Origin of the sequence: Streptococcus sp. 27098_8_186 (assembly GCF_041432055.1) — a bacterium.
GTDB lineage: Bacteria > Bacillota > Bacilli > Lactobacillales > Streptococcaceae > Streptococcus > Streptococcus dentalis.
Genome location: NZ_JAPVYV010000003.1, coordinates 1 through 115,343, shown reverse-complemented (window position 1 = coordinate 115,343; position 115,343 = coordinate 1). Strand labels below are relative to the sequence as shown.

Genomic DNA, 115,343 nt, shown 5'->3' with positions numbered 1-115,343 from the left:
ACCCCAGAGGACAACACCATCTTCGTTGATGGCCTCCCGCATGGCCTTGACATGGGCAGCCAGGTAATCAATCCGGTAGTCATCCTCAATCTCCCCGGCTTCATTTGGGGTATCAACGGCGCCTAATCCATTTTCCACGATAAAGAGAGGTTTTTGATAGCGATCCCAGATGGTGTTGAGGGTAATACGGAGCCCAAGAGGGTCAATCTGCCAACCCCATTCCGAGCTTTCTAGGTAGGGATTCTTCAGAGAGGCAAAGATATTGCCCGCTGTTTTCTCCCTTTCAGCCGGATCCCCTGAAGCGACCCGACTGGCATAGTAGGAGAAGGAAATAAAGTCCACTGTATGGTCTTTCAACAATTGAAGGTCCTCTTCCGTCATCTCGACCGTAATTCCCTGACGCTCCCACTCTTTCTTGGCATAGTTAGGGTATTCCCCACGCGCCTGCACATCGATGAAGAAATAGTTTTTTCGGTCTTCTTCTAGACCAGCCCAGACATCTCGTGGAGCACAGGTATGCGGATAGTTTTGCCCTGCTGCCAGCATACAGCCGACCTTATTGTTAGGATCAATCTCATGGGCTAGCTTGGTAGCAATGGCTGAAGCGACCAATTCATGGTGAGCCGCCTGGTATTTGACCTGCTCCTCATTCTCCCCTTCTTCAAAGCAGAGACCTGCTCCCATAAAAGGCGCATGAAGTATCATATTGATCTCATTAAAGGTTAGCCAGTATTTGACCAAGCCCTTGTAGCGAGTGAAGAGGGTCCGGCAGAGTCGTTCATAACATTCCAACATCTTACGACTACGCCAACCTCCATACTCAGTAATCAAATGCATGGGACAGTCAAAGTGGGTAATGGTCACCAAGGGTTCAATGCCATACTTGTGGCACTCCTTAAAGAGGTCTTCATAGAACTGTAGACCCGCTTCGTTTGGCTCCAGTTCATCCCCTTTTGGGAAGATCCGAGACCAGGCAATGGACAAGCGATAGGTTTTAAAGCCCATTTCCCCAAAGAAGGCAATGTCTTCCTTGTAGCGATGGTACATATCAATGCCTTCTTTAGCCGGGTAAAAATAGCCCTCTTCAAAGTCGAACATCTTTTTCTGACCCGTAATAATCGCATGACGATCAGGCCCAATCGGTACCACATCCACATTAGCCAAGCCACGGCCATCTTCATTATAAGCTCCCTCACACTGGTTGGCAGCTGTCGCCCCACCCCAAAGGAAACCATCTGGAAATTGAAGTTTGTCGGTCATCACTTTACCTCACATGATTTATTACTTTTATTATACTAAAAAAGGACAAAAAGTTTGGAACTATCTGGGTAATGATATCTCTGAGCTTACTTTTATATATGGCTAAAAAACAAGAACGAGGGTAATAATTTTGTTATAAAAATGTTAACTATCACAATCTTGTGATAAGAAAGAGGATAAGAAAAAGACCGAATTGCTCCGATCTGTTTGATTCCTAAAATGTAAAAATGAATTGCTTTTATCAATTAATGGATTGATTAATCGTCATCAAACCGTGGTCAATTAATGCAGCAATATCTTCAAGGCCGTGCAAAATAAAACTTCCTACAATCAAACCAATAATAATTGAACAGATAATCATGGTCACACAGATTAGATAAATGTCCTTTTTTTGCATACCGTCTCTCCTCGTAATATCTATTCATGGAGATATTTCAATCCCAAATTTCAATGAAAAAAGAAAATCCACTTACTACAGCTGTTTAAAAAATATTTCTCCTTTCCACATCAGTCTTATTTTTTGCTATTATATCTTTATTATAAGATTTTAGGAAAGCGTTGTCAACTATTTATATGCAATTTCTTTATATTAAAAAGACCGGATTGCTCCGATCTTTTAATAGTTCATATTCTGTTTTAAGAATCATTGTGGTTAACTTCAAATGACTAAGCATCCTATTTCATACGATAAAAATCAATGACTAGACCAGCAGGGCCTTCAACTAGCAGACTTTCTGTTCCCCAATCGGTTACAGCTGGTCCGTTTAAAACCTGGATACCAAGTTCTTTCAACCGTTTGTAGTTCTGGTCTACATCCTCAACCTCGATATGAAGAATGATTCCTGACTGAAAATCTTCCAAAGGAATCAAATGATTTTGGGATAACATTAGACAATGACTGCCAATCGTGAACTGAGCAAAACTATCATCAGCATAATCTGCCTTTTTATCCAAGATATGCTCCAAGTCAGCACAGACTTGGGGAACATTTGAAACGATGATATCTATTTGATTTAAATTCATTTACTGTCCTCCACAAAAAGACCGGATTGCTCCGATCTTTTATGTTTTTCTCTAAGAAAATCAAAGAATAAACAAGGCATCGAACCGCAGACAGTACTGGAGTACGGCAAGGTGAAGATAACGCAGTTTACATTTGATTTTCGACGAGCAGGATTATTTGATTGCGCGTGATTGCAACCCTTCTTCTTCCAAGAAGAGGCGGAATGGTACAAGCTCTTCAGCTTCGTATTTTTCCTTGAAGGCTTTGATAGCTTCTTCTGAGTAAAGTTTTGGATCTAATTCAAGTACTTCTACTGGAAGTGGACGGTGTGGAGTGATGCGGGCATCGATCACAACTGTCTTACCTTCTTTGTTCAATTTAACAGCTTCTGCAACAACTGCATCGATGTCTTCGATACGGTCAACTGTAAATCCTACAGCACCTTGCGCTTCAGCGATTTTCGCATAGTCAGCATTAGGGAAGTCACAACCAAACAAGTGTTTGTTTGTGTCTTCGTATTTGTCCTTGATGAAGGCATATTTACCATTTGAGAAGACAACGTTGATAACTGGAAGGTCGTATTGAACGTTTGTGATAACGTCTGGGTAGCACATGTTGAAGGCTCCATCACCCATGATGTTCCATACTTGGCGATCTGGATTGTCTTTCTTAGCAGCGATACCACCAGGAAGGGCAATACCCATTGTCGCAAAGAGTGGAGATGTACGCCACATGTTCTTAGGTGTCATGTGAAGGTGACGAGTAGATGTTTGAGTAGTGTCACCGACGTCGATTGAGTAGATAGCGTCTTGATCAGCATGTTTGTTGATTGCATTGTAAACTTGATACAATTGCAATTCACCCTCAGTTTTACCTTCGAGTTTGTTCATGTAATCACGCCAGTTTTGGTTATTCTTAACGTTTGCACGCCACCATGGAGTAGATTCAACTGGATTCACTTTGTCAAGGATTGCTTTGGCTGCTTGACCTGCATCCCCAAGGATTGAAGCGTCAAGAGCATGGCGTTTACCAAGTTTGTAAGGATCGATATCCACTTGGATGAATTTTTCAGTGTTCTTGAAGGCTTCGTAAACTTCAGCAAATGGGAAGTTAGAACCAAGGAAAAGAACTGTGTCTGCTTCAAAGACCACTTCGTTAGCTGGTTTCCAACCAACACGGTAAGCAGAACCTGTCAATCCTTCATAGTTCCATTCGAAGGCTTCAAAGTTTTTACCAGTTGTGATGATTGGTGCTTTGATTTTACGTGACAATTCAGTAATCACTTCACCAGCTTTAACACCACCGTAACCAGCATAGATCACTGGACGTTCCGCATTGTTCAAGATTTCAACCGCTTTGTCGATTTCAGTTTCGTTCAAAGCAGGAGCAATAAATGAACGCTCGTATGAACCTGATCCGTAGTATGAGTTTTCGTCGATTTCTTGGAAACCAAAGTTTACTGGAATTTCAACGACAGCTGGACCTTTTTTAGAAACGGCAGCACGGCAAGCTTCGTCAATCACTTTTGGCAATTGTTCTGCGTAAGCTACACGTTTGTTGTAAACAGCGATACCGTTGTACATTGGGTTTTGGTTCAATTCTTGGAAGGCATCCATGTTCAATTCGTTAACTGGACGTGATCCAAGGATAGCAAGGAATGGAGTGTTATCCATAGCTGCATCGTAAACACCGTTGATCAAGTGAGTTGCACCAGGTCCACCTGAACCAACTGCAACACCGATAGATCCGCCAAATTTAGCTTGCATAACCGCTGCAAGAGCACCTGTTTCTTCGTGGCGAACTTGCAAGAAACGGATATCTTTGTCCTCAGCCAAAGCGTCCATCAATGAGCTAAGTGTTCCTGATGGGATACCGTAGATCGTGTCTACGCCCCATGTTTTCAATACGTTGAGCATTGCTGCAGATGCAGTAATTTTCCCTTGAGTCATAATGATAACTCTCCTTTAAATCTATTTTGATCCTTTAAAAATGTAGCATAGCGCTTCTACTTCATCTTTGCGATCAGGTTTCGTTTTGAAAATGAGTTTTTTCTGACATTTCTCATGAAAACGATTTACAAAACGATTACAGTATTAATTTATCACAAAGAGATTCACATGTATAAGAATCTGCTCAGAGATGCTCAATCCCTATTACATAACAGATGCTGATTTTGAGAAAAATTCACAAACTATAGTAGAATAGGATATTTTATTATAATTTGCATGCACCTCTAATACTTGTAGCTGTAGGAAATCGAACAAAAAGAGGCTGGGACAAAAGTCCTAGCCTCTTAATTGTTTTTGGATTGTCGAGCAAGGCGTAGTGGTTGAGTGGGCTCTACTACGCTAATTTCATTAGCTTTTACAGCCCTACTCAACTGTGCGGAGGTGGGACGACGAAATCGAATTCTAACGAATTACCGATTTCTGTCCCACTTTCTTTTTGTTTCATTTAATCAATTTTCGCAACATTGAGAAGCAGCGAGCTAGTCAAAACAGACAAAGAACTAAGGGCCATAGCAAGACCTGCTAGTTCTGGATTGAGGGTCAATCCCAGTCCTACAAAGACTCCAGCAGCAATTGGAATCCCAAGGATATTGTAGATAGAGGCCCAGAAGAGATTGAGTAAGATCCTGCGGAAGGTCTTTTGACTCATGTCAAAGGCGCGCACAACGCCAAGCAAATCATTTTGCGTGAGCACGATGCCACCGGACTCGATCGCAATATCCGTTCCAGATCCCATAGCGATCCCCACATCCGCGATCGAGAGAGCAGGAGCATCATTGATCCCATCTCCAACAAAGGCGACCTTGCTATCTTCTTGCAGTTTTTGAATTGCGCTAGCTTTTTCTTGAGGAAGGACATCAGCAATGACGGTGTCAATTCCCACTTGCTTAGCAATAGCTTGGGCCACCCGTTCATTATCCCCCGTTAACATGACCGTTTTCAAGCCCCGTTCTTTGAGCTTTTTGATCGCTTCTTTTGAGCTGGCCTTCGGAGCATCTTGAATGGCAATCAAGCCAATCACCTGCCCATCCACAGACAAACTGATCACTGTTTTGGCCTGCTCTTGCAACTCTACCATCCGTTTTTCAAGCTCCGGATCCATCGCTGTCCCGTCATGAAGTTTGCCATTTCCCAAGGTCACCAACTGCTGGTCGATCTGACCTTGGACCCCTTTTCCTTCAATCGCTTGGAAGTTTTCCACAGGGGATAACACCAAACCTTTTTCTTCTGCTTGGGATAGCACCGCTTGGGCTAGTGGGTGTTCTGAAAAAGTTTCAAGACTAGCTGCCAGTGTCAAGACACGCGCTTCATCTCCTACAACATCGGTTACAAGTGGTTGGCCAATGGTAATAGTCCCTGTCTTATCAAACACAACGGTTTGAATCTTTTGCACTTCTTGAAGAACTGTTCCATTTTTAATCAGAACCCCCATCTTGGCACTACGGCCGGTTCCGACCATCAGGGCTGTTGGGGTTGCTAAACCAAGGGCACAAGGACAGGCAATAATGAGGACAGAGACTGCATAGAGCATGGCCTCTTGAAGCGACGCGCCCAGAAGCACGGACCAAACCCAGAATGTCGCAATGGCCAAAATCGTCACCACTGGAACAAAGATACCTGAAATCTTATCCGTCAAATCTTGAATAGGAGCACGACTGGATTGGGCCATTTTGACAAAGTCCACAATTTGAGATAAGAGGGTCTCACTACCGACTTTTTCAGCCTTAAAGAGAATGGTCCCATTGCTGTTGATAGTGGAGCCGATAACTGCATCACCAACTGATTTTTCCACAGGCAAGCTTTCACCTGTCACCATCGACTCATCAATGGTCGTACTTCCTTCTACAATCGTCCCATCAACCGCAATCTTTTCCCCAGGACGGACCCGAATCAAGTCACCAATTTGGATATCTTCCGCCGCCACCTCGACATAGTTCCCATCACGGAGAACTTGAGCCGTTTTTGCCTGCAAATCCAACAACTTTTCCACAGCCTCGGAGGCATTGTTACGCATCCGTTCTTCAAAGATTTGCCCTAAGAGGATAAAGAAGATGATAAAACCCGCAGCCTCAAAGTATACTGGCTGACCAGTAAAAAGGGCAAATACACTATAGACATAGGCTACCAGGGTTCCAAGGGCTACCAAGGTATCCATATTGGAATGGTGCTTCTTGAATGAGGCCCAGGCACTCTTGATAAAAGGAACTCCTGCTACCAACATGATCGGCGTTGTTGCTAGAAAAGTCCCCCAGCGACTGACTGGATGGGATACAAATCCTGCCATCATCCCGATCATCAAGATCAATAAAGGAAGGGTAAAGATACTAGTAATCCAAAAGCGACCCAGTAAACCTAAGACACGACGGCGTTTTTCCACAACCGTGTAGGAACCCTTTTGCATCTTCATTCCACATGAAAACTCGAAGTCCCCTGTTTCTGTTGGGGTAAAGGATATCACCTTATCCACACCGACTTCCAAAGACTCTAAAATCCCCTGATCTTCAAACAAAATTTCCTTGTAACAGCCGGAAGGATTGACCCGATGGAAGGTGATTTCAGCAGGGATCCCTTTTTGAAGTTGAAATTCCTTTGGACTATAGCCTTTTTCTGCTGTAATACGGATCTTTTGCACTCCGTTTTCCACAACTGCTTTTTGTTTTTCTACCATACCTACTCCTTTATTCCACAATCATGTGACCATGCATCATGTTCATTCCACATGAATACCCATATTCGCCCGCTTTTTCTGGCGTAATTTCAATGACATGTTTTTCACCCAAAGGCAAATCTTCATGAACGCCAAAATCTGGAAAGATCACTTGAGCCAGACATGAAGATGGATCCTTGCGATTAAAGATGATCCGGGCTGGAACATTCTTTTTCAGGACAATGGTTTCAGGCGAATAGCCCCCCATGACTTCGACTTCAATTTCTTGATAACCTGATTTCTGACGAGCGTGGCCGCTTACCTTTTCATGCTCTGCAAAGAACCACCAAGCAATAAAAGCAACCATAAGTAAACAAACAATACTAATCAACAATCCAAACATGGAATTTCCTTCTTTCTATTACATACAATTGCAGGGGACTGTTTCGACAGCCTCTGCTTTCTTTTCTTCCAGGACCTGCTGCAGCTGATTAAGATCTGCAAGCGTAAAGTCACTCTCCTGAATCAAGTTTTCAAGCACCTGGACAATTCTTTTTGAGCAAACCTTGTCTTTCACATCCTCAACCACCAAGTCTAAACTCTGGTCCTGCTTCAACAAAGCCGAGTAAACAAAGGCTTTGCCTGATTTTTCTCTGGTCAGACAGCCTTTCTCCACCAAGCGGGTCAAGAGAGTCTTAATCGTCGACTTTGACCAGTCAAAGCGCTCGGACAAGACGGCGATCAAATCCGTGCTGGTCTGCTTGCCTTCCATCCAGATAATCTTCATGATGCGCCATTCCGCATTGGAAATTTGCATGGCTTCTCCTTTCTAAATCTACATTTGTAAATCTTATGATGCTATTTTACACCTAAGATTTACATTTGTCAACCAAAAGTTTTAAAAAAAACAAATCTTCCTTTGAAGATCTGTCTGATTGGGCTTTTTTCACTCCCTATTTTTATCTCTATACTATCTCCTGTAGAGCTTGGGCTAGGATGCGATACCCGGCCACACTTAGATGGAGGCCATCTGTCGTATAGGCTTCTGCTAACTGCCCCACTTCATCCAATAAAGACGAATACACATCGACATAGCTGACCTGGTGGTAGGCTTGTGCCAATTCTTGATAAGCCTGATTGAGGGCTTGAATTTTTTCATTGGTCCGCACATAGACCTTTTGTTTGTAGCGCTCTTCACGACTCACCGGTAGAACCGAGATCAGGTTGATGTGGGTCAGCGGAAAATCTCTCATAATTGCTTGTAAGACCGTTTCTACGTTGTCCAAGGTTTCCTTTTGAGGAATTTCTTTTCCGATATCATTAGTCCCGATCAAGAGAAAGATCTGATCCACCGCCGTCCCAAAAACATGGGCGTCTAGATGCTTACGAAGGAGATCCGTCTTATAGCCTCGTACTCCTCGATTGACCATGTGTTTGGGACTTTGTAATAGTTCATGAATGGGGAAATACTCTACGATGGAGTCTCCGATAAAGATCAAACCAGGCTCCTTCAGAGGGGCTTGATTGAGCTCCCGATAGGTTGTTAAAATTTTCTCCTGCTCCTTTAAGAGCCAGTCTTCTAACAGTTGTACCGCCATCTACTTCTTTCCTTTCACTTGTTCCCAGGGGGTCAATCCTAGATACTCTTCGATCACCTGGTAGACACCGCCTTCTTGATGGCTCGGCGCTAGGTGTTTGGCAACAGCCTTGACAGCTTTTTCTGCATTGGCCACCGCATAGGAGTGAGCAGCCATTTCAAGCATTTCGATGTCGTTTCCGCTATCCCCAAAGGCCATGACCTGACTAGCATCGAGCTGCCATTTCTCCATTAATTGAGCCAGTCCCCAAGCCTTGTGAATACCTGCTTGTAAGAGATCCATGCTGCCGAAACCGCTCGAAACCGCCATGAGCTGATCTCCAAAAGCCTGTTGGACTTCCCGACGCACTTGATCAATACGATCCAAGCCAACCACCAAGCTCATTTTAAGCACCTGGTCAAACAAATCGGCTGTCAATTCCGGAACAAACTTCATTCGCTTGTACAAGGCTTCAATCACTTCCGGCTGCATGAATTTTTCAACTTCTGTAAAGACCGTGCCTTCCTTGACAAAGCCACCATTGACAGCTGATACAACCAATTGATCTGAAATTTCCCGGCCCTTAAAATAAGCAAGAACCGCCTCCACCAATTCCCGATCCCAGAATTTTCCTAGAACCATCTGGTCATTCTCAAAAATCCGAGCTCCGTTGGCGACGACCAAGGTCACCCGCTTGACCAAGGGACCCAAGAGCTGGCGCATGCGATGGATTTCATTTCCCGTCGCAATGACAAAGCGAATCCCTTTTTGATCCACGTGGTCCAACAGCCTTTCCAGACGTGGAAGATCCACCTCTCCTCGCTCATCTAATAAGGTCCCATCCATATCTGTTGCGATTAGTTTGATCATAACTCACTCACCTTTCACCTTCAAAATGAATCCAATCTTCACTCCTGTTTCTTATTTTATCACATTTAAAAGAATTCCTTTCTTTTCGGAGCACCTTCATTTTTCTAACAAGACTACAAGGGCAAGCAAAAAAGCTAACCTATCCTTACTAGTTAGCTTTAGAATATAAACAAACCATTTTATATTATAGATATATTTTTGAGTTAAGCCTTTATTAAGTCTTAAATTCCCCAATACATAACCTATACCATCCATTTCTTCAGATTCTTCAGATATCTTGATTTTATTATCAATTTTTCTTAAAGGTCAAACAAGACTCAAATTTGTCACAATCATAAATAGCATATAGTTCTTGACATATAGTATAATATATGAAAACACACTTGTCGGAGGTTGATAATATGACTGAAAAAATCAAAAACTGGGTTAATATTTGCGTTTTGAAAAATCAAGAAATTTTATTACTTAATAGACAGCACGATAATTTTCCTGGCTGGATTCCACCAGGGGGAAAAGTTGAATTCCCTGAAAGTTTTTTTGAAGCTGCATTACGGGAACTTAAGGAAGAAACTGGACTCACTGCATTAAATCTTGAATTAAAGGGAATTTCAGGCTTTACTAATTCAATTGGTAATGAGAGATTTGTCTTCTATGACTTTTTATGTACTCAGTTTACTGGTGAACTAAGTACATCTGCTGAAGGTGAGCCAAAATGGTGGAATCTAAAAGATATTGATAAAATACCAATGCAAGATGAAATAAGAAAAAGACTACCGCTTTATTTAAGAAAAGGAAGCTTTGAAAGTATTAACTATTGGGATGATAATAAGAAATGCATTAGTGAAAACAAAACAATTTTATTTGACTAATATTCTCTAAGGTATAATCCAATGTAAAAGTCTTAATCCATTAGTAATTTTTCTATACTTTAGTACTCAACACAATCTGTCTTTAATAACATATAGTTTAACGTTTTACAAAATAAGGGTATCTAATAAAAATCATCTACTCTGACAACTTTTCCTTGTATCTATAGATAGCTAAAAAGCCTTGGAAACAGCTTATTCCAAGGCTTTCTCTATATTCTATTGCATCAATTTCCTTATTCCGATTTCAGTTGTGACTAGTTTAATCATATATACTTACATTCTCCAGTTATAAATCTATCTTCTATATATACCATAGAAAAAGTAAAAAAAGACGTGCTGAATTGACACGTCTTTGTCTTTTATAAATCAATCTGTAGGGCCAGTTGTTATTAAAAATATAAGCCCTTTTCTACACTTTCCTGAACCAACTCTTCCGTCAGCTTCCATAGCTCTTTGGACTCACTTTTTATAAATTTTTTCTTTTCTAATACCATCTCTGAACGGATATGATCAGGATTATAATTTACTTCTGATACTTCCAAGTGATTGATCAGTGGTACCAATGCATCAATCACTCTTGCATATCTTGCCTCAGGACTCTGCCCTTTTTCAAACTCCAACCACGAATTTTTCATATTCACATATGTTGCTTCTGGAAGGAGGCTTATTGTTTTTTCTATAGATGCGAGCTCTCTATCATGAGCATGAAGCTTTTTTTCATCATCAAACACCCAAGTATCTCCGGCATAAATCTCTCCTAAATCATGAATCAGTAACATAGAAATCACCTTTTCCATATTCAATTTTTCAGGATAATAATCTTGCAGAACCATCGCAGCTATCGCACCCTGCCAAGAATGCTCGGCACTATTTTCAAACCGTCCATCAAGGGTTCTATTAAACCTTGTTACCGACTTTAATTTCTCGATTTCTTTAATAAATTCAACTGTCTGATTCAAATCACTCATGGCGACACCAACCTCCCTATTCGAAATTACGACTATCATACCAAAAATCAGGGTTTCCATAAATGAATTCCCATATTTGCAAAAAGAAAATATCCCCCTTTTTGGGAGTACCTTCATTTTTCTAACAAGACTACATGGGCAAGCAAAAAAGCTAACCTATCTTTACCGGTTAGCTTCTATTTTTCACCCAACAAAGGCCCAAATAATGGCAATTAGCACTGCCGGAAGAAGATTGGCGACCTTGATCCGTTTGCCCCAGATGAGATTGATCCCTACACAGAGAATGAGGCTGGAGCCAACTAGGGACAGATTCGAAAGGGCTTGTGGAGTCATGATCGGTGCGATCAAATGGGCCAAAAGCGTGATCAATCCCTGAAGGATCACAAGTGGTACCACCGCAAAGATTGCGCCCTTTCCTTTTGAAACGGTCAAGACTAGAACGATAACCATATCGAGAATAGCCTTGGCTAACAAGGTAGAGGTGTCGCCTGTCAGGCCATCCTGGACGGCTCCGACCACCGCCATAGCCCCGATACAAATGGTCAAGGCCGTGGTCATAAAGGCATCGACAAAGCTGGAATCGCCTTGGTTGCCCGTCTTTTCCTTCAGCCAGGTTCCCAGTCGCTCAAAACCCTCCTCAATCTTCAAGAGTTCCCCGATAACGGTCCCGATTACTAGACTCAGAATCAACATCATACTGCCGTGACTCTCCACATGACTTCCATGCACCACCAGCATCTTTTCCAAGGTCCCTGCAATACCCAAGACAAAAACAGCAACTCCTGTCACTTTCAGAAGGGTCTCATGAAAATCTTCTGATAAACGTTGACCGATGAGCAGTCCTAAAAGCCCACCAAATACAACTCCTAAGGCATTATAAAAGGTCCCTAAACCGATCATTTACAAACTCCTTCGTGCATTTTTCATTCTTTTTCAATTTCTTTCAAAGACCAGTGTCCCGTCTCTTCATACTGGTCAATCAAGTCCTTGGCTGTTTGCGTAATCTCCTCTGGATAATGCAAGCTTTCTAGAGTATTGACCGCATTTTTGGTCACCGCTGACCCTGGCTTGATCTGGTAGTCAAAGACGATCTTGCCATCCACATAGCGACTGTCAAAATGGTAATTATCATTGACTTCACCGGAGGCTGCGACCAGCTCAATATCATGGCTGGAAATCATGTAGAGACAGTTTTGGGCAGCCAACCAGCGGACAATTCCAAGGCCTGATCCGATCCGCTCGATGGTATTGGTCCCCTTAAAGAGCTCGTCAATAAAGAAGTAGTGAAAACCAGGCTTTTTCAGATGCTGAATCATACGCAAAATAGCTTTGCTCTCCGTGATAAAGTAGCTATCTCCAACTTCAATATCATCGCTCACATCCATAGCCGTTAGGACATGTCCGTAAGGAAGGGCTAATCTTTCGCCATAGGCAAAGCCTAATCCTTGAGCCAGAATGGCATTGATGGCGACAGTTTTCAAATAGGTCGATTTCCCGGACGCATTGTCCCCACTGATGACCATATTTTTTTGAAAATGCACATCATTCGCTATCGGATTGGACAGCAAGGGATGATAGAGCGTCTCGCCCTCAATGCCACCCGTTTCCGTAAAGACTGGCTGGCAGACCACTTCTAGATCCCGCTTGTGGCGCAAGAGGCTAATAGCGACTTCCATCTCCCCTAGCAGATCCAGAAGCTTCTGGGCCTCTTTTTGATGTGCCTTCACCTGATTGTAAATATAAACCTGAGCGATCTGCGGGAGTAAAAAGAGGACGTTGAGGTAGAGGAGAATAATTTCCATCTCAGAGGTCCCCGTTGGACTCTGTAAGACACTGGCAAGGATCCGCGTTTTCTTAAAGGGTTTGACTGCTTGCTTTAGTTCTTCTTGTTGTGGCAAGGCTAGACGGCTCAAGCGTTCTGCCGAAGCAAAGATGCGAACCAGATAGCTAACATTGTCCAGACGGATTTTATTGGACCAATTGCGCAAACTCGAAAAGACAATATTAAAGACCACACTGATCACCAAGAGGGTAATGGCCCCGACTGGCTCAAAGGGGATGGCAAAGAGACAGACAATAGGAAGGCAGGCCAAGGCTAGATAGAGGGGCAAACCTGCATAATGCTTGCCGGGATTTGCGACAATGCTCCGCGCCATGTTATGGTTCTTCTTGCCCAGTTGGTTGAAAATGACCTGGACCTTGAGGCGCAAATCCGGATGCTCTTCAAAGAAGGCTTCTAAGTCATGAAGCTGGTCCTGAAGCTGGAATTCCAGCAGGCGCATGTTTTGATAGAGAGCTTCTGCCCCAAGGCTCGATTGGGTATAGTTGAGCTGATCAAAGACCGAATCCAAAGCCAAATCATGCCAGGTCTGATCATCCACTTGGCTATCGATCGTCTTTCCCTTAGCCGGATAAGCCAGGCTGTCTATCAAACTTTCTTCTGTATCTTTCTTGCGAAAGAAAGGCGCTCCATCCCAAGCCTTCTTCAGCTTTTGCTTGAGACGGATGGCCGTAAGAAATTTGGTTGCCCAAATCACCACGATCAATCCTAGGATCCCAAGCAGGATCCAGTTCACATTTCCTTCCATGCTCTATTCCTTTCCACTCTGAGGCCAGTCCAAGTGAACATGTTCCTTCATTTCTCGGTAGGCCGTGTCCACTCTCTCCTTGGTCTCCTCATCCAGCTTGTTGCGGTATTTGCCACCCTGGATAAAATCTTCCAAGATATAGGTCTGGTACTTGTACAAGTCATAGCCTTCAGGAGAATAGGTGCCCTTCGGAGTCCGACTGACCCAGGTTGGATGAGCAGTAGCTGTCTTGATCTTTGTCTTGCGACCAACCTTTTCGATGGTCACATCCATCAAGACCCCTCGCTCTGTCCATTGGGCAGTCTCCACATCTCCCATAGTTTCCAGACGCTGATTGGACAGGAAATTCCCCATCGAGTAGATGATAAGCTTGTTTTGACCATCTTTATTGACCACTTCAGCAGGCTCTACAACATGGGGATGCCCACCAAAGACGATATCAGCTCCCCAAGAAACCATCTTGTGGTAGAGTTCTTTTTGCTCTTCTGTTGGCTCCAACTGGTACTCAATTCCCATCTGGGGCATGACGATAGTAATATCAGCCTCTTGCTCCGCCTTTTGGATCTCCGCCTTCATCCGCTCTTCATCCAGATCAGACAAGACATCTGCTTGCTCCTCTGGAGTAAGGGTCGTTTCCATTCCATTAAACCCATAAGCGTAGGCTAGAATAGCAATCTTGATGCCATTCACTTCCTTGATCACCAAGGGGGCCTGGCCTCTCTTTTCATGCGTGTAGACACCGACAGGGGTGATGCCTACATCTTCAAAGGCTTTGGCTGTCGAATAGACCCCTTCTAGACCTGAATCCAGGATGTGGTTGTGTCCCAAATCCATGACATCATAACCAGCATCCTTGATGGCTGGTACGACTTCGCTCGGCGCATTAAAGAGGGGATAACCTGACAAATAGTAATTGGGGTTAATGGTTCCCTCAAAATCGCCCAAGACCAGATCCGCCTTTTGTAGCCAGGGTTTGACATACTCATAATTTTCATGAAAATCATAGGTCCCATCTTCTTTTTGCGCGCTCATATAGACCAAATCATGATAGAGCTGATCTCCATTGGCCATGATCCGCGCTGTATGAGGAATCTGATCAGCCGGTGTTTTTGCCTTGTACACAACCTCTGGCCATTCGGTTGCGGTGATCGGAAAGCCTTGGAACTTTTGCACCCATAAGATGGCATTGGCCACGATAAAAACGACAGACAAGAGCACATAGATAAACTGTTCATTGGTCAGCTGAATCCTTGAAAAGAGACGATCAAAAGCCCAGTCAAAGGCTGCCGATAGCTCTTTCCCCATCTTTTTGATGATCCCTTTCACATTCTCCCACTTCTCTAACATTCCTACCTCTTCTTCGTACCTAGTTTCTCCAATGATCCGCCAACAAATTGAGCTGTCATTGAAATACTTTCTCTTCATTGTATCACAAATTTCCAGAGGAGAAAAAAAGTTCTGCAAAACAGAACTTCTAAATGATTTACTACTGAAACAATAGACTTGTCACACCAAAAAATGCCAGTAGATATAATTGTAGACGAAGATCCAAATTGGTTTCCAGTAAGGTAAAAAGTTGTAAAAAGCATGCAAGAGGATAACCAATCGTAGATCCCTGTGTTTTTTATAAATTTCTGCTAAGAATACCCCTCCAACAAAAAAGAGCAGGAAGGAGATCGGATCGCGAAACACAAACGCAAGATGAAGCCCTGAAAAAAGCAGAGCTGATACTAATACATCTAAATGAAAGCGACTATTTTTAAAAAAGGCATTCATCACATAGGCACGGCAAAGTAGTTCTTCCAAAATTGGACCAGTCATAATAGACTGAACGAATTTCAAAAAAACTACTATACCAGTTCCCTGCAAAAACACTGAATCTGGTAGTCTAGGTAATAAATCATCTGGTGCGGGAACAATATAGTTTTGAAATATTGTAGCAATCCACATCGTCATCATATTTAAAAGGAAAATAAGGAGAAAGTAAATCAGATAAGACCACTTCCATTTTGAAGCGGTAAACGTTATCGGAAGCTTTTCCCGTTTCATCCAGAGGATGATCCCAAAACTCAGAAACACCTCAAGAGCTAGCTGGATACAATAAAAAAAAAGCAATACTCCCACTGAATAAAGTTGTAATTTTTATCGCAGCCATTACTACAACAAATAAAGCCATAAAGGAAAAACATAGCAAGGCAATCGTATGTTTCAAATATTTCATAATTTCATCTCTACTTTTTTAATTTGGAATTTCATGAAAATGATATTTATTATAGCATAGATTACCTTTATTGAGAACACTTTATTTTAGTTTTTCTTTCGTTTCTAAAATATATAAAAGAGTCTTCCGCACCTTATAATGCAGATGAACTTTTTACATAAACCATCCTTAGTAAACTGTCAGAAAACCTCTTAATGATTGTTACTGATGCAAGCATCTACTGAAACTTTCTGCTGTGAGAAAAGTGCCTGAAATATAATTGTTACAGGCACACGGGAGTTTTGAAAGTAAAACAGTTCGGGGAACTGTTTTAGCCTGAGCCTAAAAATTGAAAAGCGAAGGGGTTCGAAACCAATTGAACACGGGCTGCGGATTGTATCAAAAAGATAAGTTTTCCTAGAATCAAAAGATTCTGCGTCAAACTTCCTATTTTGACTGTATCCGCGGACGCCCTTTGTATCTTAATTTAGTCATGGAACTTCTTCGAAGTTCGCTGACGTCCGTACTCACCTAAGGAAAGTTTCTAAGATGCTTTTCTATTATCTCAATGCTTTTGCCAAATAACCATATCCTTCTTGCTCCATCTCTTCTTTTGGAATAAAGCGCAGAGAGGCCGAATTGATACAATAGCGAAGCCCTCCTTGATCTTTTGGTCCATCGGTGAAGACATGGCCGAGATGGGCATTGCCTGAGCGGGAACGAACTTCGATCCGCTCCATTCCATGGCTATGGTCCTGGTAATAGTAGACCACATCTTTGGCAATGGGACGAGAGAAACTTGGCCAGCCACAGCCAGAAGCAAACTTATCCTTGGCAAAGAAGAGAGGCTCCCCAGTCGTAATATCCACATAGATCCCCTCTTCAAAGGTCTGATCATAAGCATTGTGGAACGGACGTTCCGTCGCGCTTTCTTGGGTGACTTGGTACTGCTCTGCTGTCAGTTTCGCTTTTAGGGTTTCTTGATCTGGCTTCTGATAGACTGACGGATCAATCAAGGGCTGCTCAGCATCCGTCACATCAATATGGCAATAACCTCCAGGATTCTTCTTGAGGTAGTCTTGGTGGTAGTCCTCAGCTAGGATGTAGTGGCGCAAGGGTTCCAACTCAACCGCAATTTTGCGGCCCAGTTGCTTCTCTTCTTCAGCAAACAGGTGGGCGATCACTTCACGATCTGCCTCATCTAGGTAATAAACACCAGTCCGATATTGGCGGCCTCGATCATTTCCCTGCTTGTTAATGGACAAGGGATCGATCACCCGGAAATAGTAGAGCAGAATCGCTCGTAGGGTGATTTTATCTGGATCGTAGATGACCTGAACAGTTTCTGCATGATCCGTTTCCTTGATCAGTTGGTAGTTGGTCGTTTCTACCTGGCCATTGGCATAGCCCACCGTCGTCTCTTCTACACCGGGGATCCGTGAAAAATATTCCTCTAAGCCCCAAAAACAGCCACCTGCTAGATAAATCTCTGCCATCTTTTTTCCTCGCTTCCTGCATTCCCCACAAGGAACACTTCTTATCTATTAGCTCCATCATAATCCAAGAGCCTCAGATTTTCAAGGATTCTGCATCAAAAATCCCTTCTACTATATGTAAAAGGGATTCAATCCTTCTTATTTTTCAAATAAGAAAAAGAGCGAGTAATAGAAGTTCCAAAACGATAGGGTTAACTGATGTAGAAAATCATGAAGGACTACCATGACCAACACCTCCTCTGAATATCTGTAGACAAACTCAAGGCACATCAACTATAAAACTACCGTCGGTCCATAGACCTGTAACTGAGGCTTCACAACCTCGTAATGCCAGTGATCATAAGCTCGCCAAGCTTGAAAGGCCTCTTCGTTCAAAGCTAGCCCACCCAGACCAATCAATAGACTGGCGGTCTGATAAAACTTTTCCATCTCAATCAACAGACGATTGTCTACCCGCCTAGCCTTTCGTAAACCTTTCAACATCTGATCTAGATTTTCTCGAAATCGAAGGGCATCTGGACTGGGAGTGAATCCTTTAGAAAAGGCTGTTTGAAGAAGGGTGATCTTGGTCCTTGCCTCTTGAATCACGTCCCTTTCTTCCATAGAAATCACCTTCCTTTGCACCTCCATTGTACACCTTTTTCTCTCTATAAAAATAGAAAATTCCTAAAACTAGGAACAGAATGTTCTCTCTTGACGAGAAACCATAAAAAACTTCCCCAAGTTTCCACTTGAGGAAGTTCTTTTCGAATGATTAGTCAATGTAGTGCAATTTCCCACGGAAGTCTTCCAGACTTTGATATCCTTTTTCTTCCATGATGACTATGAGCTCCGCAGTGATGCGTTCAAAAGCTCCTACTCCTTCTTTATGCAACGTCGTTCCGATTTGCACCATACTAGCCCCACAAAGGATATGCTCAAAGGCATCGCGACCAGTCAAGACTCCCCCAGTCCCCACAATCTGAATTTCTGGATTCAGACGTTGGTAAAAGGCATGGACATTGGCGAGTGCCGTTGGTTTGATGTATTCACCACCAATCCCACCAAATCCGTTCTTCGGACGGATCACCACGGATTCATCCTCAATGTAGAGGCCATTTCCGATTGAGTTGACGCAGTTGACAAACTTGAGCGGGTATTTGTTAAAGATCGCTGCTGCTTGATCAAAATGAACGATATCAAAATAAGGTGGCAACTTGATCCCTAGAGGTTTGGTGAAATAGGCAAAGGCCTCAGACAAGATCCGATCTGTCGTATCAAAATCATAGGCGATCTGAGGTTTCCCAGGGACATTGGGGCAAGATAGGTTCAATTCTGTCAAACCTTTAAAGTCACTGTCTTGCACCTTTTTCAAGATGGTATGGGTCTCTTCAGGAGACATGCCGACGAGAGATAAGAAGAAAGTCCGGTCAGGATCCGTTTCTTGCAACTCTAATAAGTAATTCAAATAATAGTCCAACCCTTGGTTAGGTAGCCCCATCGAATTGATCGAACCAAGCGGCACATCTTGGTAGCGTGGCTCTGGATTACCAGCACGGAATTCTAAGGTCGCTGTCTTGGTCACAAAGGTCCCAGCAGCTGAGTTCTTCACTTCTTCTAATTCCTCAGTGGTCATACAGGCTACACCTGCCGCATTCATCAAGCAGTTGTCAAATTCAAAACCAGCAATTTGCGTCTTTGTCGATACCATCTTGTACTCCTTTTTTGAAACACCACCAACAGAATCGTTCGGGATGCTCTCTATTTTCTTCTTTCATTATACCATCACTTGGAAGCTTCCGGACAATCAAAGCTAAAAATTCTTCCAAACATTCGGACTTTCCTACTAGTGATAAAATTTTCAGAAAATTCAACTTTTTTCTTTACAAGCCAAAAAAAGTCTGCTATAATGATCCATGTAAAAAAACATGACATTGTTTGTCAACTGTCTCAAAACCACTCCCCTAGCGGGTTTGCTGGTTTTCGTTTCATTCACAAAGGAGAATTAACATGACAACTGCTAAAGAATATATCCAAAGCACCTTCGAAACTGTAAAAGCTCGTAATGGCCACGAAGCTGAATTCCTTCAAGCTGTTGAAGAGTTCCTCAGCACTTTGGAACCTGTTTTTGAAAAACATCCTGAATACATCGAAGAAAACATTTTGGCTCGTATTACAGAACCTGAACGCGTAATTTCTTTCCGTGTTCCTTGGGTTGACCGTGAAGGAAACATCCAAGTAAACCGTGGTTACCGTGTTCAATTCAACTCTGCTGTAGGTCCTTACAAAGGTGGTCTTCGTTTCCACCCAACTGTTAACCAAGGGATCTTAAAATTCCTCGGTTTCGAACAAATCTTCAAAAACGTCTTGACTGGTCTTCCTATCGGTGGTGGTAAAGGTGGATCTGACTTCGATCCTAAAGGAAAAACAGACGCTGAAGTGATGCGTTTCTGCCAAAGCTTCATGACGGAATTGCAAAAACATATCGGTCCTTCTCTTGATGTCCCAGCTGGTGATATCGGGGTTGGTGGACGTGAAATCGGATACCTTTACGGTCAATACAAACGCCTTCGCCAATTTGATGCTGGTGTCTTGACTGGTAAACCTCTTGGTTTCGGTGGTAGCTTGATCCGTCCAGAAGCAACTGGTTATGGTTTGGTTTACTACACTGAAGAAATGCTCAAAGCAAACGGCGACAGCTTTGCTGGTAAGAAAGTCGTGATCTCAGGTTCTGGTAACGTTGCTCAATACGCTCTTCAAAAAGCAACTGAACTTGGTGCAACTGTTATCTCTGTATCTGACTCAAACGGTTACGTGATCGACGAAAACGGTATTGACTTCGACCTTCTTACAGACGTCAAAGAAAAACGTCGTGCACGTTTGACTGAATACGCTGCTGAAAAACCAACTGCTACTTACTACGAAGGTTCTGTATGGACTTATGCTGGTAACTATGACATCGCTCTTCCATGTGCAACTCAAAATGAAATCGATGGCGATGCTGCAAAACGTTTGGTCGCTCAAGGTGTGAAAGTTGTCTCTGAAGGAGCAAACATGCCAAGTAACATCGATGCCATCAACGTATACAAAGAAAATGGTATCCTTTACGGACCTGCTAAAGCAGCTAATGCTGGTGGGGTTGCTGTATCTGCTCTTGAAATGAGCCAAAACAGCCAACGTCTTTCATGGACACGCGAAGAAGTGGACGGACGTTTGAAAGACATCATGACCAACATCTTCAACACTGCTAAAACAACTGCAGAAACTTACGGTCTTGGTAAAGATTACCTTGCAGGTGCCAACATCGCTGCCTTTGAAAATGTCGCAAATGCGATGATTGCACAAGGTCTTGTATAATCAATCGATATTTTTCTTTGAGACCTTCGGGTCAAAGCCTCTCAACTCCTGAAACCAGTATGTTTCCGGAGTTTTTTTTGTAGCTACCGACCTCTATCAAGTCAACCCGACCAAGGGAGAAAAGCCATTTTTAAGACAAGGGGTTCGACCTTCTGTAGTGGGGAGATGTAAGCCCTCTCTTTTTCTGTATCTTTTTCTAAAAAAATTTTATTTTTTTTACTTTACCCCCTTGCATTTTTAATAAATTAGTATTAAACTATAGCAAAAGGAGGTGTGCTTATGTTTCTTTTAGCTCAAGAAAAATCAGATACGATCGAATTCCTTAAGTCTGAATTGGTCCAATTACTCTCCAATATGCGACAAGAAATCGCAGCTAGCCGTCAATCACAGACCGGCGCAGCTTGCCATCATATTGAATGTTGCATGGACAAGATCCAAAGGGCAAAAAGTTCCGTAGCCATTGCCCTCCCGATCGAATCCTTAAATCTTGAAATCACGACTATGCTGCGCAAGCAACTCATCGTCTTGCCACCAGATGCTCGAAAAAATTGGGACCAGATTAAAAAGCTGGATTTCAAATACTGCCACTTAAAATAGACCAAAAAAGAAAGTGGGACAGAAATCGGTAATTCGTTAGAATTCGATTTCGTCGTCCCACCTCCGCACAGTTGAGTAGGGCTGTAAAAGCTGATGAAATCAGCGTAGTAGAGCCCACTCAACCACTGCGTCTTGCTCGACAATCCAAAAACAATTGAGAGGCTAGGACTTTTGTCCCAGCCTCTTTTTTGTGTTACATGATCCCGTTCTTTCCTGTCGGTAGGTTAATCCCTGCTTCCATCAAGGCATCATGGTAGAGTTTATAGTAGGTATGATAGACAGTCGTCTGGGTTCCATTTTGCGCAGTCATAGCAATTCGGAAGGAATAACGACCATTTTTTTCGATCTGTGGGCCTAAAATCGTAGGACCTGTCAACACCTCTGGGTGTTTATCTTGTTCAGACTGATTGACCTGAGCAATCACCTGATAGATCTTGTCGAGATCGGTATTTGCGTCTAGCGGAATATCGATCAGCACGCGCATATCGCCGCGTGAGAGATTGCTGACGACGGTGATATTGCGATTCGGAACAAAGTGGAGAGTCCCATCAAAGTCCCGTACCTGGGTCGTCCGAATCCCGACACTGCTGACGATGCCGGCAATATTAATAGACCCATTCGTGAGACGAACATTGTCACCCACGTCCAGCTGGCGTTCTAAAAGGATGAAGAAACCATTGACCAAATCGGAAAGAAAGCCCTGGGCTCCCATCCCAATCGCCACCCCAGCAATCCCAGCACCAGCCAAGAGACTAGAGACCGGAAGACCCAGAATCGATAAAATCCAGTAGATCAAGATGAAATACAAACAATAGTTTAAGAGGCTCTCAACCAAACGGAGAATCGTTTTTTTACGGGCTTCATCCTGCACCGTATACTTAAAGGAAGGGGTTAATATCCGCTTGACCAGGCTATGGATGGCCTTTTTAGCGATAAAAAATAAGAGAAAGATAAAAATTAGAGAGATACATTTTGATATCAGATCATCAAAAATCTTCGTCCAGTCTATTTTACTGAAATAACGTTGGAAAGCTTGACTCATTTATTCGGGCCTTTCTACCAAAGAATAGTATAATTATATCAAATATTCGGAAATAAGGCTATTTTTTGAAAATTTCATTACTTTCCCCCCCTAACTATCGTATAATATTCCTTAATTATTTTTTAAGGAGGTCCTACATGATTCATCGATTGATTACAACTTGGAATAAAACCAACCTTATGAAAAGGATCGCAATCGGGATTGTACTTGGAGTCATCCTAGCACTTATCTTCCCGAAAGCAACTGGCATTGGACTCTTAGGAGAGTTCTTTGTTGGGGGGCTCCGTGCGATCGCACCCCTTCTGGTCTTTGCGCTCGTCGCAAATGCCCTCTCCCAACACCAAAAAGGGACAGAGACCAATATGAAAAAGGTCATCGTCCTCTATCTCCTAGGAACCTTTGCTGCTGCCTTCGTCGCTGTTTTGGTCAATTACATTTTCCCTATCACCATTACCCTAACTGGAAAGGCTGCTGAAGGATCCTCTCCAAACGGGATTGGCGAAGTGATCAGTAACCTCTTGCTCAAGATCGTCGACAACCCGGTCAACGCCTTGCAGCAAGCCAACTACATTGGGATCCTTTCTTGGGCAACCGTCTTTGGGATTGCCATGAGAGAGGCGAGTGAACACAGTAAAGACCTCCTGCAAACCCTAGCAGACATCACTTCAAAAATCGTTGAGTGGATTATCAACCTAGCTCCATTTGGGATCTTAGGCTTGGTCTTCACGACCATCGCTGGCCAAGGACTCAGTGCCCTTAGTAACTACGGGATTCTCTTACTTGTTTTGGTTGGTACCATGGCTTTTGTAGCCCTGGTCATCAATCCATTGATCGTCTTTTTCATGATCCGCAAGAACCCTTATCCCCTAGTTTTTAAATGCCTCCGTGTCAGTGGGGTAACAGCCTTCTTCACTCGAAGTTCTGCAGCCAATATCCCTGTCAATATGCGTCTCTGTGAAGAGTTGGGGCTGAATCCAGACACCTATTCTGTCTCCATTCCACTTGGTTCAACTGTAAACATGGCAGGCGCAGCCGTGACGATCAATATTTTGACGCTAGCTGCTGCCAATACCTTGCACATTCAGGTTGACTTTGGAACGACGCTCATCCTGAGTGTCGTAGCGGCTATCTCTGCTTGTGGAGCATCCGGAGTTGCGGGAGGATCTCTCCTTCTCATCCCTGTTGCTTGTAGCCTCTTTGGCATCACCAATGATTTGGCCATGCAAGTCGTCAGCGTCGGCTTTATCATCGGGGTCATCCAAGACTCTTGTGAAACAGCCCTCAACTCTTCGACAGATGCACTCTTCACTGCCATCGCCGAAATGAGCAGCTGGCCAAAAGAAAAACGCTATTAAATGAGCCTATCTCAAATAGACAAGAAAACCCAGATCTCGCGATCTGGGTTTTCTTATTTCTTAAAGTATTGTTTGCTTTCTTTGATGATGACAGGGGAGAGAGCTAAAAGGGCGATCAGGTTGGGCAAAGCCATCAGCCCATTCACAATATCCGCGATCACCCAGACCAGATCCAGCTTAAGGAAGCCTCCTAGTCCAACCATAAAAACAAAGAAGGTCCGATAGAGGTTGATATGTTTAACACCAAATAGGAATTCAAAACACCGCTCTCCGTAATAAGACCATCCAAGAATAGTCGTGGTCGCAAAAAGCACCAAGCATAGCGTTAGAATGATACCTCCGACTGGACCAAAGACGCCTGTAAACGTATCCTGAGTCAGGGTGCTAGTGCTGCCCTTAGCCATCCACTCACCTGAAACCAAGAGTGAAAGTCCTGTCAAACTACAGATGATAATGGTATCAATAAAGGTTCCTGTCATGGAGATCAAACCTTGCTCGACGGGCTCATTGGTCTTCGCTGCGGCGGCTGCAATGGGTGCAGATCCGAGACCAGATTCATTAGAGAAAACCCCACGCGCCACCCCTTTTTGGATAGCCATTTTGACCGTTGCTCCTGCGAAACCTCCCATGGCTGCAGTTCCTGTGAAAGCACCTGAAAAGACTGCTTTTAAGGCTGGAAGCAATTGGTCCAGATGCAAGACAATAATCGTGATAGTCGCAAAGATATAGGCAGCAGCCATAAAAGGAACCACTTTTTCAGAGACTTTGGAAATCCAGTGAATCCCTCCAAAGATGATGGTCGAAACCACCAGAGCAATTACTACACTAGCCACTTCTGGAGCTGTTCCAAAACTGGCCTGAAGGGATCCCGTAATGGAATTAACCTGGGTCATGGTTCCGATCCCAAAGAGGGCCACCAGCACTCCTGCAACCGCAAAGAAAATAGCCAGCGGTCGCCACTTCTCTCCCATCCCGTGAAGAATGTAGTACATGGGACCACCCGAGATATGACCGTTGTCATCCTTGGTCCGATAACGAATGGCTAAGAGCCCTTCTGCATACTTGGTCGCCATTCCAAAGAAGGCTGCCATCCACATCCAAAAGAGGGCACCTGGGCCACCTGTCTGAATCGCTGTAGCCACCCCTACAATATTCCCCGTCCCTACAGTAGCCGCTAGAGCTGTCGCAAGGGCTCCGAAACTCGAGATATCCCCGTGTCCCTCATCTTCTGTAAAGATCAGGCGAAAAGCTTTTGGAAGGTAGCGTATTTGAAGCAAACCCAAGCGAAGGGTTAGGTAGATCCCTGTTCCCACCAAGAGCACCAACAGCGGGGCGCCCCATACTAGATTATCGAGCTGCTGAAAAAACTGCAATACATGGTCCATTTTCTGTCTCCTTTTTCATCGACCGCTCGACAGAAAAGAGAAAAAGAAAGAGCACATGTCAAACATGTACTCTGGTCCTGCTTAAAATAGGGGCTTTCCCTATCTTTCGCTCTGTCCTTTTACCTGAGAGTTTGAGTAGATGCATCCTCTACCTTGCCCCTTCGGTGCCATTTCTGGTCTCTCCAGAGTTCCGTCCATTCACAGTCACTCACGCTCCTGCAAACTTCATTCGGTCGTATGTAATTTTCTCTATTTTAATCGATTTTCAAAAGTTTGTCAATCGTTTCTGAAAATATCTTGTAAACTACCTGAAAATACACAGTTTTTAATCACTCAAGGAGAAGTGATTGGTCATGAGGTTGCTAGCATCGAGCAAAATCTTGTCCAAGAGTTGATCTGTCGCTTCCTGGATTTGATCACTCATAGCTTGGTTTTCCGCCTCAAAATCAACGGTCTCACCTGCTGCAAGTGCACGATCGACTTTATTGATGCGCGCATGTCCCCAGGCCATTGTCGTTTCTTGGTAATCATCCAAATCACCAACATGGTGAGCATAGTGTGGATCTGCTAGTCCTGCAATAATCCGGTTGGCCCAGTAGAAGGAATCTGTTGTTACCTTAGCCGTTGTATTGGCAAAGTAGTCTGGCGTTGTATCCACTTGGGTAAAGAAAGGAACGGCTGTATTATAAGGCATGGAGCCATAAGAAATCCATTGGATACCTGTAGTTTCTTGTGGTTTATTGGGACGCAATTGCAGAATCGCTGTCTGGCTGGTCCGGTTGATCCCGATCGTCCGGAAGGTCCGCTGACTCACGTGATCTCCTTCAGGGCCATAGGGATCGTAGATAGTGTCTTGGTAGTGGTTGCTCAAGACATATTTGACATCTTCAATCGTCACCTTGCGATAGGGTTTTTGACACCAAGGAATCTCAAAGCTCCGTGGATCCTGCTCGATTTCAGGATTGAGGAAACGCTGGATGGCCCAAGCCCGCGGTGTATTGTAGTGACGGTCCTTGTCTTTTTGGCTACCAAAGGCATAGCGTGGATTAAAACCTTTCCCTTCTTGATCCAGAATTAAATGGTGCTCTGTGACAAAATGTTCAAGATCTGGGTCACAAAGAAACTCATCGGGATTGCCAAATTCAAAATAATCACTTCCCAGTTGGTTCGGGTTGGTCACATAGGCATCGTCAGGGACACGGCGCGCCATCCAGTGGTGACCTCCGATGGTTTCCAACCACCAGATTTCATTCACATCTGAAATGGCGATCCCGTTAGACTCATAAGTTCCGTACTCTTCCAAAATCTTTCCGAGACGCAAGACCCCTTCGCGGGCAGTCTTGACATAAGGCAAGACCAAGGTCAGCATGTCTTCCTCACCGATACCACTCTCTACAAGAGGATCTGCCCCTAGCACACGGCTATTGGTCGTAATAGTCTCTGTCTCACTCATGGCTACATTATAGACATTGATCCCAGCTTCTCCCCAGATCCCATCTTTAGGAATGGCATCTGGAACCGCTGTATAGCGAACTGGATTATCTGGCAAGCCGATTTCAAAAGTTGATAAAACTGACTTGTAATGACGCGGTTGATCTTCCGGTTTGACCACGATCAATTTCTTGGGCGTAAAAACGCCATTTTGAGAATCCTCTGTTCGTGCTACAATGGTCGAACCATCATAGCTAGCATTTTTTCCGACTAGAATCGTTGTACACGAATCTGCACTTTCACGTTTACGCATGCGTATCCTCCCAAATCATTCATTGCCTCTATTATAGCACTTTTAAAAGGGAGGACCTACTGAAAATCAGATTTAAAAGCGAATCCTTTTCAACAACTTTCAATCATTTTCATTTTATAAAATTTTAAAAACCCTAGCTGATAAACAGCTTGGATTCGATTATCCTTTAAACGTGACAATGGTTGCGCCGCTACCACCTGCATTTTGGGGGGCATATTCAAAACTTTTGACGTGTTTGTTGCGGCGGAGGTATTTGGTCACCCCTTCACGGATGACACCCGTCCCAATCCCGTGGATGATATCGACTTGTGCCATGTTGTTGAGCAGCGCTTGATCGATAAAGCCATCTAGCTCTTGCATGGCCTCTTCATAGCGTTTCCCACGGAGGTCCAGACGCGCTCTCGGCCCACTCGTGTTCGAGCGTTTGACGACATTCACCTGGCGTTTCTTAGGTTGAGTTGCTTCTTTTTCAGCCTTGATAAGGTTGAATTCTTTTTCTTCCAAGGTCATCTTGATCAAGCCGACTTGCGCCTCCCAGCGGCCATCTTTGAGTTGCTTGACCAGGGTTCCACGTTGGCCATAGCTGATAACCAAGATTTCATCACCTACCTTAGGAGCACGCGCCTTTTTGGCTTTTTTCAAGACCTTGTTTTTAGAAAGGTCAACGGTCTCAGGAGCGAGTTTTTTCAACTGAGCCTTGGCTTCAATGATTTCATGTGGTTTCAACTGGGATTTAGCATGAAGTCCTTGAAGGATACGGTCACTCTCTGAGAGGGCCATGTCCACAATTTCCTTGGCCTCTTCTCTCGCCTTATTGAGCTCTGTTTCTCTCTCTCGGGTCAGTTCGTTATAGAGTTTTCGAAGAGCACGATTGAATTTAAGATTTTCTTGCTCGACCTCTTGAATGGTATCCAAGCGCTTGCGACTTTCTAAGGTCTGCGCCTCCAATTTTTCAATAATTTGATTGACATCATTATCCGTATTGGTCATCTTCATGGCATCCTGGATAATGGTCTCAGACAAGCCCAAACGGCGGGCGATCTCAAAGGCATTGGAGCGACCAGGAACTCCTTGCATGAAGCGATAGGTAGGACGCAGACTTGCTGTGTCAAATTCCATACTGGCATTTTGCACCCCTGCAGTCTCAATTCCATATGCCTTGAGCTCTGGATAGTGGGTTGTCGCCATGGTCTTAATCCCGCGTAAACGCAGGTCTTCTAGGATAGCAATAGCAAGGCCAGCCCCCTCTTGAGGATCGGTTCCAGCCCCCAACTCATCCAGAAGGATCAAGGAGGCGGTATCCACTTGATTTAAGATAGATACGATATTGGTCATATGACTGGAGAAGGTCGACAAGCTCTGCTCGATCGATTGTTCATCTCCAATATCTGCAAAGACCTGTGAGAAGATGCCCACACGACTACCTGGATCTGCTAGAATGGGAAGACCAGACTGGGCCATAATTTGCGCTAGTCCCAGCGTTTTTAGCATGATGGTTTTCCCCCCTGTATTGGGACCGGTAATCACGATTTCTGTCAAGTCCTCGGTAAAATGCAGGTCATTCGCGACAGCATTTTCAATCAAGGGATGACGTAGTTGCAAGAGCTGAATAGAGCGATTGCTACTAACCTCTGGTACCACTGCTTTATAATCGCGTATAAACCGATACTTGGCCTTGATCAAGTCTAAGTGACCGATAATCCAAGCATTATTTGCAATTTCTGCTGCATGAGGGCGCAGGGTGTCAGATAATTCCTCCAGAATCTGAATGATTTCATACCGTTCATCGGCTCGATGGTTGGCAATTTCTTCATTAAGATTGACGACTGCCCGAGGCTCGATATAAACGGTATTCCCGCTGGCTGAGATATCGTGGACCACCCCTGCAATCCGGTTGCGATAGGTGTTTTTTACTGGTAGAACATTGCGGCCATTCCGACTAGCAATCACAACATCCGCTAACATATCGGCCTTGCTTTTCAGTAGATCTTGTAGAATCTCTCTGACCTGGTGTTCATTTTCCTGGATTCGGCGACGGATTTTGGCCAATTTTTCACTGGCAAAAGACTCGACAAAGCCTCCTTCGTTGATAGCTTGAAGCCCACCTTGTAGGCGAGGAAGATCCACCAAGTTGTCAAAGAGGCGATTGAGCCTTTCCAGACGGACATTTTCCAAGTTGTCGTAGAAATCCTTGAGCTCATGTGTCACCCGAAGGACAGCTTTTAACGCTAGTAATTCATCGATATTGAGGGATGCCTCCATCTCCAAACGCTTGGCCACTGGACGGACATCTTGAATCGTCGATACGGCAAAGCGAGGCTCTTCCAAGAGGATCTGCTCCATATCTTCTAGCTCCATAAAGGCCGTTTCGATGCTTTCTTTTTTATCAGTTGGAGTAAGGGCTGCTAGCTCCATCTCCCCTTGTTCTGTCTGTAGATAGGGTTCAAAGAGTTGCTTAACCTTGTCAAACTCCAGAATATCTAATATTTTTTTATTCATGTTTCTCCTACAAAAAAAGTGAGCGTCCTTCCTTGAATCGGACTTGTCTCACTTCTTTCTTCATTTTTGCTCCTTAAGCTCCGATAATCGCAGTCACCCACAAGTTGTGGAACAGACTGGAACTGATCGGGGTATGAAGGATGATAAAGCGGATCAATCCACTTGCATTTAGTCTATTTTGGATGGAAGGCATGGGAACCGTTGAGAGGACAGTCAAGCCCATCTGGATGACCAAGAGAGTGATCACGACAGCAATCACACCCGCTCCAATTTGATACTTGCGATCCTCCAGTTTTTCTGGCTGGGGTACCAAGTGCATAAAGATCCCAATCACGCGACCAATCAGGTAGATCATCGTAAAAATCAACACATAAGCTAAACCTGCATAAAAGATGTCATCTAACTGAAACAGGTAGCGGTTGGCATAAAAATAATTCACTGATTGCTGGGTGGGACTCGAAAATGGAACCCATAGAGACAACACCTTGGCCAGCCCCTTGTAGCTGCCGCCTGCAATCAAGAGGGCCACTAAGGTCACTAGAAAATAATAGGACTGGAGGATAATCCCTCTTGCATAACCAATATAAAAACTCCATGCCAAAATCAATAAGATTAAGAAAGTTAACATGTATCTCCTCTTATTTAGATGATTTATCCTTTAAGTCGTCTAAAGCTTTGCGACGAAAATCATCTAATTCTTTTTCTTTGTCGTCAAACTCAATCTCGCGATTCAGCTGCATGGACAAACTATTTACTGCCAATAAGATCGCGATGGTTTCGTCATCTGCCTCTGGCATTTGTTCCTTAATTGCTTGGTATTTTTCTTTCGCAACACGTTCGACTTCTTCCATAAACAGATTATCATGGTTGGTTGTTAAAGTGAGCGCTTTGTTTCCAAATGTAAATTTATATCTATTTAAGCTCGCCATAAAAATCACCTCACGGTATTATACCAAAAAAGGCTAGCTTTGTCAGTAGCAAAGCCCCTCTTCACAGGGATTTTCCAGTGGATTCTTTCTTTCTTTTTGCTCCCTCTCTCCCTGAATTTGTGGTACAATAGTGGTTATGGAAAGTATGACACTCACTCCAACACAGGAGCAAATCCTTGATTTTGTCCATACCTATCGAAGTTCTCTCACTCAAAGCAAGAATCCTCATATGGATTATTTCTTTCGACTAGAGGGAGCGACCGTTTCAATCTACAAGTCTGGAAAAGTCTTGCTCCAGGGCAATGACCTTACTCCTTACCTGGCCTTTTTCGGGCAAGATGCTGGGAACCCTAAAGGTTCTACTACTTCATCTGCACGACAAGATCTAGCCATGATCGGAACCGACGAGGTCGGAAACGGCTCTTATTTTGGTGGACTCACCGTCGTTGCATCCTTTGTCACACCTGACCAGCACGACTGGCTCAAAAAGCTCGGTGTGGGGGATTCAAAGACCTTGGATGATCGAAAAATTCAGCAATTGGCTCCTCTCCTTGAGGAAAACATCCAGCATCAAGCACTCTTATTGTCTCCAAAGAAGTACAATGAAGTCATTGCTTCTGGCTACAATGCTGTTTCGGTCAAAGTCGCTCTGCACAATCAGGCTATCTATCTTCTATTAAATAAAGGAGTCCAAGCAGAGCGAATTGTGATCGATGCCTTTACGACGGCTAAAAACTACCAAAAATACGTGAAAGCTGAAAAAAATCAGGTCTCCCAAGCTATTGAGTTGGAAGAAAAAGCAGAAGGTAAGTATCTAGCTGTTGCGGTTAGTTCCATCATTGCCCGCAATCTCTTCCTTCAAAATCTGGAAGATCTGGGCAAGGAACTGGGCTTTAATCTGCCTAGTGGAGCAGGGGCGAAGTCAGACCAAGTCGCTGCTAAATTGCTTCAGACCTACGGGATGAAAGCTCTGGATTATTGTGCCAAACTCCATTTTAAAAACACAGAAAAAGCAAAGAAATTACTAGAAAGATAAGTTATGTCAAAAAGAAGTTCAAAACATACATCTAGCTCACCAGTGGTGAGATTCCTTAAAGAATGGGGCCTCTTCAGCATCATCGTTGGTCTCATCATCGCCTCACGCGTCTTCCTTTGGGCTCCGGTCAAGGTGGATGGTCATTCGATGGATCCGACCTTGGCTGATAGCGAGTACCTCCTTGTGGTCAACCACCTTTCGATTGATCGTTTCGACATTGTCGTTGCCAGTGAAAAAGACGACGACGGCAAAACCAAGGACATCGTCAAGCGGGTCATCGGTCTTCCTGGAGATACTATCCAGTACGACAACGATACTCTCTACATCAATGGGAAAAAGACCAATGAGCCCTATTTGAAAGACTACATCGCTCGTTTCAAAAAAGATAAATTGCAATCAACCTACACTGGAAAAGGGTTCGAAGAAAACGGAGAACTCTTCCGCCAATTGGCCAATACAGCCCAAGCCTTTACAGTAGACAAGGATGGCAATCCTAAATTTACCTTGAAGTTGCTCGACGATGAATACCTCTTACTTGGAGATGACCGGATCGTTTCAAAAGATAGCCGTCAGGTCGGAGCCTTCAAGAAAGAACAAATCAAAGGGCAAGCCGTCTTTAGACTATGGCCTATCTACCCTTTCAAAACTTATTAGTATAGATCAACAGACTGAGGCTGAGACAAGTATGTCCCAGCCTTGCTTTATAAAAAGGAAAGAAATGATGGAATATTATTTTTCTGGTACTATTGAGCGTATTATTTTTGAAAATCCTAGCAGTTTTTTTCGAATCCTCTTACTCGACATCAGCGATACAGATGCCGAAGACTTTGATGATTTTGAGATCATTGTAACGGGCACTATGGCAGATATTATGGAAGGCGAAGACTATACTTTCTGGGGGGAGCTAGTCCATCATCCTAAATACGGAGAACAGCTCAAAATCAGTCGCTATGAACGTGCTAAACCCTCTAGCAAGGGCTTGGTGAAATATTTTTCCAGCGATCACTTCAAAGGAATTGGGCTCAAAACGGCTCAAAAAATCGTGGACCTCTATGGAGACAATACCATTGACAAAATTCTGGAGGCCCCTGAAAAATTAGAAGATATCACTGGTCTCTCCAAGAAAAACCGCCTGGCTTTTGTAGAAAAACTCCGTCAGAATTACGGAACAGAGCGCATTCTCGCCCAACTAGCCAACTATGGCATTCCCAATAAATTGGCCTTTCAGATCCAAGATTTTTATAAAGAAGAAACCCTCCAGATCGTGGAGCAACAGCCCTACCGATTGGTGGAAGATATCCAAGGCATGGGCTTTAAAATCGCGGACCAACTAGCCGAAGAATTGGGGATTGCAAGTGATGCCCCTGAGCGATTCCGCGCGGGTCTGATCCACAGCCTTTTTAGCTACTCTATCGAGACTGGAAATACCTATATCGAAGCCAAGGACCTCCTGCGCTATACCATTGACCTCCTAGAATCCGCTCGTCCAGTAGAATTGGATCCTTCCACTGTCGCCCAGGAATTAGGACGCCTCATTGAGGAAGACAAGGTCCAAAACGTGGACACCAAGGTCTTTGACAATAGTCTCTTCTTTGCGGAGGAAGGGATTCGCAGTCATATCGGTCGCCTCCTAGAAAAAGGAAAGCAAGCTTCATTTGAAGCTGAGAAAATCAACCAGGCGATTGAGGAGGTTGAAAAAGATCTGGGGATTCGCTACGATGCGATTCAAAAAGAGGCGATTCACCAAGCTATCCAAAACAAGGTCTTTATCCTCACCGGGGGTCCTGGGACAGGAAAGACTACCGTTATCAATGGGATGATCAGTGTCTATGCCCAACTCCACCAGCTGGACCTTCGGAAGAAACAAGACCTGCCGATCCTCTTGGCTGCCCCAACGGGACGGGCAGCTAGGCGCATGAATGAGCTGACAGGACTTCCGAGCGCCACCATCCACCGCCATTTGGGGATGACTGGGGATGATGACACCAGCCACTTAGAGGACTACCTAGATGCAGACTTTATCATTGTGGATGAATTTTCCATGGTTGATACCTGGCTGGCTAATCAATTACTTAGCAATATTGCAACAGATACGAAACTCTTGATTGTGGGAGATGCCGACCAATTACCTTCCGTCAGCCCTGGTCAGGTCTTGGCTGATCTCTTGCAGATCCCAAGCATCCCTCAGACCAAACTGGAGCATATTTTCCGTCAGAGTGAGGACTCGACCATTGTCTCACTGGCAGGAGACATTCGCCAAGGCAAGCTTCCTCAAGATTTCACAGAACGAAAAGCTGACCGCTCTTATTTCGAAGCCGGAAGCGAACACATCCCTAAGATGATTGAGCAAATCACTTCTGCTGCCCTTCGCAGTCAAATCCCTGATCGAGATATCCAAGTCTTAGCTCCCATGTACAAGGGCCAGGCCGGCATTGACAATATCAATACGCTCATGCAAGACCTTCTCAATCCAGCTGTCAAAGATCAGGTGGTCTTTGACACGCCAGACTGCCAATACCGCGATGGAGACAAGGTCATCCATCTGGTCAATGATGCAGAAAGCAATGTCTTTAATGGAGATATTGGCTACATCACCGATCTTCTCCCAGGAAAATATACAGAATCCAAGCAAGATGAATTGACTATCCAATTTGATGGCAATGAAATCGTCTACCCGCGCAATGAATGGTACAAGATTCGCTTAGCCTATGCGATGAGTATTCACAAATCGCAAGGAAGTGAGTTTCCGGTAGTGATTTTGCCCATTACCAATCAAAGCCACCGGATGTTGCAGCGTAATTTGATCTATACTGCCATCACGCGCTCTAAGAGCAAGCTGATTCTCTTAGGAGAATACAGCGCCTTTGATTACGCCACTAAAAATACCGGTACTGCGCGCAAGACCTACTTGGTGGAGCGCTTCAAGGACCTGGACGGAGGCGAGGCAACCAAAGACTCTTCTTCAGCCGTTGCCACCGCTTCTGCTACAGTCGAATCCGCACGAAGCAAGGAAGGGACTGTTGAAAGGAAGGCTGAGCCTGATGAACCGACTGTCTATCGACTGACAGAAGACAATCTCCACACCATTTCTCCTATGATCGGACTGACTGAAGAAGAGATTGCAGCCTTTTTTGACATCAAAAAATACGACTAGTGAACAAACTAGTCGTTTTCTTTTTCTTCCACCAAAGGCAGCTCAGTATGATCGATGAAATTGGTCATGGTGACACCCAAGAGACGGATTCCTGTATTTATCGATTCGATTTCTTGAAAAATATGTCGGGCGGAACGATTGATCCGCTCAGCCTCTCGTGTTGGCTCCGTCAATGTCATCCGCTTGGTCAGGGTGGTGAAGTCTCCATAGCGCACTTTTAAGACCAAGGTTTTCCCTTGCTTGCCGTGTTTTTCCAGCGATTGGGCCACCTTACTGGACAGATTGGCAATTTCTTCTAAAATATCATCTTCAGCATAGAGTAGCTTGCGGTAGGTCCGCTCTTTTCCGATCGACTTGCGGATGCGATGGTTCTTGACAGGGCTATTGTGAATGCCTCGCGCCTTACGAAAGAGATCATAGCCAAAGCGTCCAAATCGATCAATCAAAGTCATCTCCGGGATGGCTAAAAGATCCGCGCCAGTATAGACCCCCATCTCATGCAGCCGCTCCACTGTCTTCTTTCCTACCCCGTGAAATTTGGCAATGTCCATCTGGCTCAGGAAATCCTCGGCATCCTCCGGCAAGACCACAGTTAGGCCACGGGGCTTTTGGTAGTCACTTGCCATCTTGGCCAAAAACTTATTATAAGAGACACCCGCTGAAGCTGTGAGATGCAGCTCTTCCCAGATCGCATGCTGAATCAAGCGGGCAATCTTGACAGCTGATTTGCTCTGGATTTTATTTTCCGTCACATCTAGATAGGCTTCGTCAATACTCATAGGCTCGATCAGATCTGTATAGCGCTTGAAAATCTCACGAACCTGCTCGCCCACTTCTCGGTATTTTTCATAATTTCCAGAGATAAAAATCGCTTGGGGACAAAGGTCCAGCGCTTCCTTGGAACTCATGGCCGAATGAATCCCATATTTCCGTGCTTCATAGTTACAGGTCGAGACCACACCTCTCCCTCCTGATTGACGAGGGTCCTGGCCAATTACGACAGGCTTCCCCTTTAAACTAGGGTTATCTCTTTCTTCGACCGCAGCAAAAAATGCATCCATATCAATATGAATAATCTTGCGACTCGTATCATTCACCAATGGAAATATCAGCATTTTTCACCCTCCTTTTTTCTATTATAAGAAGAAAATTTTAGAATTGCAAAAATCGGCCCTTCCTAAAAACATGAAAATTGATGGAAATTCATGTTCATTTTCAAAAATGTAGTACAGTATCCCAGAAGAATTGAAACTGTATTATAAAAGAATCTGCTATTTTTCGCAATTTGTCTTTGTGTAACCGGTTTCTGTATGGTATACTACTATTGTAAGTGCAACAGATATAGTTGCTAGAAAGACAATAGAGGAAAATAAAAATGGTTGTTAAAACAGTCGTTGAAGCACAAGATATTTTTGACAAAGCCTGGGAAGGCTTCAAAGGTGAAGATTGGAAAGAAAAAGCAAGCGTTTCTCGCTTCGTTCAAGCTAACTACACACCTTATGATGGCGATGAAAGCTTCCTAGCTGGTCCAACTGAACGTTCTCTTCACATCAAAAAGATTGTTGAAGAAACAAAAGCTCATTACGAAGAAACTCGTTTCCCATACGATAACCGTCCAACATCTATCGCTGATATCGCAGCTGGATATATCGACAAAGAAAACGAAGTCATCTTCGGTATCCAAAATGATGAATTGTTCAAATTGAACTTCATGCCTCGTGGTGGTATCCGTATGGCGGAAACTACTTTGAAAGAAAATGGATACGAACCAGATCCTGCAGTTCATGAAATCTTCACAAAATACGTTACAACTGTAAACGACGGTATCTTCCGCGCTTACACTTCTAACATCCGTCGTGCTCGTCACGCTCACACTGTAACTGGTCTTCCAGATGCTTACTCTCGTGGACGTATCATCGGGGTTTATGCTCGTTTGGCTCTTTACGGGGCTGACTACTTGATGGCTGAAAAAGCAAACGACTGGAACTCTATTACTGAAATCGATGAAGAATCAATCCGTCTTCGTGAAGAAGTAAACCTTCAATACCAAGCACTTCAAGAAGTTGTTAAATTGGGTGACCTTTATGGTGTAGACGTACGTCGTCCTGCCTTTGATACAAAAGAAGCGATCCAATGGACAAACATCGCCTTCATGGCTGTCTGCCGTGTGATCAACGGTGCTGCTACTTCTCTTGGACGTGTGCCAATCGTTCTTGATATCTACGCTGAACGTGACTTGGCTCGTGGTACTTACACTGAATCAGAAATCCAAGAATTCGTTGACGATTTCGTTATGAAATTGCGTACTGTTAAATTTGCTCGTACAAAAGCTTACGACCAATTGTACTCAGGTGACCCAACCTTCATCACAACTTCTATGGCTGGTATGGGTAACGACGGACGTCACCGTGTTACTAAAATGGACTACCGTTTCTTGAACACTTTGGACAACATCGGTAACTCTCCAGAACCAAACTTGACAGTTCTTTGGACTGACAAATTGCCATATAGCTTCCGTCGCTACTGTATGCACATGAGCCACAAACACTCTTCTATCCAATACGAAGGTGTAACAACAATGGCCAAAGACGGATACGGTGAAATGAGCTGTATCTCATGTTGTGTATCTCCACTTGACCCAGAAAACGAAGAACAACGCCACAACATCCAATACTTCGGTGCTCGTGTTAACGTGCTTAAAGCTCTTCTTACTGGTTTGAACGGTGGTTACGACGATGTTCATAAAGACTACAAAGTATTTGACATCGATCCAATCCGTGACGAAGTTCTTGAATTCGAATCTGTTAAAGCAAACTTCGAAAAATCTCTTGACTGGTTGACAGACACTTACGTAGATGCTTTGAACATCATCCACTACATGACTGATAAGTACAACTACGAAGCTGTTCAAATGGCCTTCTTGCCAACTCACCAACGCGCTAACATGGGATTCGGTATCTGTGGATTTGCCAACACTGTTGATACATTGTCAGCAATCAAATACGCTACTGTTAAACCAATCCGTGACGAAGATGGCTACATCTACGACTACGAAACAATCGGTGAATACCCACGTTGGGGTGAAGATGACCCACGTTCTAACGAATTGGCAGAATGGTTGATCGAAGCTTACACTACTCGTCTTCGCAGCCACAAACTTTACAAGAACGCTGAAGCAACTGTTTCACTTCTTACCATCACTTCTAACGTTGCTTACTCTAAACAAACTGGTAACTCTCCAGTCCACAAAGGGGTATACCTCAACGAAGATGGTTCTGTGAACTTGTCTAAATTGGAATTCTTCTCACCAGGTGCTAACCCATCTAACAAAGCTAAAGGTGGATGGTTGCAAAACTTGAACTCACTTGCTAGCCTTGACTTTGGTTATGCAGCTGACGGTATCTCATTGACGACTCAAGTTTCACCACGTGCTCTTGGTAAAACTCGTGACGAACAAGTTGATAACTTGGTAACCATCCTTGACGGATACTTCGAAAACGGTGGACAACACGTTAACTTGAACGTTATGGACTTGAACGATGTTTACGAAAAGATCATGTCAGGTGAAGACGTTATCGTTCGTATCTCTGGATACTGTGTAAACACTAAATACCTCACTCCAGAACAAAAAACTGAATTGACACAACGTGTCTTCCACGAAGTTCTTTCAATGGATGATGCCTTGAACTAAGATTCAAATAGATCTTAAAAACCAGTCGGAAACGGCTGGTTTTTTCATCCCCATCGCAAGAGTATTCTGAATTTTGAAAGAGTTTAAGAGCCTACTATATAGAGTTTGACAGCGCTTTCTCCAAGTGTTATAGTAGAGCTGTAAATAATATAGAAGGGGTGATCCTATGTTTTTAACATTTATTTTCGCTATTATTTGGCTCTTTATCCTGATTGCACTGATCTTTTTAGCAACCCTTCTCGTCCAGGATAGCACCGTGCAACACCACCACCCGAGTTAGCGAATGATAAGCCTAAACAATAGCTATTCTAAACGAATTCAGAAAGGATAAGAAACAAACTAGAATTGTCAAATTTTAGTTCTGTCTCTCGTCCTTTTTTGCTATAATAGAAACAGATTATTTAGTAAGAAGGATATTATGGAAGAGTCAAAACAGATCAACCAAGTGATCGACGTCCTGATGTTAGCTGGAACCCTCCTGATAGAGAGCGGTTCTGAGATTCACCGGGTCGAAGATACCATGATCCGGATCGCCCATTCACAGGGAATCGTCGATTGCAATGTTTTAGCGATGCCAGTCGCTATTTTCTTTTCAATTGAGAATGCCAATGTCACGCGCATGAAACGGATCTTGCGGACTAATTACAATATTGAAAAGGTCTGTGATGTCAATCAGATCTCTCGTCAACTCGTCTCTGGAGAGATAGATCTCGAGCAAGCCTACCAGGCCCTGAGCGAGTTGAAAAATAAGCGCGTTCCTTATACCAATCTCCAGTTGACCATTGCGGCAACCCTCAGTGCACCTTTCTTCTCCATCATGTTTGGGGGAAATTTCTATGATGCGATTGGAGCAGGTATTGCGACTGTCTTTGCCTTTGCTTTTTCTCTTGTCGTTGAGAAATACGTTCGCATCCCCTTTGCCACTGCCTTTGCGGCCGCCTTTGTCTTTGGTTTTTTGGCCCATATCTGGACGCGCTATAGTGGTTTTCCTTCCAATACCGATCTCATTATCGCAGGCTGTGTCATGCCCTTCGTTCCTGGAATCGCCATGACCAATGCCGTCCGCGATCTGATGAATTACCACCTCAACTCTGGGATGAGCAAACTCTTTGAAACTCTCCTCATTACTCTTGCACTTGGTGCCGGTACAACCGTTGCCCTCGTCCTTATGAAATAAAATCATGAACCTAACTGAATTTTTAATCCAAGCGGTGGCCAGTTTGATTGCCATCATCACCTTTTTAATCGTCCTAAATGTGCAACGCTCCATGTTGATTCCTGGAGGAATCCTCGGTATGGGCATCTGGCTACTTTACTATATCCTGAAAGGGCCTACCAATGTCATCGTTGCGACCTTTATCGCAGCCATTGTCGGCTCCTGTATCAGTCAGATTTTAAGTATCATTCTCAAGACGCCTGTCGTGGTCTTTATGCTGTCCATTCTCGCGCCCTTAGTTCCTGGATATATTTCCTATCGGACCACTTCCTTCTTTGTCAGTGGCCAATATCGCCAGGCAGTGACCAGTGTTACCCTGGTGGTTATTCTGGCCTTGGTGATCTCCATCGGGATGGCTAGCGGCTCCGTTGTCTTGAAACTCTACCATTCTTACCAACGCCATCAAAAAAGAAAAATGACCAATGCCAACTAGCATTGGTTTTTCAAAACTTATCTATGTAATCGCTTGCATTTTCACTCAAAAGGAGTACAATGATAATGAAAAAAACAAATCCTTTAAAGTATGCGAGGTGCTGTATGATGATAAAGAAGTATATCAAGTATCTTCCTTATATGATTCTAGGAGCCCTCTCCTCCTATCTATTAGCGACTGATTATGCCCGCAATTCATTTGACTTGTTCTATCTGACCTTGAACTTTATGATTGTGAACATCGCTATACTCGTCTTCTACGAAAAAGTTCTAAAAGATAAATGCAAAGAACTCTTCATACGGGTCATGAGTAACCCTAAAAAAGATAGCTAAGCATAAGATTTGAATAGTCATCTGAGGATGACTTTTTCTTATAGATTCTCTATTTTTTCTTTGAAACATTGCATAATCGGTCCCGAGAATGATTTCCTTGCTGATCTAGCTTTTTCAAAGGAGTTTTACCCTTAAATATGGTAAAATAGTAACGAAATATACTAGTAGATATCAAATAAAAAAGAGGTTAAGAATGACAATTGGGATTGATAAGATTGGTTTTGCGACGAGCCCTTATGTCTTGCGTTTAGAAGATTTGGCCGCTGCTCGTGATACTGATCCCGAAAAACTGAGCAAGGGTCTTCTCTTAAAAGAACAAAGTGTTGCACCGATCACAGAAGACATCGTCACATTGGCTGCTACTGCAGCAGATGATATTTTAACAGACGAAGATAAAGAAGCGATCGACATGGTGATTCTTGCGACAGAATCTGGAATTGACCAGAGTAAGGCTGCTGCTGTTTTTGTCCATGGCTTACTAGACATCCAGCCTTTCGCTCGCTCTTTTGAGATGAAAGAAGCCTGTTATGCTGCGACTGCTGCCTTGGATTATGCTAAACTCCATGTTGAAAAATTCCCTCAGAGTAAGGTTTTGGTCATTGCCAGTGACATTGCTAAATATGGAATTGGAACTCCTGGAGAACCAACACAGGGGGCTGGAGCGGTTGCTATGCTGATCAGCCAAAATCCTCGTATTCTATCTTTTAACGATGACAATGTTGCCCAAACACGCGATGTCATGGATTTTTGGCGTCCAAATTATGCAACAACTCCCTTTGTGAATGGGATTTATTCAACGCAACAATATCTAGATTCTCTGAAAACAACCTGGGCGGAATACCAGAAACGAACTGGCCTTGCCTTGACAGACTTTGCAGCTGTCTGCTTCCACCTGCCTTATCCGAAATTAGCTCTCAAGGGCTTGAAAAAAATCTTGGATAAGTCAGTATCAGAAGAGAAAAAAGATCAATTACAATACAACTTTGATCAATCGATTCTATACAGCCAACGCGTGGGAAATATCTACACTGGATCTCTTTTCCTAGGCTTGCTGTCACTACTGGAAAATGACCCCCAACTAAAAACTGGGGACCGAATCGCCCTCTTTAGCTATGGAAGTGGAGCGGTTGCTGAGATCTTTAGTGCCAACCTTGTTCCTGGTTTTGAGCAACTCTTAGATCACAAACGCATGGAAAAACTGGACCAACGCACGGTTCTTAGTGTTGCTGACTACGAACGACTCTTTTATGAGGAAGTAGATCTAGACCCTAGTGGCAATCAAGTATTTGAACCTGCTACGCATCAAACTTTTGCTTTGACAGAGATCAAGGAACACCAACGCATTTATCAGAAAGTAGAAAAATAATGGCACGATTACCAGGTTTTGCAAAACTTTCGCCCACAGAACGCATAGAGGCCTTACTGAAGGAAGGCCTCTTAACTTGGGATGAAGCACAGATCTTAAAAGAACAAAAGGGACTTCCCCTTTCTATTGCAGATCAATTGACGGAAAATGTCTTGTCGACTTTTGACTTGCCTTTTAGCCTTGCTCCTTATTTCCTGATCAATGGTCGTGACTATGTCCTTCCCATGGTCACAGAAGAACCATCCGTGGTCGCGGCTGCCAGCTTTGCTGCCAAGCTCATTCAACGTTCGGGGGGGTTCACCACCCAGGTGCACCAGCGCCAAATGATCGGTGAGATTGCTCTGTCAGATGTTAAGGATGTAGAAATGGCTACCAAGCGCATCCTAGAGGACAAGGAAACCCTTCTTCAGTTGGCTAATGAAGCCTATCCTTCTATCGTCAAGCGTGGAGGTGGAGCGAGGGATCTTTGGGTCGAAAACAAGGGAGACTTTCTTATTGTCTACTTGGCGGTTGACCCTAAAGAAGCCATGGGGGCCAATATGCTCAACACGATGCTGGAAGCGCTGACCGATCGCATCCAAGAACTCTCTGGTGGACAGGCCTTAATGGCGATTTTATCCAACTTAGCCACGCGCTCTTTGGTGAGTGCACGGTGTGCCATCGATTTTAAAGCACTGAGTCGAAATCCTGAAGAAGCCATTGAGATTGCCCACCGAATGGAGCTAGCTAGCCAACTGGCTAAAGTGGATCCTTACCGTGCAGCCACACATAACAAGGGAATTTTTAACGGGATTGATGCCCTGGTCCTTGCGACAGGTAATGACTGGCGGGCCATCGAAGCAGGAGCCCATGCCTATGCTGCACAAAGTGGTTCTTACAAGGGTTTGAGTCACTGGACAAGTCATCCGGAAGAGAAAAAACTCTATGGAGAGATCACCCTACCAATGCCGGTTGCGACAAAAGGAGGCTCGATTGGCCTCAACCCAACAGTTCAAGTCAGCCACCGTTTGCTAGGAGAGCCTTCTGCTATTGAATTAGCAGGTATCATCGCTTCTCTCGGTTTAGCACAGAATTTCGCTGCCTTGAAAGCCTTAGTGACTACAGGGATCCAAGCAGGACATATGAAACTCCAAGCACGCTCCCTAGCCCTTCTAGCAGGAGCTAAGGAAGAGGAAGTTCCCCGATTGGTCAGCCAACTCCTTGAAAACAAACCCTTTAATTTAGAAAAGGCACAAACACTCTTACAAGAATTGAGAAAATAAAAGAACTAAGACCCACGTCTTAGTTCTTTTGTGTTTGAAAAAATTTTCTTATTGTTTTAAAAATGGCAACTCGGGATGTTTCTTGGTATAGAGCACCACTTCGATAAAGGTCCCTACTTGGACGGCAAAGAGCAGTCCGACGAGAAGATTAATCCGATGGTCTGTTTCATAAAACGGAGAGTTCCATAAGAAGTGATTGGCTACTGTCGAGAGAACACACCAGAGCCCAAAGAGTTTTTCCTTTTGCTGGGTCACTTGAGACAACAAAAGGAAGACACCAACTGATACAACAGCTGTATAGAGGGCATGTGAAGCTAATCCACCAGAGATCCGGTTGATGGCCTCAGTGACAGCGGCTAATTGGCTGGTTTTGGTTTGGCGGGCAACGTATCCTAAATCCTCAATGATTTGAAAACCAAAGCCAGAGCCCAAGCCTGCAATTAGAATCGCTTTTAGATCTTTCTTGCCAACCATCAAGACAACCCAAAAGGCAACTAGAGCCTTAAAGAATTCCTCTGAAAATGGGGCCGTCAAGGCATCGGTCCACTTGTTAAAGACAGTGGCATCCTTGATCACATGGCTATTTATAATATCAATCAAGCTATTGCCTGAAAAGCTCAACCAGCCTGCTACGAAGGCTCCTCCAAACATGGCAATCCATAAGACATAAGTTGGGACAGACAACTGCTTGGCCAATCGTTTTGAAAAGAGATAGAGCGGGATAATAATAGCAGCTAAGACAGACAAGTTTAAGACCAAGTCTCTGCCTGCAGACTGGCTAAATTCTTGTTGAGAAAGATGACCGAGTTCAAACTCCAAGCCAATTCCTGCAAACAGTAGAAAAAGATAGATCGAGGCTCTTTGAATTTTAGTCATCTTGTTTTCCTCCCTTTTGTTTCTTTGAGCGAATCAAGTAGATCACAATCGCTAGAAGGGTTGCCCCGAATAAGCCTGCTGCTAGAATGTAATCATAGTCAAAATCAACGAGATCAATCTTTTCTTCATAAGCAGCATCTTCTTCATCATCTAGATCTTGCAGGGCACTTTTCCCGTGTTCATCTGCTACCTTTTGTTCTGCTTCTTTTCTGATTTCTTGCAAGCGTTCGAAGGTCTTCTTAGCTCTTGCCAAGCTTTCCTCTGTTGCCTTCTCACTCGCTTCTTCAGGCTGAGAAGCAAGAGCGATTTGTTCCTTATCACTCAGATCTTGTTCGACCATCCACTGAGACTCCAATCGTTCCATTTCAGTACGAATCGCCCCATCTTCGAATAAATCTGGATACTTGGCCACAAGGTCATTGATTCTTGAAATTGTCCAATACCAAGAGCGATCATTGTAATGATCCCCTAATTCTTGGTAGGCTTGATAGGTGTTGAGAATATTGCCATAGTAGGGTAGGTACGGAGCATTTCGTGGACTGCCCATCGACAGCCACATGGTGCCTCCACCTGCACTCGCTGGGACCTCATCTTTCAGTTGGAAAATATGGGCCTCCATGACATTTGGATTGGAAATAGGGTATTTATAAACCGCATCAAACTCCCCTTTTTTCGGAATGCCTTTTCCATCCAGCTCCATTTGATCCTGTGGTTTATATTTGGTTCCTTCCAAACGATTGCGTTGGAGATTCATGGCATCGCGGAGGGTTAATTTTCGATCGGTTGTATGAAGAAGGTCAAAGGACGCATCGTCATATTTAACAGGAGAGCTTGGGTCTAGCGATTTGATTCCCGACCAAACCCGAGAGCGATCTGCTTCTTGCAAAGGCGGATTATAGGATTGAGAAACGTGGAATTTTCCGTCCACTTCCTTATAGCTATTGGCTTCTTTGGCGACTTTTTCAAGATCTTTTGAGGCGATCGTGCGTTCGGTATCTGACAGATCGACATGCCCTAAGAAGAAGGTATTTGGAAAGACCGCAAATCGATCCTCTGGGAAGAGAATCGCCGCATATTGATGGCCAGATAGGATTTCCATATACCAGACGCCTTCTTTATCGGCAATGGTCACAATATTTCCTTCTGCTGCGCCTTTTTCTTCGACGATTTTAGCAATGAGTTCGACCCCTTCTCTTGCGGTTTTCACACTAGGGAGAACAATACTGGTCAAGCCCGATTCTGCGAGGCCATCCTTGACATAGGGATCCACTTTTTGGATTTTGTCATTTGCTGAAGCAGATACAGTGGCAGAAATGGAAACCCCATATTCATTGAAGCCTGCTTCGTCAAAAATTCCTTGATCTGGGGTGACATCTGGGACCGCTGTATACTTATAGCTAATCTCTGGCAAGGGATATTGAAAACCGTTGGCAGCATCTTCAAAGATGGCTCCCTTTTTATTGTAGACACGCTCTCTAACCACAAAATTTTTATTATGGTTGGGTTCTAAATCTTCGGTACGCCCTACCAAGGTCGAACCATCGGCAGTCAGTTTCTTCCCGATGATGAACCCTGTACAAGCCTCAACAGGTTGAGCAATCAACAAAAGCGGAAGCAAGGCTGCTACAGCTGATCGAAAATAGTGCTTCTTCATCCTAAACTCCTTTTAAAAATGTTTTTCCTTATTTAGTATACTCTTTTACAAGCCTATTTTGCAAGCGATTCCATCAACCGTAAACGATTCGTAAACTATCAGAATTTTTGAGGAGAACACTTTTTCAAAAAAAAGAAAGAATTGGCTTATTTTGCCAATCCTAAACGAATAGGAACTAATTTTTAAGTAAAATAAGTTAAGTGATTCTTCAAAGAACTATAAAAGAGTTCTAATTTTCAAAATGAATAATAATATACGAAAACTTTCCGCCGTGAGAAAAGTGCCTGAAATGTTTTTGTTTCAGGCACTCGGGAGTTTTGAAACCTTAGGTTCAAAACTAATTGAACACGGGCTACGGATTGTGTCAAAAAGATAAGTTCTCCTAGAATCGAAAGATTCTGCGTCAAACTTCCTATTTTGACTTTATCCGTAGAAGCCCTTTGTATCTTAATTAGTCATGGAACTTCCTGGATTGCTGAAATCATCCACTGGATAATTTCACCTAACCTCCGTACTCACCTAAGGAAAGTTTCTAAAATGATTTTTCTTCATTTTTTCTGTTGCTGAGCTTGCCACAACTTTCCATAGAGGAGATAGTCGACTTCACGGAGCTCTTTCAGGTTCTGACAACCGAGCGCACAAAGGAGCAATCTTAGGTCTTCTTTCCATCCTTGGACAAGGACGATTACTTCTTCAATGCTCTTAGTCTCTACCATCTCAAGAAAAACACGGGAAAGTCCTACGCCACGCGCTCCAAGGACTAATGCCTTGACCATATCAAGGGGATGACGGATGCCCCCACTTGCGAGGATCTCAATCTGATCCATCTGATCCTGTAACTGTATGAGACACTGCGCCGTTGACTGTCCCCAATCATCCAGATAAGCGCGATTGCCACCACGACGATTCTCAATATAGGCAAAACTAGTGCCACCACGACCAGAAATATCGACGGTTTTGATCCCAGCATCTAGCGCTGCCTGAACTGTTTTGGGATCCATACCAAAGCCAACTTCCTTCAGGACTACAGGTACTGGAAAGCCCTGCCCATAGCTCTTGAGATGGTCTTTCCAAGTGTGGAAAATCCGCTCCCCTTCGGGCATGAGCAACTCTTGCATCAGATTCACATGGACTTGAAGAAAGAGGGGGTGTAGCTCTTCCACTGTCCGCAAGCCCAAATCTGGCTCTTTATCGATGCCAATGTTGGTTGCTAAAAGAAGATGAGAATGGTCTTTTTTGACCGCATACGATTGATCGTTCGGATCCTTCAGTGCTGCGCTGTAAGAGCCAGTCACAAAGAGAATCCCACAGGCTTCGGCTACTGCTGCCAACTTTTGATTGATCTCTTTGGCCCGTTTACTCCCGCCTGTCATAGCATTGATATAAAAAGGGACCTCCCAATCACGCCCTGCGAAATGGGTTGTCAAATCAATCTCCGCTAGATCCACAAGGGGGAGGGATCGGTGAATCAGCTCGATCTCATCAAAGCTATTATAGGAGGAGCTTTGCTCCAAGGCATAGCGAATATGCTGGTCTTTTCGATTTTCGCTCACGAATCTCCCATCCTTTCTTGGTAAATGACTTCAATATTCTTTTCCTTCCAGCGGTCTATCAAGGTCTGAGTCTCAACTGGGTCAAAACTAAGGGCGATCCCACAGTCGCCTCCTCCAGCACCACTGGATTTGGCACAGGCAGAAAGGCCCTCTGTCGCTTCTTGTAGCTCTTTTAGAGCTGGGGTATAGATCAAAGGGTTCAAAGACTTTAGGTTCTTATCCGCACGTTTGATACTGGTCTCAATTTCTTTTTGATTCCCTTCACGGAGGCCTTTTTCAAGATTCTTCACTGCGCTCTGGCTCTCCTGAAGAAAATCTTCCTTGATCGCTCCCTTAACCTGGCGGATCAAATCACTTGAAATGGCCGGTTCCTTGGTCCAACCAACCAGAAAATCATAAGCGATGGCTGGCTGGATCGAGCGGATCTGGTAGTCCCAATCCAGGTCTAAAACTTGTGAAAGGGGCTGAGAGGTCAATACTTCATGCAACCAAGCCCGATCAAAGGATTGGTAATAAATCAAGTCCTCGTAAGCAATACAAGCCAAATCGCCCATGGAACCATTGTCCCCTCTTTGCACCAAGACAACTGTTGCTAGTCGAAAGAGCAGATCTGGATTTAAGTCTAACTCATACAGAGCAGCCATGGCCTTGATCACGAGCAAGACCACACTTCCGCTGGAACCAATCCCATACTTCTTCCCCTCTTCGCCCAGTGTTCCTCTAAGGTGAAGATCAAAGGGTTTAGGGGTTATTCCCTGATCTTTCAGCCACTCTTCCATGAGCTGAATGGTCTCTTGAATCAAGGCGTAGTCCTTATTTGGGGTCAAATCCACCTGGTAACCAAAGAGATCTGAGGCTAGCTGGTAGGCTGTTGCTTCTTGGATGGTAGCTGACAGATAAATGGGAATAAACTGAATCACGGCTCCATAGCCAGGCGTTAGCACCGCGTATTCTCCAGCTAGATAGAGCTTGCCTCCAGTCTGTACCTGATACTTAGTCTTCATCTTGAGGGTCCTTTGTCTTAGATACGATGGTCCGATAGCGGGCTTTAAATAAAGGCACCAGCTGATCCAAGTCTTCTTCTAAACAGAGAACCTTAACGTTTGGCCCTGCATCCATAGTAAAGTAACAAGCATGGCCTGCTGCGCGAAGCTCACGGACAAAGTCCATAGCCTTGTGGCTCTCTTCTGTCAAGTAGCTAAAGGCTGGAGTGGCTGTTCTAGTCGTCGCATGCATAGCAAGGGCATTGCGCTCTGTCAGCTGACCGACCTGTTCAAAATTATTGGCAGCTAGATAGTCCAGCATATCCTTGTAATCTTGTCGAGACTCTTCGATCCATTCTTTGAAATTAGTCGAGGTCTCCATGCAGCGTTTCATCCCTTCCCGGCTGGAAACGGGCTTTTGCTTGTCATTGAGGACCAGCATGATCATCGCGAGTTTCAGGTCTGTTTTGACCTTATAAATTTCTCCACTTTCTTTGTCCCAGGCTGCTAAGGGTCCAAAGAAAGACCGTGAAGAAGAGCCCGAAGCAAACTTGGCTTTTTGAGCTAATTCCTCCTGGCTCAAGCCCAAATCATAATACTGATTGCAAGCCTTGACAAGAGCAGAGAGGCCGCTCGAGCTAGAGGACAAGCCTGCTGCGGTTGGCATGTTGTTGCTGGTATCCACCCGAACAAATCTCGCTTCATTTGCTGGCTTCAAGCTATCAATCACAGCTCCAATTTTGGCTTGTTCAGCTGGATTTTGGAATTTTCCATCGATATAAAACTCATGCGCAGTCGCATCTGCTGGCAAGGGAGACAGACGGGTCTCTGTATACATATTCTCTAAGGTCAACGAAATCGAACTGGTCGAAGGGACCATCTGTTTGGCATCTTCTTTTCCCCAGTATTTGATAATCGCAATATTGGCATAGGACTTAGCCTTTACAGGTTTTCGATCCATGTATGGTATGCTCCTTCTTTTTCTAATGCATGGGCAATGGTTGCTGCTTCCCGAGAATCCTTGACGAGGGCAATCACACAACCTCCAAGACCGCCTCCGCTCATTTTAGCGCCTAAGGCCCCATTTTCAAGGGCAACGGCGACCAGATGGTCTGCTTTTTCACAGCTGACACCCACGGCTCTCAAGTGCTCATGGCAAGTAGTCAAAGCCTGTCCTAGGTTCGTTAGATCATTCATTTTCAGAGCCTCTTCCACCTGCTGAGTCAACTGACCAATCTCATGGAAATGGGGCAAAACTTCCTGCCCCTTGGCTTCAACCTTTTGAATCGCCTCACGGGTATTGCCGTGAATCCCCGTATCCGCAATCACCAAGCTCGCTTTTATACCCAGCTCCAGCGGGTAAAAGCCGACATTTCGGATAAATTTAATGGCTTGATCGCTCAAACAAGTCTTGGCATCAAGCCCACTTGGATTCATATGGGCAATGGTTTCTGCTCGATTGACCAGGATTTCTAAGGTCTCATCATTCAGCTTCTCTTGATAATAGTCAAAAACGGCACGAATAGCTGCGATACTCACTGCTGCAGATGATCCCATCCCCCGTTTTTCCGGTACCATGGACTGAATTCGACAGCGAATCCGGGCCTCGCGAATCCCGAGGTGCTCAAGAGACGCAAAAACTGCCATGGACAAGGTGTCATCTTCAAACAAAATCCATGGACTGTCTGCCGGGACGATCTGGCAGATCACTTCGATATGATGGAGTGGCAAAGCAATAGCCGGATAACCATAAACCACCGCATGCTCTCCAATTAAGATAATTTTACTATGCGCCCTTCCGACGCCTATCTCTTTGTTCATATTCATCTCGCTCTATTAAGGTCATTACTATTTTAATATAAATCAGCCAAAAAAGCGATGCTTTTGAAGGAAATCCAACCTAAGACGGAGTTCAAAAATGAATCTCCTACCAGTTTCTTTCTCACGGACAGACCGTAAAAGGCCAGGATCCATCATCCTAGCCTTCCATTTCTATTTCTCAAATTCTTGTTTGATCAAGTCCATCAAAGAGTTGCGGTCCAGGATCCATTGGGCCCGTTCGTCCTTCTCATAGGTCCGGTTGGACAAAAAGATCACAGCTTCCTGTCTCTTGCGATTGTACATGATGAAGGTTCCTGTATAGCCCGTATGATCCAACCAGTCCCCCTCTAGATTCCATCCAAGAGCGCGGTTCTTGCCCTCTTCACGCGCAAAATTCTGAGACAAGTCACGCGCAAAATCATCCTTCAGATAATGCTCTAAAAAACGCTCTAGATCAGCAACAGTTGAAAAAAGTCCAGCACTTCCCGCATGACGACCCAGAACTCTCGCTTTGGGATCATGAACACTTCCAGAAGCAAGGCCACGGACCGTTGGCACCGCCTTTTCGACCGGTCCAAACCGTGTTTCCATCATCTTCCAGGGCGCAAAAATCAACTCTTCAAATAAGCGATCCAAGGGCTGGTGAAACCTGTCTTCTAACCAAAAGCCCAGCAAAAGAAAATTGACGTCGGTGTAATGAAAACTCTTGTCTTCTTTTAACTGCAAATTTTCAAGGGCTGTTTTCAACTGTCTCGCATCCAATTGATCCCGGTTGGGGATAAAAGGATCAAGTCCTGACGTATGGGTCAAGAGTTCCCGGATGGTTGTCTTCTCATGAGCAAAACGCGGGTAAAGCTCTTTAAAGGGGCGATCAAGCTCAAGCTCCCCTTTCGCATACAGAAAGGCACAGATGGTAGCGACTCCGACGACCTTACTGACACTGGCCAAATCATAGACCAGGTCAGCCACTACTGGCTCTTCTTTTTCAGGATCCGCAAGTCCCAAATAGTGCTCACTCCACTGACCATTGCGGTAAAGCGCAAGAGAGGCACCTGGATAGATGCCTTCTTGGATTTGTTCGGTAATTTTTTCGATGATTGCGTTCACGCTCATCACTCCATTCTTATTCTTCATAAGAAATATGGACCTGATCTTGATTGGCTTCAAACCAGAGTTCGATCTGGCTTGGATCCTTGGCAATCAAGAAAGTTCCCTTACGGTGCACAAAATCGACAGCTTCTCCCAAGCGTTCTTTCAAGTCTTCCACATCAAAAGGTGCCAATTCGACCTTGATCATGCTCAAATCCCAGGTCACCTTGTTCTCCACTTGGAGATCTTCTCCTTGGGCTTCCTGCAAATGGATAAAGCGGGCAAGATCTGGTAAGCTGCTATAGAACTTCTCAGCCTCAGCAAAATCGGCCACATTAACCTCAAGAAAGTCCACATCAAAGCTCGTCAAACCTTTGAAATCTTCTGGCACGTCAACAAGAGGCGCTTTCTCCAACGGTTCTAGGCTTTCAAGATTTTCTTCAGCATGCACGAAAATGGTATCTCCTTGAGGAGACACAACTTCAAAGGCGCGACCATTAGCTCCTTGGTAAAGGGCGCTTGTTTCTGGCTGGCGGGCCAACAAATAATCAATTTCTTGAGCTTGTGCCACTTTCACCACGATGCGACCCAATTTCTTTGGACCTTCGACCTTACGCGAACGCATACTCGGTGACTCTTCTAAGACGATTTTTTCTACTTTTGAGGCATCTCCTAAAGATAGGAGAGCTCCTTCTTCCACTAATACTTTCATTCCCAATGTCTCTTCATAAAAGCGTTGATTGACATTTCGGTTATTCACTTTCAAGACTGGGATCACTCTTACGATCTGATTTGCTGTCATACTTTCCTCCAAGCACTTTTTATTGTAAAAGATTTTCTGGCTTTTTACAAGAAATCTTGTGCAAAAAAGACAGATTTTTCAAAAATAAAAATCTGTCTTTCTTTTTTTAGTATACTGTTCGTGTATGGACCCGCCCGTTTGGAGCTTCAAATTCGTATTCTAAGTAATCCTGATAGGTCCCTGGTGCAATCACTCCACGCACATCTAATACAGCCGTTCCTGCCTGTCCCACAATGGAATCTGCTAACAGGCAGCAATTAGTAGACAGAACAAAGTAAGATTTAAAACGCGAAGAAGTAAATTTATATAGCTCAGCCCCTAAATCATATTTCAATTTGTAAGCGTAGGTCGGCTGACCGTCTTCCAGTAACCTCCTAGGTGGATCCCAAGGTTCTAACAACTGATCAATTTCAGCTAGACGCTTCTCTACTGCCTGATTCTCTTCTTCGGTAAGGGATAGGCTGTAGCCAAACAGCGTCTTTTGACTCTCTTTTTTACATAGTTCGATGTATGGTTCCTTATCCACTTTAAACAGTACGCCATCCCCAATCGTCCCAAATAGACGCTCTGAAAAGGGATCGTAACTTCCGTAAGAAATGACCTTCCCCTGATAACAAATATCTACATGCCCAATCGCTCCAAATAAGTTGCTGTCAGAAGTATGAACCAAAATTTCTAATTCCCTTGCCTCTTCTTCTTTTTTCACCAATCGATAAGGGCCTGTGTGTCCCGCCGAGCTCCCTTTTTGAAGAAACTGGTTAAACCGTTTTAACTCCTTAGCAGGGATAAAGGCTGCAAAGATAACCGGTAGGCTAATACGAAAGCGACGTTTTAACTCTTGGCCTTGTTGGTCTTTGTCAAATAAAATACCATCTCGAATATTAGAAATCCCCAACAAGACCAGATAAGCCCCCAAGAGGATAAATTGGAAGTGCCCATCTGAACCAGGTTCCAAGACAGTTGCTAGACCAAGCCCACCGTTTAAAAGCGCATCCCATAAATAGAGCCAGCCTCCTTTTACCCGATTGGCCTTATAAAGCCAAAATGTGATCCCATAGACAATGGCACTCCCCAACTGATATGCCCCTAAACAAATCACAACTAAGTTTACGGGCAGACTACTCAGTCGATTCAACCAGATCAACGCAAGTGAAAGAAAAATAAACCAAATAGAGTGGCTATAGGAAATAGACTTGCTACGTAACAAAAAGCGAAGAAGAAAGCTTCCTAGTCCATCAACTAAAAAGTAAATGGCTAATAGATCCAAGGAAAATTTGGTGAAACCAACGCCGTTTCGAAAAATGAGAATCCCAAAAATGACGGCAAGAACCCCAAACAATAAGGTCCGTCTTCTTGCAACTTGTTCAAAAGATATTTTTTTCAATATTCCTTCTCCTTATAGACGAAAGGTCTTTAGACAAATACTATTTTATCAAGTATAATATAAGAAGTAAAGAAAAAAGAAACTGATAAAAGGAGCAGTCTATGAAATACAATCAATATAGCTATCTATCTGTTGACCAAAAAGACATTCTTAAGGAACTAAAAGAAATTGGGTTTGACCTTCCCACCCACCTCCCAGAAAAAGAACTGTTTGAATGGTTTGTCCGCAAGGTTTACTTCACCTATAAAGATACAGATTATCCCCTCTCTAACCTAGTGGTGGATTCTAAAACAGACTTTTTAACGTATATCCAATCTGACTGCGAATGGTCTCCGAACATTTTTTACACAGTAGCCCTCCAATTACTCGGTTTCCGCTATTTTATTGATTTTGAAGATACGGATAGCTTCTTGAAAGAAGTCCAATTTCCGATTGAGTATGGAAACTTGGTAGAAAACCTCTATCACCTTCTCAATACTCGAACAGTAAAAGGAAATTTACTCATCGATCAGTTGGTCAGCGATGGCTTGATTCCTGAAGATAACCAGTATCACTATTTTAACGGCAAGAGCCTCGCAACCTTTACGAGCCATGATGCCATCCGCGAGGTCGTCTATGTGGAAAGTCGGGTCGATACCGACAAAGATGGTCTGCCAGACTTGGTCAAGGTCAGCATTATCCGTCCTCGCTATGAAGGCAAGATTCCAGCTGTTATGACCGCAAGTCCTTATCACCAAGGGACCAACGATAAGGCCAGCGACAAGGCCCTCTACAATATGAATGTCGACCTCGAGGTCAAAGAACCTCATACCATTCAACTAGAAGAACCTCAATTAACAGTAGTCGAACCTGTCGGTCAAGCTGAAGAGGTGGAGGAAGCCGAAGAACTCCTGACCCATATCAACTCCAGCTATACCCTCAATGACTACCTGCTTCCACGCGGCTACGCCAATCTTTACGTATCTGGAGTTGGGACAAAAGATTCGCAAGGGCTGATGACCAATGGAGATTATCGTCAAATCGAAGCCTATAAGAATGTCATAGACTGGCTCAATGGCCGTTGCCGGGCCTTTACAGATCATACACGCCAGCGTCAAGTCACAGCCGATTGGTCTAATGGAAAGGTCGCAACCACCGGGATCTCTTACCTTGGAACCATGTCTAACGGCCTTGCGACCACAGGTGTGGACGGCCTAGAAGTCATCATTGCAGAGGCTGGGATCTCTTCTTGGTACAACTACTACCGCGAAAACGGCCTCGTGACCAGTCCTGGTGGCTATCCAGGTGAAGATTTCGACTCCCTTGCCGAATTAACCTACTCGCGCAACCTTCTGGGTGGGGATTATTTACACCACAATGCGGCCCACCAAGCCGATCTTGATCGCGTCAAAAAAGAGCTGGACCGAGCTTCTGGAGACTACAATCAGTTCTGGCACGACCGCAATTATCTCCTACATGCTGATCGGGTTAAGGCTGAGGTGGTCTTTACCCATGGTTCCCAAGACTGGAACGTCAAACCGCTTCACGTCTTTAACATGTTCCAAGCCCTTCCAGCCAACATCAAGAAGCACCTCTTCTACCACAATGGTGCCCATGTCTACCTCAACAACTGGCAGTCCATTGACTTCCGTGAAAGCATGAACGCCCTTCTCTCTAAAAAATTGCTGAGCTATGCTTCAAGCTATGAGTTGCCAACTGTCATTTGGCAGGACAATACAGGAGAACAAAGTTGGACTTCCTTGGATGATTTTGGCAACCAAACAAGTCAGCGGACCTTCCTACTCGGAGATGGTGAAAAAGTCATCCAAAACCGCTACGAGACAAAAGATTACGAGCGCTATGGCAAGGCTTATCCGACCTTCTTAAGCGATCTCTACCAAGACAAGGCCCAACAGGTGACGATCGATCTTCCAATCAAAGAAGACCTGCACCTCAATGGGAAAGCTCGCCTTCACCTGCGACTTCACTCCAGCACCAATAAAGGCCTTCTCTCAGCCCAACTCTTAGAGCTTGGAAGCAAGAAATACCTCCAACCCTATCCTGCAGTCTTATCGGTCCGTACGATGGATAACGGTCGCTACCATATGCTAGACAACTTGACCGAGTTGCCATTCAAGGAAGCGGGCCAACGAGTGATTACGAAAGGTTATCTCAACCTCCAAAACCGGCATGACCTCTTACAAGTCGAAGCCGTAACACCAGGCGAGTGGATGGATTTTGACTTTGATCTCCAACCAACCATTTACAAGCTCGAAAAAGGTGCAACTCTTCGCTTGGTCCTTTACACGACGGACTTTGAAATCACTGTGCGTGATCAAACCGATTACCAACTCACCATTGACTTAGCACAATCAAGTCTCCATCTTCCTGAAATGACAGAGGCCCGCTAATCATGCTCTAAATGCTTGTCCGTTCTTTGCTTCATTTGACAGCTCAGCCTACTTATGTTACTATCTAATAGAGTATTCATAGAAAAAGATATTAGAGGAAGTTATGGCGATTGAAAAAACTGTCAGCGAAATTGCTGAAATTTTAGGAGTTAGCCGCCAAGCGGTCAATAACCGTGTCAAGGCGCTGGATCCAGAAGATACCCAAAAAAATGAAAAAGGGGTTACTGTTGTAACCCGTAGTGGCTTGATTAAACTCGAAGAAATCTACAAAAAAACCATTTTTGAAGATGAGCCAGTCAGCGATGATGTGAAGCAACGCGAATTGATGGAAATTTTGGTGGACGAAAAAAATACTGAAATTATCCGTCTCTACGAGCAACTCAAAGCCAAAGACGAGCAACTTGCTAAGAAAGATGAACAGTTGCGCGTGAAAGATGTTCAAATTGCTGAAAAAGACAAGCAATTGGACCAACAACAACAATTGACTTTACAAGCAATGAACGACCGCGACACCTTGAAACTTGAACTCGAACAAGTTAACGAAAAAGTTCAAGAGCAAGAAAGTAAAGGTTTCTGGGCACGCGTTTTCCGTCGATAATCCGGGGCTGGATCTTACCAGTCCCTTTTCTTTTCTACCACAGGAGATTTCCAATGAAAACATTAGAAGATTATATCGCCTTCGATATCGAATTTAACCAATACGAAGGTGCCTATCAGATCATCCAGGTGTCAGCCGTGCGTTTTACGGACGGTAAAGAAGTCGATCACTACGACTCCTACGTCTACACCGATAAGCCCCTAAAAAGCTTTATTAACGGCCTGACTGGCATTACCCAGGACAAGATCCAAAATGCCCCACAACTAGAACAGGTCCTCAGTGAATTCAAGACCTTTGTAGGAGACCGGCCCTTGATCGGATACAATGCCCAAAAGAGCGACCTACCCATCCTACTTGAAAATGGACTGGATTTAGAAGACCAGTACGCCGTCGATGTCTTTGACGAGGCTTTCGAACGTCGTCCATCTGACCTCCACGGCATTAAAAATCTCCAACTCCACACCGTTGCAGAATTTTTGGGAGTTGCAGGAAAATCACACGATAGCTTAGAGGATGCCCGCATGACAGCCCTTGTCTACGAACAATTCCTCGAATTTGATCAAGGCCGCACCCTCCTTGAAGAGCAAGAGAACTTCTCCACCAACCCCTTCGGAGGCTTGGACTTATCCGGATTTTTTGATGAATAAAAAGAGAGAGTGGGACAGAAATCGGTAATTCGTTAGAATTCGATTTCGTCGTCCCACCTCCGCACAGTTGAGTAGGACTGTAAAAGCTGATGAAATCAGCGTATTAGAGCCCACTCAACCACTGCGTCTTGCTCGACAATCCAAAAACAATTAAGAGGCTAGGACTTTTGTCCCAGCCTCTTTTGAGTTAATGAAATCTTCCTTAGCTTAAAATGGTAATTTTCCTGCGAAAGCACCGAGTTTTTTCTTAGTTGCCGCATCAATTTCTTCAATGGCAGCATTGATGGCTTGCACCGTCATATCAGAAAGAGTTTCTGTATCTTCTGGGTCGACCACTGCTGCATTGAAATCAATGGAAACAACCTTCTTATCACCTGTAAGAGTTGCAACAACCAAGTCTTGAGCAGATTTCCCTACAAATTGAGTTGCGGCTAATTCCGCTTGGCTTTGCTCCATTTGCTTTTGCAATTTTTGAGCTTGCTTCATCATATTTTGCATATTCATCATAGTAATGACATTCCTTCCAACTTCTGAAATTTACAGTTCATTATACCATTTTTTAGACGCTTGGAAAAGCTTTGGATAGTAATCATGAAAAGCTTCTTTCACTCTAGATTGATTTTTAAGCTTTCACTACAAAATGAAAGAGACCCTTCTTGAGCCTCTCTCAGAAAATAATAAAATGTATTAGGATAAAATCATCGAAGCCACAATTGGACTAATGAATACATACAAAATTCCTGTGATCCCTATTGCCAATCCTGCCATAGCACCGGCCACATGACCATATTTAAACGCTGTCCCTGTTCCTACTGCATGTCCAGTTCCTCCAAGGGCTAAACCAATAGCTACTGGATCTTTTATTTTTAACAGTTTCAATATCGTTGGACCCAAGACACTTGTTAATAATCCAGTTGCTACAACTACCACAAGAGTGATGGTCGTAATTCCTTGCATTTTTTCAGTAATCCCAACTGCCATTGCAGTCGTAACCGATTTTGGAAAGAGTGAAATAGCTAGAAAATACTTCATCCCAAATGCTTTCGCAATCAAGGCTGTAAAAATCGTATTCACAATAACTGCTACTGTTGAGCCGATCAAAATACTCCGTGCATGATGCTTCATCAAATGGAAACTTTTATAGAGAGGAATTCCCAAGGCGACTGTCGATGGTCCAATCAACTGATTTAACAGGGAACCACCGACATAGTAATCTTTATAAGAAATTCCTGTAATCATTAAGAATAAGATAACGATTACTGTAGCCACTAAAAGTGGCGTTGTTATTGGATGGGGATACCTGCGGAAAATTAACATTCCAATCAAATAAGCCCAAATAGATAAGACAATCCCAAATAAAGGATTACTCGCAAAATTAGCCATGCTTGCGTCCCCCTTCTGGATAATCACCCTCAAAACGATTTTTTATAAAACTAACCACGATTGCAATTAAAGCCACATTGATGACCAAGGCTCCAAGTAGAATCAACATGATTGGAAACAGATAAGGCGCAATCACATGAAACTTATCCATAATACCGACCGCAGGAGGAAGAAACAGAATCGTCATGTTAGCTAACAAAAAATTTCCTACCATATTGACGTGGCGCATGCGTAATAATTTAAACTGCAATAATAAAAATAGGATCAACAGCCCGATCATACTCCCAGGAATTGGTAAGTGCAACCCATCCGAAATGATTTCACCAATTAATGAAATCGTGAATATAATCGTCAGTTGTACATATAATTTCATCTTCATCTCCCTTTTTATGGATCATTTCCAATAAGAATTCGTATCCTCGATTCTGCTGACTTAGAAGTAAACATCCATTTATCCCTATCAGTTTACTCCTTTTCGGAAAATTTGCAAGCTTTTTTCTAAAAAAATAAAACAAATTACCAAAAATTGAAGCTACTATTTTGATTCATGACATCCATTTTATGATACAATGAAACCAAAAACGGTTAAGTTACCAAGAAAGGATCTACATGACTCACTTTCACACCATTGTCATCGGTGGTGGCCCAGCAGGTATGATGGCGACCATTGCCAGCGCCTCTTATGGCCAACCTACGCTACTGATCGAAAAAAATAAAAAGTTGGGCAAGAAACTTGCAGGTACCGGAGGAGGTCGCTGTAATGTCACAAACAACGGGACCTTAGACGATTTGATGGCCGGTATCCCTGGAAATGGCCGTTTCCTTTACAGTGTGTTTTCCCAATTTGATAATCATGATATCATCCAATTTTTTACCGATAATGGCGTCAAGTTAAAAGTCGAAGATCATGGCCGGGTCTTTCCTGTTAGTGATCAATCTCGTACTATTATTCAAGCTTTAGAGAATAAGATCCTTGAGCTAGGTGCTAGCATTGCCACCAACTGTGAAGTGGTCTCTGTCACCAAGCCAGAAGACGTCTTTATCGTCAAATCTGCTGAAAAAACATGGACAGCTGACAAGCTGATTGTCACAACTGGTGGCAAATCCTACCCTTCTACTGGCTCTACCGGCTATGGACACGAAATTGCCCGCCACTTCAAACATAGCATTACGGATCTAGAAGCGGCAGAAAGTCCTCTTTTGACAGATTTTCCACACAAGGCTCTCCAAGGCATTTCTCTGACAGATGTGACCCTCAGCTACGGTAAACACATCATCACACACGACCTTCTCTTTACCCATTTTGGACTTTCTGGCCCTGCAGCCCTTCGGATGTCCAGCTTTGTTAAAGGCGGTGAAATCTTATCTCTGGACCTCCTTCCGACAACCTCTTCTCAAGAGTTAAAAGACTTTCTAGAAGAGCATCGAGAAAAGGCAATTAAAAATAGCCTCAAAGCCCTGCTTCCTGAACGATTAGCTGATTTCTTGGCGCAAGGATTCCCTGAAAAAGCCAAGCAACTCACTCCTCCTCAGACAGAAGAGCTCATTCAAAAGATCAAAGAGCTGCCTATCCCCGTCACCGGGAAGATGTCTCTAGCTAAGTCCTTTGTCACCAAGGGTGGTGTCAGCCTCAAAGAAATCAATCCTAAAACCCTAGAAAGTAAGCTCGTTCCTGGACTCCACTTTGCAGGAGAAGTCCTCGATATCAATGCCCATACAGGCGGTTTTAATATCACATCCGCCCTCTGCACCGGTTGGGTAGCAGGGAGCCCTCATTACTGAAAGAAATTCACTCACTTTATTCTTCATCTATTGAAATAAAATTTTTAAAAATTCTTTACAAGTTAGTATTTACTTGATAGAATGGATTGGTATAAAATTTATAAAGGAGATTATTAGAATCATGGATTTTGATTTTAGTGTTAAACTCTTTTCAGAGTTTATTGGAACGGCTTTGCTGCTTATCCTCGGAAATGGTGCAGTTGCAAACGTCGAATTAAAAGGAACTAAAGGTCATCAAAGCGGTTGGCTTGTCATTGCGATCGGATATGGGATGGGAGTAATGATTCCAGCCTTGATGTTCGGTAATGTTTCAGGAAACCACATTAACCCAGCCTTCACTCTTGGACTTGCGGTCAGCGGACTTTTCCCATGGGCAAATGTTTTACCATACATCGTTGCTCAACTTCTTGGAGCTATGTTTGGACAATTGGTTGTCGTTGCGACTCACCGTCCATACTACATCCAAACTGAAAATCCTAACAACATCTTAGGAACATTCTCAACGATTTCTAGTTTGGATAAAGGAACTCCTGAATCACGCAAGGCGGCTACAATTAATGGCTTCATCAACGAGTTTGCCGGATCATTCGTCCTTTTCTTTGGTGCCCTCGGCTTGACGAAACATTTCTTTGGTGCAGAAGTTGCAGGTCTTGCTCAAAAAGCTGCTGCTGAACAAGGAGGCGTCTTTGATGCTACCACATCAGCAGCAAAATTGGCTTTATCACAAGCACATGCTTCAGGTTTAGGAATTGCTCACTTGGCTCTTGGATTCCTTGTTATGGCTCTTGTTACGTCACTTGGAGGTCCTACTGGACCTGGTTTGAACCCTGCACGTGACTTTGGTCCTCGTTTGGTCCATGCCTTCCTTCCAAAGTCTATCTTGGGAGAACACAAAGGGGATTCTAAATGGTGGTATGCTTGGGTACCAGTTGTAGCCCCAATTCTTGCTGCTATCTTAGCTGTATTATTGTTCAAAGTTATCTATCTTCGTTAATCTATCTAAAAAAACGAACTCGATTTTGCCTCGAGTTCGTCTTTTTATTGTTCTTTGGTTAATGAAAAGCGGAAATCATTGTATTTGGTGTAGTCAAATTCTGTATTGAGATCCGTTGTGAAAACAATCGGTGTATAGTGTCCTTCTTCTAAGATAAAACCAGGTTCAAATCGGAAGTTTGCTCCACCTAGCCCTGTGATCCCAGGAAGCAAAGCATCAGCCCCATCAAAGCCTTCAACATTCCAATAATAGATATTGCCTGTTGCTTGGACTGCTCTTGCTGTATAGGTCGCTGTCCGAGTCGGTTCGCTATCATTTTTGAAGCTAACCACTGTTGTCACATTTCCATTGGCATCCACTGTCATTTTAATCGCATCTGCTTGTGGGCTAGATCCTACCCAAGTTCCCACCAGTTCTGCAGGGACAGTAGCTTGCGTCGTAGTAGACGCATTCTCGGTCTTACCAGAGTCTTTTGAAGCTGTCGCGCTACTGGCTTGAGTCGAAGAGCTAGCTGTATCGTTTACCTGAGAGGAAGATGTTGCACTCTTTTTGCTATTAGTTTTGGCTTTTTTCTCTACCTTGCTGGTAGATGCTTTTGCGGATGAGGTAGCTGTCTTTTTATCCTTTGCACCACAACCACCGAGAGCTAGACCAAGTGAAGCAGCCACCAAAACAGCGGCGCTCCAACGGAAGATTGATTTTTTCATAAGATCACCTCTTTATCTTTCTGACTCCCATTATACTCCAATTGTTACAAAAATCAAGTTTTTTTGTAACAATTGTAATTTTTTTGTAACATATTTTTACATTTAAAACACCAATCGTAATAGGGCGATCAAGACAATTCCAAACATAACGGTTCCCATAAGGTTTTTGTAACGAAAGGCTACAAAGAGACTGGGAATGGTCACCACTAGGTCCAACCAGTGGAGCTGCGGGAGACTTCCAATTTTTCCATCTACTAAGCTTGATAAAACCAAGGCAAAGATAATGGAAATGGGCAAGTATTTGAGAAAGCGGGTTACAGGAGCCGGCAGTCCCTTGTATTTGACTAAGAGGAAGGGCAAGATCCGAGGAATCCAGGTAACGAGGGCTGAGGCCAGAATGGCCATGAAGATATAACTATTCACGCGCATCACAGACCACCCCCACAAAACAGCCGATCAAAGTCGCAGCTAGCACAGCTAGCGGTTGCGAAACAAAAAAGAGTAAGAGAAAGAAACTCACTGCTACTGCTAACAGCACCATGAGCATGGTCTTGGTCTTTTCTGTCAGTTGCATTCCTTGAAACTGGGCTGCAAAAATCCCAATAAACATGGCCACTAAAGCAAAATCAAGCCCAAAAGCCTTTGGATCAGGTAGGAGAGAGCCTAGAGCTGTTCCGATAACCGTCGCACTGATCCAGGCCACATAGCCTACTAGATTGTTCCCATGCATCCAAGGAACTGTAATGGTATCCGTCTTTAACTTCTCACTCAAGTAGACCCCATAACTCTCATCAGTCAGGAGGCTTCCAATCCCGATGGTATGAGCGAGACTAGCATCCTTAAAGTCAGACGACATATGCAGACTCATCAACATATTACGGAGATTGATCAAACACACCGTCAAGGCCATATTCAAGATCGAAGAATGGGCCGCAATCAGAGAGATCATCGCAAACTGGGCTGCCCCAGCATAGACCAAGACACTCATCAAGGCCATCTCCAAAGGAGAAAGATAGGGAGACGCCACCACACCGCAAGCTAGGCCAATACTGATATAGCCTAGAGCTGTCGGTAGCGCGTCCCTCACCCCCTGCCAAAAATCTTTTTCCACTCTCTCGCTCCTTTCTGAATCATTGACCTCTATTATAACACAAGAAAAAAGGTTGAAAAAGGACCAATGAGAGAGAAAGCTTTATAATCCCTTCCCTCCTCAATCTTTCATTCCTTCTATCATACCGAATTTTCTTTCGACTCGCAAATCCGCTACTAGTTGGTGAGATCCCAGCAAAAAAGCCATTGGAATCGCTCATCCAATTGGCTCCTTTTTCTTATTCAATTCCTTCAAAGGCTAGGCTTGGTTTGGCATTGAGGTCCCAGCCTGCAAAGTTTTCTTTGTTCCATTCGCTGACACTGGCATAGGCAATCATCCCTGCATTGTCCCCGCAGAGACGCAGAGGCGGAATGATGACCTTGACATCGGTGATTTCAGAAGCCAGGCGTTCACGAAGACCTTGATTGGCTGCGACCCCACCCGCAACGACTAGGGTTTTGACCGGATATTTCTCCAAAGCCTTCTTGGTCTTGGCCATGAGAATGTCTAAGACGGCTGCTTGGAAACTCGCTGACAAGTCCGCATTGGAGAGACTTTCCCCTTTTTGCTGAGCATTGTGGTGCAGATTGATAAAGGCCGATTTAAGACCTGAAAAAGAGAATTCCAGATTGTCTTCCTTGATCATGGCCCTAGGGAAATCGTAGATATCAGCCCCTTGGTGGGCCAGCTGATCAATTTCACGTCCTGCTGGATAGGTCAAGCCCATGACGCGCCCGACCTTGTCATAAGCCTCTCCTACAGCATCATCTCGGGTCTCTCCAACGATCTTATAATCCCCCGCTTCACTGACGTAGACCAGCTCTGTATGTCCTCCACTCACCAGCAAGGCCAAAAGCGGAAATTCTAAGGGCTCCACGCTTTGAGCGGCCATCAAGTGCCCTGCCATATGGTTGACAGGAATTAAAGGGAGACCGTGCGCCCAGGCAAAGGCCTTGGCTGCTGCTAGACCGACTAAAAGAGCCCCAACCAGGCCTGGACCGTAGGTGACAGCCACAGCTGTGACATTAGCTTCTGTGATCCCTGCTTCTTCTAAGGCTTCTTCGATACAAGCGGTGATGACTTCCACATGGTGACGAGAGGCTACCTCAGGTACCACCCCACCAAAACGCTTGTGACTTTCGATTTGACTGGCAATGACATTGGACAAGAGTTGGTCGTCATTTTTCAAGACAGCCACACTGGTCTCATCACAAGATGTCTCAAAAGCCAAAATATATCTATCTTTCATTCGGGTTCCTCTTCATGATCACAGCATCCTCTATGGGATCGTGATAGTAGTTTTTCCTCCGTGCAATTTCTTCAAAATGCATTTTTTTGTATAGGCCTTGGGCCGGTTGATTGGACATGCGCACTTCTAAGAAAATCTCTTTTTGGTCCGGCAACTGCGCGAGTAACTGCTGAGCTAGGCCTTGGCCTTGGAAGGCGCGCTTGACCGCAATCTGTAGGACCTCTGCTTCATAGAGAGTCTCTTGAATAGCGACAAACCCAAGGACTTGTCCTTCATCCACAGCTAGGAAATAGGAGGTCAATTCCTGCTCTAAATCGGCTTCAATCTGCTCCAACTTCCAAGGGCTAGCTTCATAGACATCTTCCATGACAGCGAGAATAGCGGCCGCATCCTGGTTGCTCCCTTTCCTGATTGTTCCTTTCATCATAGGCGCTTGATGTAAGAGGTCGTTGTTTCTGTGTGGTCTTTGAGCCAATTTTCCTCTGCTTCGACCCGTTTGAGATAATGAGGGACAAAATCATGGAGACTAACAGGCGCTTGTTTGAGACCGAGACGTCCGATTTTCACTGCATCTGGCAAGGTTTCATAGTAAGTAGCCCTTGGCAGGCTAGAGGCAATCTGCTCCTTAAAGGCCGTGACTTCTCCGACAAAGGAGACCTGCTCACTCGTCGCTGCACGCTCTAGGACTTCCTCAAATGGAAAATGCCCTTCTGGTGCGACCAGCTGATCATCTTGGTAAAAACCTGCGTAAACGTTGTTCCGACGGGCATCCATGACAGGCACTACCAAACCTTCTAGATCATCTGGCACTAAGGCTAAGAGGCTCGAAACCCCGACCAATTCAATCCCTAAGGTATGAGCCAATGTCTTTGCGGTTGCGACCGCAATGCGCAGCCCAGTGTAACTCCCAGGACCTTCTGCTACCACGATGCGATCCAAGTCCTTGGGTGTCAAGTCGATTTGGTGCATCAAAAAATCGATGATCGGCATCAAGGTAATACTATGATTCTTTTTAATGGTTAATGTTGTTTCTGCAAGTAGAGTCTCATCTTCTAATATCGCTACAGAAAGAGCCTTACTCGAGGTATCAAATGCTAATAATTTCATCTTTTCTCCTCATTGTCTGCTTCATATTATACTACAATTAGGCACTAAACGGTAGAGGAAGGTTTCTCTCCCTATTCCTTCTATAAAAGCCCTCCCTTCTGCCATCAGATCCGCTTCCAACTTTACTTGTAAATGACTACTAATTGTACCGAATCAGGGCAAGACGAAACAAGAGTGGAGTTTCAGAACATAGAGAGATTTTTTACGATTACATGCAATCATTGTGCCTTAAATAAACAAGTTATTTTGAAATAATCTTGGTAAGGATAGATCCAATAAAACCGGTCCTAAATGAGGGTACCGGTTTTTCGATTATTGATTTTTTTGAAATTTTACTTCATTCGCCTCAGTGGCTGACTTAGAGTGAATTTGAATGAGAGCAAGTAAATTGGTAAGATCAATACTTGTTTTTCCATTTTCATCAACTTTAACAGCTAGATAATAAGGGCCACTAACGTGAAATTCTCCACTTCCTTCGACGCCAAACGATCCATCCCCTTTAAATTGTACAGTTGCTAAAGTGAAAATAGTTCTCATAATCAGGTTCTTATTATAATCTTGTCCAGATGATTTTTCTGTTTCTTCCTTAATTTCGTTAAGGAAAGCCTGATTATTCTTTTGTTCTTTTGAATAATGAACTTGCGTATCTCCTTCCATGCTAGGAGCATTATACTTCAAGTACACCATATCGCCTTCAACTTTATAATTGAGTAATTCATATGCACCTGCTTGAGCCAGTGAGTTCGTATAAATTTTTAGCTTCATTGGTCCGTAAACCTTAATTGGATAAGTGACACCATCTAATTCGGCGGTCGCATCGTTATTGAATGTTGGATGATTTTTAGTAATATCTTCAATCATATACTCGTTCCAAATTTTTTCATAGAGTTCCTTCTGATTGGATACTCCCGCAGCTTGGACTAAATCTCCAATATTTGATTGATCTACATATACAGCATCTAATAATTTTAACGCAGCAAGGACTTTGCTATCTGTAATCTCACTCTTTGTTTTTTGCAGATTCCCAACTGCGTCTAATACTGACGCAGTCAACTTAATAACTCTCTTTCCTTCTATGTCATAAAATTCTCGTTTATAGTCTTTTAACCCTGCTCCTACTAAGTTCCAGTCGAATGCAGCACCTGGATTTTTGCTGTCAGTTTTATACTCGCTAATGGATGGTGTTTTCTTTTTTGTTGAAGATTTAGTTGTCTTTACTTGACTAGTTTCATTATCTGTTTTTGTTTTTGAGCAACCTGCTACTAATAGTGATAATAGCGCAGTACCTCCTAATAAAAAGCGTTTTATTTCTTTCTTCATAAACTTCTCCTCTTTTTCTTTATAACTTGTGTACTTCATCACAATGTAGAATATAATTTCATTGTAACATATTGTTTCCCCTTTTACAACATTTCTTCCAAGCATAAAAAAGCCCCCACTATTGTAGGAGCTTTATGATCATTTTTCTTATTCAAATTTTGCTTTATTAGCTTCATTTGCTGGCTTCAAATCGATTTGTAGAAGGTTCACCAAGTTCTTATCATCAATAGTTGCATTACCTTTATCGTCTACCTTAATCGCTAAATAGTGATTGTTTTTATCGTAATAATCCATTCCTTCTAAGTTGACATAGCCATCTCCTCTAAATCCAACGGCTGCTAATCGGTAAATAAATTTGTACAAGAGCGCTTTTGTAAAGTCTGTTTGCCCGACTTTTTGTGCATCTTGAAGCATCCCCTCAAAGAACGCTTTATTATTTGTTTGATAGCTTGCTTGTACTTCATATTGGTAAGTGTCAACACGTGGTGCTTTTAATTTCAAGTATACTGTATCACCTTCCACTTTATAATCTTCAAGCGTATAGGCCGCAGCTCTTCCTAAGGCATTCGTATTTACCTTTAAGTACATTGGGCCGTAGACTTTAATTGGATACTTCACTCCTTGATACTCCACTTCCCCGTCATTTGTATATGTTGGGCGTGCTTCCTTCAAGAAGTTCACCATGTAATCATTCCAAATACGTGTGAAGAATTCTTCTTGGCTTGATGTCCCTGTTGCTTTTAGTAACACATCAAAGTTTTCTTGATTTACAAAAACTGCATCTACAAGTTTTAAAGCTTCTTTAACTTTTTTGTCAGTGATGCTCTTTTTCTTTTCATTCAAGGCATCTACTGCTTTTTGTACACCATCCAATTTCTTCGTAACTGTTTTACCACCATTTGTTTCGACAAAAGTTTGTTCGTATTTCGTCATTGGTGCGACTTTTGCATTCCAGTCAAAAGATGCTGCTGGATTTTTACTATCTGTTGTATATTCGACTACTGCTTGTTTCGTCGTTTTCGCTTCGGTTGTTTCCTTTGCTGATTCTGGTGTTGTTTTAGACTGTGAACATCCTGCCACTACCAATGATAGAATTACCACACTCCCCACTAAAAATCGTTTTGTTTCTTTATTCATAAATGCTCCTCTCCACTCTTATAGAGAATTATTTCACGATTACTTGCAATTATTATACCACAATCCTTTGGACTTCAAAATATTTTCCTAAAAATTCCAGTTATATCAAAGAACTACGTACATCGAAAAAGCAACCCACCGTCGTGAGTGTGCTTATTTCATTGATTATTATAATTTTTTTACATTGGCTTCTAACGCTGCTACTTTTTCTTTTACAGTAGCTTTGCTATCAGATTTTGCACTGATATAGAACTTGATTTTTGCTTCTGTTCCACTTGAGCGAACGACAATCCCAGATCCATCTTCAAAAATAGATTTCAATATATTTGAAGTTGGATGTCTGATTTTAGAAACGACTCCATTGGTATCTTTATAACGTATACATAATTTTACAAGATATCCATAACTTTCTTCAAAACCGAACACGAAAAGATGTTTTCCTATTTCTTTGACGTGTTGAATTCGTCTGCTTGCTTCCTTACATACCATTCTCTCTATAAAACTTCCGTCTACCAACAGTTCTCTTGCATCTTTTCCTTAGAGCCTATTTATGGTATAATGATAATTAATTGTATCGAATCAGGTCCACTAGTTGCGAGTAGGAAACTCTAGTGATTGCACTCCTTCGCAGCTAACAAATGGACCGAAATAATGAAAGGAAAATTACTTCATGATTTACAAAGTTTTTTATCAGGAAACAAAAGACCGCAACCCTCGTCGTGAAACCACGCATGCACTTTATCTCGATATTGATGCACCAAATGAACGCGAAGGACGCATCCAAGCACGTCAATTGGTTGAAGCAAACACAGATTTCAACATTGAATTTATCACACCACTTTCTGAGCAACACCTTGCTTACGAGAAAGAGTCAGGTGCCTTTGAACTAACGGAGTACTAATCCATGGCTTATACCTTAAAACCTGAAGAAGTTGGTGTATTTGCCATTGGTGGACTAGGAGAAATCGGAAAAAATACCTACGGGATCGAATACCAAGATGAAATCATCATTGTCGATGCCGGGATCAAATTTCCAGAAGATGACCTCCTTGGAATCGACTATGTCATTCCGGATTACTCTTATATCGTAGATAACATCGATCGCGTCAAAGCGGTCCTCATTACCCACGGACACGAAGACCACATCGGTGGGATTCCTTTCCTTTTGAAACAAGCCAATGTCCCTATCTACGCTGGACCTTTGGCGCTTGCCTTGATCCGTGGAAAATTAGAAGAGCACGGCCTTCTTCGTGATGCCAAACTCTACGAAATCAACCAAAACACTGAACTTCAATTTAAAAATCTTAAAGCAACCTTCTTCCGTACGACTCACTCGATTCCAGAACCTTTAGGGATTGTGATTCACACCCCTCAAGGAAAGATTGTTTGTACCGGAGACTTCAAATTCGACTTCACACCTGTTGGGGAACCGGCTGACCTCCATCGTATGGCGGCCCTTGGGGAAGAAGGCGTTCTCTGCCTGCTCTCAGACTCAACCAACGCGGAAGTCCCAACCTTTACCAACTCTGAAAAAGTAGTTGGCCAATCCATCATGAAGATCATCGAAGGGATCCATGGACGCATCATCTTTGCTTCCTTTGCTTCGAATATCTTCCGTCTCCAACAAGCTGCTGAGGCAGCAGTTAAGACAGGTCGTAAGATCGTCGTCTTTGGACGCTCGATGGAAAAAGCCATCGTCAATGGAATCGAGCTTGGCTATATCAAGGTCCCTGCTGGAACCATTATCGAGCCAAATGAGATCAAAGACTATGCGGCTAATGAAATCCTGATCATGTGTACAGGAAGCCAAGGAGAGCCAATGGCAGCCCTCTCTCGGATTGCCAACGGAACGCACCGCCAAGTGCAACTCCAACCAGGAGATACCGTGATCTTCTCTTCTAGTCCGATTCCTGGTAATACAACCAGTGTGAATAAATTGATCAATACGATTTCTGAAGCGGGTGTCGACGTCATTCACGGGAAGATCAACAACATCCATACTTCTGGACACGGGGGGCAACAAGAACAAAAACTTATGCTCCGCTTGATCAAACCAAAATACTTCATGCCTGTCCATGGTGAATACCGGATGCAGAAGATCCACGCAGGACTTGCGCGTGATTGCGGAGTGGAAAAAGACAATATCTTCATCATGAGTAATGGTGATGTCCTCGCTCTGACAGCCAACTCTGCTCGTGTCGCAGGAAGCTTCAATGCTCAAGACATCTATGTCGATGGAAATCGTATCGGTGAAATCGGGGCTGCTGTCCTTCGTGACCGGAGAGATCTTTCCGAAGATGGTGTCGTGCTTGCTGTTGCGACTGTTGACTTCAAATTGAAGATGATCCTAGCTGGACCAGACATCTTGAGCCGTGGTTTTATCTACATGCGTGAATCAGGAGATCTGATCCGTGAAAGCCAACGCATCCTCTTCAATGCTATTCGTATCGCCTTGAAGAACAAAGATGCCAATATCCAAACCGTCAATGGTGCGATTGTTAATGCCCTTCGCCCATTCTTATACGAGAGCACGGAACGTGAACCTATCATTATTCCAATGATTCTCACGCCAGATGACGAAAATTAAAAAACAACCAGTTGAGACCACTGTTTCAACTGGTTTTATGGTGTCTTTTTGAGGATTAAAAAGAGAGTGGGACAGAAATCGGTAATTCGTTAGAATTCGATTTCGTCGTCCCACCTCCGCACAGTTGAGTAGAGCTGTAAAAGCTGATGAAATCAGCGTAGTAGAGCCCACTCAACCACTGCGTCTTGCTCGACAATCCAAAAATAATTGAGAGGCTAGGACTTTTGTCCCAGCCTCTTTGCTCTTATTTCTTAATAAAGATCTAAATAGTTGTCTACTTCCCATTGAGATACGAAGGTCGCATAACTTGCCCATTCGATTCGTTTGGCTTCAAGGAAGCTGGTGTAAATATGTTCACCCAAGGCAGCTTTCACCACTTCGTCTTCTGTCAAGGCTTTCAAGGCATTGTGAAGGGTAGAAGGGAGATCTGTGATTCCAGCGGCTCTACGTTCTTCCGGTGTCATCACATAGATATTTTCTTCGATCGGAGCAGGTGCTTCGATTTTATTTTCAATACCATGAAGGCCGACTTCAAGCAAGACTGCCAAGGCTACATAAGGATTAGCCATTGGGTCTACGGAGCGCAATTCCAAACGAGTTCCCATACCACGTGATGCTGGCACACGTACCAATGGGGAACGGTTGCGACCTGCCCAAGCGATATAAACGGGTGCTTCATATCCAGGAACCAAACGTTTATAAGAGTTGACGGTTGGGTTGGTCACGGCTGTAAAGTTGTAGGCATGCTTGATCAAACCACCCAAGAAGTGATAAGCAGTTTCTGACAATTGCATTCCACGTGGATCTTCTGGATCAAAGAAGGCATTGTTGCCATCTTGGTCAAAGAGAGACATATTACAGTGCATACCTGATCCGGCAATTCCAAATTTTGGTTTGGCCATAAAGGTTGCATACAAGCCGTGTTTGCGAGCGATGGTCTTCACAACGAGTTTAAAGATTTGGATCTTGTCACAAGCGCGAAGAACTTCGTCATACTTAAAGTCGATTTCATGCTGACCAACGGCTACTTCGTGGTGGCTGGCTTCTACTTCAAAGCCCATCTTGGTCAAGACATTTACGATTTCACGACGAGTGTTATCTGCGAGATCTGTTGGAGCCAAGTCAAAATAGCCACCTTTGTCGTTTACTTCAAGAGTTGGATCTCCATTTTCGTCCAACTTGAAGAGGAAGAATTCTGGTTCTGGTCCAAGGTTAAAGGATTTGAATCCAAGTTCTTCCATATGACGAAGGGCCCGTTTCAAGTTGCCACGTGGGTCTCCTGCAAATGGTTTCCCTTCTGTCGTATAAACATCACAGATCAAGCCAGCTACGCTCCCATTTTCATCTCCCCAAGGGAAGACTGTCCATGTATCCAAATCTGGGTAAAGATACATATCTGACTCGTTGATACGGACAAATCCTTCGATAGAAGAACCATCAAACATGGCTTTGTTTGAAAGAACCTTGTCCAGTTGTTCATCGGTAGCTGGAATTTCGACGTTCTTCATAGTTCCCAAAATATCAGAGAACATCAAGCGAATAAAAGTAACATTTTTTTCTTTTACTTCACGGCGAATATCTGCAGCAGTAATTGACATTTTTGTCTCCTTAAAATAGATTACAAACTTATGAAATGATCAACGAAATTGACCATATGGCGATGGGGAAGATGTGAAGCGACTTTGCTGAATAATGTCACGATGAAGAGCCTTGCGGATCTCTTCTTGACTGACAACCTTGGTTTGCTCTTGCTCTTTTTCCGCATATTTCTTCTTAATATCCGCAATATTGAAGCCATCTGAGATATAATCTTTGATCTCAAGCAGGCGGTCCATATCGTCCAATGAATACATGCGGCGATTGCCTTCTGTCCGATCAGGAGAAATCAATCCCTGATCTTCATAATAACGAATCTGGCGAGCTGTCAAGTCGGTCAGCTTCATAACACTGCCAATCGGAAAGACTGCCAGCGAGCGTCGTAATTCCTTTTCCTTCATACCATTCCTCTTTCTATTCTATTATATCGAAAAAAAAATCTATGTCAAGATTAAATGTTACATAATCTTACATAGGTTTTTTGTGTTCCTTGAGAAAATCGCGAATGCGATCGACATCCGAATTGACCAAAATCGCAACGAAAACACCAATAAAGGTCTCAAATATTCGAGCAAAAACATACAAGAAGGTTTCTCCGTTAGGAATCGAGAGAGTAATGATCAGCATTGCCGAAACTCCTCCGATAATTCCTGCTTTATTATTCATGGCGACATTTGTCATAATGGTTAACATGGTCGCAATGGGTACAAAAATCAGAGTCACCCAATACGCCCCATGAAAGATCGTTTTTAAAAGGAAGAACAAAACGGCATAAAAACCTCCGATACTGTTGCCCATGACACGCGAAGCCCCGAAGTGGACACTCTTATCAAAGTCTTCCCTCAAGCTAAAAACAGCTGTCAAAGTCCCGATCTGAAGGCCTCGCCAGCCAAATATTCCAAAAATAAGTAGTACAATAAAAACGGCAATCCCTGTTTTAAAGGTTCTCATCCCCAAACGGAATTTGGACCAATCAAATTTGTGTCGTTTAAAGTAATCCATGGTCACCTATCTTTCTATTTCTATTATTCTACCATATTTTCAGAAAGGAGAGAACAGTTATCAATAGAAAGAAAAAAGAGAGTGGGACAGAAATCGGTAATTCGTTAGAATTCGATTTCGTCGTCCCACCTCCGCACAGTTGAGTAGGGCTGTAAAAGCTGATGAAATCAGCGTAGTAGAGCCCACCCAACCACTGCGTCTTGCTCGACAATCCAAAAATAATTGAGAGGCTAGGACTTTTGTCCCAGCCTCTTTCATTTTATTTAGATTATTTGTCTGTAAGAGCAGCCAATCCTGGAAGTTCTTTACCTTCAAGGAGTTCCATAGAAGCACCACCACCAGTAGAGATCCATGAGAATTTGTCTGCACGGCCAAGGTTGATCGCAGCAGCAGCTGAGTCACCACCACCGATGATTGATTTAACGCCTGGTTGTTTCACGATAGCGTCCATCACACCGATTGTACCAGCTTGGAAGTCAGGGTTTTCAAATACACCCATAGGTCCGTTCCATACAACTGTTTTCGCACCAGTCAATTCTTGGTCGAATTTATCGATTGATTTAGGACCGATATCCAAACCAAGGAAACCTGGGTCTACTGCTTCACCTTCAGTGTCTTTCACTTCAGTGTAGTCAGCAAATGCGTTTGCTTCTTTTGAGTCAACTGGCAAGATCAATTTGCCGTTTGATTTTTCAAGAAGAGCTTTCGCTACATCCAATTTGTCTTCTTCTACAAGTGAGTTACCGATTTCGATACCTTGAGCTTTGTAGAATGTGTAAGTCATCCCACCACCGATAAGGACTTTATCAGCTTTTTCAAGCAAGTTTTCGATAACACCGATCTTGTCAGATACTTTAGATCCACCAAGGATAGCTACGAATGGACGTTCTGGAGCTTCAACTGCTTCTTTGATGTAAGCAATTTCGTTTTCAAGAAGGAAACCAGCAACAGCTTTTTCAACGTTTGCTGAGATACCAACGTTAGATGCGTGTGCACGGTGAGCTGTACCGAATGCATCGTTTACGAAGATACCATCTCCAAGTGATGCCCAGTATTTACCAAGTTCAGGATCGTTTTTAGATTCTTTCTTGCCATCAACATCTTCGAAACGAGTGTTTTCAACCAAGAGAACTTGTCCATCTTCAAGAGCGTTAACAGCTGCTTCCAATTCAGCACCACGTGTAACACCTGGGATAAATTTCACTTCTTGACCCAATTTAGCAGCCAAGTCAGCAGCTACAGGAGCAAGTGATTTACCTTCTTTATCTGCTTCTTCTTTTACACGTCCAAGGTGAGAGAAGAGGATTGCACGTCCACCTTGTTCAAGGATGTACTTGATAGTTGGAAGAGCTGCAGTGATACGGTTATCGTTAGTGATCACGCCATCTTTTACAGGAACGTTGAAGTCAACACGAACGAGAACTTTTTTCCCTTTCAAGTCAACGTCTTTAACAGTCAATTTTGCCATTAGATATGACTCCTTCTTTTTTTAATACATGATAATTATATCACAAAAGCTGTAAAAGAGGTAGAAAAATCCAATGCTTTTCCCCTCTAATTCGCAGGATCCGAACGACACTTCTAGATACAAGATCAAACCTCTCTAGTTTTCACCAGAGAGGTCTTTTTGAGAGTGACTTTTTAAGTGAACGATAGAATCCTGTAAAAGACTTACTCTTCTTTCTTCTTACCAGCCAAGAGGAAGCCGCCTAAGGCTGCTAGGAGAACAGCTTCAGCTGCAAAGGAAGCTTCTAGGCTTGCCGTATTTGGCAAGTGTTCCGATTGACTTTCTTTGCTTGCATCTTTTGTTTCTTGCTGAACCGTTGGCTGTGAGTTCGTTCCTTGGTGGGTACTTAACAACTGATGGATCTCTTGATCGACCATATCCTTGTGCTCTTCCTCTTGATGATCCGGTTGAGTAGAAGTCGTTGGGGTCAACTGATCCACTTTAGAAGACTCTGTAGGCTTCAATGGATTAGATGGATCTGGAGTCACTGGGGCAGCTGGTTGAACAGGCTGATCAGGTTTAGCCGGTTCTTCTGGTTGGATCGGTTGATCTGGTCCTTCCGTTTTTGCTGGCTTGTAGACAATCGCATAGTGGGTAAAGTGAGGAGCTGTAAAGATGACCACATCTCCAACTCTCTCAAAGGCCAAGGATTGAGGAGCTTGACCTTCTGGGAAGAAGAGGACTTGCTCAACTTCTTTATCCTTATCCACAGGGATTTTCACAAGGGATGGATGGTGGGTATCGATATCCTGACCGCTTGCATCCACGCCTTCAATATCAAAGACGATTCCTTCTCGGCTCTTCAGCTCTTCTTTTTCTGCCTGGTTGGCTTCAACTTTTGCGACTTTTAGTCCTTTGACAACGGTTGGCTCTAAGTTGGAGAATTGAACTTCGACTCCAGTCGCAGGATCTACAAAGACCGCTGGCTTGTCTTCTTTCAATAGTGCAATCAAGGTCTCTAGACCTGTCTTAGCTGTTTCAAGGGCTTCAGGAGTGAGCTCTGAAGAAGCTAGGAGCTCTTTATTTTTCTCCAAGAGTGCCTGTAAAGCTTCACCAGAAGGGTGATTTGGCTTGCTTGCTAATAGAGCGGTCGCTTCTGTTGTTAGGGCAGAGAGAGCTTCTTTTTCTTTTGTTAGATTAGCTTGACCATCCAAGGCTTTCAAGAGAGCGGTCAATTGGTTCAACTGCTCATTGACTTGATCTTGTGTGCTGGTATCATGCTCTTTCAAGACTTTTTCAGAAGCAGCCATTCCCGCTAGCAAGGCTTCTTTGACTTCAGGAGTGGCAAATGTAAAGTCTACTTTGGCTTTTGCAGCTTCAGCTTCAGCCAATTTTTGCTTGAGGTATTCATCGTTGAGAGCTGGTTTTGGATTGACGAGGACATCAAAGCTTGTACTAGCTCCTTTGTAATGGACAGTGATAGTTTGACGACCTTCCTTGGTCGTATCAAAGCCAGTCACTTCCACCCCTTCATCTGTCAAGGCGTGCGTTTCAGTCGTTTCATCTTCAAAGACGACTGTAAAGCGTCCTCCTTCTTTCTCCAATGCTTCTCCGACAATATATTCCACTTTTGGTTTGTCAGTCAATTCTAGACCAGCAACTGCTTTTTCACCTGCTTCCTCTGCACTGACCACAAAAACAGTGAGTGTCTTATCCAATTTCTGACCAAGGTAAGAAACTTCTAGGTGTTGTTCTCCGAGCTTGCTACTGTCAAATCCATGAATCTCTATACCTGAGTTGGTGAGGTTGACCAGTTGATCTGCTTGGCCATCTTTATAATGAACGCGGAGAGTCGCCCCTTTCAAGGAAAGGGCATCGCCTTCCCGGTAGACCTTCTTGGTCAATCCATCTTCAAATTGAAGTCCCGCAATCTCTTTATCATTCTTTGGAACTTCGATCGCCAAAACATTACTGATATCTTTACCAGGAACTTGTGCGCGATAGTAAAGAAGAGACGGGGTTGATTCAAAAGCGAGCGGTTTAAAGATGAGATTTCCAGCTTGATCGGCTGTCATGGTCGCAATTGGACTAGTGGCTTCTTTATCGGCATAAAGAGTCAGAGTAGTATGAGCTGGGACATCTTTGAAACCGACTTGGACAAAATGATTACCTAGGTTTTGCGCTGCAGCATGTTTCATCGGAATGTTGACCGTCTCAGTATCTAGACTTTCATACATCTTCCAGTTGTAAATCCGGATGGCTTGCCATGGGGTGCCGTTATCTGCTGTAATGACATGGAGACGCCAGTCTTGAGCCTTGATCGGATGATCAAGTGTAATGTCAGACACATGGGCTTTATTGCCACGAACTTCCTTAGCGAGTTTCCATTCACCGGCTTCGTCCTTGTAGTAAAGGTCGAAGTCACGGGTATTCATCTTGCCATCATCGACAGATTCCCCACCAGCACCGGCATGGTCCATGACCCAACGAACAATGGTCCGAGGTTGTGTCAAGCGGATATCGACGGTTCCACTCAATTGAGCAGAAGACCATTTATCTGAAAGACTGGTAATGGTCCCATTTAACATGCCTTCAATGCCTTCACTACCATCCGCATCTGGGAAGCTCGAACCGATCACTTTCGCTCCAATGACCACGTTTGGTGCTAAAGCTTTTGGTAGACTGGTATCTGACACGGTCATGCCCCAATCAAAGGCTACAGTTCCCGCATCTGAACGTTGACCATTTTTTCCAACTGCCACAACCTTGAGTTCCTGAGTCGTTCCTTCAGCACTTGCTGAACGGCTAACTTTTGGTAGATAGACGGTTGTCGCAGAAGACCCTGTTAAGAGACGCCAGTTATCACCATCTTTTTCATAGACTTCATAATAATCCGCATCTGCTACCCCTTTAAAATTGAGGACTGCTTCTGCTTCTTGCGCATTTTGTAGACGTTTTGCTCGAACGGATACTTCTGCTGGAGTCGCTGGTTTCTCTTGGTTTGACGTAATCGACAATTGGCCGAGATTAAATTTGTAGTCTTTGACATCCGTATCATGGTCAAAGAACATCTTCACAGCATAAATGGTCTTGCCAGCCAAACTTCCCAAATCAAAGGTTTGAGTAGACCAATCCGCACTCGGTGTCAATTCTTTCCATTCGTATTCAGAGTAGTCTTCTTTGGTGGCAACAGCTACCCAGGCAGCTGCTCCGATCCCACCCTTGTGAGAGACGCTCAATTTTGTCGTTTCTGTCACAGGAATCTTGGTCGAATAGAGCATGACATTTTGACTGCTATTGGCTTTTAAATCTCCTTCAAAGGCTAGAGAATTTCCTCCATTGTAGGCTTGATCAAAATCATAACGACCTTTCAATGGCGCACTATCTTCACTATGCTCTACCCACCAACGCCATGTTGGAAGGTAGCCAGAAACAGAACGGTAGTTCCACTCCCCTTCTTTAGAAATCTTGCCATCCACAAACCAGTGTTTTCCGTGTCCAGTATTGAAGGAAGTATTGAAATTTTCACTAGTGATTGGGGTTTTGTCCACAACCAAATTAGACATTCCATACCAAGATTGGTCTGCTGGTTTTCCTTTAGTCGGATCTCCTTGGAAACCTGTCCAGAATAGATCTTCATGTGTATGGTAACCTTCTCCAGTCTTTCCTAGACCTGTAATCGTATCTGGTGCATAAAGACCAAGGGATAGACGCAACTTGCCATGTTCATCTAAAATGGCATTCCAGTCTACATTGGTTTTATAAGAGCCTCCTTTTTGGAGCTCGAGTCCAGCTAGAACATCATAAGGATTTCGGTTAATCCATTTAGCTGTACTGATGGAATAATCCACTTCTGATTTGCCCCAGTTAAAGTTAGCAAAGAAGGTATCAACTGGATTTTCCCCATTTTCTGGCTGCATGAAATTGTAGTTGTATTCTCCCAGCGCATTCTCATGGTAACGGCCATATTCATAGGTCATAGCATCATACCAAGAATACTTAATCGGATAGTTCAGACTTTTCGCATATTCCTTGGTATAAAGAAGAAAATCTCTCAATTTTGGACCCAATGGTTCTACAAGATTTCCGGTTGTTTCTTGGTTGATAAAGTAACCATCAAAGCCATAGTACTTGGCAAGTTCGACTAATTTACGAGCGATCGGGAAAGTTTTAGAGCCTTCACTATCTTCTTTCAAGGTTTCTGCAAAATGTTCTTGATCCTTGATGCTGCTAGACCAGTTATAAAAGATTGTTCCATAAATAGGAACCCCATTTCGGTGGGCAGCATCGATCACATCTGCTGATGGAACCAGCCCTTCCCAAAAGACCATGGAGTCCAAATATTGCCAGTAATCAAAAGCATAGGCCTTAAACTCTTCCCCGCCGACAGACGCATGATCCTTGGCTTTGGAGTTCATGTTTGACAGTGCTTGGATCTTCGCTTCAGGGTTGGCTTGTTCATTAATTTGTTTCCCTTGAAAACGACTCGCAAGTGGGACGCTTGCTCTGTTCATATCGTCATCCACTCGTTTTCCTGGTTCCCACTTCAAGAGATCGTCCCAGGTATCGAACTTAACTTCTTTGGGTCTTAATTGTTTTTCTTCATTGGTTGGTAAATCAGCCACTTGTTCTGCAGCAGCTTTCGGTTTTTCAGTCTCTGAAGCGGCTGGATGATCTGTAGTTGTCGAGCTAGCTTCTGTACTTGTAGGACTAGCCTCCGGAGTGACCGCTTCTGCGGCTGGTTTTTCCGTTTCTGCAGCAGGTAAGGCCGCATCTGCAGTATAGACGCCAGCTTCTCTCACTAGATGATTGACGTCTTCGGTCGTTGCTGAAGATGCTTCTAAGGGTTGTTCACTAGTAGAAACCGCCTCATCTGCAGAGACAGCGCCTGTTCCTAAAAATGCTAACCCAATCAATGCGGAGCAAACTCCCACACTGAATTTTCGTATACTAAATCGTTCTTTCTTTTCAAATAGATGACCTTTCATCTTGACCTCCTTGTATGGTTTTTTTCTTTTTCTTGAGCGATTTCCATTGGCTCCTTCCCCCACGACCTGTAATCGCTTTCATTTCGTTGTATTAGAAATCTCCAATCAAGAATAGGATACCCTAATCTATTTAGCACTGTCAATCCATTTTGGCAATTCCTATAATATGATGAGAAAGCCCTAAAAAAAGTACAAAAAAAGAGGAGGTTTCCCTCCTCTCATCATACGCATGAATTATTTAGCAATTTTTGCGAAGTATTCAAGAGTACGAACAAGTTGTGCAGTGTAAGACATTTCGTTGTCATACCATGAAACAACTTTAACCAATTGTTTACCGTCAACGTCAATAACTTTAGTTTGAGTTGCGTCAAACAATGATCCGTAAGACATACCTACAACGTCTGAAGATACGATTGGATCTTCAGTGTAACCGTATGATTCGTTTGAAGCTGCTTTCATAGCTGCATTCACTTCATCAACAGTAACGTTCTTGTCAAGAACAACTACCAATTCAGTAACTGATCCAGTTGGAACAGGAACACGTTGTGCAGCTCCGTCCAATTTACCGTTCAATTCAGGGATAACCAAACCGATTGCTTTAGCAGCACCAGTTGAGTTAGGAACGATGTTAGCAGCACCAGCGCGTGCACGACGAAGGTCACCTTTACGGTGTGGACCGTCAAGGATCATTTGGTCACCAGTGTAAGCGTGGATAGTAGTCATCAATCCTTCAACAACACCGAAGTTATCTTGAAGAGCTTTAGCCATTGGAGCCAAGCAGTTTGTAGTACATGAAGCACCTGAGATAACTGTTTCAGTACCATCAAGAATATCGTGGTTAGTGTTAAATACGACTGTTTTAACATCTGATCCACCAGGAGCAGTGATAACAACTTTCTTAGCACCACCAGCATGCAAGTGTTTTTCAGCAGCTGCTTTAGTAGCAAAGAAACCAGTTGCTTCAAGAACGATTTCTACACCGTCGTTAGCCCAGTCGATTTGTTCTGGATCGCGTTCAGCAGAAACTTTAACGAATTTACCGTTAACTTCGAATCCACCTTCTTTAACTTCCACAGTACCGTCGAAACGACCTTGAGTTGTATCGTATTTCAACAAGTGTGCAAGCATAACTGGATCTGTAAGGTCGTTGATGCGAGTAACTTCAACACCTTCTACGTTTTGGATACGACGGAAAGCAAGACGTCCGATACGACCGAAACCGTTAATACCAACTTTAACTACCATTCGTGATTTCCTCCTTATGAAAATCAAAAAATTTTTTTGTGAAAAGAGTAACTTGACACAGCGCCAAACATCTTTTAACAGTCTCTATTATATACTTTATTGCATTAAAAAGCAACTATTTCCCAACGAAAAGCAAGATTTATCATAGATCACCACCTCTTTTATTAAAGTTTTTCACAAAGTCTTGATCGATAGGAAAAGCGCTATTTTACTTGTACTCACTTTTGGAACAAAGAAAAACTCTTCCCAAAGTGGGAAGAGTTTTTAAGCATTGGTAAATTAAGCTTCACCTTTAGCTTTTTTAATGATTTCTTCTTGTACTGATTTTGGTACATCTTCGTAGTGGTCGAATACCATCATGAAGGTACCACGTCCTTGAGTTGCAGAACGAAGGACAGTAGCGTAACCGAACATTTCAGCAAGTGGCACATAAGCACGAACGATTTGGCTTGCACCGTGTGCTTCCATACCATCTACACGTCCACGACGAGCAGTTACGTGACCCATAACATCCCCAAGGTTTTCTTCAGGAACTGTGATGGTTACAAGCATCATTGGTTCAAGGATAGCTGGTTGTGCAGTCTTAGCAGCTTCTTTAAGTGCAAGAGATGCAGCGATCTTGAAGGCAGTTTCAGATGAGTCGACATCGTGGTATGAACCATCGTAAAGCTTAGCTTTCACGTCAACCATTGGGTAACCAGCAAGAACACCGTTCGCCATAGATTCTTGAAGTCCTTTTTCTACTGCAGGGATGAATTCACGTGGAACCACACCACCGACGATCGCATTTTCGAACTCGAATCCTTTACCTTCTTCGTTTGGAGTAAATTCGATCCAAACATCACCAAACTGACCTTTACCACCAGATTGACGTTTGAAGAATCCACGTGCTTGTGTAGAAGCGCGGAATGTTTCGCGGTAAGATACTTGAGGAGCACCAACGTTAGCTTCAACCTTGAATTCACGTTTCATACGGTCAACAAGGACATCCAAGTGCAACTCACCCATACCAGAGATAACTGTTTCACCAGTTTCAGGGTTTGTTTCAACGCGGAATGTTGGATCTTCTTCAGCCAATTTTTGAAGGGCGATACCCATCTTGTCTTGGTCTGCTTTAGATTTAGGCTCAACCATCAATTGGATAACTGGTTCTGGAACTTCGATTGATTCAAGGATGATTTTTGCTTTTTCATCTGTCAATGAGTCACCAGTTGTAGTATCTTTCAAACCAACGGCAGCAGCGATATCTCCAGAGTAAACTGTTTCGATTTCTTTACGAGTGTTGGCGTGCATTTGAAGGATACGTCCGATACGTTCACGTTTACCTTTAGAAGTGTTCAATACGTATGAACCTGAGTTCAAGACACCTGAGTAAACACGGAAGAATGTCAAACGACCTACGAATGGGTCAGTCATGATCTTGAAGGCAAGAGCTGCAAATGGCTCTTCATCAGATGCTGGACGTTCTTCTTCTTCGTCTGTATCTGGGTTTACACCCTTGATTGCAGGGATATCAAGTGGGCTTGGAAGGTAGTCAAGGACTGCATCCAACATCAATTGAACCCCTTTGTTCTTGAAGGCAGAACCACAAAGTACTGGGTAGAATTCAACGTTGATTGTAGCTTTACGGATACCAGCTTTCAATTCTTCGTTAGTGATTTCTTCCCCTTCAAGGTATTTCATCATCAAGTCTTCATCAGTTTCAGCAACAGCTTCAACCAATTTTTCACGGTATTCTTGAGCTTGTTCAAGGTATTCAGCTGGAATATCTTCTTCAAGGATATCTGTACCAAGGTCGTTAGTATAGATTTCAGCTTTCATCTTGATCAAGTCAATGATTCCGCGGAAGTCATCTTCAGCACCGATTGGCAATTGAATTGGGTGAGCGTTTGCTTGAAGACGGTCATGAAGTGTGCTTACTGAGTAAAGGAAGTCAGCACCGATTTTATCCATCTTGTTAGCGAATACGATACGAGGAACTCCGTATTCAGTTGCTTGACGCCAAACTGTTTCAGTTTGAGGCTCAACACCTGATTGTGAGTCAAGAACGGTTACAGCACCGTCCAAAACGCGGAGTGAACGTTGAACTTCGATCGTGAAGTCCACGTGTCCTGGTGTGTCGATGATGTTTACACGAGTGTCTTTCCATTGAGCTGTTGTAGCGGCAGATGTGATAGTGATACCACGTTCTTGCTCTTGCTCCATCCAGTCCATTTGTGACGCACCTTCGTGAGTTTCACCGATTTTGTGAATCTTACCAGTGTAGTAAAGGATACGCTCAGTTGTAGTTGTTTTACCAGCATCGACGTGAGCCATGATACCGATATTACGAGTTTTTTCAAGTGAAAATTCGCGTGCCATGAGGTTTGTTTCTCCTATATTTTTTATTTCTATATTCTATTATAACATGATTTAATAAAAACGGATAGGCAGGACCTACCCGTTCTCAGTGTTTTCATGCTAAGTTTTGGTTCCAACTTTTAAGAAGAGTTGAATTGGGTTCAAGAGCTGATCGAACTCAATCGAACCCGGGCTAAAGTTAGTTAGCCGAGTTGAGCTCAATTGAACCTGGGCTAAAAGCTCGGAAAATAGATAAGCTTTCCTAGAATCTTTGATTCTTCGTCAAGCTTCCTAATTTTCAGTCGCTTTTTTAACGCCCTTAGTATCTTAATCTTACCAGCGGAAGTGTGCGAATGCACGGTTAGCTTCAGCCATACGGTGAGTATCTTCACGTTTCTTAACAGCTGCACCAGTGTTGTTCGCTGCATCCAAGATTTCTTTTGCAAGACGATCAACCATTGTGTGTTCACCACGTTGACGAGCGATGGTTACCAACCAACGAAGTCCAAGTGTTGTACGACGTTCTGGACGAACTTCAACTGGGACTTGGTAGTTAGAACCACCGACACGGCGAGCACGTACTTCAAGTACAGGCATGATGTTTTCCATAGCTGTTTCGAATACTTCAAGAGCATCGTTTCCAGTAGCTTCTTTAATTTGTTCGAAAGCTCCGTAAACGATTGAAGCAGCTGTACCACGTTTCCCATCAAGCATAACGCGGTTGATAAGACGAGTAACTAATTGTGAATTGTAAAGCGGATCTGGCAATACATCGCGTTTAGGCGCACGGTTTTTACGACTCATTTTTCTTTATCCCCTTTCCTTATGCTTTTGGTTTTTTAGTACCGTATTTAGAACGGCCTTGTTTACGATCGTTTACACCTGCAGTATCAAGTGCACCACGGACGATATGGTAACGTACCCCTGGAAGGTCTTTTACACGTCCACCACGAAGAAGAACCACGCTGTGTTCTTGCAAGTTGTGTCCGATACCTGGGATATAAGCAGTCACTTCGATCAAGTTGCTCAAACGTACACGGGCAAATTTACGAAGGGCAGAGTTAGGTTTTTTAGGTGTCATTGTTCCAACACGAGTTGCAACACCACGTTTTTGTGGTGAAGAAACGTTTGTTTGAACTTTTTTATGACTGTTGTAACCAACGTTCAAAGCTGGTGATTTAGATTTTTCTACTTTTGATTTACGCGGTTTGCGAACCAATTGGTTAATTGTAGGCATCTACATTCTCCTGTGAAATTTTTTATTTTTGGTGATGGTACACTTGGTGACAGCTACCATCCGTGTGTACTTTTGCAACATTTGTCAGCACGTCCCTGTACACTCTTGAGAGACCAAAAGTAAAAAGTACCGTCTATTATTATAACATGACGGCACTTTGATTGCAAGATGTTTTTTTATTTTTTAAAGAAGTCGAAAAAGTTCACTATTGACCAGCTTGAGCTGGTTCTTCTGCCCCTGTAGCTGCAGCTGGAGCATTCTGTTGTTGCTGTTGTGGTTGAACTGTCGCATTGCCTCCAGCTACTCCAGCATTGGCATTAGCATTGTCATTGGCATTAGCATTCGCGTTTGCGTTCGTGTTGGCATTAGCGTCTGTTTGAGTCTGCTGCGTTGTCACAGTACCACTCTCATAGGTCAGTCCATAATAGTTAGCAATGTATTGGATACGGGCTTCAAGCGATTGCTTTTGAGTTGCATCTTTGACTTTCTTCACAGCAGCCTGGGCAGCGTTCACAGAATCTTGACTTGGAGTTGTTTCCATTTGAACGACTGCTTTTTCAGCAGCTTCTGTATTTTTCTTTTCTTCCTTCTTTTCTTTTTCTTCCTTTGTTTCCTTTTTCACTGGAAGGGAACCTGTTTTTTTAGCAGGTTGAATTTCTGTCGTTACCTGAGCAGCTGTATTCTTTTTAACAGTATACAAGCCAGCTACCAAAATAAAGGATAAGGTAAGAACTGTCACCAAGCGAATCCACAAAGGACTATTATCAAATCGATCTAAAATTCTTTTCACTTTTTGATCCTCCTTTGTTGCTCTTAATCAAAGATATTCCCAACTTCGACACTCAATTTATTTTCTTTTACATCGATGTTGGTCACGCGCAATAAGGATTTGTGTTCAAAGAATTCCCGGTCGGTTGCAGCATTATCTGCAAAGACAGCTACCCCTGCTAATTCAGAATCGAATTCAGCCAAGAGACTGACCATTCCGTTAATCGTTCCGCCACCTTTAAGGAAGTCATCGACAATCAAGACCCGGCTTCCTGCTTTTAGGCTCCGTTTTGAAAGGAACATTTTCTCAATGCGATCTCCACTTGAGCCTGAAACATAGTTGACACTAACGGTTGACCCTTCTGTGATTTTCAAATCACGACGGACAATGACGAATGGAACATTCAAGACATTAGCCACTGCATTCGCTAAAGGAACTCCCTTGGTCGCTACGGTCATGACAGCATCAATCTTCTTATCTCGGAAGGCTTTGGCAATGATGCGTCCGATCCGATTCAAAATCTTCGGATTGCTCAAAAGATCAGACAAGTAAATGTAGCCACCAGGAAGGATACGATCACTTTCAGACAGTTGCTTGCAAAGATCCTCGACGATTTCTTTGGATTCTTGATCTGAGATAGACGGTGTAAAGATCACGCCTCCTCCAGCTCCTGTAATGGTCTCAATATTTCCAATTTCCATCTCTTCAAACGCACGCTTAATGATCACGATATCTTCTGAGATGGAAGACTTGGCAGACTCATACTTTTCCGCAAACGTATTGAGACTAGTCAATTCATAGGGATGGTTGATCAAGTAATTAGAAATCACGACCATCCGTTCACTTCTTCTTAATTTCATTTTCTCACCATGTAGTTTTTTCTATCATTATACCATAAGAACAGAAAAAAACGAACATTCTGATTTACAGAAGGCCGTTTTTTCCTGATTATTTCATTTTTGGCAGAAGCATTCCCGTATTTCTCGCTGTTTTTACTCATCGAGATTCGGTTTATAGAAGGATCTGTTTTCCATAGCAAAGATTTTATTGGTCATTTCTCCAGGACCAATTAAGCCAAGTGCTGTTGTCATCATCATCATTTCTGCATCCAAATTATCGATCATATGAATAATCTCTGCTTCCATGATCTTTGGACGAACAGGACTACCGTATTCGAGCAAGCCATGGTGACTCAAGATCACATGGCGAAGGACGATGACTTCTTCTTTTTGGTCATCAATCTTCAAGTCTTGCAAGACCTTGCTAATTTCTTCATCGATGAGTGCAATGTGGCCGATGAGGTTGCCCCGAACAGTGTATTCTGTATTTTCAGGACCTGTCAACTCGATCACTTTGGCCAAATCGTGTAACATAATCCCTGCAAAGAGCAAGCTCTTATTCAACTGAGGATAGATATCACCGATACTATCTGCCAAGCGGACCATGGTCGCCGTATGATAAGCAAGACCGGCTTCAAAGGCATGGTGGTTGGTCTTAGCAGCTGGATAGCTATAAAACTCTTTCTCATATTTCCCATAGAGGGCACGGACAATCCGTTGCCAGACTGGATTTTCAATTTTGAAAATCATGTTTGACAGGTATTCATGCAATTCCTTAGGGTCTACTGGTGGTTTTTCCTTAAAGTCTGCTGGATTGTTGGGCTCTCCTGCTTGGGGCAAGCGCATGTTTAATTGGTTGACTTGCGGAGTATTATTGTAAACTTCTCGACGTCCAGACATATGGACCACGCGCCCAGCTATAAAGCTCTCTACATTGTGGGGTTGGGCATCCCATAGTTTGCCTTCGATCGTTCCGGTCTCATCCTGAAATACAAAGGCTAGATAGTTCTTCCCAGCCCGCGTTTGACGCACTTCTGCTGACTTGATCAAATAGAATCCTTCGAACAATTCATCTTTTTTCATTTGGTTAATTTTGACCATCATCTTCTCCATCTTCTATATATACATCTAGTTCCAGCAGGTCTTCATCGCTTTCGATTTGGCGGAGCGTCCGCTCGATGGCACTGGTCCGTCTGGTTAGCAAATCATCAATATTATTGGAAGCATTCTTTAAATGACGCTGGGTCTTGGCGAGAATCCCTCCAAACTTATGGAATTCTGATTTGACCGATCCCAACACCTTACTAATGTCATCTGCACTCTTTTGGATGTTGAGCGTTTTAAAGCCAACAGACAAGGAGTTCAAAAGGGCAGATAGCGTGCTTGGACCAGCTACTAAAATTTGTTCTTCCCGACGCAAGCGATCGAAGAATTCTGGATTGCGAACGACTTCCGAATAAAGGCCTTCGGTTGGCAAAAAGAGAATTCCAAAATTCGTTGTCGCTGGTGGAAAGAGGTATTTTTGTTGGATATCTTTGGCAAAACGCTTGATACTAGCAAGAAGGGCCTTGCGGTAACGCTCGATCTCCTCTTTCTCTCCTGATTCATAAGCTTCTTCCAGACGATAGTAGTCTTCCAGAGGGAACTTAGAGTCAATTGGTAAATAGACTGGTTCCTCTCCTTGTCCCGGAAGCTTGATAGCGTACTCTACGCGCTCACTGGACTGGGGTACAGTGATAAATTCTCGCTCATACTGGGCTGGTGTCAAGATATCTTCAATGATTTGACCCAGCTGCAATTCGCCCATAATCCCACGGGTCTTGGTGTTGGAAAGAACTTTATTGAGAGTTCCAACATCTCTCGCCACCGTCTGCATTTCTCCCAGCCCTTTGTTGACCGATTCCAACTGTTTCGAAACAGTCTCAAAGGAAGTCTGCAAGCGGTGTTGCAAGGTTTTCTCCAACTTTTCTTCTACCGTTTGACGCATCTGTTCTAGCCGCACTTCATTGGACTCTTGAATCTGGCGCATGCGCTCATCTGTTTTATCCCGATTTTTGGTGAAGTGCTCATTCATCTCAGCGCGTAGAGCTGTCGTCTGTTGGTGGATCTCCACTCGCATCTCAGTCAAGCGATCTGTCAGGGCAATCTCTAACTGTTGATTGGCAATCTGGCTTGCTTGTCTTTCTTTTTCAAAACGATAGTCCAACTGGTCTGTCAAATGATCCTCGTGGTCTTCCAGCATCTCTCGTAAAGCCGGTCTTGTATCATCTGACCGTTGCAAGAGATAGATGAGGAGGCCCAGATTGAGCAGGCCAATCAGAAGCAGAATGATATTCATATTAACCTCTGTCTTTACTATAAACAATGACAAGATAGCCACGGTCGAGACTCACTTGAATCGGTTGATCTAAAAATTCATTGGAGCCATACATGGCCTTCAAAAAATAATTCTCCGGATGGAGCGGATACTTGGCCCCTGTGATCTCTACGCGACCTTGTCCGACAGGCATAAAACCAACATAGGGCTTAGTAGGATCGGGCTGAATCTCATGACAGCCAACTGGTCTGTAAATCAGACGATTTTGACCATCGACTAATTGGATCTGCTCCATATAGGGAGCTAGGTCTGGATCGGTCGGCAAAAAGATATTAGACAAAAAGTGATCCAAGCGACCACCAAAGGCACCGTAAACTGTAACTGCAGCATCTGGATAGGCTTCAAAGACTGCTTTCAAGGCCAATTCCAAATCCGTATCGTTCTTTTCAGGGACGGACTGAACCACTTGCTTGGCTTGGGTGCGGATCTTGCTCAAATCAGTTTCAGAAATGGAATCAAAATCCCCCACAGCCATATCTAAAGGCAGGCCTTGTGCCAGCAACTTCAAACAGCCTCCGTCGACACCTACGTATAGCTCTTGATCTTTTGGTAGTAGTGAAGAATCTCCACCTGCCAATACTCCTATATTAACCATTGATGGCATCTCGGAGCGTTTGCACACGCTCATTGACATCTCCGTTAAAGACATAAGAGCCCGCTACAAAAACATTAGCCCCGGCTTCTTTTGCTTGGGAAATACTTTGGCCATCAATTCCGCCATCGACTTCGATATCAAAGTCTAAGCCTTTCTCTTCACGAAGAGCTGCTAATTCGCGCACCTTGTCCATTGTTTCTGGAAGAAAGGCTTGGCCACCGAATCCTGGATTAACGGTCATGACCAAGACTTGATCCACCAAGTTCAAGACGTGTTTGATACTGTCTACAGGAGTTCCTGGATTAATCACAACACTAGCTTTCACACCGGCTTGACGAATTTTTTGAAGAGCTCCATGGATATGAGGAGTCGCTTCCACATGAATGCTGATGATATCCGCACCTGCACGGGCAAATTCTTCAATGTGGTGTTCGGGATTGGTTACCATCAAGTGGCAATCAAAGACCAACTTGCTATGCGGACGCATACTCTCTACGACTCCAGCTCCAAAGCTGATATTTGGCACAAAATGACCATCCATGACATCGATATGAGCATAGTCAGCTCCAGCTGCTTCTAAGCGTTTCAACTCACTTTCAAAATTGGCATAATCTGCACTCAAAATTGAGGGTGCTATTTTCATTGTTTTCATTCTTCTATTGTCTCCTATTTTGGCATTTTTTTCGAAACTTTTTTATAGGTTTCGCGACGGTTTTCAATCTCACTTAAAAATTGCAAGTAATTCTCAAAACGAAAAGTCGCAATCTCTGCTGTTTCAACGGCTGGTTTCACTGCACATGCAGGCTCATGCGTATGCGTACAGGTACGAAACTTACAAGAGTGGCTCACGTCCGCAATCTCTGGAAAGGCCTGATTTAACTCTTCACTGGTCGTCACTTCATAATCAAGGGATGAAAAACCAGGGGTGTCTGCGATCTTGCCACCATTTAGATAGTAAAAGCTGACAGCTCGAGTCGTGTGTCGACCGCGGCCTAAACTATCTGAGATTTCACCCGTTTCAAGTTCTAAATCCGGAGCGATTTTATTGAGCAAGGTCGATTTTCCGACACCGGTCTGTCCCATAAAGACGGTGGTTTTATGGGTTAAAAGTGGCAAGAGTTCCCCAATTGACAAGACAAAGTCATAGCCAATAGCCTGGTAGATTCTTTGGTAGTAGTGAATGTCTTCCATATCTTCTAACAAGTCTAGTTTGGAAATGTAGACAATGGGGTGAATTCCCTTATGCTCCAAAAGGACCAGAAAACGGTCTAAAAGATTGGCGTTGAAATCCGGCTCCTTAGCTGACATGATCACTACTGCCTGATCAATATTGACAATAGGAGGGCGCACGAGGCTATTTTTTCGAGGGGCAATACTCAAAATGTAGCCTTCCGAATTCTCTTCAGCAGAGAACTCTACCTGATCCCCCACATAAGGAGTCTGTCCTTTTTTTCTAAAATTTCCACGAGCCCGTGTCTGGTAAATATGGCCGTCTGACTCCACATAGTAGAAGCCAGCCAAGGCCTTGACGATTGTTCCTTGCAAATCGCACTCCTTTGAGATTAATACTCCTATTATACCAAAAATTGAGAAATAAGGCTGGAATGCTTGATAAGAAAATATGCAAGCAGTTCCCCTATCATATTGTAGTCTCCTATTGTCTATGGTTTTCTTGTTAGGGACTTTAACGTAATTCCTTTTTTTCTTTAGTATTTTTCCTAAAAAGTGTATAATAGATCTATGCGGAGGTGGTGGAACGGCAGACACGCATGCTTCAGGCGCATGTGCCCCTTCGGGCGTGAGGGTTCAAATCCCTTTCTCCGCATCTTGGAAAGGTGGCCCAGCTTGGTACGGCACCGGACTCGAAATCCGGCAAGTGGATTTTCTTCACGCGCGGGTTCAAATCCCGTCCTTTCCTTACGATACAAAAAAGAGTCTGGAACAAAAGTCCTTTAACTCCAAAAAAGCAACGGATTTACCGTTGCTTTTTTGGTACTAGGCGACTATTGTCCCAGACTCTTTTTTTAATTTAAGGGATATTTTTGTCGACATACTTTATTTATATAAGTCAGTAATTGGAGGAGTAGCTGATTAATTCGATATATGATAATAGACATCGGAGGTGTCAATTGGCTGTGATTGAACAGCCATAATTCTAATTTGATTTTTATCAGAATTATCTATACCACTTCTCGTAATAATGCTAGCTCCAATAGGGTATATAATTATACTACCTCCTGAAGAATTTGAACCTACTTGTAAACCAATTATACCATTAGTTCCTCCAGCATTAGCACTGGTAATAGTCCCTAAATTTACCAACCCTTTATTATCAAAGATAATTTGTTGCCCTGATGCATTTTGCCAAACTCCTGCAATGCTTGTATAGTCTCCTCGTAGGATTGCATTGGTATCAATACCCTGTATCTCTGGTTGTGGTGTACTTTCTTGTTGCTGTAATTTTGGTGTTGGTGCTGGTATAGCTTCTGTGACCACCCAAAATTGAAATTTCTCAGAATCTTCCATGATTTTAACTGTGAAAGTGATTTTCATTCCTTCTGTCCAGCCTGTGGTTAGTGATTTCATGATTTGGATCTCAATACCTGAGATTGGAGCATTGCTAGCCTTAACCCAAATGGAGTAGTAAGGATTAAGTTTCTTGAAATGTCCCGAATAATCCGCCCATTCGCTTTGTCTAAAAAGTTCTGCTGTAAAACGGTATCGTTGCCCCGTCTTAAGCGTTCCATCGTTCTCCATATCTCTTAGAGCCTCTGCTGAGGTGTCAATCACAGGTGCCTCTGGTTCACTGCTAGAAGAGGAGGAATTTGAGGAAGAACTTCTGTAAGAAAATTCAGAGGTGTCTTTCTGTGAAAAACTGTGCTTTTTGACAACTTTAGTGGAGTCGTCCCTGTGATTGAGAAACCAAAGACTTGTACCGCCTATCACAAGAGCTACAATTGTCACTATCACTGTGTAAATCCATTGCTTACGTTTTTCACGCACTTTCATCACTATGATTTGATCTTTGTTCTGGTAAACCTCTACTATATCATTGACTTTGGGCTTGAATGAAAGTTCATTCAAGGCAACTTTTGTGGTTTCACCCGTATTGAGAAGGATATGTGCGTGTGTAACTGTGATGCTAATGATTTTGTGTTTAGATCTTAGTTTCATGATATTTCCTAGTTTTCGTATATGAATCCAATCATAAATGGAACAGGTTTTGGTAGTTCGATTCCTTCGGTAAGGGATTCATTGTCGTCAGATAGACCTCCTGTATTACCATAAAGAGTAATTTGGTCACCTAGATGAATTGGTTCTTCGTAATTAACGTCAAATATAGTAACTAGAAGTATTTTATTTTCGTCATTATCTACGGCAATTTTTAGAGTACGGCTAGCAAATCTTTTGACTTCTTGCAATACTTTTCCTTTAACTTTAGCTTGTGTTCCGTTAGGGATTTCGTTATTGCTCCACTTTTCAAAATTAACTGGTATATAGTCAGATTTATTCTTCTCTGTAGTTGACAATTCAGATGAAGAGTCATCAGCAGAAGAACTTGAAGTAGGGTTATTTATATTCTTAGCTGTATAGTAGTTATCTGCGATAATTTCTTCAATCTGTTGCTGAGAAGTTTTACCATTGATACCAATAATGTCATCCTTATGTACATCACCTAAATACTTACTTTTAGGTATTTTCACAGTAGCTGTAACAAGATTTGTATGTTCCTTGTTAAAGATGTTATTTGCATTGTTATTAAATATAAACTCATCCAGCTCACCGATTTGGAAAGTTACATAGTTACCAGATTCCTCTGGTTCACTCATAACTTTTCCATAACCTTGTACAGTGAGTCCTCTGGCTCTGAGATAGTTATCTATGGTTTTAAATCCTTTGGTAGAGTCCACATGGTTAAATGTTACTAAGTAAAAGATACTAAAAACTACTAGTATGCTCAGAGCAGATAATATTGAATAACGTAAGAACTTTGACTTGTTTTTGGGGGTTGATTGTACTATGGGAGAGTTTTGCCGTAATTTTTTTGTAGAATGGAGATTAGATGATTTAATGATAATATCTCCATAAACTTCAACTATTTCACCGATTGTGAACTCTGAATCTAGCGATGAATGAGTAAATTCTTTCATCGTACCGTCATTAAAACCAACGTAGATATTTGTATCTGTTATCTTAATAATTTTTCCTATATTCATTTTTATTATCTCTTAATCTTTTCGTTCTACGCCCTGAACACTTCCACTATTATTAGCACTTAACACATTGACACCATCAATAGTGACTACAGAACCGAATAAATTAACTGTATCTCCCACTTCCATTTTCCTATAGTGTTTTTCGATATATTCTTCTGTGTCTCTTGTGAGCAATATTTTTAATTCATCTTCATTTTTGAAGTAAAATTCATTAATTTCTTTGTCTTCCATTAAATCAAACCATATCGGTCTTACTTTGATAATAGTACCAAGAATTGTATCAGTGTCTTCAATCTCTTCAACCACACCCAGTGTCTCAAAGCTATCTTTCTCTCGATTAGATATATATTCATCAAATGTCATATCAGCGGTAAAAACATCAATTATCTTAATAGCTATTGAGTCAGAATCTTTTACTATTTTCCCTTCCATGGTTACCCATTTGTTTCCAGATGGGGAGTGTTCATCTGGATTTTTTATGGTATTGATTTTCAGTGTTTCTCCCATATATTTTGCACCATAGTCGACTCCATTTACTTTTAACACCATAATATTCTTAATTTCAGTTGGACTGTCCTCCATCATCGGTATATTGAACTCAGCTTGTATAGATATACTTTTACCGATGTTATCTTTGAGCAACTGATTTAGTTTGGAAGAACTAGAGAGTTCTTCTGTTTTGCTTGTCTCCATGCGACTAGTTGAGTTATTTGTATTTGTTAATGTGTGGTGTGTGAGTGAAGCAATGATTAGGATGGCTAATGAAAGTACAAGATATATGACTGTAGTTAGTCTAGGGAAGAGATTTTTCTTGAATAGGGATAGAATCAAAAGAAACAGATTTAAGATACTAAGCACAAGAGGGAATAAAATGAAAACTATTGTTAGGATATTGTGCAGATAGTTAGTAAAGTCTGTAAAGGCGAGCTGTAGCATTGTAAGAAGAACAAGGAGTATGAAAATAACAATGATATTGATTCTAGTTGTTAGAGATAGTCTCTTGAATCTATTTTTAATAGAGTCTGACTTAACAGGAAGATTAGATTTTGTTACAAAATCTCCATAAACCTCTACAGGATCTCCTAATACAGGTTTAAATTCAAGAGATGTGCGTGAAATTTCCTTGACAGCACCATCTTCATATCCAATATATACTGTTGTATCTGTGATTTTAATTATTTTTCCGTTCATTTTATCCCCAAGTAGTAGCACCGATAAGTGCACCTATCCAAATACCTAGAATCATTGTTCCGATTGAAGCAATCATAATGATAGTCCCTTGTTCCTTATCTCCTCTACTACGCACAAGATAGCCTAAGATGATGCCAATAATTCCAAAAACTAAAGGTAAAAGTAGAAGTGAGGTGCCAGTACAAATCCAACCCCAAACTTTTAATGCAGTTGTATTGCTTGGTTTATTCTCAGCGGTTTGTTGAAAAGTAGATTTTCGCTTGATAATGTAACTGCCCTCTGTGCCATAAACTTCCACTTCATCTCCAACTTCTGGGAGAAAATCAAAATATTCCCTTTCAATTTCAAGGAGAGTTCCATCGGTTTTTCCAAGGTATATGGTTTCGATATTGTCTTTTAAAACTTTATAAACATTCATTTGATTTTCCTTTTCTATTTTTCTAGTCAACTTTTTTGAAGATTCCCATGCTTTAACTAGTGTCGTTGGTAAATAGTTTGAATATCATTTTTTATGACTCTGTATTGTACTTTCTTTTTTACATTATGACTTTCTATAGTAGTTTTACATATTAAAAGTATGTTTTTTTATCATAAAAAGACTTATTTGTATTTAATTATATCATAAAAACATATCTAGAGTATTTTTTATAAAAAAATAAATACAATAACGCCCTGACGTTTTGAGCGAATAAAGGGTAGCCTATATCTTATAGAAAGAACATAGGAGAATAAAGCATGTCGTTGAGCGAAAATGTTTCCAAACGAATCTATGAGTTAAGGACAAATAAAAAGATGACACAGGAGAAGTTAGCAGATAAAGCAGGCATGGATGTCAATGCTCTGGGACGAATTGAACGTGGGCAAAATAGTAATATCAAGTTGGAAACTTTAGACAAAATTATCCGTGCTTTGGAGATAGACTATAGAACCTTCTTTTCATTTTCTGTGAGTGAGGACACTTTTTCTAAAATTGCGTCCAAGCTATCGCTAGTAGCTGACGAGGAAAGATTTCTGGAAATATTTGATAGAATACTGGATATTGAGTTAAAATGAGTAGAAATTAGGTATAAATAAAAAGTACCAAACAGTAATTTCTACTTGCCTGCTGAACTCATCAGTAATGAGAATTTTTGTACTCTTTTTGTACACTTTGGAGTAAAGTCTAGTATTTTTTTAATTTTTTATCCGGAGAAAATTCCTTGTGAATAGTCGAATAGAAGAGTAGCTAAAAGCATTTATGGGGGATAAGGTGGGCGACCAAAGTCATGACATAGGGCGTAGAAGCGACTATCCTCCAATGTATTCATTACTTTTTCAATAGTAAAGACGAGATAGTCTTGTGGCAAGAAAGAACTGATTTTTAGTGGTAAAGTTTTTTGATTTGTGTCATAGCGAATATGCATGAGATATATTTTTTAAATGACTTACTGATCAATTCTATTTGATTAAGGCTATCGAATCCATGCAAAAAGCAACGGAAAATCCGTTGCTTTTTTGAGTCAGGGAATTATTGTCTCAGACTCTTTTCTGTTATCTTATTCCTGCTTCTAGAAGGCCATCTGCTAAGCGGGCGAAGTCTTCTAAACTAAGAGCTTCTCCTCGCACAGATGGTTGCAGGCCAGCAGCTTCGATCCCTACTTCTAGTTTGGCTTTGATTTCTTCGGTCTTGCCAAAGCGACTGGTCAAGTTGTTCCAAAGCGTTTTGCGGCGGTGGACAAAGCTAGCCTTGCTGACAGAGAAGAAGAAATCTTCATCCTTGACGGCCACTGCCGGTTCTTCGCGACGCACCATCTTGAGGATGGCCGAGTCGACATTTGGCGCTGGCACAAAGACGGTGCGGGGCACGATAAAGGCCACCTTAGCCGTCATATAGTATTGGACTGCAATGGATAAAGACCCGTAAGCCTTGGTATTAGGTTCGGCTGAGATGCGGTCTGCTACCTCTTTTTGCATCATGACCACAAATTCTTGGAAAGGAATTTTAGACTCGATCAAGTGCATGAGGATGGGAGTCGTGATGTAGTATGGAAGGTTGGCTACTACCTTAATTGGAAGCTCTGGATTTTTAAACTCTGCGATGTACTGGTTGAGATCCACCTTGAGAATGTCTTGGTTGACAACCGTCACATTATCAAAATCACGCAAGGTATCCGCTAAGATGGGAACTAAGCGGTCATCAATCTCAAAGGCCATCACTTCTGCCGCATTTTCTGCCAAAAACTCAGTGAGAGCTCCAATTCCTGGACCGATTTCGATAACATTGACCTGCTTATCAATCTCAGCAGTGTCCACAATCTTTTGAAGGATATTGGTATCGGTCAGAAAGTTCTGTCCGAAGGATTTTTTAAAGGTAAAACCGTGACGCTCCAGCACTGCCTTAGTCACGCTATAATCTGCAATTCTCATTTTTTCTCTTTTCTAATATAGTATGCTTCCGGGGTAGAATGATAGAGTAAAACAAACAAGGGAGTCCCAGCAATTCCTTCCAACATCTCTTTTAATACTGCTTCCGGATGGATAATCTCTCGTGTTTTAGTAAAATAAACACCTTGTTCCCCATTTCGATTTCGAAGTTCCCAGGCGACATTGTTTCCTTGAATAGATGGTAAATAACGTTCCTTTTCTAGAAAATCAAAAAATTCTTTCACCGTCATGTCTTCAGAGACTTCAAATTCCACTTCATGAGGTAAAACATCGTCCCCCATACAGACAGATTCTCTATCAACGATTATTTTCATATTATTATTCCTTTACACATTTCTATTTGATTTTTTTAAGATGAATCTCCTAGAAATAACTTTATTTACTACTATTGCAACACCTTCTACTTACATTTGAGGTTCACTTAGTTATTCTCATAACTTTTCATAGCATCCTCAACCTCAGCCAAGCTGATTCCAAACAACTCCAAGCGTTTGATCAGTTGTTTGCCATTGCAGTAGCCAATACGGAGTTCTTCTCCTAAGTATTCCCGTCGTTTGCGACTATCGCTTCCCATCAACAACCCAAGACGCATCAAGTCTGACTTGGTAATATCAAAGAATGTCTCATCTTCATAGGAGCCAACCAGGCCAGCTAGGGCTTTTTCTAAGTCTTCAAAGCTAGCATGCTCCACTCCCAAGGAACGCCCCTTGGTCTTGGACTTGGGTACTGCTTCGCCTCGATTTAAAAAGGCATGTTTGGCCTGGGGCACCTCTTGCATAATGATCTTGCGAATGCGCTCGCCATTATAGTCTGGATCGGTAAAAACAATGACCCCACGCAACTCTTGCAAGGTAGCAATTCGTTCCAAGTCATCTTGATCGATCGCAGAGCCTCGTGTTTCATAGGTATCCACCTCATAAAAACGACGGAGATTGGCTGTGTCGTCCTTGCCTTCAACAACAATCACTTCCGGTATTTTTCTTTTCTCAGTCAAGGCCAAATACCTTTCTTGCATTTTCATAGGTTGTCTGAGCCACTTCTTCTGTTGTTAAGCCACGTAGTTCTGCAATGAAGTCTACTACATAACGAGTGTAGGCTGTTTTATTTTCTCGGCCACGTTTGGGAACTGGTGCCAGATAAGGGGCATCTGTCTCAACCAAGATCTTATCGAGCGGCAGGCCAGCTGCTGCTTCTTGAACATCTGTGGCTTTCTTAAACGTCACCACTCCAGAAAAGGAGATCATCATTCCCAGATCCATGAAGCGTTTGGCTTCTTCTAAACTTCCTGAGAAGGAATGCATGATCCCACCGCGAGGCCCGACTCCTTCACTCTTGATGATGGCATAGGTATCTTCAAGAGCATCACGCGTATGCACCACGAAAGGCAAGTCCAAGTCCTTAGACAATTGAATCTGACGACGAAAGACCTTTTCTTGAATGTCTTTTGGTGCTGTCATCCAGTGGTAATCCAGACCAATTTCTCCTAGGGCGACAACTTTGGGATGTTTCAACTGTTCAAGTAAATAGGCCTCCACTTCAGGACTATAATCGCCCGCCTCAGTGGGGTGCCAACCAAGCGTGAGATAGAGCTCTGGATGCTGGTCTGCCAAGGCTATTCCTCGCTCAATCGTCGGTTTGTCAAAACCAACAATATTATGAGCTACAACGCCCATTTCCTTGGCCAAGTCCAGCTCTTCTTGTTCTTTTCCTGCGAATTCTTCCACATTGAGATGGGTGTGGGTATCAAAAATCTGCATGATCTTCCTTTTCTTCCGAGTTTTTCTTCTTTCTATTATAGCAGAAAGCGCCTCTAAATTCACTTTCGGATAAAACAAAAACCAGTAGTCTCGAGTTTCTACTGGTTTTTAGGTTTTTATCTGAATTAGGCAGCCAAAACTTTGCGTCCTTTACGACGACGAGCTGCCAATACGCGACGACCGTTTTTAGTTGCCATACGATGACGGAAACCATGTTTGCGCGCACGACGAAGTTTACTTGGTTGATAAGTACGTTTCACGATGAATACCTCCTCATAGATTTTGTATTCGTTTAGCCGGCTAGTTGTGATCAGTTACTAAACATACTTTACTATTCTATCGGATTCAGCTCTATTTGTCAATAGCTATGGCAAAATTGTTGCAAATACAGGTTGGAGAAAACCTTTCTACACCTGACGGGTTGCCAAGTAATAGGGTTCCAGAGCCACCAGCGCCTCTTGCAACTGTTCCAGGATATCCTCAAGAGAACCTTCCTCGACTAGAGAAACATCGTATTTGACGAGGACCTTACGAACCGTTCCGTCTGCTACTGCTTGTAACAGATCATGGCGATTCTTTTCTGTTCCCTCTACCCTTTGACTCTCTCCATTTTTCTGGGCGAAATAATAAACTGGCTGAGTGATGGGAAGGGTGAGAACCTTGTGTTGTTTTTGAAGGCTCTGCTCGTCTTTTTTTCGCTCGATAAAGCTCACCTCTAAGGAAACACCAAAATCAGCTGCATCCCCATAAAGCCTCAAGGCAAACATGGGCTCTGCCATCGTCCCTTCGCCTCTTAGATAAGCCCAAAAATGAGGCCGCAAAATTTGAGCCTGGTTCATCCATTGGCTAGTCCGATCTTGCTCCAAGTAGGGGTGACGCTTCTGAAAGGCTGAGACTAAATCGGTGAATTCCTTACGAGCCGCTTGAGCTAGGGCACGATACTGCTCCATCTCCGAGGCTAGCACCCCTGCCTTCGCTGGGGCCTGGTAGTGAATTCCTTGAAGCTTTAAAAACTCTCGAATCGCTGCAAATGTCATCTGCTTCCTTTCTAATCATAACAAAAAAGGAGAGATCGGCTCAATCCCGTCTCTCCCTTATGGGAAATAATAGCTAGATTATCCTTCGATATCTACCACCACGTAACGGTTTGGTTCTTCCCCTTCAGAGTAGCTAGTGACTCCTTCCATCTTAGAGACGATACGGTGAATGATTTTGCGTTCACTGTTTGACATCGGATCTGTCTGTTGGGCTTGCCCATCTTCGAGGGCACGCGTTGCTAACTTCTGAGCATAGCTTTGAAGAACTTCTGCCCGGTGTTCTACATAGTCATTAACATTAATGGTAATGTAAAAATTCTTTGAGTAGCGGTTATAGAGGTAATTTTGCGCCAAAAGTTGAAGAGCCTTCAAGACTTTTCCGTGGTAACCAATAACACGTCCTGGTTCATTGGTATCAATTTGCATATTGACCGTACGGCGGTTGTGACTACTTGAGATAGTCGCATCCACATCCATTTCATCGAGCACTGTTTGAACATAGGCTGTCACATCAGCTACGACTTCTTCGATATTGTAGTTTTCCTCTACTTCGATACCAAGATTTGAGAAATCAGATTCACTTGATTCTTTTGTCGCTGGTTCTTTGACTTTTTCAAGGATATGTTCATGCCCTTTTTCTTCAAGAACGGTATCTGCTTCTTTGTCATGTTTCAGGATTTCTGTCTTGATTTCTTCAGAGACAACTTCTCCTTCTTCTTCGACCTTTTTGATCGCTGCTACGACGCGTCCGAGATCAACCGTTGCTTCGCTCACAGTCTTAACCGGTTCGTTTTGCGCATTGATCTCATCTGGGACACCTTTGACAGCTTTTTGATTGGCTTTCACAACAGTTGTTTCTGCAATCGGCTCAATCTCTACTTGGGCTGGTTTTTTCCCAAACAAGCCAAGAAAACCTTTCTTTTCACGCGCTACAACCGTAATATGTGCCTTCATACGAGGAATATCTAAATCGTTCAGACCTTTTTGAATCGCTTCTTCAACAGTTGCTCCAGTATATAGGACCATATGTCCACCTCTTTCTTATTTTTTCTTTTTCTGTGCTTTGTTTAGGGCACGGCGTTTTTGTTTTTCCATGTCGCGCGAAGCTTGCTCTTTTGCTTCACGCTCTGCAATAATCTTGAAGGGGTTGTTCAAGAGATAGGTTTGCCCGACTTGGTAAGCATTGGAAGTCACCCAGTATAGTGCGACCCCGCTGGCTGAGAACAAGGCAAAGAAGAAGATCATCACAGGCATCACATACATCATGGTTGTCGCACTACCATTGCGCTCTGGCATGGCTTTATTGGTCAACCAACTGCTGAAAAATGTGAAGAGTGCTGCAAGAACCGGCAAGATATAAGTCGGATCAATCGCACCAAGGTCCAACCAAAGGAAGTGACCGACTTTAAGAAATTCGACACGGCTCAGCGCTTGGAACAAGGCCATCAAGACCGGCATCTGGATTAAGAGAGGAAGGAAGGCTGAAGACGTTTTGACGCCTTTTTCCTTGTAAAGGGCCCGCATCTCTTCAGAAAGCTTGGTCCGACTATCAAGATCCTTCCCAGGATACTTAGCTTGCAATTCCTTGAGGAGGGGTTGAATTTCCTGCATTTTGCGGGTTGAATTCATTTGATATTGGAAGAGAGGCAAGAGGACCGTCCGGATGACAATGGTAAAGACGATTATCCCTACACCGATACTTCCACCAAAGGACAAGAAGCGGATAGCTTCTGCAAAGAAGTAGACGAAGCGTTCCCAACCACCCGTCGACTGAGCTGTCACTTGAGAGGTTCCACAAGCTGTCAAGACCAATAAGGCCGCTCCTAATAATCCAGTTAACTTCAGTTTCTTTTTCACATTATTCCCTTTCTTGGTAGACATGTGCTAATTTTAAGACATGTACAAGATTTTTCTCTACTTGATGAAAGTCGAGTTCCTCCACTCCTTTACGAGCAATGACAACAAAATCATCGGTCGTAAGGAAGGCTTGGTGTTTGATCAAAACATGGCGAATCAAACGTTTGATGCGATTTCTGGTCACAGCATTTCCCAGTTTCTTACTAACAGACAGGCCGACTCGAAAATGCGGTTGGTCTTTGCGCAAGCGGTAAACAACGAATTTCCGATTGGCAACATTTTGACCACTTTTAAAAATAGCATTAAAATCTTTGTCACGTTTGACGCGGTAGCTTTTTTTCAAACCTCAACTCCCTCTATTAAATTTATTCTATTATACCATATTTTCAAAAAAAACCAATCTCACTCAGGAAATCGGTTGCTACTTAAATACAGATAAAAGTAAAGGCAAGGTGTAGTAGAGATTGAGCAAGATATGAGCTAAAATTGGAGAAAGGAGCGTCTTACTCCGATAATACAGGATCCCAAAAATCACACTCGGCAGGAGATAGATGATAGAAGCTCCTAGCGAAAAGGGATTGTGGAGAAAATGTAGGCCACTGTAGATGAGGGCTGGAAGCCAAATCTCAGCATAGAGTTTCCAGCCTTTGAAGTAGGCATTCACCAAGGCTCCGCGAAAGATCAGCTCTTCTGTCACCGGCCGGATGATAACCATTGCGATCACTAGGATAAGCACCCCTGTGGGGCTAATTTCCCGTGGAAACAGACTCAAAACGGCTGCCCGTCCTTGAACAAAACCACTGATGAAGTAGTCCAACCAGTAAACCAAACAGGCCGCAAAAACGGCTTCTATCAGAGCTTGAAGAGGGTTCTTCCCCAGCTTAAACTGCGCTTTTTTAGAAAAACGATAGACCAAAAATCCTGTAAAGACTGCATAGAGGCCTTCTAGGCCAAATAAGGTCCAATAATAGCTATTGGCGCTTGCTACACTATTGGAGACATACTGGGCCAAGGGGCGAAATTGAGGCCGAACATAAAAATAAAACAAGAGCAGAAAGAGGGGATAAAGCAGTGAGAGCTTTCCTTTGATAAATTTCATAGATACCTTTCCTATAAAGCATGACAAATCGTATAGTGCATCTTACCATAATCGTGACTTGGTCTCAATGAAAAAGGATGCCTTCCTACTCTTTAAGATAAGCTACATAACCACCTAAGACAGCGACTAAAATCAAGAGACAAAGAAGAGTTTCCAGCCATACGAGAGCTGTCAAGAAAGGTAGTTGCAACAAGCCTTGGGCCATTTTCAAAGAGGTCGCTGTGATGACTGTTGGAAAGGTCAGGGCTGAAAAAGCAGGTTGAAAACCTTCTTTGATCATTTTCGGTAGGCGCGTCAACACAAAGAAATAAAAACCTTGCGAGGCCACCACCATGATCAGTAAGAACCAGACAGGAAGACTTGCTCCACCCACACGAACCAGGGCTGCTAAAAGAAGGGAAAATGGAGCACAATAGATGCCTTCTTGGCCCAATAGATGACTGGGTAAGGGTGACTGCTTCAAATCATGATAGATAAGGGGATAAAGAAGAAAGGTCAAACCAAAACCAATCACTAAAGCGAGATAAGCAATCTCTCTTATTCCCACAACAGGATAGGTCAAAGCTGCTACTGCAATGCCCACATAGAGAACGGTCCAACTGGGAGTGGCATTGGCTCTTGGTCGCGCTAGGACATGGGTCTTGGTAAAATAGAGAATCAAGCCCAGATCCAAGAGAAAGGCAGACCACCAGACCAACTGTGATAGACCTCCAAAGGCAGGAAAGAGACGCAAAAGATAGGTGGATAGAATCATCCCTGCCATGGGAAAGGTCGCCATCCCAGATAAAAGGGCTGGTTGTTGGAGTTCTATCTTGGTTTCTTGCCAGCGAATCGCATGATAAACGACAAAGAAAAACCAGAAGAACAAACCTGTCAGACTAAAGGCGTGGGCAAGGAAGGGTAGCGAGTCTGCGAGAAGGTTTCCAGCGCCAACCAGTCCTAACAGACAGCCTGAAAATACTAAGGGGATCTTTTTCATCGGAAGCTCCAATCATGTTGTCGCTTTCAGTATACCATAAAAGAGAAGGAAGCAGGATAAAAAAAGAGAATGGGACAGAAATCGGTAATTCGTTAGAATTCGATTTCGTCGTCCCACCTCCGCACAGTTGAGTAGGGCTGTAAAAGCTGATGAAATCAGCGTAGTAGAGCCCACTCAACCACTGCGTCTTGCGCGACAATCCAAAAACAATTGAGAGGTTAGGACTTTTGTCCCAGCCTCTTCAAATTGTAGATAGAGTCATCTTAGAAACTAGGCCTGTACGACCATCATATAAAGAAATAAGGATACGAGAAAGACGATACTAACAACAAGGGTCGCTAGCTTGAGTCCACGGTGGGAGCGCCAGTAACTTGGTTTTCCTAGGTTACTGGTCGCATCTGTTGAGAGCGATTGTTGTTGGCGAGGCTGCAGGGTGATCAGAACCACAAGAGCGAGGGATAAGATCGAGATCCCGATTGCAAATACCATTTCCATCTTAGGATCCTCCTAACACTCTGAAGAGGGTAAAAATAACTCCCAGCAGAATCACCAAACCAATGATCACATTAAAAGTGACATTGATCTTTTCAGAACGTGTCGTCTTTTCTTTTTCGGCAGGACGGCGTTTGAGAGACTCCATCCGTCCTTCTACTTCTTTGTAAAATAAATCTTTCTTACGATCACTCACTGTGTCCACCTATCCCTTCTTGCAAGCGAGCTTTGAAAACAGCTGGCTCAACGCTACTTGATTGAGCAATTTGTTGTGCGACGACTTCTCTGTAGTTATCCACAGATTGGTAGATTTCCTGGATGCGGGCCACCATATCTGCTTCTTTTCCTTGATCAAAGATATTGGCTTGTGCGAGGAAGTGGCGGCCATGCAAAGTATGGCTAAAGGCAAGGATGACTTGCTGGTGTTCGAAGGCCTTGCGAACAATGCCTTGCACCTCTGCATAGTGGTTGATATCCAGATAAATACTAGAGACCTTAAGCAACTCTTTGATCCGCTCTTGACTGATATTTTGGTACAAGACCACATTTGGATAGCGGACCATAGACAAGAGGCTCGCAGACATCTCCGTCAAAGCTGCTACACGGAAGGTCACATTTGGCAAGTTCTCTACTAGGTAAGTCAAGGCTTCGATCTGATCCGAATTGGTCAAGACAAAGGCGTCTTTACGGATATCGTCTTTCACCTTGAAATCATACAGGTAGCCAAGGGGACCGAAATAGCTATGCTGGTCCTGCGAGGTCAACTGCAAAGCGCGATGATAAGTCGCGTTTTGCGGAATCAAGATCTTCTTGGTCCGGATTTCTGGGCCCTTTAGAATCAACTGCATGTTTCCCGGAAGGCTGTCGTGAAGAGGCTCTTGCCACACCAAGACATCGCGTCCTTTGATGCCTTTATTGCCCAGCTGGAGACTAATACTAAAGGAGGTAGCCAGCGTATTGTAGACCAAACCATCTAGATCAAAACCACGATACTCTAGATAAAAGACAAAGTAAGCTAAGCGATTCTTGAAAATCCGCATGGGTTGATGGTCCAAGGTCAAGATCAAATCCCCTGTTTGGTGATTCTCTGTCAAGCGCTCGATATCCCCTTCAAAATAAGTGGTCACCAAATGCTGACCTTGATCGCCACAAGTCGTTACAGCAATCTTACGACCGTATTGGTCATAGTGCTCAACCACGACCACTTGCCCCTTGTCATCTAACCACTCTAAGCGCTCGACAATGCGTTTATAGGAAGCAGCATGGTAAACAATTCGAGCCTTTTCCTGACCATAGTAGGTCACTTTCCCCGAACTGTTATCCCCAGAAACTTCCCAGAAATCAGGCACTGGAACTTCATTAAAGTAGCGTCCCCGCTTCTCTCCTTTTGCTTGTCCTAAGAAATAGATAAATGGAGACTCGACACCGTCTGGTAAGAAACCATTTGGCTCCAAAACAACGGTCGGATGGTCAAAACCAGACTCTTTCATGGAGTGGAGCAGGTCTTGGCTTTCACGAGAATAACTATCAAATACATTCAGCATGTGTCACCTCTTCTATCAATTGTGCCCAAGCTTCTTCTACTCGGCTGGTCAAAAAGTCTTCTGCACGCGCATAAGATGATTGACGCATGCTGGCTAGATCATCTTTTTTGTATAGCTGGATGATTTTCTCCGAAAAGGCAGCAGCGATCTGGTCGACCACTTGATCTGCTGAAGGCGGAATGAGATAGCCATTTTCCCCTTCTGTGACAAAGGTCTGGTTTCCATAAGGAACATCAAAACCGATAATCGGAAGTCCAGAACCAATCGCCTCCATCAGGGTCAACCCAAAGCCTTCACTGGTCGATGCTGACAGGTAAACCTCATAATTCTTATAAATTTCCTCTAGATTGGCATGCCCTTTGAGATGGATATAGTCTGCCGCTCCCAATTCATCGATTAGAGAACGCAGCTTGCCTTCTTCTCCACCTTTTCCATAAATGTCAAAAGACAGTTCTGGCAATTCTTTTTTGGCACGAACCACTGCTCGCACCAACCAGTCAATATGCTTTTCTGTCGCCAAACGAGAGGCTGTAATCATAGAAAATGGGGTGCGATTTTCGTTCTGTGGCAAGTTCGCAAGACTCCCAACTGGAATGGTATAGATAGCTGGCTGATGGTTGGTGTATTTGGCAAATTGCTCGGCTAAGATTTCTTTTTGGCGGTCCGTCGCGACAATAAAGAAGTCCACCTTGTCCGCATTGGTAAATTGGTAGTCGTAATAGTTATTCCATAGGATATACTGATCATCGACATTATTGGCATTGAAATGCTCGGCATGGACGACCACACCCAGACGCGCTTTTTGCGCTTCTTCAAAGATAGGCTGACCGATATTCGTTTCCCGATCCAAAATCACCAGATCCTGTTTGGTCAATTGAAGGGTCTGCATGAAGTAGCGGATCAATTCTTGGCGACCAACCAGGTAGCGATCTGGGAAACGATAGATTTCGCGGCCATCTGCCATCTGCATGCTGTAGGCAACCGACCCGTCTTCATTGTAAAACCGGCGTTCAATCAAGTTGGCTTGATTGTTCTTAGGAATGAAGTACTCGGTACAATAACGGGTATAGGAGAAATAATCCTTTCTCACCAAAATTCCTCTAGATACATACTCGCAACGTTCGACATAAGGACTATTTTCTGCCCGCAAGTAGCAGGTCAAAAAGTTGTCCTGGTCCTCATAAAAGAAGCGCTTGATCTTACCTTTGACTTCTTCACGAGTCGGTTTTCCGGCAAATCCTGCTAAGACCTGATCAAGGGTATAAGTCGTTGGCGCAATCTTCATATCCGTAAAATGGCTATAGAGCCAGATGATTTCATCATTTTGAAAACCGATATTTTCTGTTAAATGCTGGATATTATCGGCTAGAATCATATCCATAAAGGCAAACTTAGCTGGTTGATGGATATTGCGTAACAACTGGGCACGGTAGGCCTGGGCATACTCAACACCACTGCTAGCCCAACCGATTCCAAGATTGATATTGTATACTGTCATAATGTCCTCTTTTATGGGAAATGCAAGACTATTTCCCCTTTTTTATTGATTTCTACTCGACTTAGCAGGAGATTGCGGACCATTTGTTCCTTGGCCGCCTCTTTCATTCGTTCAAAGGATTGGTAGGCTTCTTGGAAAAACTCAACTAATGGATTCTTTTGACTGGCATATTGACCAGACAGAGCAGCTCGAAGTTGCTGCAAATAATCGACCTGCTCTACCCAGTTTTCATCGATTGCTTTTAGGATGGCCATGCGCTGGAATTGGGCGATCACCTCATCGGTGCCTAAGATCTCATACTTAGCTTCTAACTCTCTTTGAGCAATTTCCCATAAGAAATTTTTCTTTGTTTTTTTAGAACGGAATGATCGATGAGTCGTCTGCGGATCCACCTGATAGCTCACATTGTCCAAAATATAACGATAAAAAGCAATGGGATCTATGTAATCTTTATTATCTGCCACTCTCATAAAGACTTCTCGGACAATTTGTTCGACAATTACATCCAAACGACCTTCTTGTTTAATCAAGCGGTTACGTTCCTTATAGATGATATCTCGCTGAATGTTCATACTTTCTGCAAATTCAAGCGTCATGCGACGACTGGCCTGACTAGAACTTTCACTTGCATTTTGAGCCCGTCCCACCAGATTCTTATATTTTCGTTTAGTCAACGGCTTAGTGGCACCAATTCGCTCCTCTACATCGTAGTCTTGGTAAGTATCCTGAATCCAATCTGGTCCCCAGTTTTTCATCAAGTCATCTTCCAGAGAAACAAAGAATTTGGTCCGTCCAGGATCTCCTTGGCGACCAGAACGACCACGAATTTGAAGGTCAATCCGCTGGTTCATCATCCGTTCGGTCCCAACAACTACTAGTCCCCCTAGTTCAGTCACTCCAGGACCCAACTTAATATCGGTCCCTCGACCAGCCATGGAGGTCGCTACAGTCACTGCTCCCATTTGGCCAGATTCTGAAATAATTTGGGCCTCTCGAGCGGCATTATTAGCATTTAAGAGGTTGTGAGCTATGCCCTCCCGCAATAGAAGATTAGAATAAAGGATGGACATCTCAACTGAACCTGTAAAAACTAAGATTGGATTGCCATTTGCATGGACTTCTTTGATATATTCTAAGGATGCAAACACTTTTTCAGGCAGGGTCTGATAAATCTCATCTGGCAAGTCCTGGCGGATTTTTTTTCGGTTAGTCGGAATTTTAATGACGGACATGGCATAGGTATCGAGAAACTCTGCCTCAGCGACTTTCCCAGTCCCCGTCATTCCTCCAAGCTTACGAAACATCTTAAAGAGATTTTGGTAGGTAATGGTAGCCATGGCCCTTGTTTCTTGGGTTAGCTTGAGACCTTCTTTGGCTTCAATCGCTTGATGGAGTCCTCCTTGCAATCGTGTCATTTCCATCAATCGACCTGTTGCCTGGTCAAGTAAGACAATCTCCGGTTGCCCTTCGACATTGGGATGGATGACATAATCCTTATCCTTAATAAAGTTTTTATTGGCTTGAAGAGCTAAGCTGATATGGCGGACCATATCATGATATTGGGGATTATAGAGGTTGGGAATAGCAAGAAAGCTTTCTGCTGCATGAGCTCCCTTTCGAGTCAACCAAACCCGTTTCTTTTCTTCATCAAACTTGAAGTCTTCCCCCTCTTTGAAGGTTTGGATCAGGGTATTAATAATCCCATATAGGTTGGATTGAACCCGAGGAGAACCAGAAATAATCAAGGGAGTCTGAGCACTATCTAGAAGCACTGAATCAATCTCATCGACAATGGCATAATTGAAGTTTGCCAAAAATTGGCCATCTGTTGAAGCTGTCAAGTTCTCTGTTAAATAGTCAAAGCCCAGACTGGTATTTGTCGTATAAATGACATCTGACCGGTAAATCTCCCGTTTGACTTCTGGATCTAATTCTTCGTCTTCAGACTGTTTCAAAGGAACTCTAACGGTCAATCCCAAAAAGCGGTAGACCTGTCCCATTTCTTCCGCATCTCGGGTTGCCAGATAGGTATTGGTCGTAATGACCATGACCCCTTTTCCTTCTAAGGCATTGAGATAAACAGGCATGGTCGCTGTTAAGGTCTTTCCTTCACCGGTATTCATTTCAGCGACATTGCCTTGGTGGAGGACAATCCCTCCCATGACTTGCACGTCATAAGGAAACATGCCCAAAACCCGTTTATCAGCTTCACGCGCAACGGCAAATGCTTCCGGTAATAAATCATCCAAGGTCTCGCCCTGAGCTAGACGTTCCCGAAATTCTACAGTCTTCTCCTGTAGCTGATGATCCGTCAAGCGGGTCATATGATCTTTCCAGCTATTCACTTCCTTCAAGATCTTTTTAATTTTTCTTAATGTAAAATAATCCAATGTGATCCTCTTTTACTAGCAGTCTGGCTCGTCTATGCGAGAACCTCTGCTCCCTCAGACGATATTGGTTGAATCGTGAAATAATGAAAAACAAATTCTTGCATGCCGGCACTAAGGAGACGCACTTCGTAGGCGTAGGCATTCTCTGGATAAACAAAAGCCAAGCTTCCATCTGATGTTACCTGACGTTTGACAGGCACACCAAAACGGTCCAGAAAGACAATTTCCACCATCACTGTATGGGAAGGTGTGGAAGTCATGCTCACATCTAATACATAAGATTGACCTCGTTTTAAGAGCGGAAGACTAGGAGCCCAACGATTGGCGCTGAAATTGCTCATTGATTTCCAGGTCTTTAAAATTTGACCAGAAGGCATCAAGGGGTTTTTAAAAACAACCTTATCCCTCGCAAAACCTTGGATAAGCGAGCCCCATAGATAGTCTGCTGAAGGCAAGGGCCCCCAATAGTGCCGTCTGGCTTCTTGTTGTTTAATAGTTATCATTCGATCCTTCCAAAATCTCTTTCCATGATTTCTTTATATTGGGTTAAAAACCATTCAACAATCGGTGCACTGGCATCATTGTGTCGACCAGGTCGACTAGAACTAATAATCCGCACAGGATGATCATAGAGGGCTTCTAAAATTTTCGGATAGGCCAGTTGATCATAGTCATCATCTCTCATATAGGCCATGGCCAGAATAGTATCCTTCAAATCCGCTTGATTGAAACGATCCCAAAACCGTTGATTCAATAGATCAATACCCTCCCTTGAGACTTGTCCGACAAGCAACTGCATCATATCTAAGGATGTCCCAAACTCATCGGGACGTTTGAATTTCAAATTAGCTGCCACATCCCCAAGATTAACAATCGGTTTCCCAACTAAAATAGCATGAGGCGAGTAGGAGGAGCCATAGTACAAAGCTCCAAAGGTCCCCATAGAAAGTCCAGAAAAGTTCATCTCTTTAGGACCAAACCCTAGCCAGTCTAGATACTGATCAATGTAAGCAACAATCTGATCTTCTAGCTCTTGAGAGCCCATATAGAAGGAGCCACCCTCTAAGCGCGGATCTGAAAAGAGGATAAAGGGGCTTCCCATTCTTCGCATCATGACAAATCCTTCAAATCCTTCAGCCGGACGATACCCTGAAAAATAAATATTCAAAGGCGGTTTCATATCTCCAGGATGGAAGTAAGCAAAGATTTCCTGACGCTTGCTATCCCGAAGTGTCTGGGCCCCAACGGTCATTTCCCCAAAAGGACCATGAGAATAACGTTTGTGTAAGGCCCCAATCTTCAACTCCCCTTCTCCTTTTGCTTCCAGACAAAAGGCTAGATAATATCGCTCAAATTCATCTAGCAAGATTGGCTCTTTTAGGTCATCCTCAGAGTAGATAATCTCTTTCACGAGATCACCAATAGCGCCACTTTGGAAAAATTGAATGCGCAATTGAAGTTGACAAGAGGGCTCTTTTTCATACTCTAACCATATATTAATGGGAGTAGTCCCATCGTAAACATAATTATAAATCCATTGAGCCAAGGGAGTAAAGTCCTTCCCGAAAGATCCCGTCAGCTGCAAGAGATGTTTCCCTAAAACTGTCTGCGAGCCTGAAAAATCAGGACGAATGCGGATATCGTAAGCCGTAAAAGCATCCCCATACTGACCATCATAAAGGAAACGAGTGACTTGATAGAGAAAATGGGCTTTGTCTGAAAAATCCCAAGCCCTAACCTGCTTCAACCGAAGCAATTCCTTCACTTCTTCCGGATAGGTTTCTTGTTGGAACTGATGATTGTAAAAAATGGTATAGGGTTGGAAAAAGTCCATCTGATCTTTTAGACCCAACAAATCTTCAGGTCGATCTATTAGTAAGGCTTTGAATTTTTGGATTTCCTGCTCTTCCATATACTCTTTTAGAGAGGGCAAATCCTGGCATGAAAAATAGTGCCAACCCATTTCTTCTGGAATCTCTACTTGTTCCAGCCAATTTTCTAAACCAATTTGAAGAATATGACTTGTTTTCGACTGTTTGTCCATACTATTCTTTCATCCATCCTTCCCACTTGGCTATCAAACGCGGGCCCGTATACTCTTGTATTTTATCGACAGAGTATACCAGGGCTTCGTTCCATGGTTTCAAGGCTGTTAAGAAGTACTTCAAAGCCTTCTCTAATTCTCCTTCTTTGGATATGATATAGCCGTTCTTTAGATGATCGACAAATTCTGTCTTGGTTCGATTCACCTGAGGAATCCCCGCTGAGATTCCCGCAATTTGTGTATAAAGATTCGGTTCATCATTAAGGTCTACAATCAAGCGGGTCTGTTCCAACTCCTTGATAATATCATTCTCATGAAAGAAGTTCTTTACCGTATAACGATATTCTGGCGCTTCTACAGCTAACTCCTCATCCTGAATCTTATTCTCCCCAAGTTCTTGATCTGTGACTGTTAGCTGCACCGAAGCTAAGGCAACCTCTTCTTCTATCAATTGTTTTAATTGACTTCTTAAGGTAAGCAAATGATTTTCAGATGTACTGTAAAAGGCAAAAACAAGCTCAAACAAGGGGTTCTCAGCCAAGATTTCCAGCAAGTTCTTTAGTAGCTTTTTCGATAGGAAACCGTCTTCCCCCACATAGAAAAAGATTTTTGATTCTTTGCGTTCCTGACTATTCCCTAATCGTAAGCGAGAGTCAAAAGAGGTCACTCGATGGACTTTAGACTGCAAGGTTGGAGAAAAGCCAAGAATGGCTTCTTTTGTTTTTTCACTATCTGTGACAATCAACTGAACATCCTTTAAACAAAAATAAAGTAGGGAATCATATAGAGACAAGGGCTGGCGTTTCCCATAAAAAGACAGAACTTTTTTAACTCCAAATCCTAATTCTTGCAAGAAGGGTAAATTGGCCGGATGGGCTGCAAAAACTGCTTGATCTTGCTGAGGTATGATGGTCCCAAGCAGGAACTTCATTTTCTCCATGATGACTTCTTTGATTTCCGAGTAGACTCCTTTCTTAAACAAGGATTGAACGTGCTCATTCACAAATACCGAATGATTATCTTCCGTCAGCATTTCACGTAGAACCCAAGTTCCGTCAACACTGAGATACTCTTGGAAATAGGGATGCCCACTTTTATAGTAAATGACACTAGAAAGAAAGCCTCGATCATCTAAATATTCAATAAAGGCAATCTCTCCATCCTTGAGGCGAGTAATAGAGAGGATATTCCCATCTACACCCATGTCGATTTTTGCAATCATCTCCCCTCGACGAAAAGCCACTACCTGAAAAGGTGTGTAGGCAAAAGTGGTCTCTGAAGGCCACTCCAAATCCTCAATCTGCACAGGCATCATTTCCTGATCTGGAGAGACCCCCTGCAAGTGATCAAAGACAGAGAGATAGTCTGTTTCTAGCAAATCTTGACGGTGTAAAAAATAGCGTAGTTGGGGAGCATAATGCGGAATCAGCAACTTCCGATCAATCCCTGCATCTTGGAAGACACGAACCTGGTTAATGGTGTCATCAAACTCGATTGAATCCTTCGTCCAGTACCAAGGGATGGTGGTGCTATGCCAGGTCCGTTCTGACCCGTACCAAGCTGGTATAAAGTAATACATGATAACTCCTAGAATAGTCTTGTATATCGTTGATTTACTTGGAGAGCATGAATCTCTTCCCGGATGTTGTATACCATTCCGACAAACATAAGGAAGGTTCCTGGAATCATTGTTAGGCGCAATAAATCCTTATCCCATAGTAAAACTGAAAACGGTAGGGCAGTAAAAAGAATGAGATAGAAGGTCCCAAAAACAGTCAAGCGTAACACAATCCCATTAATAAATTTTCGAGTATCTGGACCAGGATAAACCGAATCGATATACTCTGAACTTTTCATCATTTTTTCAGCAATTTCCTCTCCATTGACATTGACAAAAGAAAATGCAAAGGACAAGAGGGCAATCATAAATATGTAGAGGAGGATCCAGACAGGCTCACCCATCACCAATTCTTTTGCAAACTTAGCAGCCCATTTAGCATTTGAATCCATTGAGAGAACCAGCAACAGCACATACTGTGGAATCGATACTAAGGTCATGGCATACATAAACGGCATCCCTCCAGCTGGGTTTAGCTTGATATCTAAAAAAGAATAACTTTTTAGGTTGTTGTGAATTCCAAGTTTATTGACTGGAATGCGATAACGAGCATACTCGATCAAGACGGCTGTATAAACAAAGGCTAAGATGAGAAAGAGACCAATTGCATACCAATAAGTTGGAATATCCATTTTAGATAAGGTCCGCATAATATCTTCTGGCAAATACATCACCATTCCAGCCATCATGATGACGACTGAATTTCCCAAGCCGAGTGCGGCATTTAAATCTGAGAGCCAGACTAAAAAGAAGGTGCCTGCGATCATAATCATCGTGTTGACAGCAATCACAAGAGCTGAATTTAGACTGGTTTGCAGAGGTAAATACATGGAAACTGCCAAGGCTTGTACTAAGGCGAGTAGCAAGGTTAGATACATTTTTCGTCGACCGACAATATCTGCACTGGTCTTTTCGAGATTAAAGCGCTTGGATACGGTAAACACCCGCCACAATATCATGGAAGACATCCACGGAGAAAGGCCGATTGAAAAAATCGACATTCCTCGTAAATTTCCTCCCATAATGGCACTGGATAATTGCAGGCCCGTCGCAGTCGTTTCATTCACATTAAGCACTCGCGACAAATCAACAAACGGCAATGCAATTTTACTACCAAACACATAAATAAAGACGAATAAAATCGTCCAACAAAATCGTTTCCCAACTTCTGATCGTTTTATCATGTTAATTTCAATAATTTTTCTTTCTCCGGACTTGCAGAATTAGATCTGACGAACTTAATTTTAGCTCATTGGTAAACTAACTATTTCAAATTAAGAATAACGTATATTTAGTTTGCTGAAATATTCGACGATAATGTTTCTTTCACTACCTGATTATCTTCTTCCAAGCTAGAAACCACAAATACTTAGCCTTTCTCGTTGATAAAGGTCACTAGCTTTGCTTGAAGACTCTCTAACTTATGAACTAGATGAGCATCCCATTCTAAAATGGAGATTGAACAAATACAATATCCTCAAAAGAGACCCCGCTAGGATGCCATCCATACGAGAATTCAGATCTCTCCATGGTTCATTCGTCTGATCATAAAAATAGATGTCAAGCTCATTAACTCCAAACTATCGGACAATTTTTATAATATCGTTCTGGGCCATTAAGGCAATACTTTTGGAAGATTAACCGAAAAGATTTGTAAAATGGATTTTCATCTCTAGTCCCTTCTTTTTCTTCTACTTGTTTATTAAAAGTTATTGCAATTGAACCATTAGTCGATTTGCTAACTTAATAAGTTTCAGACCACTTGTTGGTCACCTTTACACAGAATTCCGAACGAGTTCATCCTCATTCATTATAACATATTCTCTATCTGATTTCGTATTTCGCATCCTCTCACTGGAGCTAACTCCTCCATTAAAAACCAGCAAAACTATGTTAGGTTTTGCTGGAACTTGGCAACGTGAAATGACATCATTTCCTCATTTATTTCTAGGGTTATTTTTCTTCTTTTTTCCGATGACCCAATGAAGTTAAACCTGCAAAGAGAGTGGTTAGCCCTGCAAGGTAAGGACCTTTTGAAGGACTCACTCCAGTCTCTGGAAGTGTTACTTTTGATTGACTGTCCTTTTGCGAAGAGAGCATAGACTCCGATGAGATCAAGGAAGTTGATGGATCTGTGAATTCTTTTTGAGAAGGCAAAGCACTTATTGATGCTAACCCACTTGTTGAGATTGAATGCGAAGATAGGCTTGATTGTGAACGACTTTCAGACAATGAAACAGTGACCGTTTGTGAAATCAAAACCGATTCAGATAAAGATTCTGAAGCGGTCTCACTGAGTAAAGTTGACGCTGCTTCTGACTCTGACGCGCTCACCGATTGAGTTTCTGATACAGACTCTGAAGATGACTCACTTTGTGAAGTTGACGTCGCTTCTGACTCTGATGCACTCACGGATTGGGTTTCTGATACAGATTCTGAAGCGGACTCACTGAGTGAAGTAGATGATTCTTCTGATTCTGATGTGCTCACGGATTGGGTTTCTGATACAGAACCTGAGGCGGACTCACTGAGTGAAGTTGACGCTGCTTCTGACTCTGATACACTCACTGAGTGAGTTTCTGATACAGATTCTGAAGATGACTCACTCAGTGAAGTTGACGCTGCTTCTGACTCTGATACACTCACTGAGTGAGTTTCTGATACAGATTCTGAAGATGACTCACTGAGTGAAGTTGATGTCTCTTCTGACTCTGAGGTGCTTACTGATTGGGTTTCTGACACAG

Annotated in this window: 107 protein-coding genes, 2 tRNA genes and 1 riboswitch (1 of these 110 running past the window's edge); of the genes, 23 read left to right on the top strand and 86 right to left on the bottom strand. The window is 43.2% G+C overall.

Annotated elements, in window-relative coordinates; all coding sequences use genetic code 11:
* From O3602_RS04750 to O3602_RS04710, 9 genes are all read right to left on the bottom strand, one after another.
* Positions 1-1,260, bottom strand: the 5' portion of a protein-coding gene (locus tag O3602_RS04750; protein ID WP_223141610.1) for a 6-phospho-beta-glucosidase. 180 nt of this gene lie to the left of the window's left edge; 1,260 of the gene's 1,440 nt are visible here — the first part of the coding sequence; the start codon lies at positions 1,258-1,260; its stop codon lies off the left edge, out of view.
* A gap of 241 nt (positions 1,261-1,501) precedes the next feature.
* Positions 1,502-1,657 carry a hypothetical protein gene (locus O3602_RS04745; protein ID WP_223141609.1) on the bottom strand — a complete coding sequence of 52 codons (156 nt, stop codon included), beginning with the start codon at positions 1,655-1,657 and terminating at the stop codon, positions 1,502-1,504.
* Between the two features lie 278 nt (positions 1,658-1,935).
* On the bottom strand, positions 1,936-2,283 hold the full coding sequence (locus O3602_RS04740) for a VOC family protein (protein WP_371611247.1): 348 nt from the start codon (positions 2,281-2,283) through the stop codon (positions 1,936-1,938).
* A 153-nt stretch (positions 2,284-2,436) separates the two neighbouring features.
* Positions 2,437-4,212, bottom strand: a complete 1,776-nt coding sequence (gene spxB, locus O3602_RS04735) for a pyruvate oxidase (protein ID WP_371611246.1) — start codon at positions 4,210-4,212, stop codon at positions 2,437-2,439.
* Between the two features lie 505 nt (positions 4,213-4,717).
* Positions 4,718-6,940: a heavy metal translocating P-type ATPase gene (locus tag O3602_RS04730; protein WP_371611245.1), complete on the bottom strand. Its 2,223-nt coding sequence runs from the start codon at positions 6,938-6,940 to the stop codon at positions 4,718-4,720.
* Between the two features lie 10 nt (positions 6,941-6,950).
* The gene (locus O3602_RS04725) at positions 6,951-7,322 is read right to left on the bottom strand and encodes a cupredoxin domain-containing protein (RefSeq protein WP_003005336.1); all 372 of its coding nucleotides are present in this window, start codon (positions 7,320-7,322) and stop codon (positions 6,951-6,953) included.
* Between the two features lie 18 nt (positions 7,323-7,340).
* Positions 7,341-7,736: a CopY/TcrY family copper transport repressor gene (locus O3602_RS04720; RefSeq protein WP_003005519.1), complete on the bottom strand. Its 396-nt coding sequence runs from the start codon at positions 7,734-7,736 to the stop codon at positions 7,341-7,343.
* A gap of 148 nt (positions 7,737-7,884) precedes the next feature.
* Complete coding sequence (locus O3602_RS04715) at positions 7,885-8,517, bottom strand: SGNH/GDSL hydrolase family protein (protein WP_003005680.1); 633 nt, start codon at positions 8,515-8,517, stop codon at positions 7,885-7,887.
* On the bottom strand, positions 8,518-9,366 hold the full coding sequence (locus O3602_RS04710) for an HAD family hydrolase (protein WP_371611244.1): 849 nt from the start codon (positions 9,364-9,366) through the stop codon (positions 8,518-8,520).
* A gap of 401 nt (positions 9,367-9,767) precedes the next feature.
* Here O3602_RS04710 and O3602_RS04705 point away from each other — a divergent pair, with 401 nt between their 5' ends.
* A complete protein-coding gene (locus O3602_RS04705; RefSeq protein ID WP_000136624.1) occupies positions 9,768-10,235 on the top strand; it encodes an 8-oxo-dGTP diphosphatase in 468 nt (155 codons plus the stop codon).
* A gap of 389 nt (positions 10,236-10,624) precedes the next feature.
* On the opposite strand, the gene O3602_RS04700 is transcribed toward O3602_RS04705, so the two are convergent.
* The 8 genes from O3602_RS04700 to O3602_RS04665 form a co-directional block, all read right to left on the bottom strand.
* Complete coding sequence (locus tag O3602_RS04700; RefSeq protein WP_371611275.1) at positions 10,625-11,203, bottom strand: HD family hydrolase; 579 nt, start codon at positions 11,201-11,203, stop codon at positions 10,625-10,627.
* A gap of 183 nt (positions 11,204-11,386) precedes the next feature.
* On the bottom strand, positions 11,387-12,103 hold the full coding sequence (locus tag O3602_RS04695; protein WP_371611243.1) for a DUF554 domain-containing protein: 717 nt from the start codon (positions 12,101-12,103) through the stop codon (positions 11,387-11,389).
* Positions 12,104-12,126: 23 nt separating this feature from the next.
* On the bottom strand, positions 12,127-13,791 hold the full coding sequence (locus O3602_RS04690; RefSeq protein ID WP_371611242.1) for a hypothetical protein: 1,665 nt from the start codon (positions 13,789-13,791) through the stop codon (positions 12,127-12,129).
* A gap of 3 nt (positions 13,792-13,794) precedes the next feature.
* On the bottom strand, positions 13,795-15,138 hold the full coding sequence (locus tag O3602_RS04685) for a CapA family protein (RefSeq protein WP_155170228.1): 1,344 nt from the start codon (positions 15,136-15,138) through the stop codon (positions 13,795-13,797).
* 159 nt (positions 15,139-15,297) lie between these two features.
* On the bottom strand, positions 15,298-15,840 hold the full coding sequence (locus O3602_RS04680; protein ID WP_371611241.1) for a lysostaphin resistance A-like protein: 543 nt from the start codon (positions 15,838-15,840) through the stop codon (positions 15,298-15,300).
* A 711-nt stretch (positions 15,841-16,551) separates the two neighbouring features.
* Positions 16,552-17,487, bottom strand: a complete 936-nt coding sequence (msrB, locus tag O3602_RS04675) for a peptide-methionine (R)-S-oxide reductase MsrB (protein ID WP_371611240.1) — start codon at positions 17,485-17,487, stop codon at positions 16,552-16,554.
* 273 nt (positions 17,488-17,760) lie between these two features.
* The gene (locus tag O3602_RS04670) at positions 17,761-18,117 is read right to left on the bottom strand and encodes a helicase BlpT (RefSeq protein WP_151378950.1); all 357 of its coding nucleotides are present in this window, start codon (positions 18,115-18,117) and stop codon (positions 17,761-17,763) included.
* A 124-nt stretch (positions 18,118-18,241) separates the two neighbouring features.
* Positions 18,242-19,177 (bottom strand): dihydroorotate oxidase, encoded by a 936-nt coding sequence (locus O3602_RS04665; protein ID WP_371611239.1) that lies wholly within the window; start codon positions 19,175-19,177, stop codon positions 18,242-18,244.
* 299 nt (positions 19,178-19,476) lie between these two features.
* Between O3602_RS04665 and gdhA the strand changes: the two genes are divergently transcribed.
* Both gdhA and O3602_RS04655 read left to right on the top strand, forming a co-directional pair.
* The gene (gene gdhA / locus O3602_RS04660; RefSeq protein ID WP_003004977.1) at positions 19,477-20,823 is read left to right on the top strand and encodes an NADP-specific glutamate dehydrogenase; all 1,347 of its coding nucleotides are present in this window, start codon (positions 19,477-19,479) and stop codon (positions 20,821-20,823) included.
* Between the two features lie 279 nt (positions 20,824-21,102).
* Positions 21,103-21,420, top strand: coding sequence for a hypothetical protein (locus O3602_RS04655; RefSeq protein WP_003013440.1), 318 nt, complete (start codon positions 21,103-21,105; stop codon positions 21,418-21,420).
* 193 nt (positions 21,421-21,613) lie between these two features.
* Here O3602_RS04655 and O3602_RS04650 read toward each other — a convergent pair whose 3' ends face one another.
* Positions 21,614-22,462: a mechanosensitive ion channel family protein gene (locus tag O3602_RS04650; protein WP_003013106.1), complete on the bottom strand. Its 849-nt coding sequence runs from the start codon at positions 22,460-22,462 to the stop codon at positions 21,614-21,616.
* A gap of 137 nt (positions 22,463-22,599) precedes the next feature.
* On the opposite strand from O3602_RS04650, the gene sstT reads away from it, so the two are divergent.
* Positions 22,600-23,817, top strand: a complete 1,218-nt coding sequence (sstT, locus tag O3602_RS04645; RefSeq protein WP_371611238.1) for a serine/threonine transporter SstT — start codon at positions 22,600-22,602, stop codon at positions 23,815-23,817.
* Between the two features lie 53 nt (positions 23,818-23,870).
* On the opposite strand, the gene O3602_RS04640 is transcribed toward sstT, so the two are convergent.
* From O3602_RS04640 to O3602_RS04620, 5 genes are all read right to left on the bottom strand, one after another.
* A complete protein-coding gene (locus tag O3602_RS04640) occupies positions 23,871-25,202 on the bottom strand; it encodes a sodium:alanine symporter family protein (RefSeq protein WP_049488984.1) in 1,332 nt (443 codons plus the stop codon).
* 101 nt (positions 25,203-25,303) lie between these two features.
* Positions 25,304-25,398: riboswitch (glycine riboswitch) on the bottom strand.
* A gap of 129 nt (positions 25,399-25,527) precedes the next feature.
* A complete protein-coding gene (locus tag O3602_RS04635; RefSeq protein WP_003013357.1) occupies positions 25,528-26,946 on the bottom strand; it encodes a C69 family dipeptidase in 1,419 nt (472 codons plus the stop codon).
* Positions 26,947-27,105: 159 nt separating this feature from the next.
* The gene (locus O3602_RS04630) at positions 27,106-29,445 is read right to left on the bottom strand and encodes an endonuclease MutS2 (RefSeq protein WP_371611237.1); all 2,340 of its coding nucleotides are present in this window, start codon (positions 29,443-29,445) and stop codon (positions 27,106-27,108) included.
* Positions 29,446-29,518: 73 nt separating this feature from the next.
* Positions 29,519-30,073, bottom strand: coding sequence for a CvpA family protein (locus O3602_RS04625; protein ID WP_003013253.1), 555 nt, complete (start codon positions 30,071-30,073; stop codon positions 29,519-29,521).
* A gap of 10 nt (positions 30,074-30,083) precedes the next feature.
* Entirely contained in the window at positions 30,084-30,374 is a 291-nt protein-coding gene (locus O3602_RS04620; protein ID WP_003005477.1) for a hypothetical protein, read from the bottom strand.
* A 136-nt stretch (positions 30,375-30,510) separates the two neighbouring features.
* On the opposite strand from O3602_RS04620, the gene rnhC reads away from it, so the two are divergent.
* The 3 genes from rnhC to O3602_RS04605 all read left to right on the top strand — a co-directional run bounded on the left by rnhC (position 30,511) and on the right by O3602_RS04605 (position 34,564).
* Positions 30,511-31,410, top strand: a complete 900-nt coding sequence (rnhC, locus tag O3602_RS04615; RefSeq protein ID WP_155128154.1) for a ribonuclease HIII — start codon at positions 30,511-30,513, stop codon at positions 31,408-31,410.
* Positions 31,411-31,413: 3 nt separating this feature from the next.
* Positions 31,414-32,064 (top strand): signal peptidase I, encoded by a 651-nt coding sequence (gene lepB, locus O3602_RS04610; RefSeq protein ID WP_003013305.1) that lies wholly within the window; start codon positions 31,414-31,416, stop codon positions 32,062-32,064.
* 67 nt (positions 32,065-32,131) lie between these two features.
* Positions 32,132-34,564, top strand: coding sequence for an ATP-dependent RecD-like DNA helicase (locus O3602_RS04605; protein ID WP_371611274.1), 2,433 nt, complete (start codon positions 32,132-32,134; stop codon positions 34,562-34,564).
* An 8-nt stretch (positions 34,565-34,572) separates the two neighbouring features.
* Here O3602_RS04605 and dinB read toward each other — a convergent pair whose 3' ends face one another.
* Positions 34,573-35,679, bottom strand: coding sequence for a DNA polymerase IV (gene dinB / locus O3602_RS04600; RefSeq protein WP_320911155.1), 1,107 nt, complete (start codon positions 35,677-35,679; stop codon positions 34,573-34,575).
* 260 nt (positions 35,680-35,939) lie between these two features.
* Between dinB and pflB the strand changes: the two genes are divergently transcribed.
* The 6 genes from pflB to O3602_RS04570 all read left to right on the top strand — a co-directional run bounded on the left by pflB (position 35,940) and on the right by O3602_RS04570 (position 42,864).
* Entirely contained in the window at positions 35,940-38,255 is a 2,316-nt protein-coding gene (gene pflB, locus O3602_RS04595) for a formate C-acetyltransferase (RefSeq protein WP_003013174.1), read from the top strand.
* 418 nt (positions 38,256-38,673) lie between these two features.
* On the top strand, positions 38,674-39,432 hold the full coding sequence (locus O3602_RS04590) for a threonine/serine exporter family protein (RefSeq protein WP_003013402.1): 759 nt from the start codon (positions 38,674-38,676) through the stop codon (positions 39,430-39,432).
* A gap of 4 nt (positions 39,433-39,436) precedes the next feature.
* Positions 39,437-39,904 carry a threonine/serine exporter family protein gene (locus O3602_RS04585; RefSeq protein ID WP_003005049.1) on the top strand — a complete coding sequence of 156 codons (468 nt, stop codon included), beginning with the start codon at positions 39,437-39,439 and terminating at the stop codon, positions 39,902-39,904.
* A 107-nt stretch (positions 39,905-40,011) separates the two neighbouring features.
* A complete protein-coding gene (locus tag O3602_RS04580) occupies positions 40,012-40,236 on the top strand; it encodes a hypothetical protein (RefSeq protein WP_371611236.1) in 225 nt (74 codons plus the stop codon).
* Between the two features lie 193 nt (positions 40,237-40,429).
* Entirely contained in the window at positions 40,430-41,602 is a 1,173-nt protein-coding gene (locus O3602_RS04575; RefSeq protein ID WP_371611235.1) for a hydroxymethylglutaryl-CoA synthase, read from the top strand.
* Positions 41,602-42,864 carry a hydroxymethylglutaryl-CoA reductase, degradative gene (locus O3602_RS04570; protein WP_155167283.1) on the top strand — a complete coding sequence of 421 codons (1,263 nt, stop codon included), beginning with the start codon at positions 41,602-41,604 and terminating at the stop codon, positions 42,862-42,864. Before O3602_RS04575 ends, O3602_RS04570 begins: the two co-directional genes overlap by 1 nt.
* A 48-nt stretch (positions 42,865-42,912) precedes the next feature.
* Here the strand turns inward: O3602_RS04570 and O3602_RS04565 are convergent, their stop codons facing one another.
* The 9 genes from O3602_RS04565 to O3602_RS04525 form a co-directional block, all read right to left on the bottom strand.
* Positions 42,913-43,740, bottom strand: coding sequence for a PrsW family glutamic-type intramembrane protease (locus O3602_RS04565; RefSeq protein WP_155167281.1), 828 nt, complete (start codon positions 43,738-43,740; stop codon positions 42,913-42,915).
* Positions 43,733-45,394, bottom strand: coding sequence for a C69 family dipeptidase (locus tag O3602_RS04560; protein WP_371611234.1), 1,662 nt, complete (start codon positions 45,392-45,394; stop codon positions 43,733-43,735). The genes O3602_RS04565 and O3602_RS04560 overlap by 8 nt, the downstream gene beginning before the upstream one ends.
* A 548-nt stretch (positions 45,395-45,942) precedes the next feature.
* A complete protein-coding gene (fni, locus tag O3602_RS04555) occupies positions 45,943-46,947 on the bottom strand; it encodes a type 2 isopentenyl-diphosphate Delta-isomerase (RefSeq protein ID WP_118396439.1) in 1,005 nt (334 codons plus the stop codon).
* Positions 46,944-47,951: a phosphomevalonate kinase gene (locus tag O3602_RS04550; protein ID WP_118396437.1), complete on the bottom strand. Its 1,008-nt coding sequence runs from the start codon at positions 47,949-47,951 to the stop codon at positions 46,944-46,946. Before O3602_RS04550 ends, fni begins: the two co-directional genes overlap by 4 nt.
* Positions 47,941-48,891, bottom strand: coding sequence for a diphosphomevalonate decarboxylase (mvaD, locus tag O3602_RS04545; RefSeq protein WP_371611233.1), 951 nt, complete (start codon positions 48,889-48,891; stop codon positions 47,941-47,943). The genes O3602_RS04550 and mvaD overlap by 11 nt, the downstream gene beginning before the upstream one ends.
* The gene (gene mvk, locus O3602_RS04540; protein ID WP_371611232.1) at positions 48,873-49,751 is read right to left on the bottom strand and encodes a mevalonate kinase; all 879 of its coding nucleotides are present in this window, start codon (positions 49,749-49,751) and stop codon (positions 48,873-48,875) included. The genes mvaD and mvk overlap by 19 nt, the downstream gene beginning before the upstream one ends.
* Before the next feature lie 171 nt (positions 49,752-49,922).
* The gene (locus O3602_RS04535) at positions 49,923-50,864 is read right to left on the bottom strand and encodes a serine hydrolase domain-containing protein (protein WP_371611231.1); all 942 of its coding nucleotides are present in this window, start codon (positions 50,862-50,864) and stop codon (positions 49,923-49,925) included.
* A gap of 10 nt (positions 50,865-50,874) precedes the next feature.
* Entirely contained in the window at positions 50,875-51,642 is a 768-nt protein-coding gene (locus O3602_RS04530; protein ID WP_201037190.1) for a CppA N-terminal domain-containing protein, read from the bottom strand.
* A gap of 106 nt (positions 51,643-51,748) precedes the next feature.
* Complete coding sequence (locus tag O3602_RS04525; RefSeq protein WP_023919173.1) at positions 51,749-53,026, bottom strand: HdeD family acid-resistance protein; 1,278 nt, start codon at positions 53,024-53,026, stop codon at positions 51,749-51,751.
* 101 nt (positions 53,027-53,127) lie between these two features.
* On the opposite strand from O3602_RS04525, the gene O3602_RS04520 reads away from it, so the two are divergent.
* From O3602_RS04520 to O3602_RS04510, 3 genes are all read left to right on the top strand, one after another.
* On the top strand, positions 53,128-55,416 hold the full coding sequence (locus O3602_RS04520) for a Xaa-Pro dipeptidyl-peptidase (protein ID WP_371611230.1): 2,289 nt from the start codon (positions 53,128-53,130) through the stop codon (positions 55,414-55,416).
* 103 nt (positions 55,417-55,519) lie between these two features.
* Positions 55,520-56,014 carry a DUF536 domain-containing protein gene (locus tag O3602_RS04515; protein ID WP_371611229.1) on the top strand — a complete coding sequence of 165 codons (495 nt, stop codon included), beginning with the start codon at positions 55,520-55,522 and terminating at the stop codon, positions 56,012-56,014.
* A gap of 53 nt (positions 56,015-56,067) precedes the next feature.
* Positions 56,068-56,661 carry a 3'-5' exonuclease gene (locus tag O3602_RS04510; protein ID WP_371611228.1) on the top strand — a complete coding sequence of 198 codons (594 nt, stop codon included), beginning with the start codon at positions 56,068-56,070 and terminating at the stop codon, positions 56,659-56,661.
* 207 nt (positions 56,662-56,868) lie between these two features.
* On the opposite strand, the gene O3602_RS04505 is transcribed toward O3602_RS04510, so the two are convergent.
* The 3 genes from O3602_RS04505 to O3602_RS04495 all read right to left on the bottom strand — a co-directional run bounded on the left by O3602_RS04505 (position 56,869) and on the right by O3602_RS04495 (position 58,417).
* Positions 56,869-57,168: a YbaB/EbfC family nucleoid-associated protein gene (locus O3602_RS04505; protein ID WP_003005613.1), complete on the bottom strand. Its 300-nt coding sequence runs from the start codon at positions 57,166-57,168 to the stop codon at positions 56,869-56,871.
* A gap of 180 nt (positions 57,169-57,348) precedes the next feature.
* Positions 57,349-58,044 (bottom strand): LrgB family protein, encoded by a 696-nt coding sequence (locus tag O3602_RS04500; RefSeq protein WP_003008843.1) that lies wholly within the window; start codon positions 58,042-58,044, stop codon positions 57,349-57,351.
* On the bottom strand, positions 58,037-58,417 hold the full coding sequence (locus tag O3602_RS04495; protein WP_037615613.1) for a CidA/LrgA family protein: 381 nt from the start codon (positions 58,415-58,417) through the stop codon (positions 58,037-58,039). The genes O3602_RS04500 and O3602_RS04495 overlap by 8 nt, the downstream gene beginning before the upstream one ends.
* A gap of 236 nt (positions 58,418-58,653) precedes the next feature.
* Between O3602_RS04495 and O3602_RS04490 the strand changes: the two genes are divergently transcribed.
* Together O3602_RS04490 and gla are read left to right on the top strand one after the other, a co-directional pair.
* Positions 58,654-59,826, top strand: a complete 1,173-nt coding sequence (locus O3602_RS04490) for an NAD(P)/FAD-dependent oxidoreductase (RefSeq protein WP_270299925.1) — start codon at positions 58,654-58,656, stop codon at positions 59,824-59,826.
* Positions 59,827-59,947: 121 nt separating this feature from the next.
* The gene (gene gla, locus O3602_RS04485; RefSeq protein WP_003003137.1) at positions 59,948-60,820 is read left to right on the top strand and encodes an aquaglyceroporin Gla; all 873 of its coding nucleotides are present in this window, start codon (positions 59,948-59,950) and stop codon (positions 60,818-60,820) included.
* A gap of 44 nt (positions 60,821-60,864) precedes the next feature.
* Here gla and O3602_RS04480 read toward each other — a convergent pair whose 3' ends face one another.
* The 9 genes from O3602_RS04480 to O3602_RS04440 form a co-directional block, all read right to left on the bottom strand.
* Positions 60,865-61,527 carry a hypothetical protein gene (locus tag O3602_RS04480; protein ID WP_371611227.1) on the bottom strand — a complete coding sequence of 221 codons (663 nt, stop codon included), beginning with the start codon at positions 61,525-61,527 and terminating at the stop codon, positions 60,865-60,867.
* Positions 61,528-61,629: 102 nt separating this feature from the next.
* Positions 61,630-61,956, bottom strand: a complete 327-nt coding sequence (locus O3602_RS04475) for an AzlD domain-containing protein (protein ID WP_371611226.1) — start codon at positions 61,954-61,956, stop codon at positions 61,630-61,632.
* A complete protein-coding gene (locus O3602_RS04470) occupies positions 61,943-62,638 on the bottom strand; it encodes an AzlC family ABC transporter permease (RefSeq protein ID WP_371611225.1) in 696 nt (231 codons plus the stop codon). Before O3602_RS04470 ends, O3602_RS04475 begins: the two co-directional genes overlap by 14 nt.
* Positions 62,639-62,855: 217 nt before the next feature.
* A complete protein-coding gene (gene tsaD / locus O3602_RS04465) occupies positions 62,856-63,866 on the bottom strand; it encodes a tRNA (adenosine(37)-N6)-threonylcarbamoyltransferase complex transferase subunit TsaD (RefSeq protein ID WP_371611224.1) in 1,011 nt (336 codons plus the stop codon).
* Positions 63,856-64,293 carry a ribosomal protein S18-alanine N-acetyltransferase gene (rimI, locus tag O3602_RS04460; RefSeq protein WP_371611223.1) on the bottom strand — a complete coding sequence of 146 codons (438 nt, stop codon included), beginning with the start codon at positions 64,291-64,293 and terminating at the stop codon, positions 63,856-63,858. The genes tsaD and rimI overlap by 11 nt, the downstream gene beginning before the upstream one ends.
* On the bottom strand, positions 64,290-64,973 hold the full coding sequence (gene tsaB, locus O3602_RS04455; protein ID WP_371611222.1) for a tRNA (adenosine(37)-N6)-threonylcarbamoyltransferase complex dimerization subunit type 1 TsaB: 684 nt from the start codon (positions 64,971-64,973) through the stop codon (positions 64,290-64,292). Before tsaB ends, rimI begins: the two co-directional genes overlap by 4 nt.
* 312 nt (positions 64,974-65,285) lie before the next feature.
* Complete coding sequence (locus O3602_RS04450; protein ID WP_270299930.1) at positions 65,286-66,293, bottom strand: hypothetical protein; 1,008 nt, start codon at positions 66,291-66,293, stop codon at positions 65,286-65,288.
* 147 nt (positions 66,294-66,440) lie between these two features.
* Positions 66,441-67,430: a hypothetical protein gene (locus O3602_RS04445; protein WP_003012484.1), complete on the bottom strand. Its 990-nt coding sequence runs from the start codon at positions 67,428-67,430 to the stop codon at positions 66,441-66,443.
* A 168-nt stretch (positions 67,431-67,598) separates the two neighbouring features.
* Positions 67,599-67,946 carry a phosphoglucomutase gene (locus O3602_RS04440; protein WP_003012434.1) on the bottom strand — a complete coding sequence of 116 codons (348 nt, stop codon included), beginning with the start codon at positions 67,944-67,946 and terminating at the stop codon, positions 67,599-67,601.
* Between the two features lie 154 nt (positions 67,947-68,100).
* On the opposite strand from O3602_RS04440, the gene O3602_RS04435 reads away from it, so the two are divergent.
* Both O3602_RS04435 and rnjA read left to right on the top strand, forming a co-directional pair.
* Positions 68,101-68,331 carry a DNA-directed RNA polymerase subunit epsilon gene (locus O3602_RS04435; RefSeq protein ID WP_003008866.1) on the top strand — a complete coding sequence of 77 codons (231 nt, stop codon included), beginning with the start codon at positions 68,101-68,103 and terminating at the stop codon, positions 68,329-68,331.
* 3 nt (positions 68,332-68,334) lie between these two features.
* A complete protein-coding gene (gene rnjA / locus O3602_RS04430; RefSeq protein ID WP_151378929.1) occupies positions 68,335-70,017 on the top strand; it encodes a ribonuclease J1 in 1,683 nt (560 codons plus the stop codon).
* 251 nt (positions 70,018-70,268) lie between these two features.
* On the opposite strand, the gene glnA is transcribed toward rnjA, so the two are convergent.
* From glnA to rsgA, 16 genes are all read right to left on the bottom strand, one after another.
* Positions 70,269-71,615, bottom strand: a complete 1,347-nt coding sequence (glnA, locus tag O3602_RS04425) for a type I glutamate--ammonia ligase (protein ID WP_003012492.1) — start codon at positions 71,613-71,615, stop codon at positions 70,269-70,271.
* Positions 71,616-71,654: 39 nt separating this feature from the next.
* Positions 71,655-72,014 (bottom strand): MerR family transcriptional regulator, encoded by a 360-nt coding sequence (locus O3602_RS04420; RefSeq protein ID WP_003012408.1) that lies wholly within the window; start codon positions 72,012-72,014, stop codon positions 71,655-71,657.
* A 67-nt stretch (positions 72,015-72,081) separates the two neighbouring features.
* A complete protein-coding gene (locus O3602_RS04415) occupies positions 72,082-72,615 on the bottom strand; it encodes an aromatic acid exporter family protein (protein WP_003012394.1) in 534 nt (177 codons plus the stop codon).
* 268 nt (positions 72,616-72,883) lie between these two features.
* Positions 72,884-74,083 (bottom strand): phosphoglycerate kinase, encoded by a 1,200-nt coding sequence (gene pgk / locus O3602_RS04410; RefSeq protein WP_003012437.1) that lies wholly within the window; start codon positions 74,081-74,083, stop codon positions 72,884-72,886.
* Positions 74,084-74,286: 203 nt separating this feature from the next.
* On the bottom strand, positions 74,287-79,050 hold the full coding sequence (locus O3602_RS04405; RefSeq protein ID WP_080563355.1) for a bacterial Ig-like domain-containing protein: 4,764 nt from the start codon (positions 79,048-79,050) through the stop codon (positions 74,287-74,289).
* Positions 79,051-79,284: 234 nt separating this feature from the next.
* The gene (gene gap, locus O3602_RS04400; RefSeq protein ID WP_003003093.1) at positions 79,285-80,295 is read right to left on the bottom strand and encodes a type I glyceraldehyde-3-phosphate dehydrogenase; all 1,011 of its coding nucleotides are present in this window, start codon (positions 80,293-80,295) and stop codon (positions 79,285-79,287) included.
* A gap of 279 nt (positions 80,296-80,574) precedes the next feature.
* On the bottom strand, positions 80,575-82,656 hold the full coding sequence (gene fusA / locus O3602_RS04395; protein ID WP_003003071.1) for an elongation factor G: 2,082 nt from the start codon (positions 82,654-82,656) through the stop codon (positions 80,575-80,577).
* Positions 82,657-82,968: 312 nt separating this feature from the next.
* Entirely contained in the window at positions 82,969-83,439 is a 471-nt protein-coding gene (gene rpsG, locus O3602_RS04390) for a 30S ribosomal protein S7 (RefSeq protein WP_003003105.1), read from the bottom strand.
* 19 nt (positions 83,440-83,458) lie between these two features.
* Positions 83,459-83,872: a 30S ribosomal protein S12 gene (gene rpsL, locus O3602_RS04385; RefSeq protein ID WP_003003125.1), complete on the bottom strand. Its 414-nt coding sequence runs from the start codon at positions 83,870-83,872 to the stop codon at positions 83,459-83,461.
* Positions 83,873-84,077: 205 nt separating this feature from the next.
* Positions 84,078-84,662 carry a hypothetical protein gene (locus tag O3602_RS04380; protein WP_003012477.1) on the bottom strand — a complete coding sequence of 195 codons (585 nt, stop codon included), beginning with the start codon at positions 84,660-84,662 and terminating at the stop codon, positions 84,078-84,080.
* A 23-nt stretch (positions 84,663-84,685) separates the two neighbouring features.
* A complete protein-coding gene (gene purR, locus O3602_RS04375; RefSeq protein WP_003012466.1) occupies positions 84,686-85,501 on the bottom strand; it encodes a pur operon repressor in 816 nt (271 codons plus the stop codon).
* A gap of 132 nt (positions 85,502-85,633) precedes the next feature.
* Positions 85,634-86,581, bottom strand: a complete 948-nt coding sequence (locus O3602_RS04370) for a 3'-5' exoribonuclease YhaM family protein (RefSeq protein ID WP_371611221.1) — start codon at positions 86,579-86,581, stop codon at positions 85,634-85,636.
* Complete coding sequence (locus O3602_RS04365) at positions 86,568-87,818, bottom strand: DNA recombination protein RmuC (protein ID WP_371611220.1); 1,251 nt, start codon at positions 87,816-87,818, stop codon at positions 86,568-86,570. The genes O3602_RS04370 and O3602_RS04365 overlap by 14 nt, the downstream gene beginning before the upstream one ends.
* A 1-nt stretch (position 87,819) precedes the next feature.
* The gene (locus O3602_RS04360) at positions 87,820-88,452 is read right to left on the bottom strand and encodes a thiamine diphosphokinase (RefSeq protein WP_371611273.1); all 633 of its coding nucleotides are present in this window, start codon (positions 88,450-88,452) and stop codon (positions 87,820-87,822) included.
* Positions 88,445-89,104: a ribulose-phosphate 3-epimerase gene (gene rpe, locus O3602_RS04355; protein ID WP_155170280.1), complete on the bottom strand. Its 660-nt coding sequence runs from the start codon at positions 89,102-89,104 to the stop codon at positions 88,445-88,447. Before rpe ends, O3602_RS04360 begins: the two co-directional genes overlap by 8 nt.
* A 14-nt stretch (positions 89,105-89,118) precedes the next feature.
* Complete coding sequence (gene rsgA, locus O3602_RS04350; protein WP_371611219.1) at positions 89,119-89,997, bottom strand: ribosome small subunit-dependent GTPase A; 879 nt, start codon at positions 89,995-89,997, stop codon at positions 89,119-89,121.
* Between the two features lie 197 nt (positions 89,998-90,194).
* Between rsgA and O3602_RS04345 the strand changes: the two genes are divergently transcribed.
* Positions 90,195-90,277 (top strand) — tRNA-Leu (locus O3602_RS04345).
* Between the two features lie 4 nt (positions 90,278-90,281).
* Positions 90,282-90,370, top strand: a tRNA-Ser gene (locus tag O3602_RS04340).
* Positions 90,371-90,543: 173 nt separating this feature from the next.
* Here the strand turns inward: O3602_RS04340 and O3602_RS04335 are convergent.
* The 4 genes from O3602_RS04335 to O3602_RS04320 are packed head-to-tail and all read right to left on the bottom strand — an operon-like array spanning position 90,544 to position 94,278.
* Entirely contained in the window at positions 90,544-91,626 is a 1,083-nt protein-coding gene (locus O3602_RS04335; protein ID WP_371611218.1) for a DUF6287 domain-containing protein, read from the bottom strand.
* An 8-nt stretch (positions 91,627-91,634) separates the two neighbouring features.
* Positions 91,635-92,669 carry a hypothetical protein gene (locus O3602_RS04330; RefSeq protein WP_371611217.1) on the bottom strand — a complete coding sequence of 345 codons (1,035 nt, stop codon included), beginning with the start codon at positions 92,667-92,669 and terminating at the stop codon, positions 91,635-91,637.
* Between the two features lie 12 nt (positions 92,670-92,681).
* Positions 92,682-93,860: a hypothetical protein gene (locus tag O3602_RS04325; protein WP_371611216.1), complete on the bottom strand. Its 1,179-nt coding sequence runs from the start codon at positions 93,858-93,860 to the stop codon at positions 92,682-92,684.
* Position 93,861: 1 nt separating this feature from the next.
* On the bottom strand, positions 93,862-94,278 hold the full coding sequence (locus tag O3602_RS04320; RefSeq protein ID WP_021153982.1) for a hypothetical protein: 417 nt from the start codon (positions 94,276-94,278) through the stop codon (positions 93,862-93,864).
* A gap of 317 nt (positions 94,279-94,595) precedes the next feature.
* Between O3602_RS04320 and O3602_RS04315 the strand changes: the two genes are divergently transcribed.
* Positions 94,596-94,913, top strand: a complete 318-nt coding sequence (locus O3602_RS04315; RefSeq protein WP_021153983.1) for a helix-turn-helix domain-containing protein — start codon at positions 94,596-94,598, stop codon at positions 94,911-94,913.
* A gap of 477 nt (positions 94,914-95,390) precedes the next feature.
* Here the strand turns inward: O3602_RS04315 and rsmA are convergent, their stop codons facing one another.
* From rsmA to O3602_RS04210, 21 genes are all read right to left on the bottom strand, one after another.
* Complete coding sequence (rsmA, locus tag O3602_RS04310) at positions 95,391-96,266, bottom strand: 16S rRNA (adenine(1518)-N(6)/adenine(1519)-N(6))-dimethyltransferase RsmA (protein WP_371611215.1); 876 nt, start codon at positions 96,264-96,266, stop codon at positions 95,391-95,393.
* Positions 96,263-96,598 (bottom strand): hypothetical protein, encoded by a 336-nt coding sequence (locus tag O3602_RS04305; protein WP_049486197.1) that lies wholly within the window; start codon positions 96,596-96,598, stop codon positions 96,263-96,265. The genes rsmA and O3602_RS04305 overlap by 4 nt, the downstream gene beginning before the upstream one ends.
* 107 nt (positions 96,599-96,705) lie before the next feature.
* Positions 96,706-97,299 carry a ribonuclease M5 gene (rnmV, locus tag O3602_RS04300; protein WP_193389212.1) on the bottom strand — a complete coding sequence of 198 codons (594 nt, stop codon included), beginning with the start codon at positions 97,297-97,299 and terminating at the stop codon, positions 96,706-96,708.
* On the bottom strand, positions 97,271-98,041 hold the full coding sequence (locus tag O3602_RS04295; RefSeq protein ID WP_371611214.1) for a TatD family hydrolase: 771 nt from the start codon (positions 98,039-98,041) through the stop codon (positions 97,271-97,273). Before O3602_RS04295 ends, rnmV begins: the two co-directional genes overlap by 29 nt.
* A gap of 125 nt (positions 98,042-98,166) precedes the next feature.
* Entirely contained in the window at positions 98,167-98,301 is a 135-nt protein-coding gene (rpmH, locus tag O3602_RS04290; RefSeq protein WP_003003086.1) for a 50S ribosomal protein L34, read from the bottom strand.
* Positions 98,302-98,448: 147 nt separating this feature from the next.
* A complete protein-coding gene (locus O3602_RS04285) occupies positions 98,449-99,078 on the bottom strand; it encodes a hypothetical protein (protein WP_003012463.1) in 630 nt (209 codons plus the stop codon).
* Positions 99,079-99,156: 78 nt separating this feature from the next.
* The gene (jag, locus tag O3602_RS04280) at positions 99,157-100,104 is read right to left on the bottom strand and encodes an RNA-binding cell elongation regulator Jag/EloR (protein WP_151378923.1); all 948 of its coding nucleotides are present in this window, start codon (positions 100,102-100,104) and stop codon (positions 99,157-99,159) included.
* Between the two features lie 15 nt (positions 100,105-100,119).
* The gene (locus tag O3602_RS04275; RefSeq protein WP_003015944.1) at positions 100,120-100,935 is read right to left on the bottom strand and encodes a YidC/Oxa1 family membrane protein insertase; all 816 of its coding nucleotides are present in this window, start codon (positions 100,933-100,935) and stop codon (positions 100,120-100,122) included.
* Position 100,936: 1 nt separating this feature from the next.
* Positions 100,937-101,278: a ribonuclease P protein component gene (rnpA, locus tag O3602_RS04270; RefSeq protein WP_003002960.1), complete on the bottom strand. Its 342-nt coding sequence runs from the start codon at positions 101,276-101,278 to the stop codon at positions 100,937-100,939.
* A 78-nt stretch (positions 101,279-101,356) separates the two neighbouring features.
* Positions 101,357-102,034: a CPBP family intramembrane glutamic endopeptidase gene (locus O3602_RS04265; protein ID WP_003002966.1), complete on the bottom strand. Its 678-nt coding sequence runs from the start codon at positions 102,032-102,034 to the stop codon at positions 101,357-101,359.
* Positions 102,035-102,119: 85 nt separating this feature from the next.
* Entirely contained in the window at positions 102,120-103,013 is an 894-nt protein-coding gene (locus O3602_RS04260) for a TDT family transporter (RefSeq protein WP_003012469.1), read from the bottom strand.
* Between the two features lie 270 nt (positions 103,014-103,283).
* A complete protein-coding gene (locus O3602_RS04255) occupies positions 103,284-103,508 on the bottom strand; it encodes a preprotein translocase subunit SecG (protein ID WP_003003038.1) in 225 nt (74 codons plus the stop codon).
* Position 103,509: 1 nt separating this feature from the next.
* Positions 103,510-103,701 carry an accessory secretory system protein Asp4 gene (asp4, locus tag O3602_RS04250; RefSeq protein ID WP_003003066.1) on the bottom strand — a complete coding sequence of 64 codons (192 nt, stop codon included), beginning with the start codon at positions 103,699-103,701 and terminating at the stop codon, positions 103,510-103,512.
* Complete coding sequence (gene gtfB / locus O3602_RS04245) at positions 103,694-105,049, bottom strand: accessory Sec system glycosylation chaperone GtfB (RefSeq protein ID WP_371611213.1); 1,356 nt, start codon at positions 105,047-105,049, stop codon at positions 103,694-103,696. The genes asp4 and gtfB overlap by 8 nt, the downstream gene beginning before the upstream one ends.
* Positions 105,033-106,547, bottom strand: coding sequence for an accessory Sec system glycosyltransferase GtfA (gene gtfA / locus O3602_RS04240; RefSeq protein WP_003003073.1), 1,515 nt, complete (start codon positions 106,545-106,547; stop codon positions 105,033-105,035). Before gtfA ends, gtfB begins: the two co-directional genes overlap by 17 nt.
* Before the next feature lie 11 nt (positions 106,548-106,558).
* Positions 106,559-108,943 (bottom strand): accessory Sec system translocase SecA2, encoded by a 2,385-nt coding sequence (secA2, locus tag O3602_RS04235; protein WP_371611272.1) that lies wholly within the window; start codon positions 108,941-108,943, stop codon positions 106,559-106,561.
* 26 nt (positions 108,944-108,969) lie between these two features.
* Positions 108,970-109,440: an accessory Sec system protein Asp3 gene (gene asp3, locus O3602_RS04230; protein WP_003012414.1), complete on the bottom strand. Its 471-nt coding sequence runs from the start codon at positions 109,438-109,440 to the stop codon at positions 108,970-108,972.
* Entirely contained in the window at positions 109,437-110,981 is a 1,545-nt protein-coding gene (gene asp2 / locus O3602_RS04225; RefSeq protein WP_003012442.1) for an accessory Sec system protein Asp2, read from the bottom strand. Before asp2 ends, asp3 begins: the two co-directional genes overlap by 4 nt.
* A gap of 1 nt (position 110,982) precedes the next feature.
* Positions 110,983-112,560 (bottom strand): accessory Sec system protein Asp1, encoded by a 1,578-nt coding sequence (gene asp1, locus O3602_RS04220; RefSeq protein ID WP_003012436.1) that lies wholly within the window; start codon positions 112,558-112,560, stop codon positions 110,983-110,985.
* A gap of 8 nt (positions 112,561-112,568) precedes the next feature.
* On the bottom strand, positions 112,569-113,783 hold the full coding sequence (gene secY2 / locus O3602_RS04215; protein WP_003012481.1) for an accessory Sec system protein translocase subunit SecY2: 1,215 nt from the start codon (positions 113,781-113,783) through the stop codon (positions 112,569-112,571).
* A 769-nt stretch (positions 113,784-114,552) separates the two neighbouring features.
* On the bottom strand, positions 114,553-115,343 hold a 791-nt coding region (locus O3602_RS04210), incomplete at its 5' end, for an LPXTG cell wall anchor domain-containing protein (protein ID WP_371611212.1).

Bases quoted from the DNA above. Each gene is read 5' to 3' on its own strand.
- O3602_RS04745 (WP_223141609.1), bottom strand. From the start codon at position 1,657: ATGCAAAAAAAGGACATTTATCTAATCTGTGTGACCATGATTATCTGT.
- O3602_RS04740 (WP_371611247.1), bottom strand. From the start codon at position 2,283: ATGAATTTAAATCAAATAGATATCATCGTTTCAAATGTTCCCCAAGTC.
- spxB (WP_371611246.1), bottom strand. From the start codon at position 4,212: ATGACTCAAGGGAAAATTACTGCATCTGCAGCAATGCTCAACGTATTG.
- O3602_RS04730 (WP_371611245.1), bottom strand. From the start codon at position 6,940: ATGGTAGAAAAACAAAAAGCAGTTGTGGAAAACGGAGTGCAAAAGATC.
- O3602_RS04725 (WP_003005336.1), bottom strand. From the start codon at position 7,322: ATGTTTGGATTGTTGATTAGTATTGTTTGTTTACTTATGGTTGCTTTT.
- O3602_RS04720 (WP_003005519.1), bottom strand. From the start codon at position 7,736: ATGCAAATTTCCAATGCGGAATGGCGCATCATGAAGATTATCTGGATG.
- O3602_RS04715 (WP_003005680.1), bottom strand. From the start codon at position 8,517: ATGGCGGTACAACTGTTAGAAGACTGGCTCTTAAAGGAGCAGGAGAAA.
- O3602_RS04710 (WP_371611244.1), bottom strand. From the start codon at position 9,366: ATGATCAAACTAATCGCAACAGATATGGATGGGACCTTATTAGATGAG.
- O3602_RS04705 (WP_000136624.1), top strand. From the start codon at position 9,768: ATGACTGAAAAAATCAAAAACTGGGTTAATATTTGCGTTTTGAAAAAT.
- O3602_RS04700 (WP_371611275.1), bottom strand. From the start codon at position 11,203: ATGAGTGATTTGAATCAGACAGTTGAATTTATTAAAGAAATCGAGAAA.
- O3602_RS04695 (WP_371611243.1), bottom strand. From the start codon at position 12,103: ATGATCGGTTTAGGGACCTTTTATAATGCCTTAGGAGTTGTATTTGGT.
- O3602_RS04690 (WP_371611242.1), bottom strand. From the start codon at position 13,791: ATGGAAGGAAATGTGAACTGGATCCTGCTTGGGATCCTAGGATTGATC.
- O3602_RS04685 (WP_155170228.1), bottom strand. From the start codon at position 15,138: ATGTTAGAGAAGTGGGAGAATGTGAAAGGGATCATCAAAAAGATGGGG.
- O3602_RS04680 (WP_371611241.1), bottom strand. From the start codon at position 15,840: ATGAAACGGGAAAAGCTTCCGATAACGTTTACCGCTTCAAAATGGAAG.
- msrB (WP_371611240.1), bottom strand. From the start codon at position 17,487: ATGGCAGAGATTTATCTAGCAGGTGGCTGTTTTTGGGGCTTAGAGGAA.
- O3602_RS04670 (WP_151378950.1), bottom strand. From the start codon at position 18,117: ATGGAGGTGCAAAGGAAGGTGATTTCTATGGAAGAAAGGGACGTGATT.
- O3602_RS04665 (WP_371611239.1), bottom strand. From the start codon at position 19,177: ATGGTATCGACAAAGACGCAAATTGCTGGTTTTGAATTTGACAACTGC.
- gdhA (WP_003004977.1), top strand. From the start codon at position 19,477: ATGACAACTGCTAAAGAATATATCCAAAGCACCTTCGAAACTGTAAAA.
- O3602_RS04655 (WP_003013440.1), top strand. From the start codon at position 21,103: ATGTTTCTTTTAGCTCAAGAAAAATCAGATACGATCGAATTCCTTAAG.
- O3602_RS04650 (WP_003013106.1), bottom strand. From the start codon at position 22,462: ATGAGTCAAGCTTTCCAACGTTATTTCAGTAAAATAGACTGGACGAAG.
- sstT (WP_371611238.1), top strand. From the start codon at position 22,600: ATGATTCATCGATTGATTACAACTTGGAATAAAACCAACCTTATGAAA.
- O3602_RS04640 (WP_049488984.1), bottom strand. From the start codon at position 25,202: ATGGACCATGTATTGCAGTTTTTTCAGCAGCTCGATAATCTAGTATGG.
- O3602_RS04635 (WP_003013357.1), bottom strand. From the start codon at position 26,946: ATGCGTAAACGTGAAAGTGCAGATTCGTGTACAACGATTCTAGTCGGA.
- O3602_RS04630 (WP_371611237.1), bottom strand. From the start codon at position 29,445: ATGAATAAAAAAATATTAGATATTCTGGAGTTTGACAAGGTTAAGCAA.
- O3602_RS04625 (WP_003013253.1), bottom strand. From the start codon at position 30,073: ATGTTAACTTTCTTAATCTTATTGATTTTGGCATGGAGTTTTTATATT.
- O3602_RS04620 (WP_003005477.1), bottom strand. From the start codon at position 30,374: ATGGCGAGCTTAAATAGATATAAATTTACATTTGGAAACAAAGCGCTC.
- rnhC (WP_155128154.1), top strand. From the start codon at position 30,511: ATGGAAAGTATGACACTCACTCCAACACAGGAGCAAATCCTTGATTTT.
- lepB (WP_003013305.1), top strand. From the start codon at position 31,414: ATGTCAAAAAGAAGTTCAAAACATACATCTAGCTCACCAGTGGTGAGA.
- O3602_RS04605 (WP_371611274.1), top strand. From the start codon at position 32,132: ATGGAATATTATTTTTCTGGTACTATTGAGCGTATTATTTTTGAAAAT.
- dinB (WP_320911155.1), bottom strand. From the start codon at position 35,679: ATGCTGATATTTCCATTGGTGAATGATACGAGTCGCAAGATTATTCAT.
- pflB (WP_003013174.1), top strand. From the start codon at position 35,940: ATGGTTGTTAAAACAGTCGTTGAAGCACAAGATATTTTTGACAAAGCC.
- O3602_RS04590 (WP_003013402.1), top strand. From the start codon at position 38,674: ATGGAAGAGTCAAAACAGATCAACCAAGTGATCGACGTCCTGATGTTA.
- O3602_RS04585 (WP_003005049.1), top strand. From the start codon at position 39,437: ATGAACCTAACTGAATTTTTAATCCAAGCGGTGGCCAGTTTGATTGCC.
- O3602_RS04580 (WP_371611236.1), top strand. From the start codon at position 40,012: ATGATAAAGAAGTATATCAAGTATCTTCCTTATATGATTCTAGGAGCC.
- O3602_RS04575 (WP_371611235.1), top strand. From the start codon at position 40,430: ATGACAATTGGGATTGATAAGATTGGTTTTGCGACGAGCCCTTATGTC.
- O3602_RS04570 (WP_155167283.1), top strand. From the start codon at position 41,602: ATGGCACGATTACCAGGTTTTGCAAAACTTTCGCCCACAGAACGCATA.
- O3602_RS04565 (WP_155167281.1), bottom strand. From the start codon at position 43,740: ATGACTAAAATTCAAAGAGCCTCGATCTATCTTTTTCTACTGTTTGCA.
- O3602_RS04560 (WP_371611234.1), bottom strand. From the start codon at position 45,394: ATGAAGAAGCACTATTTTCGATCAGCTGTAGCAGCCTTGCTTCCGCTT.
- O3602_RS04550 (WP_118396437.1), bottom strand. From the start codon at position 47,951: ATGAAGACTAAGTATCAGGTACAGACTGGAGGCAAGCTCTATCTAGCT.
- mvaD (WP_371611233.1), bottom strand. From the start codon at position 48,891: ATGGATCGAAAACCTGTAAAGGCTAAGTCCTATGCCAATATTGCGATT.
- mvk (WP_371611232.1), bottom strand. From the start codon at position 49,751: ATGAACAAAGAGATAGGCGTCGGAAGGGCGCATAGTAAAATTATCTTA.
- O3602_RS04535 (WP_371611231.1), bottom strand. From the start codon at position 50,864: ATGAGCGTGAACGCAATCATCGAAAAAATTACCGAACAAATCCAAGAA.
- O3602_RS04530 (WP_201037190.1), bottom strand. From the start codon at position 51,642: ATGACAGCAAATCAGATCGTAAGAGTGATCCCAGTCTTGAAAGTGAAT.
- O3602_RS04520 (WP_371611230.1), top strand. From the start codon at position 53,128: ATGAAATACAATCAATATAGCTATCTATCTGTTGACCAAAAAGACATT.
- O3602_RS04515 (WP_371611229.1), top strand. From the start codon at position 55,520: ATGGCGATTGAAAAAACTGTCAGCGAAATTGCTGAAATTTTAGGAGTT.
- O3602_RS04510 (WP_371611228.1), top strand. From the start codon at position 56,068: ATGAAAACATTAGAAGATTATATCGCCTTCGATATCGAATTTAACCAA.
- O3602_RS04505 (WP_003005613.1), bottom strand. From the start codon at position 57,168: ATGATGAATATGCAAAATATGATGAAGCAAGCTCAAAAATTGCAAAAG.
- O3602_RS04500 (WP_003008843.1), bottom strand. From the start codon at position 58,044: ATGGCTAATTTTGCGAGTAATCCTTTATTTGGGATTGTCTTATCTATT.
- O3602_RS04495 (WP_037615613.1), bottom strand. From the start codon at position 58,417: ATGAAATTATATGTACAACTGACGATTATATTCACGATTTCATTAATT.
- O3602_RS04490 (WP_270299925.1), top strand. From the start codon at position 58,654: ATGACTCACTTTCACACCATTGTCATCGGTGGTGGCCCAGCAGGTATG.
- gla (WP_003003137.1), top strand. From the start codon at position 59,948: ATGGATTTTGATTTTAGTGTTAAACTCTTTTCAGAGTTTATTGGAACG.
- O3602_RS04480 (WP_371611227.1), bottom strand. From the start codon at position 61,527: ATGAAAAAATCAATCTTCCGTTGGAGCGCCGCTGTTTTGGTGGCTGCT.
- O3602_RS04475 (WP_371611226.1), bottom strand. From the start codon at position 61,956: ATGCGCGTGAATAGTTATATCTTCATGGCCATTCTGGCCTCAGCCCTC.
- tsaD (WP_371611224.1), bottom strand. From the start codon at position 63,866: ATGAAAGATAGATATATTTTGGCTTTTGAGACATCTTGTGATGAGACC.
- rimI (WP_371611223.1), bottom strand. From the start codon at position 64,293: ATGATGAAAGGAACAATCAGGAAAGGGAGCAACCAGGATGCGGCCGCT.
- tsaB (WP_371611222.1), bottom strand. From the start codon at position 64,973: ATGAAATTATTAGCATTTGATACCTCGAGTAAGGCTCTTTCTGTAGCG.
- O3602_RS04450 (WP_270299930.1), bottom strand. From the start codon at position 66,293: ATGAAGAAAGAAATAAAACGCTTTTTATTAGGAGGTACTGCGCTATTA.
- O3602_RS04445 (WP_003012484.1), bottom strand. From the start codon at position 67,430: ATGAATAAAGAAACAAAACGATTTTTAGTGGGGAGTGTGGTAATTCTA.
- O3602_RS04435 (WP_003008866.1), top strand. From the start codon at position 68,101: ATGATTTACAAAGTTTTTTATCAGGAAACAAAAGACCGCAACCCTCGT.
- rnjA (WP_151378929.1), top strand. From the start codon at position 68,335: ATGGCTTATACCTTAAAACCTGAAGAAGTTGGTGTATTTGCCATTGGT.
- glnA (WP_003012492.1), bottom strand. From the start codon at position 71,615: ATGTCAATTACTGCTGCAGATATTCGCCGTGAAGTAAAAGAAAAAAAT.
- O3602_RS04420 (WP_003012408.1), bottom strand. From the start codon at position 72,014: ATGAAGGAAAAGGAATTACGACGCTCGCTGGCAGTCTTTCCGATTGGC.
- O3602_RS04415 (WP_003012394.1), bottom strand. From the start codon at position 72,615: ATGGATTACTTTAAACGACACAAATTTGATTGGTCCAAATTCCGTTTG.
- pgk (WP_003012437.1), bottom strand. From the start codon at position 74,083: ATGGCAAAATTGACTGTTAAAGACGTTGACTTGAAAGGGAAAAAAGTT.
- O3602_RS04405 (WP_080563355.1), bottom strand. From the start codon at position 79,050: ATGAAAGGTCATCTATTTGAAAAGAAAGAACGATTTAGTATACGAAAA.
- gap (WP_003003093.1), bottom strand. From the start codon at position 80,295: ATGGTAGTTAAAGTTGGTATTAACGGTTTCGGTCGTATCGGACGTCTT.
- fusA (WP_003003071.1), bottom strand. From the start codon at position 82,656: ATGGCACGCGAATTTTCACTTGAAAAAACTCGTAATATCGGTATCATG.
- rpsG (WP_003003105.1), bottom strand. From the start codon at position 83,439: ATGAGTCGTAAAAACCGTGCGCCTAAACGCGATGTATTGCCAGATCCG.
- rpsL (WP_003003125.1), bottom strand. From the start codon at position 83,872: ATGCCTACAATTAACCAATTGGTTCGCAAACCGCGTAAATCAAAAGTA.
- purR (WP_003012466.1), bottom strand. From the start codon at position 85,501: ATGAAATTAAGAAGAAGTGAACGGATGGTCGTGATTTCTAATTACTTG.
- O3602_RS04370 (WP_371611221.1), bottom strand. From the start codon at position 86,581: ATGGTCAAAATTAACCAAATGAAAAAAGATGAATTGTTCGAAGGATTC.
- O3602_RS04365 (WP_371611220.1), bottom strand. From the start codon at position 87,818: ATGAATATCATTCTGCTTCTGATTGGCCTGCTCAATCTGGGCCTCCTC.
- O3602_RS04360 (WP_371611273.1), bottom strand. From the start codon at position 88,452: ATGGTTAATATAGGAGTATTGGCAGGTGGAGATTCTTCACTACTACCA.
- rpe (WP_155170280.1), bottom strand. From the start codon at position 89,104: ATGAAAACAATGAAAATAGCACCCTCAATTTTGAGTGCAGATTATGCC.
- O3602_RS04335 (WP_371611218.1), bottom strand. From the start codon at position 91,626: ATGAAACTAAGATCTAAACACAAAATCATTAGCATCACAGTTACACAC.
- O3602_RS04330 (WP_371611217.1), bottom strand. From the start codon at position 92,669: ATGAATATAGGAAAAATTATTAAGATAACAGATACAAATATCTACGTT.
- O3602_RS04325 (WP_371611216.1), bottom strand. From the start codon at position 93,860: ATGAACGGAAAAATAATTAAAATCACAGATACAACAGTATATATTGGA.
- O3602_RS04320 (WP_021153982.1), bottom strand. From the start codon at position 94,278: ATGAATGTTTATAAAGTTTTAAAAGACAATATCGAAACCATATACCTT.
- O3602_RS04315 (WP_021153983.1), top strand. From the start codon at position 94,596: ATGTCGTTGAGCGAAAATGTTTCCAAACGAATCTATGAGTTAAGGACA.
- rsmA (WP_371611215.1), bottom strand. From the start codon at position 96,266: ATGAGAATTGCAGATTATAGCGTGACTAAGGCAGTGCTGGAGCGTCAC.
- O3602_RS04305 (WP_049486197.1), bottom strand. From the start codon at position 96,598: ATGAAAATAATCGTTGATAGAGAATCTGTCTGTATGGGGGACGATGTT.
- rnmV (WP_193389212.1), bottom strand. From the start codon at position 97,299: ATGCAAGAAAGGTATTTGGCCTTGACTGAGAAAAGAAAAATACCGGAA.
- O3602_RS04295 (WP_371611214.1), bottom strand. From the start codon at position 98,041: ATGCAGATTTTTGATACCCACACCCATCTCAATGTGGAAGAATTCGCA.
- O3602_RS04285 (WP_003012463.1), bottom strand. From the start codon at position 99,078: ATGACATTTGCAGCGATTCGAGAGTTTTTAAAGCTTCAAGGAATTCAC.
- jag (WP_151378923.1), bottom strand. From the start codon at position 100,104: ATGGTCCTATATACTGGAGCAACTGTTGAAGAAGCGATTCAAAAAGGT.
- O3602_RS04265 (WP_003002966.1), bottom strand. From the start codon at position 102,034: ATGAAATTTATCAAAGGAAAGCTCTCACTGCTTTATCCCCTCTTTCTG.
- O3602_RS04260 (WP_003012469.1), bottom strand. From the start codon at position 103,013: ATGAAAAAGATCCCCTTAGTATTTTCAGGCTGTCTGTTAGGACTGGTT.
- O3602_RS04255 (WP_003003038.1), bottom strand. From the start codon at position 103,508: ATGGAAATGGTATTTGCAATCGGGATCTCGATCTTATCCCTCGCTCTT.
- gtfB (WP_371611213.1), bottom strand. From the start codon at position 105,049: ATGCTGAATGTATTTGATAGTTATTCTCGTGAAAGCCAAGACCTGCTC.
- gtfA (WP_003003073.1), bottom strand. From the start codon at position 106,547: ATGACAGTATACAATATCAATCTTGGAATCGGTTGGGCTAGCAGTGGT.
- asp3 (WP_003012414.1), bottom strand. From the start codon at position 109,440: ATGATAACTATTAAACAACAAGAAGCCAGACGGCACTATTGGGGGCCC.
- asp2 (WP_003012442.1), bottom strand. From the start codon at position 110,981: ATGGACAAACAGTCGAAAACAAGTCATATTCTTCAAATTGGTTTAGAA.
- asp1 (WP_003012436.1), bottom strand. From the start codon at position 112,560: ATGTATTACTTTATACCAGCTTGGTACGGGTCAGAACGGACCTGGCAT.
- secY2 (WP_003012481.1), bottom strand. From the start codon at position 113,783: ATGATAAAACGATCAGAAGTTGGGAAACGATTTTGTTGGACGATTTTA.